This is a genomic window from Pseudomonas guariconensis, assembly GCF_900102675.1.
In the GTDB taxonomy this organism is placed as follows: domain Bacteria; phylum Pseudomonadota; class Gammaproteobacteria; order Pseudomonadales; family Pseudomonadaceae; genus Aquipseudomonas; species Aquipseudomonas guariconensis.
The window spans coordinates 1-113607 of record NZ_FMYX01000006.1 but is presented as its reverse complement, the minus strand read 5'-3'; the positions used below and the strand labels follow the sequence as shown (position 1 = coordinate 113607).

The 113607-nt window shown below is 62.5% G+C and carries 106 protein-coding genes, 1 other RNA gene and 1 pseudogene (1 of these 108 only partly in view); 41 read left to right on the top strand and 67 right to left on the bottom strand.

The window, feature by feature from the left end; translation table 11 throughout:
- Window positions 1–656 carry the 5' portion of a pca regulon transcriptional regulator PcaR gene (pcaR, locus tag BLS27_RS12130; protein WP_232095196.1) on the bottom strand. It extends 220 nt beyond the left edge of the window, so 656 of the gene's 876 nt are visible here — the first part of the coding sequence; the start codon lies at window positions 654–656; its stop codon lies beyond the left edge, outside the window.
- Between the two features lie 561 nt (window positions 657–1217).
- Between pcaR and BLS27_RS12125 the strand changes: the two genes are divergently transcribed.
- Window positions 1218–1418 carry a hypothetical protein gene (locus BLS27_RS12125; protein WP_043206523.1) on the top strand — a complete coding sequence of 67 codons (201 nt, stop codon included), beginning with the start codon at window positions 1218–1220 and terminating at the stop codon, window positions 1416–1418.
- A gap of 319 nt (window positions 1419–1737) precedes the next feature.
- Entirely contained in the window at window positions 1738–3210 is a 1473-nt protein-coding gene (locus BLS27_RS12120) for an inorganic phosphate transporter (protein WP_043206408.1), read from the top strand.
- 91 nt (window positions 3211–3301) lie between these two features.
- On the opposite strand, the gene BLS27_RS12115 is transcribed toward BLS27_RS12120, so the two are convergent.
- Window positions 3302–4777 (bottom strand): helicase HerA-like domain-containing protein, encoded by a 1476-nt coding sequence (locus BLS27_RS12115; protein ID WP_043206407.1) that lies wholly within the window; start codon window positions 4775–4777, stop codon window positions 3302–3304.
- Window positions 4778–4943: 166 nt separating this feature from the next.
- On the opposite strand from BLS27_RS12115, the pseudogene BLS27_RS24210 reads away from it, so the two are divergent.
- From BLS27_RS24210 to gpgF, 5 genes and pseudogenes are all read left to right on the top strand, one after another.
- A pseudogene (locus BLS27_RS24210) lies at window positions 4944–5963 on the top strand (HAMP domain-containing protein); the annotation flags it as partial.
- A gap of 90 nt (window positions 5964–6053) precedes the next feature.
- Window positions 6054–6818, top strand: a complete 765-nt coding sequence (locus tag BLS27_RS24205; RefSeq protein WP_371906703.1) for a methyl-accepting chemotaxis protein — start codon at window positions 6054–6056, stop codon at window positions 6816–6818.
- A gap of 229 nt (window positions 6819–7047) precedes the next feature.
- Window positions 7048–8160: an N-acetylglucosaminyl phosphatidylglycerol synthase gene (gene gpgS / locus BLS27_RS12105; RefSeq protein WP_371906704.1), complete on the top strand. Its 1113-nt coding sequence runs from the start codon at window positions 7048–7050 to the stop codon at window positions 8158–8160.
- Window positions 8153–8917: an N-acetylglucosaminyl phosphatidylglycerol deacetylase gene (gene gpgD, locus BLS27_RS12100; protein ID WP_090344953.1), complete on the top strand. Its 765-nt coding sequence runs from the start codon at window positions 8153–8155 to the stop codon at window positions 8915–8917. The genes gpgS and gpgD overlap by 8 nt, the downstream gene beginning before the upstream one ends.
- Complete coding sequence (gene gpgF / locus BLS27_RS12095) at window positions 8914–9906, top strand: glucosaminyl phosphatidylglycerol flippase (RefSeq protein WP_043206403.1); 993 nt, start codon at window positions 8914–8916, stop codon at window positions 9904–9906. The genes gpgD and gpgF overlap by 4 nt, the downstream gene beginning before the upstream one ends.
- A 145-nt stretch (window positions 9907–10051) precedes the next feature.
- Here the strand turns inward: gpgF and purU are convergent, their stop codons facing one another.
- A complete protein-coding gene (gene purU, locus BLS27_RS12085) occupies window positions 10052–10903 on the bottom strand; it encodes a formyltetrahydrofolate deformylase (protein WP_043206402.1) in 852 nt (283 codons plus the stop codon).
- A gap of 302 nt (window positions 10904–11205) precedes the next feature.
- Between purU and mvaT the strand changes: the two genes are divergently transcribed.
- Window positions 11206–11583, top strand: coding sequence for a histone-like nucleoid-structuring protein MvaT (mvaT, locus tag BLS27_RS12080; RefSeq protein ID WP_043206401.1), 378 nt, complete (start codon window positions 11206–11208; stop codon window positions 11581–11583).
- A gap of 70 nt (window positions 11584–11653) precedes the next feature.
- Here mvaT and sbcB read toward each other — a convergent pair whose 3' ends face one another.
- From sbcB to BLS27_RS12065, 3 genes are all read right to left on the bottom strand, one after another.
- Window positions 11654–13084, bottom strand: a complete 1431-nt coding sequence (gene sbcB / locus BLS27_RS12075; RefSeq protein WP_090344951.1) for an exodeoxyribonuclease I — start codon at window positions 13082–13084, stop codon at window positions 11654–11656.
- Between the two features lie 90 nt (window positions 13085–13174).
- On the bottom strand, window positions 13175–13534 hold the full coding sequence (locus BLS27_RS12070) for a PilZ domain-containing protein (protein WP_070576060.1): 360 nt from the start codon (window positions 13532–13534) through the stop codon (window positions 13175–13177).
- 121 nt (window positions 13535–13655) lie between these two features.
- Window positions 13656–14039, bottom strand: a complete 384-nt coding sequence (locus BLS27_RS12065; protein WP_043214930.1) for a tetratricopeptide repeat protein — start codon at window positions 14037–14039, stop codon at window positions 13656–13658.
- A 181-nt stretch (window positions 14040–14220) separates the two neighbouring features.
- Here BLS27_RS12065 and pyk point away from each other — a divergent pair, with 181 nt between their 5' ends.
- Window positions 14221–15672 carry a pyruvate kinase gene (gene pyk, locus BLS27_RS12060; protein ID WP_043214932.1) on the top strand — a complete coding sequence of 484 codons (1452 nt, stop codon included), beginning with the start codon at window positions 14221–14223 and terminating at the stop codon, window positions 15670–15672.
- 117 nt (window positions 15673–15789) lie between these two features.
- Here pyk and BLS27_RS12055 read toward each other — a convergent pair whose 3' ends face one another.
- A complete protein-coding gene (locus BLS27_RS12055; protein ID WP_090344948.1) occupies window positions 15790–16722 on the bottom strand; it encodes an iron-sulfur-binding ferredoxin reductase in 933 nt (310 codons plus the stop codon).
- A gap of 255 nt (window positions 16723–16977) precedes the next feature.
- On the opposite strand from BLS27_RS12055, the gene BLS27_RS12050 reads away from it, so the two are divergent.
- Window positions 16978–18501 (top strand): fumarate hydratase, encoded by a 1524-nt coding sequence (locus BLS27_RS12050; protein ID WP_043214937.1) that lies wholly within the window; start codon window positions 16978–16980, stop codon window positions 18499–18501.
- A gap of 121 nt (window positions 18502–18622) precedes the next feature.
- Here BLS27_RS12050 and BLS27_RS12045 read toward each other — a convergent pair whose 3' ends face one another.
- Entirely contained in the window at window positions 18623–19495 is an 873-nt protein-coding gene (locus BLS27_RS12045) for a carbon-nitrogen hydrolase family protein (protein ID WP_090344946.1), read from the bottom strand.
- Window positions 19492–20082 (bottom strand): GNAT family acetyltransferase, encoded by a 591-nt coding sequence (locus BLS27_RS12040; protein ID WP_043214941.1) that lies wholly within the window; start codon window positions 20080–20082, stop codon window positions 19492–19494. Before BLS27_RS12040 ends, BLS27_RS12045 begins: the two co-directional genes overlap by 4 nt.
- Window positions 20083–20197: 115 nt before the next feature.
- Here BLS27_RS12040 and BLS27_RS12035 point away from each other — a divergent pair, with 115 nt between their 5' ends.
- Complete coding sequence (locus BLS27_RS12035; protein WP_043214944.1) at window positions 20198–20596, top strand: nuclear transport factor 2 family protein; 399 nt, start codon at window positions 20198–20200, stop codon at window positions 20594–20596.
- Window positions 20597–20773: 177 nt separating this feature from the next.
- Here the strand turns inward: BLS27_RS12035 and BLS27_RS12030 are convergent, their stop codons facing one another.
- The 6 genes from BLS27_RS12030 to BLS27_RS12005 form a co-directional block, all read right to left on the bottom strand.
- Window positions 20774–21340 carry a DJ-1/PfpI family protein gene (locus BLS27_RS12030; protein WP_090344944.1) on the bottom strand — a complete coding sequence of 189 codons (567 nt, stop codon included), beginning with the start codon at window positions 21338–21340 and terminating at the stop codon, window positions 20774–20776.
- Window positions 21341–21419: 79 nt separating this feature from the next.
- Window positions 21420–22577 (bottom strand): phospholipase D-like domain-containing protein, encoded by a 1158-nt coding sequence (locus BLS27_RS12025; protein ID WP_070576082.1) that lies wholly within the window; start codon window positions 22575–22577, stop codon window positions 21420–21422.
- Window position 22578: 1 nt separating this feature from the next.
- Window positions 22579–23160, bottom strand: a complete 582-nt coding sequence (locus BLS27_RS12020; protein ID WP_090344942.1) for a YceI family protein — start codon at window positions 23158–23160, stop codon at window positions 22579–22581.
- Window positions 23161–23204: 44 nt separating this feature from the next.
- Window positions 23205–23501: an amidase gene (locus BLS27_RS12015; RefSeq protein ID WP_090344940.1), complete on the bottom strand. Its 297-nt coding sequence runs from the start codon at window positions 23499–23501 to the stop codon at window positions 23205–23207.
- Window positions 23498–24586 (bottom strand): serine hydrolase domain-containing protein, encoded by a 1089-nt coding sequence (locus BLS27_RS12010; protein ID WP_425262100.1) that lies wholly within the window; start codon window positions 24584–24586, stop codon window positions 23498–23500. Before BLS27_RS12010 ends, BLS27_RS12015 begins: the two co-directional genes overlap by 4 nt.
- A gap of 42 nt (window positions 24587–24628) precedes the next feature.
- Window positions 24629–25516 (bottom strand): acyl-CoA dehydrogenase middle domain-containing protein, encoded by an 888-nt coding sequence (locus BLS27_RS12005; protein ID WP_090344938.1) that lies wholly within the window; start codon window positions 25514–25516, stop codon window positions 24629–24631.
- Between the two features lie 134 nt (window positions 25517–25650).
- Between BLS27_RS12005 and olsB the strand changes: the two genes are divergently transcribed.
- Both olsB and BLS27_RS11995 read left to right on the top strand, forming a co-directional pair.
- Window positions 25651–26406 carry an L-ornithine N(alpha)-acyltransferase gene (olsB, locus tag BLS27_RS12000; RefSeq protein ID WP_090344936.1) on the top strand — a complete coding sequence of 252 codons (756 nt, stop codon included), beginning with the start codon at window positions 25651–25653 and terminating at the stop codon, window positions 26404–26406.
- On the top strand, window positions 26406–27194 hold the full coding sequence (locus BLS27_RS11995; protein WP_090344934.1) for a lysophospholipid acyltransferase family protein: 789 nt from the start codon (window positions 26406–26408) through the stop codon (window positions 27192–27194). Before olsB ends, BLS27_RS11995 begins: the two co-directional genes overlap by 1 nt.
- A gap of 113 nt (window positions 27195–27307) precedes the next feature.
- Here BLS27_RS11995 and BLS27_RS11990 read toward each other — a convergent pair whose 3' ends face one another.
- Window positions 27308–27880: an acyl carrier protein phosphodiesterase gene (locus BLS27_RS11990; RefSeq protein WP_090344932.1), complete on the bottom strand. Its 573-nt coding sequence runs from the start codon at window positions 27878–27880 to the stop codon at window positions 27308–27310.
- Window positions 27881–28033: 153 nt separating this feature from the next.
- Between BLS27_RS11990 and BLS27_RS11985 the strand changes: the two genes are divergently transcribed.
- The 3 genes from BLS27_RS11985 to BLS27_RS11975 are packed head-to-tail and all read left to right on the top strand — an operon-like array spanning window position 28034 to window position 30588.
- On the top strand, window positions 28034–28336 hold the full coding sequence (locus BLS27_RS11985; protein WP_043213583.1) for an ArsR/SmtB family transcription factor: 303 nt from the start codon (window positions 28034–28036) through the stop codon (window positions 28334–28336).
- Between the two features lie 13 nt (window positions 28337–28349).
- On the top strand, window positions 28350–29519 hold the full coding sequence (locus BLS27_RS11980; protein WP_090344930.1) for an MFS transporter: 1170 nt from the start codon (window positions 28350–28352) through the stop codon (window positions 29517–29519).
- Window positions 29520–29538: 19 nt separating this feature from the next.
- Complete coding sequence (locus BLS27_RS11975) at window positions 29539–30588, top strand: alkene reductase (protein WP_090344928.1); 1050 nt, start codon at window positions 29539–29541, stop codon at window positions 30586–30588.
- A 63-nt stretch (window positions 30589–30651) separates the two neighbouring features.
- Here the strand turns inward: BLS27_RS11975 and BLS27_RS11970 are convergent, their stop codons facing one another.
- From BLS27_RS11970 to BLS27_RS11960, 3 genes are all read right to left on the bottom strand, one after another.
- Complete coding sequence (locus tag BLS27_RS11970) at window positions 30652–31476, bottom strand: ATPase (protein WP_043213579.1); 825 nt, start codon at window positions 31474–31476, stop codon at window positions 30652–30654.
- Between the two features lie 87 nt (window positions 31477–31563).
- On the bottom strand, window positions 31564–32559 hold the full coding sequence (locus BLS27_RS11965; protein WP_090344926.1) for an NAD-dependent epimerase/dehydratase family protein: 996 nt from the start codon (window positions 32557–32559) through the stop codon (window positions 31564–31566).
- Between the two features lie 49 nt (window positions 32560–32608).
- Complete coding sequence (locus tag BLS27_RS11960) at window positions 32609–33499, bottom strand: LysR family transcriptional regulator ArgP (RefSeq protein ID WP_090344924.1); 891 nt, start codon at window positions 33497–33499, stop codon at window positions 32609–32611.
- A gap of 125 nt (window positions 33500–33624) precedes the next feature.
- On the opposite strand from BLS27_RS11960, the gene BLS27_RS11955 reads away from it, so the two are divergent.
- From BLS27_RS11955 to BLS27_RS11915, 9 genes are all read left to right on the top strand, one after another.
- Window positions 33625–34224, top strand: a complete 600-nt coding sequence (locus BLS27_RS11955) for a LysE/ArgO family amino acid transporter (protein ID WP_043213572.1) — start codon at window positions 33625–33627, stop codon at window positions 34222–34224.
- A gap of 257 nt (window positions 34225–34481) precedes the next feature.
- Window positions 34482–35078 (top strand): superoxide dismutase, encoded by a 597-nt coding sequence (locus BLS27_RS11950; protein ID WP_043213571.1) that lies wholly within the window; start codon window positions 34482–34484, stop codon window positions 35076–35078.
- Window positions 35079–35383: 305 nt separating this feature from the next.
- Window positions 35384–37435 carry a putative bifunctional diguanylate cyclase/phosphodiesterase gene (locus BLS27_RS11945; protein ID WP_090344922.1) on the top strand — a complete coding sequence of 684 codons (2052 nt, stop codon included), beginning with the start codon at window positions 35384–35386 and terminating at the stop codon, window positions 37433–37435.
- 140 nt (window positions 37436–37575) lie between these two features.
- Window positions 37576–38910 (top strand): imelysin family protein, encoded by a 1335-nt coding sequence (locus tag BLS27_RS11940; RefSeq protein ID WP_090344920.1) that lies wholly within the window; start codon window positions 37576–37578, stop codon window positions 38908–38910.
- Window positions 38911–39103: 193 nt separating this feature from the next.
- The gene (locus BLS27_RS11935; protein WP_090344917.1) at window positions 39104–40531 is read left to right on the top strand and encodes a di-heme oxidoreductase family protein; all 1428 of its coding nucleotides are present in this window, start codon (window positions 39104–39106) and stop codon (window positions 40529–40531) included.
- An 18-nt stretch (window positions 40532–40549) separates the two neighbouring features.
- On the top strand, window positions 40550–41614 hold the full coding sequence (locus tag BLS27_RS11930) for an imelysin family protein (protein ID WP_090344915.1): 1065 nt from the start codon (window positions 40550–40552) through the stop codon (window positions 41612–41614).
- A gap of 2 nt (window positions 41615–41616) precedes the next feature.
- A complete protein-coding gene (locus tag BLS27_RS11925) occupies window positions 41617–42714 on the top strand; it encodes a DUF1513 domain-containing protein (protein ID WP_043213559.1) in 1098 nt (365 codons plus the stop codon).
- Window positions 42715–42905: 191 nt separating this feature from the next.
- A complete protein-coding gene (locus tag BLS27_RS11920; protein ID WP_090344913.1) occupies window positions 42906–44057 on the top strand; it encodes an efflux RND transporter periplasmic adaptor subunit in 1152 nt (383 codons plus the stop codon).
- Between the two features lie 13 nt (window positions 44058–44070).
- Window positions 44071–47136, top strand: a complete 3066-nt coding sequence (locus BLS27_RS11915; protein ID WP_090344911.1) for a multidrug efflux RND transporter permease subunit — start codon at window positions 44071–44073, stop codon at window positions 47134–47136.
- 116 nt (window positions 47137–47252) lie between these two features.
- On the opposite strand, the gene BLS27_RS11910 is transcribed toward BLS27_RS11915, so the two are convergent.
- The 5 genes from BLS27_RS11910 to colR all read right to left on the bottom strand — a co-directional run bounded on the left by BLS27_RS11910 (window position 47253) and on the right by colR (window position 50973).
- Window positions 47253–47480, bottom strand: a complete 228-nt coding sequence (locus BLS27_RS11910) for a hypothetical protein (RefSeq protein ID WP_070576137.1) — start codon at window positions 47478–47480, stop codon at window positions 47253–47255.
- Window positions 47477–48178: a lipopolysaccharide kinase InaA family protein gene (locus tag BLS27_RS11905; RefSeq protein ID WP_043213550.1), complete on the bottom strand. Its 702-nt coding sequence runs from the start codon at window positions 48176–48178 to the stop codon at window positions 47477–47479. Before BLS27_RS11905 ends, BLS27_RS11910 begins: the two co-directional genes overlap by 4 nt.
- A 6-nt stretch (window positions 48179–48184) precedes the next feature.
- Entirely contained in the window at window positions 48185–48865 is a 681-nt protein-coding gene (locus tag BLS27_RS11900) for a class I SAM-dependent methyltransferase (protein ID WP_043213548.1), read from the bottom strand.
- Window positions 48866–48971: 106 nt separating this feature from the next.
- A complete protein-coding gene (locus tag BLS27_RS11895; protein WP_043213545.1) occupies window positions 48972–50300 on the bottom strand; it encodes a sensor histidine kinase in 1329 nt (442 codons plus the stop codon).
- A complete protein-coding gene (colR, locus tag BLS27_RS11890; protein ID WP_043213544.1) occupies window positions 50290–50973 on the bottom strand; it encodes a two-component system response regulator ColR in 684 nt (227 codons plus the stop codon). Before colR ends, BLS27_RS11895 begins: the two co-directional genes overlap by 11 nt.
- Before the next feature lie 177 nt (window positions 50974–51150).
- Between colR and BLS27_RS11885 the strand changes: the two genes are divergently transcribed.
- On the top strand, window positions 51151–51879 hold the full coding sequence (locus tag BLS27_RS11885) for a phosphatase PAP2 family protein (RefSeq protein WP_043213542.1): 729 nt from the start codon (window positions 51151–51153) through the stop codon (window positions 51877–51879).
- 158 nt (window positions 51880–52037) lie between these two features.
- Here BLS27_RS11885 and groL read toward each other — a convergent pair whose 3' ends face one another.
- The 5 genes from groL to BLS27_RS11860 form a co-directional block, all read right to left on the bottom strand.
- The gene (gene groL, locus BLS27_RS11880) at window positions 52038–53681 is read right to left on the bottom strand and encodes a chaperonin GroEL (protein ID WP_043213539.1); all 1644 of its coding nucleotides are present in this window, start codon (window positions 53679–53681) and stop codon (window positions 52038–52040) included.
- A 50-nt stretch (window positions 53682–53731) separates the two neighbouring features.
- On the bottom strand, window positions 53732–54025 hold the full coding sequence (locus BLS27_RS11875; protein ID WP_009395550.1) for a co-chaperone GroES: 294 nt from the start codon (window positions 54023–54025) through the stop codon (window positions 53732–53734).
- A gap of 276 nt (window positions 54026–54301) precedes the next feature.
- On the bottom strand, window positions 54302–54763 hold the full coding sequence (locus tag BLS27_RS11870; protein WP_043213533.1) for an FxsA family protein: 462 nt from the start codon (window positions 54761–54763) through the stop codon (window positions 54302–54304).
- Between the two features lie 66 nt (window positions 54764–54829).
- Window positions 54830–55561 carry a HugZ family pyridoxamine 5'-phosphate oxidase gene (locus BLS27_RS11865; protein ID WP_090344909.1) on the bottom strand — a complete coding sequence of 244 codons (732 nt, stop codon included), beginning with the start codon at window positions 55559–55561 and terminating at the stop codon, window positions 54830–54832.
- 142 nt (window positions 55562–55703) lie between these two features.
- Window positions 55704–56711: a DUF481 domain-containing protein gene (locus BLS27_RS11860; RefSeq protein WP_090344907.1), complete on the bottom strand. Its 1008-nt coding sequence runs from the start codon at window positions 56709–56711 to the stop codon at window positions 55704–55706.
- Between the two features lie 153 nt (window positions 56712–56864).
- On the opposite strand from BLS27_RS11860, the gene BLS27_RS11855 reads away from it, so the two are divergent.
- A complete protein-coding gene (locus tag BLS27_RS11855; protein WP_070576155.1) occupies window positions 56865–57218 on the top strand; it encodes an MGMT family protein in 354 nt (117 codons plus the stop codon).
- A gap of 43 nt (window positions 57219–57261) precedes the next feature.
- Window positions 57262–58809, top strand: a complete 1548-nt coding sequence (locus BLS27_RS11850; RefSeq protein ID WP_043213525.1) for an AmpG family muropeptide MFS transporter — start codon at window positions 57262–57264, stop codon at window positions 58807–58809.
- An 80-nt stretch (window positions 58810–58889) separates the two neighbouring features.
- On the opposite strand, the gene BLS27_RS11845 is transcribed toward BLS27_RS11850, so the two are convergent.
- The 3 genes from BLS27_RS11845 to BLS27_RS11835 form a co-directional block, all read right to left on the bottom strand.
- Window positions 58890–60125 carry an MFS transporter gene (locus BLS27_RS11845; protein ID WP_090344905.1) on the bottom strand — a complete coding sequence of 412 codons (1236 nt, stop codon included), beginning with the start codon at window positions 60123–60125 and terminating at the stop codon, window positions 58890–58892.
- A gap of 193 nt (window positions 60126–60318) precedes the next feature.
- Window positions 60319–61161, bottom strand: a complete 843-nt coding sequence (locus BLS27_RS11840; RefSeq protein ID WP_043213521.1) for a mechanosensitive ion channel family protein — start codon at window positions 61159–61161, stop codon at window positions 60319–60321.
- A 112-nt stretch (window positions 61162–61273) separates the two neighbouring features.
- Window positions 61274–61759, bottom strand: a complete 486-nt coding sequence (locus BLS27_RS11835; RefSeq protein WP_043213519.1) for a YajQ family cyclic di-GMP-binding protein — start codon at window positions 61757–61759, stop codon at window positions 61274–61276.
- Between the two features lie 97 nt (window positions 61760–61856).
- Between BLS27_RS11835 and BLS27_RS11830 the strand changes: the two genes are divergently transcribed.
- The 3 genes from BLS27_RS11830 to BLS27_RS11820 are packed head-to-tail and all read left to right on the top strand — an operon-like array spanning window position 61857 to window position 65412.
- A complete protein-coding gene (locus BLS27_RS11830; RefSeq protein ID WP_090344903.1) occupies window positions 61857–62774 on the top strand; it encodes a putative 2-dehydropantoate 2-reductase in 918 nt (305 codons plus the stop codon).
- A 39-nt stretch (window positions 62775–62813) separates the two neighbouring features.
- Complete coding sequence (locus BLS27_RS11825) at window positions 62814–64844, top strand: sensor histidine kinase (protein ID WP_043207541.1); 2031 nt, start codon at window positions 62814–62816, stop codon at window positions 64842–64844.
- Window position 64845: 1 nt separating this feature from the next.
- Window positions 64846–65412 carry a cob(I)yrinic acid a,c-diamide adenosyltransferase gene (locus BLS27_RS11820; protein WP_043207538.1) on the top strand — a complete coding sequence of 189 codons (567 nt, stop codon included), beginning with the start codon at window positions 64846–64848 and terminating at the stop codon, window positions 65410–65412.
- Between the two features lie 74 nt (window positions 65413–65486).
- Here the strand turns inward: BLS27_RS11820 and BLS27_RS11815 are convergent, their stop codons facing one another.
- From BLS27_RS11815 to secA, 4 genes are all read right to left on the bottom strand, one after another.
- A complete protein-coding gene (locus tag BLS27_RS11815) occupies window positions 65487–66431 on the bottom strand; it encodes a Nudix family hydrolase (protein ID WP_090344901.1) in 945 nt (314 codons plus the stop codon).
- A complete protein-coding gene (locus tag BLS27_RS11810) occupies window positions 66428–67060 on the bottom strand; it encodes a glutathione S-transferase family protein (protein WP_090344899.1) in 633 nt (210 codons plus the stop codon). Before BLS27_RS11810 ends, BLS27_RS11815 begins: the two co-directional genes overlap by 4 nt.
- Before the next feature lie 117 nt (window positions 67061–67177).
- Window positions 67178–68395 carry a bifunctional glutamate N-acetyltransferase/amino-acid acetyltransferase ArgJ gene (argJ, locus tag BLS27_RS11805; protein ID WP_043207533.1) on the bottom strand — a complete coding sequence of 406 codons (1218 nt, stop codon included), beginning with the start codon at window positions 68393–68395 and terminating at the stop codon, window positions 67178–67180.
- Between the two features lie 229 nt (window positions 68396–68624).
- Entirely contained in the window at window positions 68625–71363 is a 2739-nt protein-coding gene (secA, locus tag BLS27_RS11800; protein ID WP_043207530.1) for a preprotein translocase subunit SecA, read from the bottom strand.
- A 368-nt stretch (window positions 71364–71731) separates the two neighbouring features.
- Here secA and BLS27_RS11795 point away from each other — a divergent pair, with 368 nt between their 5' ends.
- Window positions 71732–72193, top strand: coding sequence for a DUF721 domain-containing protein (locus BLS27_RS11795; RefSeq protein WP_043207527.1), 462 nt, complete (start codon window positions 71732–71734; stop codon window positions 72191–72193).
- A gap of 60 nt (window positions 72194–72253) precedes the next feature.
- On the opposite strand, the gene lpxC is transcribed toward BLS27_RS11795, so the two are convergent.
- From lpxC to rsmI, 18 genes are all read right to left on the bottom strand, one after another.
- Window positions 72254–73165: a UDP-3-O-acyl-N-acetylglucosamine deacetylase gene (lpxC, locus tag BLS27_RS11790; RefSeq protein WP_070092350.1), complete on the bottom strand. Its 912-nt coding sequence runs from the start codon at window positions 73163–73165 to the stop codon at window positions 72254–72256.
- Between the two features lie 112 nt (window positions 73166–73277).
- Window positions 73278–74474, bottom strand: a complete 1197-nt coding sequence (ftsZ, locus tag BLS27_RS11785) for a cell division protein FtsZ (RefSeq protein ID WP_043207523.1) — start codon at window positions 74472–74474, stop codon at window positions 73278–73280.
- A gap of 56 nt (window positions 74475–74530) precedes the next feature.
- Window positions 74531–75787: a cell division protein FtsA gene (gene ftsA, locus BLS27_RS11780; RefSeq protein WP_043207521.1), complete on the bottom strand. Its 1257-nt coding sequence runs from the start codon at window positions 75785–75787 to the stop codon at window positions 74531–74533.
- 14 nt (window positions 75788–75801) lie between these two features.
- Window positions 75802–76671 (bottom strand): cell division protein FtsQ/DivIB, encoded by an 870-nt coding sequence (locus BLS27_RS11775; protein ID WP_043207518.1) that lies wholly within the window; start codon window positions 76669–76671, stop codon window positions 75802–75804.
- A gap of 5 nt (window positions 76672–76676) precedes the next feature.
- Window positions 76677–77633, bottom strand: coding sequence for a D-alanine--D-alanine ligase (locus BLS27_RS11770; RefSeq protein WP_070576174.1), 957 nt, complete (start codon window positions 77631–77633; stop codon window positions 76677–76679).
- A complete protein-coding gene (gene murC / locus BLS27_RS11765; RefSeq protein WP_090344896.1) occupies window positions 77630–79084 on the bottom strand; it encodes a UDP-N-acetylmuramate--L-alanine ligase in 1455 nt (484 codons plus the stop codon). The genes BLS27_RS11770 and murC overlap by 4 nt, the downstream gene beginning before the upstream one ends.
- Entirely contained in the window at window positions 79077–80156 is a 1080-nt protein-coding gene (murG, locus tag BLS27_RS11760) for an undecaprenyldiphospho-muramoylpentapeptide beta-N-acetylglucosaminyltransferase (protein ID WP_043207510.1), read from the bottom strand. The genes murC and murG overlap by 8 nt, the downstream gene beginning before the upstream one ends.
- On the bottom strand, window positions 80146–81360 hold the full coding sequence (gene ftsW / locus BLS27_RS11755) for a putative lipid II flippase FtsW (RefSeq protein WP_043207508.1): 1215 nt from the start codon (window positions 81358–81360) through the stop codon (window positions 80146–80148). The genes murG and ftsW overlap by 11 nt, the downstream gene beginning before the upstream one ends.
- Window positions 81357–82703: a UDP-N-acetylmuramoyl-L-alanine--D-glutamate ligase gene (gene murD / locus BLS27_RS11750; RefSeq protein WP_043207556.1), complete on the bottom strand. Its 1347-nt coding sequence runs from the start codon at window positions 82701–82703 to the stop codon at window positions 81357–81359. The genes ftsW and murD overlap by 4 nt, the downstream gene beginning before the upstream one ends.
- Window positions 82704–82709: 6 nt before the next feature.
- The gene (gene mraY / locus BLS27_RS11745) at window positions 82710–83792 is read right to left on the bottom strand and encodes a phospho-N-acetylmuramoyl-pentapeptide-transferase (RefSeq protein WP_043207506.1); all 1083 of its coding nucleotides are present in this window, start codon (window positions 83790–83792) and stop codon (window positions 82710–82712) included.
- Entirely contained in the window at window positions 83792–85159 is a 1368-nt protein-coding gene (locus BLS27_RS11740; RefSeq protein ID WP_090344894.1) for a UDP-N-acetylmuramoyl-tripeptide--D-alanyl-D-alanine ligase, read from the bottom strand. Before BLS27_RS11740 ends, mraY begins: the two co-directional genes overlap by 1 nt.
- Window positions 85152–86615: a UDP-N-acetylmuramoyl-L-alanyl-D-glutamate--2,6-diaminopimelate ligase gene (locus BLS27_RS11735; RefSeq protein WP_090344892.1), complete on the bottom strand. Its 1464-nt coding sequence runs from the start codon at window positions 86613–86615 to the stop codon at window positions 85152–85154. Before BLS27_RS11735 ends, BLS27_RS11740 begins: the two co-directional genes overlap by 8 nt.
- Window positions 86615–88345: a peptidoglycan D,D-transpeptidase FtsI family protein gene (locus tag BLS27_RS11730; RefSeq protein WP_167358096.1), complete on the bottom strand. Its 1731-nt coding sequence runs from the start codon at window positions 88343–88345 to the stop codon at window positions 86615–86617. The genes BLS27_RS11735 and BLS27_RS11730 overlap by 1 nt, the downstream gene beginning before the upstream one ends.
- Window positions 88345–88638 (bottom strand): cell division protein FtsL, encoded by a 294-nt coding sequence (ftsL, locus tag BLS27_RS11725; protein WP_043207496.1) that lies wholly within the window; start codon window positions 88636–88638, stop codon window positions 88345–88347. The genes BLS27_RS11730 and ftsL overlap by 1 nt, the downstream gene beginning before the upstream one ends.
- Window positions 88635–89582 (bottom strand): 16S rRNA (cytosine(1402)-N(4))-methyltransferase RsmH, encoded by a 948-nt coding sequence (gene rsmH / locus BLS27_RS11720; RefSeq protein WP_090344890.1) that lies wholly within the window; start codon window positions 89580–89582, stop codon window positions 88635–88637. Before rsmH ends, ftsL begins: the two co-directional genes overlap by 4 nt.
- A complete protein-coding gene (gene mraZ, locus BLS27_RS11715; protein WP_011535546.1) occupies window positions 89579–90034 on the bottom strand; it encodes a division/cell wall cluster transcriptional repressor MraZ in 456 nt (151 codons plus the stop codon). Before mraZ ends, rsmH begins: the two co-directional genes overlap by 4 nt.
- 309 nt (window positions 90035–90343) lie before the next feature.
- An RNA gene (rnpB, locus tag BLS27_RS11710) (RNase P RNA component class A) lies at window positions 90344–90703 on the bottom strand.
- Between the two features lie 67 nt (window positions 90704–90770).
- The gene (gene rsmI, locus BLS27_RS11705; RefSeq protein ID WP_208599412.1) at window positions 90771–91613 is read right to left on the bottom strand and encodes a 16S rRNA (cytidine(1402)-2'-O)-methyltransferase; all 843 of its coding nucleotides are present in this window, start codon (window positions 91611–91613) and stop codon (window positions 90771–90773) included.
- 221 nt (window positions 91614–91834) lie between these two features.
- Here rsmI and BLS27_RS11700 point away from each other — a divergent pair, with 221 nt between their 5' ends.
- The 5 genes from BLS27_RS11700 (at window position 91835) to BLS27_RS11680 (ending at window position 95617) form a co-directional block, all read left to right on the top strand.
- Window positions 91835–93652: a penicillin-binding protein activator gene (locus BLS27_RS11700; protein ID WP_090344886.1), complete on the top strand. Its 1818-nt coding sequence runs from the start codon at window positions 91835–91837 to the stop codon at window positions 93650–93652.
- Window positions 93652–94023 (top strand): YraN family protein, encoded by a 372-nt coding sequence (locus BLS27_RS11695; protein WP_043207488.1) that lies wholly within the window; start codon window positions 93652–93654, stop codon window positions 94021–94023. Before BLS27_RS11700 ends, BLS27_RS11695 begins: the two co-directional genes overlap by 1 nt.
- 88 nt (window positions 94024–94111) lie before the next feature.
- Complete coding sequence (locus tag BLS27_RS11690) at window positions 94112–94705, top strand: phosphoheptose isomerase (RefSeq protein WP_043207486.1); 594 nt, start codon at window positions 94112–94114, stop codon at window positions 94703–94705.
- Window positions 94702–95280: a BON domain-containing protein gene (locus BLS27_RS11685; protein ID WP_043207483.1), complete on the top strand. Its 579-nt coding sequence runs from the start codon at window positions 94702–94704 to the stop codon at window positions 95278–95280. The genes BLS27_RS11690 and BLS27_RS11685 overlap by 4 nt, the downstream gene beginning before the upstream one ends.
- A gap of 118 nt (window positions 95281–95398) precedes the next feature.
- Window positions 95399–95617, top strand: a complete 219-nt coding sequence (locus BLS27_RS11680) for a YgdI/YgdR family lipoprotein (protein WP_043207481.1) — start codon at window positions 95399–95401, stop codon at window positions 95615–95617.
- Window positions 95618–95670: 53 nt separating this feature from the next.
- On the opposite strand, the gene BLS27_RS11675 is transcribed toward BLS27_RS11680, so the two are convergent.
- From BLS27_RS11675 to rplM, 7 genes are all read right to left on the bottom strand, one after another.
- Window positions 95671–96099, bottom strand: a complete 429-nt coding sequence (locus BLS27_RS11675; protein ID WP_043207479.1) for a ClpXP protease specificity-enhancing factor — start codon at window positions 96097–96099, stop codon at window positions 95671–95673.
- Between the two features lie 10 nt (window positions 96100–96109).
- Complete coding sequence (locus BLS27_RS11670; RefSeq protein WP_043207478.1) at window positions 96110–96733, bottom strand: glutathione S-transferase N-terminal domain-containing protein; 624 nt, start codon at window positions 96731–96733, stop codon at window positions 96110–96112.
- A gap of 123 nt (window positions 96734–96856) precedes the next feature.
- Window positions 96857–97639, bottom strand: a complete 783-nt coding sequence (locus BLS27_RS11665) for a cytochrome c1 (RefSeq protein WP_070576202.1) — start codon at window positions 97637–97639, stop codon at window positions 96857–96859.
- A complete protein-coding gene (locus BLS27_RS11660) occupies window positions 97639–98850 on the bottom strand; it encodes a cytochrome b (RefSeq protein ID WP_043207474.1) in 1212 nt (403 codons plus the stop codon). Before BLS27_RS11660 ends, BLS27_RS11665 begins: the two co-directional genes overlap by 1 nt.
- On the bottom strand, window positions 98850–99443 hold the full coding sequence (gene petA / locus BLS27_RS11655; RefSeq protein WP_043207473.1) for a ubiquinol-cytochrome c reductase iron-sulfur subunit: 594 nt from the start codon (window positions 99441–99443) through the stop codon (window positions 98850–98852). Before petA ends, BLS27_RS11660 begins: the two co-directional genes overlap by 1 nt.
- 267 nt (window positions 99444–99710) lie before the next feature.
- Complete coding sequence (gene rpsI / locus BLS27_RS11650; RefSeq protein WP_043207470.1) at window positions 99711–100103, bottom strand: 30S ribosomal protein S9; 393 nt, start codon at window positions 100101–100103, stop codon at window positions 99711–99713.
- A gap of 14 nt (window positions 100104–100117) precedes the next feature.
- Window positions 100118–100546 (bottom strand): 50S ribosomal protein L13, encoded by a 429-nt coding sequence (rplM, locus tag BLS27_RS11645; protein ID WP_043207468.1) that lies wholly within the window; start codon window positions 100544–100546, stop codon window positions 100118–100120.
- Window positions 100547–100802: 256 nt separating this feature from the next.
- Between rplM and BLS27_RS11640 the strand changes: the two genes are divergently transcribed.
- Both BLS27_RS11640 and BLS27_RS11635 read left to right on the top strand, forming a co-directional pair.
- Window positions 100803–101843 (top strand): NADP(H)-dependent aldo-keto reductase, encoded by a 1041-nt coding sequence (locus BLS27_RS11640; RefSeq protein ID WP_043207467.1) that lies wholly within the window; start codon window positions 100803–100805, stop codon window positions 101841–101843.
- A gap of 278 nt (window positions 101844–102121) precedes the next feature.
- Window positions 102122–103018 carry a GlxA family transcriptional regulator gene (locus BLS27_RS11635; protein WP_167358094.1) on the top strand — a complete coding sequence of 299 codons (897 nt, stop codon included), beginning with the start codon at window positions 102122–102124 and terminating at the stop codon, window positions 103016–103018.
- Window positions 103019–103121: 103 nt separating this feature from the next.
- Here BLS27_RS11635 and zapE read toward each other — a convergent pair whose 3' ends face one another.
- The 3 genes from zapE to BLS27_RS11620 all read right to left on the bottom strand — a co-directional run bounded on the left by zapE (window position 103122) and on the right by BLS27_RS11620 (window position 106476).
- Window positions 103122–104216 (bottom strand): cell division protein ZapE, encoded by a 1095-nt coding sequence (gene zapE, locus BLS27_RS11630; RefSeq protein ID WP_090344884.1) that lies wholly within the window; start codon window positions 104214–104216, stop codon window positions 103122–103124.
- Window positions 104217–104468: 252 nt separating this feature from the next.
- On the bottom strand, window positions 104469–105815 hold the full coding sequence (locus BLS27_RS11625; RefSeq protein ID WP_090344882.1) for a tryptophan--tRNA ligase: 1347 nt from the start codon (window positions 105813–105815) through the stop codon (window positions 104469–104471).
- Window positions 105816–105840: 25 nt separating this feature from the next.
- Window positions 105841–106476, bottom strand: coding sequence for an alpha/beta hydrolase (locus tag BLS27_RS11620; protein ID WP_043207462.1), 636 nt, complete (start codon window positions 106474–106476; stop codon window positions 105841–105843).
- 135 nt (window positions 106477–106611) lie between these two features.
- Here BLS27_RS11620 and BLS27_RS11615 point away from each other — a divergent pair, with 135 nt between their 5' ends.
- Window positions 106612–107049, top strand: coding sequence for a Z-ring associated ZapG family protein (locus BLS27_RS11615; RefSeq protein ID WP_043207459.1), 438 nt, complete (start codon window positions 106612–106614; stop codon window positions 107047–107049).
- A gap of 158 nt (window positions 107050–107207) precedes the next feature.
- Here BLS27_RS11615 and mdeB read toward each other — a convergent pair whose 3' ends face one another.
- Window positions 107208–109898 carry an alpha-ketoglutarate dehydrogenase gene (gene mdeB / locus BLS27_RS11610; protein ID WP_208599411.1) on the bottom strand — a complete coding sequence of 897 codons (2691 nt, stop codon included), beginning with the start codon at window positions 109896–109898 and terminating at the stop codon, window positions 107208–107210.
- Between the two features lie 68 nt (window positions 109899–109966).
- Window positions 109967–111163: a methionine gamma-lyase gene (locus BLS27_RS11605; RefSeq protein ID WP_090344880.1), complete on the bottom strand. Its 1197-nt coding sequence runs from the start codon at window positions 111161–111163 to the stop codon at window positions 109967–109969.
- A 127-nt stretch (window positions 111164–111290) separates the two neighbouring features.
- Between BLS27_RS11605 and BLS27_RS11600 the strand changes: the two genes are divergently transcribed.
- Window positions 111291–111770 carry an Lrp/AsnC family transcriptional regulator gene (locus tag BLS27_RS11600; RefSeq protein ID WP_043207451.1) on the top strand — a complete coding sequence of 160 codons (480 nt, stop codon included), beginning with the start codon at window positions 111291–111293 and terminating at the stop codon, window positions 111768–111770.
- Between the two features lie 1734 nt (window positions 111771–113504).
- Here BLS27_RS11600 and BLS27_RS24200 read toward each other — a convergent pair.
- Window positions 113505–113607: hypothetical protein (locus BLS27_RS24200; RefSeq protein WP_425262101.1), on the bottom strand; the 103-nt coding region annotated here is incomplete at its 5' end.

Here is a 113607-nt window from a genome sequence, read left to right as displayed (position 1 = left end):
ATGCAGGCGAACAGTGAGTCCGGATCGTGCAGGGTTCGACTGGTGCGGGCTTTGAGGTCGGCGCGTTCGAGGTATTCCCAGAGACTGGCATCGTCCAGTGCTGCCAGCAGGATACGCCCCATCGAGGTGCAGTAGGCCGGCAAGCGGCCGCCCACCGAAAGGTCGACCGAGATCAACCGCTCCACCGTTGCCGAACGGGCGATATACAAAATGTCGTCACCTTCGAGCGTCGCCATGTTGGCCGCTTCGTGCAACTGATCGCTGATCCGATCCAGGTAAGGCTGCGCGGAGACCGCAAGAGGTGTCGAGGACAGATACGCATGCCCCAGGGTCAGGACCTTGGGCAACAACGAATAGGTGCGCCCATCGGTGGTCGCGTAACCCAGTTTGATCAGGGTATGCAGACAGCGGCGCACCGCCGCCCGGGGAATCTCGGTGCGATGGCTGATCTGTGCGATGGTCAGGTGGCGCTTGCGCTCCTGGAAGGCCTGGATGACCGCCAGCCCACGGGCCAGCGAAGTCATGAAATCCGGGTCGCCGGTAAAGGCCTGGATACGTTTGGCGGGCGAGGCCACGATCGGCGGGGCCAGTGCAGGCGCTGCGGTACGTCCCGGCTCCGGATTGGCGGAAGCTTTGTCCAGGGTTTCTTCGCTCATGGTGAACCTCAAAAAAAACGGTCGCTTGTGCGATTATCGAACCAACGGCCGATAATCGCAATTGACCGCTGACACTTTTACTTATACCTTTCTCCTGCCACATGTGGCTTCTTTGGAGAGACTGGTCAGGTACCCACCGTAGAAGTCCCAGGCAACGGCCTCGTTTCCCACGAGGCCGTTTTTGTTTTCCTTGTTGTTCGCCCGAACTTTCATGGACGAGCACACCTCAAACTTTCACGGCCAGTCTGATTATCGCCATTGTGCCCACTACATAACTTTGAATGTTTGGCACGTGCCGCTAAAGAATGATGGCCATTGACTTATCGATTGCTATAATCGAATGCGCTGGCCGGATCGTTCATTCAGAACGATATTCGTCGACGTTCCCACGGAGACGCCGCCAGTCAGGTGCAGGGCTCAGGGCCTACCCCGTTAATCCAAGTGCCATGTACCTCATGGATCCTGTCGCTGCGACAGCATGTTCGCCTTGGCGACGTAGCCGTCTGCATAACTTTGCATGATGAACGCCAAGGCAAAATTTCAACCTATTCGGGTATGACTGTGACGAAAGAAGAACTGCGCGCGGAACTCGAGCGCCAGGCTGAACGTTACAAGGAAGTATACGGTGGTGAAGTGACCACTTACGCCGCGCAATTGGAACCAGAGCGCAAACCTTGGCGCAAGCGCGCCACTGTCCAGGACCAGGTCTTCGCCCAAGAGCTGGAAAAAATGGAAAAGGAACTGCGCAGCGAGAACACCTGACCCGGTGTGCCTTGCGAAGCGGCGCACCACCGCCTTCAACGCGGTGGTGCGCAGCGGTCCTTTTATCGATGCGCCATGATGAAATGGAATTACACAAATTTCATACGATCGTTTGAAATAACCACCATATTCATGATTGCGGGTTTTAGCTGCTTTTTTGTGGTTTTTTAGCGATTTTAGTCGTGAAAAACCCTACCTATCTTGCATCGAATCGCCGCTTCCCTGGGATGTTTCCCGTCTCGTCGATCGGTTGCAGGGGCATCGATTGCCAAGGTTTTCTGGCATAATCGCGCCCCCCTATGACCGCCAGACAACCTTCATGATCGATTTATTCAGCGGACTGGATGCGTGGGTGCTGGTGAGCTTGCTGCTCGCTCTGACCTTCGTGCTCGCATTCGAGTTCATCAATGGCTTTCATGACACCGCCAACGCGGTAGCCACCGTCATCTATACCAAAGCCATGCCACCGCACCTGGCCGTGTTCTTCTCCGGTGTGTTCAACTTCCTCGGGGTTCTGCTCGGCGGCGTCGGGGTGGCCTATGCCATCGTCCACCTGCTGCCAGTCGAACTGCTGATCAATGTGAACACCGGACACGGGCTGGCCATGGTCTTCTCGTTGCTGGCCGCGGCCATCACCTGGAACCTCGGCACCTGGTACTTCGGCATCCCCGCATCCAGCTCTCATACCCTGATCGGCTCGATCCTGGGCGTGGGCCTGGCCAATGCCCTGCTCAACGACATCCCCCTCGGCGATGGCGTCAACTGGCAGAAAGCGATCGACATCGCCATGTCGCTGGTGATCTCGCCCATGGCCGGCTTCGCCGTCGCGGCCCTGGTATTGATCGGCCTCAAATGGTGGCGCCCGCTGTCGAAGATGCACAAGACACCGGAACAACGCCGCAAGCTGGACGACAAGAAGCATCCGCCATTCTGGAATCGCCTGGTGCTGGTGATTTCCGCGATGGGCGTCAGCTTCGTGCACGGCTCCAACGACGGCCAGAAAGGCATCGGCCTGATCATGCTGGTCCTGATCGGTATCGTTCCTGCCAAGTTCGTCCTCGACCTGAACAGCACCACCTACCAGATCGAGCGTACCCGCGACGCCACCCTGCACATGAGCCAGTTCTACCAGCGCAACGCCGCCACCCTGGGCGAGTTCCTGGCACTGGGCAAGGCCAAGTCGACCGACCTGCCGGAGCAGTTCAGCTGCAATCCGCAGCAGACCGAACCGACCATCGCCGCCCTGCAATCGTCGCTGCACGGTGTCACCGACTACCGCGACCTGAGCGCGGAGAAGCGCGTCGAAGTCCGTCGCTATCTGCTCTGCCTGGATGACACCGCCAAGAAGGTCGGCAAGCTCCCAGGACTGGAAAGCCGTGAAAAGGCCGACCTCGAGAAGCTGCGCAAAGACCTGACCGCCACCACCGAATACGCACCGTTCTGGGTGATCGTGGCTGTCGCCCTGGCCCTGGGCCTGGGCACCATGGTCGGCTGGAAGCGCGTGGTGCTGACCGTCGGCGAGAAGATCGGCAAGCAAGGCATGACCTACGCCCAGGGCATGTCGGCGCAGATCACCGCAGCCTGCGCCATCGGCTTGGCCAACGTTTTCAGCCTGCCGGTCTCGACCACCCACGTATTGTCGTCGGGTGTCGCCGGCACCATGGTCGCCAACAAGAGCGGCCTGCAAGGCGGCACCGTGAAGACCATCCTGCTGGCCTGGGTCCTGACCCTGCCGGCTTCGATGGGCCTGGCCGCCGGCCTGTTCTGGCTGGCCTCCAAGGCGATCGGCTGATCGATACCGCTGTCATGAAAAAGGCGCCTTCGGGCGCCTTTTTCATGGGTTCACGATGCCTAGCACCTGTGAGTGCTGGCGCCACTGGCCACTACCGCCGTTTGCCGCCCAGCAGCGAGCCCATCAGGCCACGCACCAATTGGCGCCCCAACTGATTGGCCGCCTGGCGCACTGCCGACTTGATCGCCTGCCCCGCAGCACTCTGCAAAAACTCTCCAGCCTTGTCGGCGAAGCTCTCCTCATCGGCCTTGGGCTGCGGCACGGGCTCCACCGGCTCGCCCTTGCGAGCGGTCAGCATCTCATAAGCCGATTCACGGTCGACTGGTTTGTCATAACGTCCCGCCAGTGGCGAGGCTGCAACCAGCGCTTTGCGCTCGGTCTCGGTCAACGGCCCGATACGCGACTGCGGTGGCGCTACCAGTACCCGCTGGACCATTTCCGGCGTGCCTTTCTCCTGCAGGGTCCCTACCAATGCCTCACCGATACCCAGTTCGGTCAACACGGCGAGTGCATCGAATGCCGGGTTAGGACGGAATCCGTCGGCCACGGCCCTGAGCGACTTCTGCTCCTTGGCGGTGAACGCACGAAGCCCATGCTGGATACGCAGCCCCAACTGCGCCAGCACGGCATCGGGCAAGTCCCCTGGCGACTGGGTCACGAAATAAACCCCTACGCCTTTGGAGCGGATCAGTCGAACCACTTGCTCGAGGCGATCCTGCAGGGCCTTGGGGGTGCCGTTGAACAGCAGATGCGCCTCGTCGAAGAACAACGCCAACACCGGTTTGTCGGCATCACCACGCTCGGGCAACTGTTCGAACAACTCGGCCAACAACCATAAAAGGAAGGTGGCGTAGACCTTCGGCGCCTCATGCACCAACCGGCTGGCATCGAGCAAGTGGATGCGCCCTCGCCCATCGCGGTCCGGGCGCAGTAGATCCTCCAGTTGCAGGGCCGGCTCTCCGAACAGGGCCTCGGCCCCCTGTTGCTCCAGAGTCGCCAGGCGACGTAGCAGGGCCTGGGTGGAGCCCGTGGTCATCAATGCGCTGTCCTCACCCAGCAATTGCGGGTTGTCCTTCAAGTGCCCGAGCAGCGCCTTGAGGTCCTTGAGGTCCAGGAGCAATAGCCCTTCGCGGTCAGCCACCTTGAAGGCTGCGTATAGTGCTGCCTGCTGGCTGTCGGTCAGCTCCAGCAAGTTGCCCAACAACAGAGGCCCCATTTCACTGAGTGTCGTTCGCAAGGGATGACCCGACTCCCCTGCAATATCCCACAAGGTCACGGGATAGGCCTGAGGGCGGTGGCCCAACCACGGCATTGCGGCGATACGCTCGGCCACTTTGCCCTGCGGGGCTCCGGCTGCCCCCAGGCCGCACAGGTCGCCCTTCACGTCGGCGGCGAACACCGCAACTCCCGCATCGCTGAAGACCTCGGCCAGGCGTTGCAGGGTCACGGTCTTGCCCGTCCCTGTGGCACCGGCAACCAGCCCATGACGGTTGGCCAGGCGCATGGCTTGGCTCACTGGCTGGCCGTCAGGCCCCGCCCCCACAACTATTTGCGAAGTATCCGACATCTTCTTTCATCCTCTATTCAAGCTTTGCCGCATAACGGCCGATACCCCGTGGTGCTACTCATTCTGAAAGACAGGAACATCCCGAAAAGGACCTCCGGTGATTGTTGCACTGTTTTCAAGCTGCCTTCGTGCGAACGACCCGATAAAAACCTTAGCGGACCACGCCATGAACAAAAGCCTACGTTTCAGCCACAAGATTCTCTTGGCGGCGTCTTTGATCGTGATACTCGCCTTCAGCCTGTTCACCCTCTACAACGATTATCTCCAGCGTAATGCCATTCGCGCCGACCTGGAGAGTTATCTGGCTGAAATGGGCGAATCCACCTCGACCAACATTCGCAACCTGTTCGATGGCCGAATCAAGTTAGTGGAAAACCTGTCGCAGAACATCGCACAGAATCCGGCCAATGCCGAAACCTTCATGAGTCAGCAAGCCCTACTGTCGAGCTTTCTCACCGTCTACCTGGGCAAGGTGGACGGCGGCTTCAGCGTGCGTCCCGATTCCAAGATGCCCGACGGCTACGACCCTCGCGTGCGCCCCTGGTACAAGGACGGCATGAACGCCAGTGGCGCCATGCTGACCGAACCCTACATCGACTTGACCACCAACAAGATGGTCATCGGTATCCTCAGCAAGGTCTCGAGCACTGTCGGTGTGGTCGGTGGGGACCTGGCCCTCGACGGCCTTGTGGACATCATCAATTCGCTGGACTTCGGCGGCATGGGCTACGCCTTCCTGGTCAACGACCAAGGCAAGATCCTGGTACATCCGAACAAAGACTTGGTGATGAAGTCGCTGTCGGACCTGTTCCCACAGCAAACACCCAAGCTGTCCGGCGAGCTGACCGAAGTCGAGTCCGACGGCCAGGCTCGCTTGCTGACCTTCACCCCGATCAAGGGGCTGCCTTCGGCCAACTGGTACATCGGCCTGTCGGTAGATAAAGACAAAGCCTTCGCCATGCTCAGCACCTTCCGCACCTCGGCGGTGATCGCGACGATCGTGGCGGTGGTCATCATCATTGCCCTGCTGGGTTTACTGATCCGCGTGCTGATGCAGCCCTTGCACACCATGACCCGTGCGATGGAAGACATCGCCGAGGGTGAAGGCGACCTGACCAAGCGCCTGCAGATCCATCAACACGATGAGTTCGGCATCCTCGGCACGGCGTTCAACCGCTTCGTCGAGCGTATCCACGCCTCGATCCGCGAAGTGTCCTCGGCCACCGAACAAGTCAACGAAGTGGCCTTGCGGGTGATCAGTGCCTCCAACTCGTCGATGGCAAACTCCGACGAGCAGGCCAACCGCACCAACAGCGTCGCCGCCGCCATCAACGAGCTCGGCGCCGCTGCCCAGGAGATCGCCGGCAACGCGGCCCAGGCCTCTCAGCACGCCACCTCGGCGCGCCTGCTGGCCGAAGAAGGCCAGCAGGTGGTGGAGCGCAACATCGAGGCGATGAATCGCCTGTCCGACCTGATCGTCACCTCCAGCGCCCACATCGAGACGCTCAACAACAAGACCGTCAACATCGGCCAGATTCTCGAGGTGATCACCAGCATTTCCCAACAGACGAACCTGCTGGCGCTCAACGCGGCGATCGAGGCCGCCCGTGCAGGCGAGGCTGGCCGCGGTTTCGCCGTGGTCGCCGACGAAGTACGCAACCTCGCCCACCGCACCCAGGAATCGGCACAGCAAGTGCAGAACATGATCGAGGAGCTGCAGGTCGGTGCCCGTGAGTCGGTCGAAACCATGGGTCAGAGCCAGCGCCACAGCCAGGACAGCGTGGAGATCGCCAACCAGGCCGGCGAGCGCCTGGACAGCGTGACCGTGCGTATCGGCGAAATCGACGGCATGAACCAGTCGGTGGCTACGGCCACCGAGGAGCAAACCGCCGTGGTCGACTCGATCAACATGGACATCAACGAAATCAACATGCTCAACCAGGAGGGCGTCGAGAACCTGCAGGCTACCCTACGCGCCTGCACGGACCTGGAACAGCAAGCCACCCGCCTCAAGCATCTGGTCGGCAGTTTCCGGATCTAAGAGCTTCAAGCCGCAAGCTTCGAGCTTCAAGCCGCAAGAACAGCAGGCAGGGCGCCGCTGGCTCTTGCAGCTTGAAGCTTGCAGCTCGCACCCTGCAGCTTGACGCTGACCGCTGCCTCCCTCCGATCGAACAAACTATCCTTCAGTAAGGTCAACCTTTAGGCGCGTCATCGCCTGCTCATCGCAGCCCGATGACAGACCCGAAGACGATCCCGGAGGGATGCTGATCGTGCACATCGCTGACATCACCATGTTCTACGCCCCGGCCAGTGGCGGCGTACGTACCTATCTTGATGCCAAACATCGCCGACTCGACGCCAGGCCCGGCGTGCGTCACAGCCTTTTGATTCCTGGCGCCAGCGCCACCGATGCCGATGGCATCTACCAGGTGCCGGCGCCGCCCCTGCCCTTTGGCAACGGCTACCGCTTTCCCGTCCGCCTGGCCCCTTGGTGCAACGTGTTGCGGCGCCTGCAGCCTGACCTGATCGAAGTCGGTGACCCCTACCTCACGGCCTGGGCCGCCCTGGAAGCGCGGCGCAAGCTCGACGTACCGGTAATCGGCTTCTACCACTCCGACTTGCCGCTGCTGGTGAGCAACCGCATGGGCAACTGGTTCACCCCCAACGTCGAGGCCTATGTCAGCAAACTGTACGGCAACTTCGACCGCGTGCTGGCGCCCAGCCAAGTGATGGCTGACAAGCTGTGTCGGCTAGGCGTCAAGGACGTGCATGTGCAACACCTGGGCGTCGACCTGTGCACCTTCAACCCCGAACACCGCGATCCGGGCCTTCGGGCCGAACTGGGAATCCCCGACACCACGCGCCTGCTGGTGTTCGCCGGGCGTGGCTCGCGGGAGAAGAACCTGCCGGTGCTGCTCGACTGCATGAGGCGATTGGGCCGCCACTATCATTTATTGTTGGTCGGCTCGAACATGCCCGCCAATGTGCCGGACAATGTCAGTGTCATCGACCATTTCTGCCCACCTCAAGAGGTCGCCCGGCTGTTCGCCAGTGCGGACCTGCTGGTACATGCAGGCGATCAGGAAACCTTCGGCCTGGTTATCCTCGAGGCTATGGCCAGTGCCCTGCCCGTGGTCGCGGTACGTGCCGGCGCCTTCAGTGAAATCGTCGATGAACGCTGCGGACGCCTGTGCACACCCAACGACGCCCAGGCCATGGCTAACGCTGTGCGCGAAACCTTCGAGGCCGGTGTCCGTCGGCTGGGAGCCCAGGCCCGTCGTCATGTCGAACTGCACTACGCCTGGGACCATGTGGTCGATGGCCTGCTGGAGCACTACCAGGCCGTGCTCGGTCACCAGCCGCAGGTACGCGCCCATGGTTGAGACAGACGCCGCGCCGCGTAGCCTGATGCTGGTGCTGCACGATGTCGCGCCCGAAACCTGGCCGGACTACCAGCCGTTCGTCCAGGCCGTGGAACGCCTGGGCAACGTGCCCATGACATGGCTGGTGGTGCCGGACTTCCATCATCGCAATCCCCTGTCCCGCTCGCCGACCTTCTGCCGCTTGCTCGAACGACGCTTGGCACAGGGCGACGAGCTGGCCCTGCACGGCTATTTCCATGCTGATGATGGGCCCCCGCCGCGCAGCGCCCGCGAGTTCTTCATGCGCCGAATCTACACCCATGAAGGCGAATTCTATGGGCTAGATGAGGCCGAGGCCCTGCTGCGCCTGGAAGCCGGCTTGGAAGTGTTCGACCGCCACGGCTGGCCGGTGGCCGGTTTCGTCGCCCCGGCCTGGTTGATGAGCGAAGGCACACGCCAGGCCCTGCGTCGGTTGCCGCTGCGCTACACCAGCACGCCCCAGCACCTCTATCGCCTCCCGGAGTTCACCGCCATCCAGGCCCCCGGCTTGGTGTGGAGCGCCCGCAGTGCTTGGCGACGGGGGCTTTCGCGGATGATCTGCGACTGGCAAGGGCGACGCTGGCGCAATGCAGCCACGCTGCGCCTCGGCCTGCATCCCGTGGATATGCGTCATCCGGCCTCTCGCGACTACTGGTTGCAGACATTGCAAACGTTGCTAGCGCAGGGACGTCAACCCCTGACCAAATCCGCCTGGCTGGCGCGTCAGGTCCAGGCATGAACCGCCTGGGCTGGCTGGGCCTGGCACTGCTGCTGGCGTTGCTGGTACCCACCTTGCTCGGTGGCAGCGATTTGCTGGCGCGCCTACGCGCCTTTGCCCCGAGCCTGATGGCTGTGCTACTGGGCATGATCCTGCTGTGCTGGGTGATCAATGCCGTGCGCCTGCGGCTGCTGCTCGGCCAACAAGGGGCACGCCTCGGCCGGGTACGCAGCCTGGGTGTGGTCATGGCCACCGAATTCGCCATCTGTACCACCCCTGGCGGCAGCGGCGGACCATTGACCCTCATGGCCCTGCTGGCGCGCGAGCGTATCGGCCCGGCGCGCAGCGGTGCGGTGTTCGCCATGGATCAGTTGAACGATCTGGTGTTCTTCTTCTGCGCGATGCTGGCGATTGCTGGCTATGCCCTGTTCCACAGCCTGGGACATACCCAGCAGAGCATGCTGTTGGGCAGCGCCCTGTTGCTGTGTTCGGCGCTGCTTGGGATTCTCGCGTTGCTGCGCTACCGGCGCACGGTGATGCGCCTGAACGGCCGGTTACTACGCCGCTTGGGCATGTCGGCGCGGCGCAGACGGCAATGGGCGCGCAAGCTGTTGCGTTTCGTCCATGCACTGACGGACACCTGGCGCCTGCCCAAGCGCATCCTGATTCTGGTTTTCAGTTTGACTTGTGTGCACTGGAGCCTGCGCTACAGCGTGCTGTACCTGGTTCTGCGAGGGCTGGGTGTGGAGCTTTCGTGGATTCCAAGCTTTCTGGTGCAGATCCTGTCACTCAGCGCCGGGCAGTTCAGCCTGCTGCCAGGCGGAGCCGGAGCCGCCGAATTGACCTCGGCGAGCCTGCTGACGCCCCTGGTGGGCAGCTCTACGGCGGCGGCGGCGATCCTGATCTGGCGCGCGGTCACTTACTACTTCTACCTGATCGCCGGGGGCCCGGTATTCGTTTGCCTGTTGGCGCGTCCGTTGCTGGAGCGCTGGCGTCGTCAGGCGAGTTGAGCTGGCGCCAGAGCGCGGCGGCATCCGGGAAGTGGGTGCCAGCCTCTTCGCTCAAGCGCTCGAGATCGAAGCGAGCGAGGCACCCCTCGCCCAGAGTGGGCGGCGACGCCGCCGCAGCCTTGTCGCGGGGATCGGCCATCGGCGCTTAGTCGAACACCACGGTTTTGTTGCCATGCACCAAGACACGGTCTTCCAGGTGGTAGCGCAGGCCGCGGGCCAGCACCATCTTCTCCACGTCACGACCGAAACGCACCATGTCTTCAATGCTGTCGGCGTGGGTGACACGCACCACGTCCTGCTCGATGATCGGACCGGCGTCCAGCTCTTCGGTGACGTAGTGGCAGGTCGCACCGATCAGTTTCACGCCACGCAGCGCCGCCTGGTGGTACGGCTTGGCGCCGACGAACGATGGCAGGAAGCTGTGGTGGATGTTGATGACTTTTTCGGCGTATTCCTGGCACAGCTGCGGCGGCAGGATCTGCATGTAGCGCGCCAGCACCACGACATCGGCCCCATGCTCCTGGACCAGACGCGAGACCTCGGCGAACGCCGGTTGCTTGTCCTTGGGATCGACCGGGACATGGAAGAACGGGATGCCGTGCCACTCGACCATGCTGCGCAGGTCGTTGTGGTTGGAGATCACGCAGGGAATTTCGCAATCGAGCTCGTCGGTGTGCCAGCGATGCAGCAGATCGGCCAGGCAGTGGGATTCGCGGCTGGCCATCAGCACCACGCGTTTCTTCTGGGCCGAGTCGGTGATCCGCCAGGTCATGGAGAACTCTTCGGCGATCGGCGCGAACGCCTCGCGAAACGCTTCGATGCCAAATGGCAGGGATTCGGCGCGGATCTCATGGCGCATGAAGAACCAACCGCTCTGCTCATCGGAGTGGTGGCTGGCTTCGTTGATCCAGCCGTTGTACAGGGCCAGGAAATTACTGACTTTTGCCACGATGCCGACACGGTCGGGGCAGGCAATCACCAGTCGATAGGTGCGCATGAAGGAGACTCCGGAAACTTCGCAAAGGCGCACATTCTAGCGGCCCGCCAGAAAAAACGCAGTAATGATTGCCCGCTACAGCACACACGCTCGGCCCGCGAGGGGCAAAGCTGCCAATTGAGCCGACCACGTAGGAAATGATGAATTTGTCGGGCGATATGTAAAATTTTCTTAACCAAATGCCTGCATTGCCCCACGACAATTAACAGTTTATTGCCTTTTTAATTGTTTACTTGAGAGTATCGCCTGTCTATTATTGGCCCGAACTGTTTCTCTTTGAACATTGCACTAAGGACCACTCCATGTCCCTGATCAACGAATACCGCGCTACCGAAGAAGCCATCAAGGAACTTCAGGCCCGTCTGGCCAACCTGTCGCAAGATGACAAACTGAAGAAAGAACTCGAGTTCGAAGGCAAACTGCGCGCACTGATGGGCGAATATTCCAAGTCCCTGCGTGACGTGATTGCCCTGCTGGATCCAGAATCCAAACTGAGCAAAGCTCCGCGCGGTGCGGTCAAGACCACTGGCACCAAGCGTGCTCGCAAGGTCAAGCAGTACAAAAACCCGCACAATGGCGAAGTGATCGAAACCAAAGGCGGCAACCACAAGACCCTGAAAGAATGGAAAGCCAAATGGGGTGGCGATGTGGTTGAAGGCTGGGCAACACTGCTGGACTGACAGCTGGCTGCCTCTCACACGCCCAATAAAAACGCCGGCACATTGCCGGCGTTTTTATTGGGCGTGCACCTTAGCGTTGATATTGCGCCTTCAACTGCTGAACATGTGCCTGCCACGCCTCCAATACTCCCCTTCCGGCAGCATCTGCCGTTGCCAGGGCGCTCTGGCAAGCCTGCTCGAAGTCACCCAGCGTGTTCGGCGCGCCCAGTCGCGGGTCGCTCAAGCGCTGCTGACAGAACGAGAACCAACGCTGCCGCTCCTCGGCACTCAAGGTATCGGGGAAGTTTCTTGCCCGATAACGGAATAACAGCTCTGACATCCTCGAGTCATCGAACATCCAGTGCCCCTGTCCCAATTGCACAGGGTCAAGGGCGCGCACTTGATCACAGAGGCGACGATCTCGGTCTCCCAGAAAACCATCATACAACTGTTGCTCAGGGTCCTCGCTAGGCGCGAACTCATCGCCGCTGTAAATGCCTTCGAGCTTGTCCTGCCAAATATGCTGTTGCTCGGCCAATTGTTCCCCACGACGTTGCAACTGCGACATATCCAGACCCAGCCGCTGCTGATCGACAGGGCGCAATACCGTCAACGGGGCCACGACCGGGCAACGATTGATGTGCACCAACTTCAGCGGAACGGGTAATTGTCCATCAGGCAATTCGTCACGCCGGGTATACAAACATTGTCGTAATGTTTCTGTGGTCTCTTGCAATAACGGCAAGGTATCCAGGTGCAGGTCGCACACAATCAGCGCATTCCGATTACGTGGATGCCAGGCCAATGGCAATACCACCCCCAGATAATTACGCTCTGCAGAGAAGCGGCCAGATACATGTACCAGCGGCTGCAAAAGACGGATCTGCTCCATCACCTTGTGCTTGCTGCGCAATTGGAACAACCAGTCATATAACTTGGGTTGCTTCTGGCGAATCAGGCGAGCCAAGGCGATCGTTGCCCGTACGTCGGAAAGCGCTTCGTGGGCGTGGCCATGGTCGATGCCGTTGGCCTTGCTCAGCAGTTCAAGGCGCAGACTGGTGCGACCGTCCTGCTGCGGCCAGACGATGCCTTCCGGGCGCAAGGCATAGGCGGTGCGCACCACGTCGATCAAGTCCCAGCGGCTGTTGCCGCCCTGCCATTCTCGGGCGTAGGGGTCGAAGAAGTTTCGGTAGAGGCTGTAGCGGGTGACCTCGTCATCGAAACGCAGGGTGTTGTAGCCCGCGCCACAAGTGCCGGGGCGGGCCAGTTGCGCATGGACCCGGGTCATGAATTCGGCTTCGCATAGCCCCTCACGGGCCAGTTGCGCGGGCGTGATGCCGGTGACCAGGCAGGCGGCCGGGTGCGGCAGGATATCGTCGCTGGGACGACAATAGAGGCTGATAGGCGCTTCGATCTCGTTGAGTTCAAAGTCCGTTCGCACGCCTGCGACCTGCAGCGGACGGTCGCAGCGTGGATTGATGCCGGTGGTTTCGTAGTCGTGCCAGAAGATGCTGGAGCTCACGGGGTCTTCCTGTAACAAGGTCGACCAGAGTCTAGCGACCTGACAGGCCGGTCCGCACCCACGAATTCGCTGCAGCGCGTTGCCGAAGACTCAGGCGGAGGCGTTGATGGGGCGGAAGCTGAAGTAGTTGCGCAGAGCCCGGACGAAGTCGTCGTATTCGCGCGGGGGCTGCAACAGCATGAAACCGGCGTCGTAGTGGCCGGGGGTCTGATCCTCACGGCACCACAGGCAACTGGCGGTAAGATTGATGCATTGCACCCCGCCACCAACCACCGGCAGGCGCAGTTGCAACTCGAAATCCGGCCCCACCAGTACCGGCAGATGGCTGATCAACATCAGGCCGTCTTCCGAAGCATTGCCCAAGTAGCCGATCTGCTGGTCGGTGAACCGGTTGTAGACCTTGAGGACACAAGGCAACTGGTGGCGTTCTATATGGCGTTGAATAAACATGGCGTGGCGCGATCCGTACCTGATGCCAGGAAGACAAGGTACTGGCGGTGAGCGTTACATCTGGTTAACAGATTAGCTCAGCGCGACTCGGCATTTCCATGAAATCAAGAACACCTTGGTGTTAACGCCAAGGTGTACCGGTCGCAGGCGTCGCCACCGCCGACTCGCCACGCAGGTGCCCGAGCTGTTCGAGGGTCTGCAGGCGCGCCTTGGCGCGGTAGGCATACTCGTTCTGTGGATAACGCTGCATCAGGTACTGATAGGTCTGGGCCGCGTCCATGTAGAGCTTCTGACGCTCAAGGCACTGGCCACGCAGCATCGAAACTTCCGGATGGATGAACGGCCGTGCCCGGCTGGTGCGGTCCACCTGCGAGAGCTCCAGCATCACACGCTGGCAGTCGCCCCGGTCATAGGCTCGGTAGGCATTGTTCAGGTGATGGTCCATCGACCAGCGGGTGCAGCCGACGACACTGGCCGCGACGGCTAAAACGATCAGGGCTCGCATGGGGGATCTCCTTTGATGGACAGTGTATCGGCCTGGCGCGGCAAATCTTCACATGCATCTGCAAGCATACCCCGACCGTTCAAACGCCACCCTGCCAACTGGTGAGGTAGTGCAACGGAACAATGACTACAGCGATATTCAGGAGTAGCCTTTCGCTGCGCTTCACTATAGGAGTCTGTGCATGACCATCCGCCGTACCAAAATCGTCGCCACCCTGGGCCCCGCCAGCAATTCACCGGAAGTGATCGAACAACTGATCCTCGCCGGCCTGGACGTGGCGCGCCTGAACTTCTCCCACGGCACTCCAGACGAGCACAAGGCCCGCGCCCGCCTGATCCGCGACATCGCCGCCAAGAATGGCCGCCACGTCGCGCTGCTGGGCGATCTGCAGGGTCCGAAGATCCGCATCGCCAAATTCAGCAACAAGCGCATCGAATTGAAGATCGGTGACAAATTCACCTTCTCCACCGCCCATCCGCTGACCGAAGGCAACCAGGAAATCGTCGGTATCGACTACCCCGACCTGGTCAAGGACTGCGGTGTCGGCGACGAGCTGCTGCTCGACGACGGCCGCGTGGTCATGCGCGTCGAAACCGCGACCGCCGACGCCCTGCACTGCGTGGTGATCATCGGCGGTCCGCTGTCCGACCATAAAGGCATCAACCGCAAAGGTGGCGGCCTGACCGCGCCGGCCTTGACCGAGAAGGACAAGGCCGACATCAAGCTGGCTGCAGAGATGGACCTGGACTACCTGGCCGTTTCCTTCCCGCGTGACGCCAGCGACATGGAATATGCCCGCAAGCTGCGCGACGAAGCCGGTGGCACCGCCTGGCTGGTGGCCAAGATCGAACGCGCCGAGGCCGTCGCCGACGACGAGACTCTGGACAACCTGATCGCAGCCTCCGACGCGGTAATGGTCGCCCGTGGTGACCTGGGCGTGGAAATCGGCGACGCCGAGCTGATCGCCATCCAGAAGAAGATCATCCAGCATGCCCGCCGCAACAACAAAGCGGTGATCGTCGCGACCCAGATGATGGAGTCGATGATCCAGAACCCGATGCCGACCCGCGCCGAAGTGTCCGACGTGGCCAACGCCGTGCTGGACAACACCGACGCGGTCATGCTCTCCGCCGAAAGCGCCGCCGGTGCCTACCCGATCGAAGCGGTCAAGGCCATGGCCCGCGTCTGCCAAGGTGCCGAGAAGCACCCGACCAGCCAGAAATCCAGCCACCGCCTGCACACGACGTTCGAACGTTGCGACGAAAGCATCGCCCTGGCCGCGATGTACACCGCCAACCACTTCCCGGGCGTCAAGGCGATCATCGCCCTCACCGAGAGCGGCTACACCCCGCTGATCATGTCGCGCCTGCGTTCGCACGTGCCGATCTACGCCATGTCGCCGCACCGTGCCACCCAGGCGCGTGCATCGCTGTTCCGCGGCGTCTACCCGATCGCCTTCGACCCAGCCTCGCTGCCAGCCGAAAAGGTCAGCCAGGCAGCCGTCGACGAACTGCTCAAGCGCGGCTTGGTGCAACAGGGTGACTGGGTGATCCTGACCAAAGGCGACAGCTACCACACCATCGGTGGCACCAACGGCATGAAGATCCTGCACGTGGGTGATCCGCTGGTCTGATGTTGTCGGACCCTGGGGCCGCTTCGCGGCCCATCGCAGGCTTGGCCAGCGCCCACCGCTTTACCTGTGGGGGCGGCCTTGCATCGCGAAAGGAGGGCAACGCCCTCCTCTGTTCACTCAGGCATGTTCGGTGAACACATCGGCAAACACCTGGTTCCTCGGCACACCGGCAATGAACAGCCGCCGCGCGAACTGCTCCACACTGCCCGGCGCTCCGCACGCAAGCGCCACCGTCTGTCGCGACGAAGGGCACAGCCCCGCCAACGCTTCCTCCAACGCCTCTGCGGTCACGCAGCACACACTCACCTGTGGATAACGGCTCGCCAGCTCATTCAAGGGGCCAGCCAGATAATGTCCCTGGCGATCCCGCGCCACGTGCATCACCTTGATCTCCCCCTGATGCCTCTGTCGCAGCGCCTCGCGCAGAATCCCCCACAACGGCCCAAGCCCTGTCCCTGCCGCCAGCAGCCATAGCGGCCGATCCTGCCACCCGGCGTCGTAGTGCAGGGCACCGCCCCTGAGCTCACCCAGGCGCAGTCCGTCGCCGACGACCAAATGCCTGGCTTTATCGCAAAAGGCACCCGGCAGGCGGCAGTCCAGATGAAACTCCAGAAACCTGTCCTCGCCTGGCAGGCTGGCCAGCGAATAAGGCCGTGCAACGCCCTGCTGCCACAGCACCAGATGTTGGCCTGCCTGATAGCGCAGAGTCCGCTCGGGTTGCAGACGCAAACGCAATACGTCACCGAACCAGTCCAGCTCGCAGACCCGTGCAGGCAAGCCGTCGGTCAGCGGGTCGAAGACGGCGACCTGCAGATCGCCGTTCACCCGGCACTGGCAGGCCAGGCGCCAGCCCTGCTCGCGCTGCTCACTGCTCAAGGCCTCGGGCATGGCATCCTCGGGCTGGCCTTCCAGGCAATGCACCAGGCAGGCGTGGCAATTGCCGGCGCGGCAGCTGTAGGGCACGGCATAGCCGGCCTCGTTGAGGGCGTCGAGCAGGTTGCTGGCGGCCGGCACGCTCCAGCGGTGCTCGCCGACGCGAAGTTCGGGCATGATCGAAACATCTCCACACATCACTGCGCCCACTCTAGGGCTTGCCCGGCAATTGAGCAAAAAGGATGCCCACAGCATGCCGACCTTGGTCCAGACCACGCGCAGGTGTGCCGGGCATCGATGCGCGCTATACTGCCGCGCCCTTTTGCGTCGGCCACTGCCTGCCGGCGCGCCTTGCAAGGTGTTTCGACGCGCTGGTCGGCTGTGTCGGAAGAGCCTTTTTGAATGTTCCCGTCTTTAAGAGGAGCGCGCTGCATGACCGTGATCAAGCAAGACGACCTGATTCAGAGCGTTGCCGACGCCCTGCAATTCATCTCGTACTACCACCCCGTCGATTTCATCCAGGCGATGCACGAGGCTTATCTGCGTGAAGAGTCGCCCGCTGCGCGCGACTCCATCGCCCAGATCCTGATCAACTCGCGCATGTGCGCCACCGGCCACCGCCCGATTTGCCAGGACACCGGTATCGTCACCGTGTTCGTGCGCGTGGGCATGGACGTGCGCTGGGATGGCGCCACCATGAGCGTCGACGACATGATCAACGAGGGTGTGCGTCGCGCCTACAACCTGCCTGAAAACGTCCTGCGCGCCTCGATCCTGGCTGACCCCGCCGGTGCCCGCAAGAACACCAAGGACAACACCCCGGCCGTCATCCACTACTCCATCGTGCCCGGCGACAAGGTCGAGGTCGACGTCGCAGCCAAGGGCGGTGGCTCGGAGAACAAGTCGAAGATGGCCATGCTCAACCCATCCGACTCGATCGTCGACTGGGTCCTGAAGACTGTCCCGACCATGGGCGCCGGCTGGTGCCCGCCTGGCATGCTGGGTATCGGCATCGGCGGCACTGCAGAGAAAGCTGCGGTCATGGCCAAGGAAGTGTTGATGGAGTCCATCGACATCCATGAGCTCAAGGCCCGTGGCCCGCAGAACCGCATCGAAGAACTGCGCCTGGAGCTGTTCGAGAAGGTCAACCAGCTGGGTATCGGTGCCCAGGGCCTGGGCGGTCTGACCACCGTGCTCGACGTCAAGATCATGGACTACCCGACCCACGCCGCCTCGCTGCCGGTCTGCATGATCCCGAACTGCGCCGCCACCCGCCACGCCCATTTCGTGCTGGACGGCTCCGGCCCGGCCGAGCTGGAAGCGCCGTCGCTGGACGCCTACCCGGAAATCGTCTGGGAAGCCGGCCCGAGCGCCCGCCGCGTCAACCTCGATGCGATCACCCCGGAAGAAGTCGCCAGCTGGAAGCCGGGCGAGACCCTGCTGCTCAACGGCAAGATGCTCACCGGTCGTGACGCCGCGCACAAGCGCATGGTCGAGATGCTCAACCGCGGCGAAGAGCTGCCGGTCGACCTCAAAGGCCGCTTCATCTATTACGTCGGCCCGGTCGATCCGGTCGGTGACGAAGTGGTAGGCCCTGCCGGCCCGACCACCGCCACCCGCATGGACAAGTTCACCCGCCAGATCCTCGAGCAGACCGGCCTGCTGGGCATGATCGGCAAGTCCGAGCGTGGCCCGACCGCCATCGAGGCGATCAAGGACAACAAAGCGGTGTACCTGATGGCCGTTGGCGGCGCCGCCTACCTGGTGGCCCAGGCAATCCGCAAGTCCCAGGTCCTGGCCTTCGCCGAGCTGGGCATGGAAGCGATCTACGAGTTCGAGGTCAAGGACATGCCGGTCACCGTCGCGGTGGACAGCAACGGTGAGTCGGTGCACATCACCGGTCCCGCCCTGTGGCAGAGCAAGATCGCGCAGAGCCTTGCGGTTGAAGTGAAGTAAGCCTGATGTAGCAGCGGCGCCTTCTTCGCGGATGGACCCGCTCCCACAGGGCATCCACTGAACTCCAAAACAGTGGAGCGTTCGTAGGAGCCGGTTCACCCGCGAAGGGGCCGCAACTGTCCTATCCAATTCTGTCGAACTGCTCCGGCCAGTCCCGCCGGATGAACACCTGTCCTTCGCGTCGAACCCGACGTACTTCCTCCAGATCGACTTTACCCAGCAGCCAGCGACTGCCATCAGGGCAAAGCTCGGCGCTCTCGGCAATCACCCCATTACTCGGCATGCCGTAATCCGGCGGCACGAACAGCCCTGCCCGTCCGATATTCTCGTCAAGCGCCGGCGACCAAGGCGCCATACCCACCGTCGGGCTTTGCAGCACCGCGATCTGATTCTCCAGTGCTCGGGCCTGGGCACCGATGCGCACCCGGTGATAACCAGCCTCGGTGTCAGTACAGCTTGGGGCCAGGATCAAGTCGGCGCCTCGTTCGGCCAAGTATCGGGCGAGCAGGGGGAATTCGTTGTCGTAACAGATCAGGATGCCCAATTGTCCCAGCGCCGTATCGAACACCTTGAGCCCTTCACCAGCAGCGATGTTCCATTGCTCACGCTCGAAGCGGGTCATGATCAGTTTGTCCTGATAACCCAGCACACCGTCCGGTCCGAACAACCAGGCACGGTTGCGGTAGCGCCCGTCCGTCTCGAGCACCGGCAGGCTGCCTGGCTGCAGATAGATTCCCCAGCGCCGAGCGATTCCCTCGCACAAGGCAAGCCAGGGCTCGATCAGCGGCTGGATCCCAGCGATCGATCCCTTCAGGTCGCTCCGTTGCTCAGAGGGCAACTGGCCACTTAGGACCAACCCCGCATACTCAGGCAGCAGCAACAACTGCGCGCCGCCCTCGACAGCCTCGACGCACAAGCTCTGGAGGTGCTCGGCATAGGCCGCCCAGGTCGTGTGCAGCTCGATGGCGTACTGGCAAGCGGCCAGACGGATCACAAGGGTAGTTCCTTGAGCCAGAAGGACATAATCTTCGCCGATGCCTGCTCCTCGTCGAGGTCGCGCCAGGCATAGGTCGTGCGCAGCGACGGCTCATGCAGGAAGCCCCGATTGCGCCAGAAGCCGTGCAAGGGCTTGTAGTCGGCAGGACGCCGGGGATGCCCGGCCGGCCGCTCGACCGAGCAGAACGCGCAGTAGTCGAATTCGGCGAGCTTGTGAGCGTAAGACTCGCGCTCGATGAAAAAGCGCACACCCAAGCCCTGGCCCCGGTAAGCCGGCAATAGCACCGACTCGCCGAAGTAGTAGACGCTCGCAGGATCGCGCCCTTGGGCCAGGAACGGCTGTTGGAATTCAGGCGTCTCGTCGACCAGAGGCAGGCCCGTGGAGGCCCCCACCACCTGCCCTTGGTCGATGGCCAGCACCGCCAGGCTGCGCCCGGAGCGGGCGTAGGTGGACAAGTAGTCGGCCTCGTACTGCGGCGTACCGTCGTAAAGGTAGGGAAACTCGCGAAACACCGAAAGGCGCAGGCGAGCGAGGTCATCGATGTAAGGCGCAATCGCGGCGCCGTGCAACAGGCGGATTTCCATGCTTAGCGGTCGTTTTGTCGATGTGGATGACGCGCTCGGCTAAGCCGGGCTTGAGGGGAAACCCTATCATCCGGCCCAAGCCATTCCCTTTCCCGTACACGACAGGAACATTGCCATGACCGCTACCGAACTTGTGAACGCTTATTACGCAGCCTTCAATGCTGGCGACATGCCCGCCTTCCTCGGATTGCTCAGCGAAGATGTGATTCACGACATCAACCAGGGTGAGCGGCAGATGGGCAAAGCGGCGTTTGCAGCGTTCATGGACAAGATGAACCGCTGCTACCGGGAGCGTCTGGCGGACATCGTGGTGATGCAGAATGCCGATGGGAGCCGTGCGGCGGCGGAGTTCACCGTACATGGGGAGTACCTGGCCGACGACGAAGGGCTGCCACCGGCCAACGGACAGACGTATGTGCTGCCGGCGGGGGCGTTCTTCTATATCCATTGCGGGAAGATTGCTCGGGTGACCAATTACTACAACTTGAATGATTGGGTTGAGCAGGTAGGTTGAGCTTTTTGAGGAGCGTGTGAATATCCAATGTTGGTGGGGGCGCTGATGGCGCTTCTCGCCCTTACGGCGACCTTCTTTTGCTCTTGGGCAAAAGTGACCCGCCGTAAGGGCGAAACGGTGAGTCAGCGTCAACAACTCAAATGAATGAACCCACCGACACCGACCTAGTCCAAGAAACTACCCAAGCACCCGCAGAAACGCCGCCAACCAGGCAGGATGCGCCGGCCAGGCAGGCGCCGTCACCAGATTCCCATCCACATGCGCCTGGTCCAGAGCGATATCCACAAACCGCCCCCCCGCCAACCGTACATCAGGTGCACACGCAGGATACGCACTGCACTCACGCCCCTCCAGCACACCTGCCGCCGCCAGCAACTGCGCCCCGTGACACACCGCCGCGATCGTCTTGCCCGCCTGGTCGAAGGCCTTGACCAGCGCCAGCACCCGCTCATCCAGGCGCAGGTACTCAGGCGCCCGGCCACCGGGGATCACCAACGCGTCGTACCCCTCGGCCCGAACCTGCACGAAATCGAAGTTCAAGGCAAAGTTGTGCCCAGGCTTCTCGCTGTAGGTCTGGTCGCCCTCGAAGTCATGGATCGCCGTGCGCACCGTCTGCCCGGCCAGCTTCTCCGGACACACCGCATGCACAGTATGCCCGACCATCTTCAGTGCCTGGAACGGCACCATCACTTCGTAGTCCTCGACGAAGTCACCCACCAGCATGAGAATTTTCTTGGCCGTCATCGCATCCACCCCTTCCGTTGCATGGGAACAATCCCTGCACGATAGTCCGCTTCAGCGTGTACGGGTACTCACCACAGGTCTAGTCGCGACGATTGAGCAGATTGACCACCAGCCGGTCGAGCCACCCCCACAACCGCTGCTGCAGCCGACGCCAGAAGGGCCGGGCATGCCAGCGTGCCAGGTCGACTTCCTGGCTGAGGGCGAAGTCTCGCTCGAAGCTGGCGGCCACCGCCGCCGTCAGGGGCGGGTCGAGGGCTTCTACATTGGCCTCGAGGTTGAAGTGCAGGTTCCAATGATCGAAGTTGCATGACCCCACACTGACCCACTCGTCCACCAGCACCATCTTCAGGTGCAGGAAGCACGGTTGATACTCGAAGATCCGAACGCCGGCGCGCAGTAGACGGGGGTAATAGCGGTGCCCGGCGTAACGGACCGCCGGGTGGTCGGTGCGCGGGCCGGTGAGCAATAGACGCACGTCGATGCCCTTCTGCGCCGCTCGTCGCAGGGAGCGACGCACACTGAAGGTCGGGAGGAAGTACGGTGTGGCCAGCCAGATGCGCCGTTGGCCGCTGTTGAGGGCACGCACCAGCGAGTGCAAGATGTCCTGATGCTGACGGGCGTCGGCGTAGGCCACCCGGCCCATGCCCTGGCCTTGGGCGGGCACCCGCGGCAGGCGGGGCAGGCCAAAGCCCTCGGCTGGCCGCCAGGCGGTGCGCCGATTGTTGGCGTGCCACTGGCGATCGAACAACAGTTGCCAGTCGGTGACGATGGGGCCTTCCATTCGCACCATCACTTCATGCCATTCGCTGGTGTCGACGCCTGGGGTCCAGAATTCATCGGTAACGCCCGTCCCGCCCACCACTGCCCAGCATTCATCGACCAGCAACAGCTTGCGGTGGTCCCGGTACAGGTTGCGAACCCCACGCCGCCAACGCAGGCGGTTGTAGTAGCGCACCTGTACGCCCGCCGCCTCCAGGCGTTGGCGCAACGCTGAGGGGAAGGCCAGCGAGCCATAATCGTCGAACAGGCAGCGAACCCGCACGCCACGGCTGGCGGCCTGCTCCAAGGCCTCGACCACCGCATCTGCACAGCGACCGGCTTCGACCAGATAGAGCTCCAGATCGACCTGGAATTCGGCGCGCACGATCGCCAGGAGCATGCGCGGAAAGAACTCGGGGCCGTCGATCAGCAGTTCGAACTCGTTGCCATCCCGCCAGGGGAAGACCGGCCCCGGCATGTCAGCGGGCGGAGAAGATCAGCACCGCACTCACCGGCACCGATGGGCTGATGGACGCAACACCGGAAAGCTTGCGCAGGGACGCCAGCCCCGGCAACAGATCGAACTCCTCGGCACGCAGGATCAACGGCTCCAGGGTTACCACCTGGAAACGACGTTCATCCAGACGGGTGGCCAGCAGCAAGGTGTCGTAGCGGTGCGATTGCCCGTGCAGGGTCACAGTCACCGGTAGACGCAGTTCGACCTGCGCGCCATTGGCCAGGTCGTTGATGGGGCGCAGGTCGATCTTCGTCTGCACAAGGGCTTCGGGAAACTTGGCGACCTGGAACAGCTCGTTGCGCATGCGCTCGTCACGTAGCGGTATGCCACCGCTGACCGAATCCATTTCGATGCTGACCAGGGCATTGCCTTTGCCGTCGACCTTGCCATGGAACACCAGGAAGCGATGCACCTCGGAGGTGTCACCATTCTTGCTGGTGACAAAAGACAAACGTGAGGACTCGCCATCCAGGTGCCAGCTGGCATGGGCAGGCAGGCACAAGGCCATGAGCAGAGCAGGCAGTAGACGGGGCAGTTTGAACATTTGAAATCTCGTGTAACAAGGCCGTCAACCTTACCCGCCCGCCTTCACGGCAGCAAGCGGCAGCCCTCCCGCGCGTTCACCCAGGCTGCCTGATTGCGCCGCCCCAAGCCTTCAGCGAGCACCCGACGTCGCGCGTGGTCCTCTTCCAACCTGCCCAAGGGCAGGTACTGCTGTACATAACCCCGGCAGTAGACCTCATCGAAGCCCATGACGAAGCGGCACGAGCAGTACTCCTTGGCCGAGTAGGCCGACAGGATGCTTGGAAAATCCGCCAACGCCTGACGCTCGTGCAACGCCCACACCAGCAACGCCACCATCAACAACAGCAGGACGCGCTTCATCTGCCCTCCCCCGCAACGGCCGCCAACACCCGCTTGAGCAGTTCGTTGTGCTGATAGGTGCCATCGCGGTCATCGGCGTAACGCACGATCACCAATTTCTGCGAAGGCACCACATAAAGTGCCTGGCCCCAATGACCCAGTGCGGCATAGACGTCTTGGGCAGCGTCCGGCCATGGCGCCGGCTGGCCCGGCAACGGCTGGTTGAGCCACCAGTGCCCGCCAGGATTGGCCTCGTCCGGGATCGCCTCGGCCCGCTCGAACAGCTGCTGATTGAACGCCACCCAGTCCCTTGGCAACAGTTGCCGCCCTTGCCAACGCCCATCACGCAGCATCAGCAGGCCGATGCGGGCCAGGTCTCGCGCACTCAAATAAAGATAGGAGGAGCCCACGTAGGTGCCGGCGCTATCGCGCTCCCAGACTGCGCGGCGAATACCCAAGGGCTCGAACAACGCCTGCCATGGGTAGTCATCACGGCTGTCGGGGGGCAGCATGCCGCGCAAGGCCGCCGCCAGCAGGTTGCTGTCGCCACTGGAGTAGCGAAAGCGCTCGCCCGGTGCCACCTCGGCCGGCTGCGCTGCGGTGAAGGCAGCCATGTCCTTACGGCCACGGGTATACAGCATGGCCACCACCGAGGACTTGAGCGGTGCGTATTCGTAGTCCTCCTGCCAGGCCAGGCCGCTGGCCCAATGCAGCAGGTCGACGATGCGCAGTTCCGAATGCACCTTGAGCGGCGGATAGTAGTGCCATGCCGGCGCATCGAGGGTAAAGCGCCCTTCGCCGTAAGCCACCCCCAGCACAGTGGCCAGCACACTCTTGCTGATCGACCAGGTCAGGTGCGTGGTGTCGACACGGGTGGGCGCGACGTAGCGCTCATACAGGATACGCCCGTCACGGATGACCAGCAGCGCATCGCTGCGCACACCCGTGCGCCCGGTCTCGTCGCGGTCGGGAAAGGCATAGGCCTCGACCGCCTGCCAGTCGATGGCCGCAGGTTCGCGCTGCCACTGTGGATCCGGCCACGACTCGGCCCACGCCGAAACGCTCACCCCTGCCAGAATGCCCAGCAATTTCCCCAACCTGCCCATGGCCGCCCCTCACGTGGCTGAACGGGCGAGCCTGCCAGGGTTTCATGACAATCCGACAGCGGCCCAGGCCTTGTGCAGGCGCTTCTCCCGCGCCGCCGTGGCCAGCGCCAGCACGCCCTGATCGCGCTGCCACAACTGCATCCAGTGAGGCGGCCCGCCCGCCAGGGCTTTGTCGATCGTCTCGCGCAGCGCATGAAACTGGGCGAACAGACCGCCCAGCAGCAAGTGGCAGGCGGCGCTGTCGGCGGACTGTCGGCTGCCCTCGGCGCATCCACCCAGCAGGCCCAGTAAACGCAGCCGCAGGTCCTGGGGCCAGGCACTTTCCTGACCGACGCCATACAGCCAGGCCACCAGCGCGGCGAGCACGTAGAGGTCTTCCAACGAGCGGAAGGGTTTGACGTAGGCATCCCAACCATCACCGGCGAGCCGTTCGCAGGCGGCCTGGTGCAACTGCAGGCGCGCATGGCCGACTTCGGGCATCAACGGCAAGGTGGGCAAGGCCTCCAGCGTCACCCCTGCCTCACCCGGATAGACCACCGCCAGTTGCAGTCGAGGCTTCTCGCCATCAGCCTCGCTGCGCGCCGCCACCAGCAGCCATTCGGCGTCCAGCCCGGCGGTGACGAAATCCTTGCTGCCGGTCAGGCGCAGGTTCTCCAGGCGGGTCTGCATGTCCGCCGGCCGCACGCTGCGCCGCTCGGTGGCACACAAGGCACCCAGGCTGGCTGGGGCACTGGGCCAGAGCACACGCAGGGCCGCTTGGTAACCGACTAGAAAAGCCAGCCCCGGCGTCGCCATCGCCCGCCCACCGAGCACCGCCAGCTCGAAGGGCGAGACTGGCCCGAGACGCTCGAGCAGGGCGGCGTAGCCTTCACCCAGGCTTTGGGCCTCGGGCTGGCGGTAGGGGTCGTTGACTCGTTGCAACCAGGGCATCTCAGGCTCCTCGTCAGGGGTTGTCACGCAAGCATCACCAAAGCTTCACGGGGGTGACACCGCGCGTACCTAGGCTGACTTTGCACAACAAAGTCGACCGGCCGCAACCCTTGGCTGGCTCATGGAGACTCGCAATGACTCGGACCGCACGCTCTGGCGACACCAGCACTGAACGCCGTCTGCAAGCCGAACGCCTGGTCGGCGCCACGGCGCTTCAGGAAGCACAGGCCCTGCGCTTCAAAGTGTTCAGCGCCGAATTCCAGGCCAAGCTCAAGGGCGCGGAACTGGGCCTGGACATGGACGACTACGACATCCATTGTCGCCACATCGGCGTGCGTGACCTGGCCACCGGCCAACTGGTCGCCACTACCCGTCTGCTCGACCACCAGGCCGCCAGCAGCCTGGGACGCTTCTACAGCGAAGAAGAGTTCAGCCTGCACGGCCTGCTGGAACTGCAGGGGCCGATCCTGGAGCTGGGCCGTACCTGCGTCGACCCGGCCTATCGCAATGGCGGCACCATTGCCGTGCTCTGGGGCGAGCTCGCCGAAGTGCTCAACGAAGGCCGCTACAACTACTTGATGGGGTGCGCCAGCATTCCCATGCAGGACGGCGGCGTGCAGGCCCACGCCATCATGCAGCGCCTGCGCGAACGCTACCTGTGCACCGAGCACCTGCGGGCCGAGCCGAAAAAACCACTGCCGACCCTGGCCCTGCCGAACAACGTCATCGCCGAAATGCCGCCCTTGCTCAAGGCTTACATGCGCCTGGGCGCGAAGATCTGCGGCGAACCGTGCTGGGACGAGGATTTCCAGGTCGCCGATGTGTTCATCCTGCTCAAGCGCGACGACCTCTGCCCGCGCTACGCCCGCCACTTCAAGGCGGCGGTGTGATGCCTGGATTGCGGGCATTCGCCCGCCTGTCGCGTCTGCTGCTGGTGCTGGCACTGGGCATCGTCATGGCCAGCGCGATCACCCTGGGAGAACGCCTGGGCCTGAAGCCTTCCTGCCAACGGCGCCAGCGCTGGACATGCCTGTTCATGCGGTATCTGGTCGCCGCCCTGCCCTTCGAGGTCCGAGTGATTGGCCCTTTACCGTTACAGCCGATGCTGTGGGTCAGCAACCATGTGTCCTGGACCGACATCCCCCTGCTTGGCATGCTCACGCCGCTGTCGTTCCTGTCCAAGGCCGAAGTGCGCCACTGGCCGCTGGCCGGTTGGCTGGCGGAAAAAGCCGGCACCCTGTTCATCCGCCGTGGCGGTGGTGACGGCCAGCGCCTGTCTCAGCAGATCGGTGAGCAGTTGGCCCAGCAACGGCCGCTGCTGATCTTTCCGGAAGGCACCACCACCAACGGCCGCGCCCTGCGTACCTTCCATGGCCGGCTGCTGGCCGGCGCCATCGACCAAGGCACCCCGGTGCAGCCGGTGGCGATCCAGTACCTGCGCAACGGTCAAGCGGACCCGATCGCGCCGTTTATTGGCGATGACGACCTGGTGTCTCACCTGATGCGTTTGTTCCGCCAGCCGCACGGGGAAGTGATCATCCAGCTGCTGGAGCCGATCCCCAGCCTAGGCAAGGAGCGGGCGGTGCTGGCGTTCCAGGCGCAGCAGGCGGTGCAGCTGGCCTTGTATGGCGCCGACGGGTGGGAAGCGGTGCCGCGACGGCAAGCGAAGGCGGCCTGAGTCGTGTGGCGGTCCAATCGGCCCTTTCGCGGGTAAACCCGCTCCGATAAGGGTGGCGGTGCCTTGTGGGAGCGGGTTTACCCGCGAAAAGGCCCGTACGGTCGTATGAAGGTTCATCGACTCGCCAGCGCAAAAGCCTGCAACTGCGGATAGAACTCGCGAAAATCCGCCAACAACGGCTCGTACAACACCTCCAACTCCCCCATCACCCCGTCCATGCCTTCCGGCCGTGACAACCGCCGGGCGATACCGCGAAACACCTGCTCCAGCGTGTCGAAATCGCCATAGGCGCCCAGCCAGTCGTCTGCGGCCATGAACGGGGCGATATGCGCCAGCCGCCCGGGCAGTGCCGGCTCGGCGAGCAGTACGCGGTAGAAGTCTCCGGTGAAGGCGCTCAGCGGCTGTGCGGCGTAATCGTCCCAGTGCCGCGCCAGGCAGTGGTCGAAAAACACATCCAGGACGATCCCGGCAAAACGCCGCCGCTCACGGGGAAAGCGCGCCAGCGCCGCCAGTACCAGCGGGTGGCTGTCGGTGTAGCTGTCGATATGGCGGTGCAGACGAATCGAAGCCTCGAGGGCCGGCGGGAAGCGCCCTTGCAGCGAACCTTTGACGAAATCGCCATACAGGCTGCCGAGCAGTTGTTGCGGCTCTCGGCCGCCCAGATGCAGGTGTGCGAGGTAGTTCATGGCGCCCAGTCTAGCACTCACGGGAACCATATCGTTATAACGCGATATAGCGATTCGCGCTCAGCTAAGAACCTCTTCATATTTGTATATCGCGAAATACCGATTTATATTTCGCCTCATCGCGATATAACGCTACACACCATGAGTCCCACCATGCCTCTTGATCTCGACGAAATAATAAAAGCCCTCTCCCACCCGGTAAGGCGAGAAATCCTCACCTGGCTCAAGGACCCGGCTGCGCAGTTCCCCGACCAGCAGCACAGCACCGAATACGGCGTCTGTGCCGGGCAAATCGACCAACGCTGCGGCCTGTCGCAGTCGACCGTCTCCGCCCACCTGGCCACCTTGCAGCGCGCGGGCCTCATCAGCAGCCAGAAGATCGGCCAGTGGCACTTCTTCAAACGCAACGAGGACACCATCCAGGCGTTCCTCCAGCAGATGAGCCAAGAGCTCTGACAAGGACCTTGCAATGCCTCTTTCCCTGATGATCCTGGCGCTCAGCGCCTTCGCCATCGGCACCACCGAATTCGTCATCATGGGCCTGCTGCCCGATGTGGCGCAGGACCTGGGGGTGACCATCCCCGGTGCCGGCTGGCTGGTGACCGGCTACGCCCTGGGGGTGGCCATCGGCGCACCGTTCATGGCCCTGGCCACTGCGCGTCTGCCGCGCAAGGCCGCGCTGGTGACGCTGATGGGCGTGTTCATCGTCGGCAACCTGCTCTGCGCGGTGGCCGCGGACTATGACCTTTTGATGTTCGCCCGCGTGGTGACCGCCCTGTGCCATGGCGCCTTCTTCGGCATCGGCTCGGTGGTGGCGGCAAGCCTGGTACCGGCCAACCGCCGCGCCTCGGCCGTGGCCCTGATGTTCACCGGCTTGACCCTGGCCAACGTGCTCGGCGTGCCCTTGGGGACTGCGCTGGGCCAGGCCGCTGGCTGGCGCTCGACCTTCTGGGCGGTGACCGCCATCGGCGTGATCGCACTGATCGGCCTGGTGCGCTACCTGCCGCTGCAGCGCCAGGAAGAGAAAGTCGACATGCGCGCCGAACTGGGCGCCCTCAAGGGGGCCGGCATCTGGCTGTCGCTAAGCATGACCGTGCTGTTCTCGGCCTCGATGTTCGCCCTGTTCACCTACGTCGCCCCCCTGCTCGGCGACGTCACCGGCGTATCGCCACGTGGCGTCACCTGGACCTTGCTGTTGATCGGCCTGGGCCTGACCGTGGGCAACATCCTCGGCGGCAAGCTCGCCGACCGCCGCCTGGGGGCGACTCTGGTGGGTGTGTTCGCCGCCATGGCAGTGGTGTCCACGGCGTTGAGCTGGACCAGCACGGCCCTGGTACCTGCCGAGATCACTTTGTTCCTCTGGGCCACCGCCGCCTTTGCCGCCGTGCCTGCCCTGCAGGTCAACGTGGTGACTTACGGCAAGGCCGCACCCAACCTGGTGTCGACCCTGAACATCGGTGCCTTCAACCTGGGCAATGCCCTGGGCGCCTGGGTCGGCGGCAGTGTCATCGCCCACGGCTTCGGCCTGACCCGCGTGCCCTTGGCCGCGGCTGCCCTGGCGATCCTGGCGCTGATCGTCACCTTGATTACCTTCCACCAGCGCGGCGGCAACGCCGAACTGGCCACCGCTTCCAACTGACCCTCGCGAGGCTACGCCAATGACCACGCTCTTCGATCCGATCACACTGGGCGACCTGCAACTGCCCAACCGCATCATCATGGCCCCATTGACCCGTTGCCGCGCCGACGAAGGTCGAGTGCCCAACGCATTGATGGCCGAGTACTACGTGCAACGCGCCAGCGCCGGACTGATCCTCAGCGAGGCCACCTCGGTGACCCCCATGGGCGTTGGCTACCCTGACACTCCCGGCATCTGGTCGGACGAACAGGTGCGCGGCTGGACCAACGTCACCAAGGCCGTGCACGGGGCTGGTGGGCGCATCTTCCTGCAGCTGTGGCACGTCGGGCGCATCTCCCACACCCAGTACCTCAACGGCGAACTGCCGGTGGCCCCGAGCGCGATCCAGCCCAAGGGCCACGTCAGCTTGATCCGTCCGATCACCGAGTACCCGACGCCACGAGCCCTTGAGACCGAAGAAATCGCCGACATCGTCGAGGCCTACCGCACCGGTGCCGAAAATGCCAAGGCGGCCGGCTTCGATGGCGTAGAGATCCACGGGGCCAACGGCTACCTGCTCGATCAATTCCTGCAAAGCAGCACCAACCAGCGCACCGACCGTTACGGCGGCTCCCTGGAAAACCGTGCTCGTCTGCTGCTGGAGGTGACCGACGCGGCGATCGAGGTGTGGGGCGCCAATCGTGTAGGCGTGCACTTGGCACCACGGGCCGACGCCCATGACATGGGCGATGCCGACCGTGCCGAGACCTTCAGCTATGTCGCTCGGGAGCTGGGCAAGCGCGGCATCGCATTCATCTGCTCGCGGGAGAAAGAAGCCGACGACAGCATCGGCCCGCTGATCAAGGAAGCCTTCGGTGGCCCGTACATCGTCAATGAGCGCTTCGACAAAGCCAGTGCCAACGCGGCGCTGGCCAGCGGCAAAGCCGACGCGGTGGCCTTTGGCATCCCATTCATCGCCAACCCCGACCTGCCCGCCCGTCTGGCCGCCGATGCGCCGCTGAACGAGCCGCGCCCGGAGACCTTCTACGCCAAAGGGCCGGTGGGCTACATCGACTATCCGCGGATGTGATCGTAAATCCGCTCCTACAAGCCTTGTGGGAGCGGGTTCACCCGCGAACACAGCTCAGTAGATTCAAGGCCGGGCGTTGATCTGCTGTTGCAGGTTCTGGATCTGGCTCTGCAAGGTATTGAGGTTGCGGGTCACCTGGCTGCGGAAGGCATCGAACTCCTGCACCGAAGCCCCACCAGCGCTAGGTGCCGGGCGGTTGTCGATCTGACTCTTGAGCACCAGCACATCCTGCTCCAGGCTCTCGATCGCCGCACTGGGATTACCCTGTTTCTTCAGGCTCGCCACTTCGCTGCTCAGGCTCTTGATCTGGCCGTCGAGCTTGCCGCCATCGAGCTGGCCGGACTTGAGCGCGGCCAACTCACCATTGACCGCCTTGAGCTGCGCCTGCAACTGGCTCTGCAATTCTGTCACCGCTTTTTGCTGTGCACGGGTATCGGCCAAGACCTGCTCCAGACGCTTGCCCAGATCCCCCGCCTGGCCCGCCACACCCTGCTGCTGCTTGCTCTGCTCGGCCAAGCTCGCCTTCAACTGGCGGATCTGCAGCTTCAAGGCCTCGCTACCGGTGTTGACACTGGACTCGCTGGCCTCGACTTTGCCGCTGATCGCCTGAAGTCGCCCCGCGGCTTCTTCGCTGATCCGGGCGAAGCTCTCCTGGGTCGCTACCAACTGCTGCTCCATCAGCGAGATCTGTTGGAAGCTCCACCATCCCAGGCCCGCCAGGGCGATGACCGAGGCCCCCAGCAGCGCCCACAGCGGGCCCGTGCTGGCCGGACGCGCGGCCTTGCGCCGGCTCCGTGCCACGTGCGCCGGGAGCAGTTCATCATCATCCGGAGTACCGGCACGCAGGGTCGGCACATCGTCGAAATCGTCGAGGGGGTCGTTACGCATGGAGGCTTTCAACCACAGTAATAGCAAAGAGGCATGAGTATAAACCGCCAGAGCGGCGCACTGATGACCATTATCCTCGGCCGGGGTTCATTGTTGGCCGGGCACGTTCTTCCACCAGGCGCAGAATTCATCCAGCGCGGTCCACAGGCTGACCTTGGGCCGGTAGTCCAGATGTTGCCGCGCGCGGCTGATATCCAAAGTGAAATCCCTGCTCATCATCTGCGCCCCGAGGCGCGACAGGGTCGGTTGTGGACGGCCTGGCCACAGCAGGCAGGCGGCCTCGTTCAACGCGCCCAGGCTGTAGGCCAGGCCATAGCCACGGTAGCGGGTAACCTGGGGCAGCTGCATCTGGCGCATCACGTAATTGATCACATCCCACAGCGGCAACGGTTGGCCGTTGCTGATGTTGTAGGCCTGGCCAAGCGCCTGCTCATCGGCGAACAGAGCGCTGAGCAGGGCTTCGTTAAGGTTGTGCACACTGGTGAAATCGGCCTTGTTAAGGCCATTGCCGATGATGGCCAGGCGGCGCTTGCGCTGCAGCTGCATGAGCCTTGGGAAGAAACCGGCATCGCCCGCGCCGGTGACCCGTTGCGGTCGCAGGGCCAGCACTTCCAGGCCGAACTCCTGGGCGCCGAAGACCTTCTGTTCGGCCAGGCGCTTGGTCGACGCCTGAAGGTCATGAAATCGCCGAGGTAATGGCTCCTCGCGGATATCAAGACGCGAGGAGCCATTGAAGTACAGCGACGGCGACGACAGGTACACCAGGCGCCGCACGTGCTCCTTCAAGCAGCCTTCCACCACGTTCTCGGTGACCACCACGTTACCCTGGTGAAAATCCTGATAGCGACCCCAGTGGCCGGTGGCGCCAGCGCAATGGACCACCGCGTCGACACCCTGACAGAGCCGCCGGGCCAGCTCGGCATCGCCTAGGTCGCCAGAAATGAACTGGGCGCCGCGCTTGACCAGATGCTCAACGCCCTCGGCGCGCCGGCCATTGACCCGCACCTCCAGGCCCTGCTCCAAGGCAAAGCGCGCAAAGCGCCCGCCGATGAAGCCGCTCGCACCGGTGACCAGAATTCGCATGTAACACTCCGCCTTGCCAAATTACAGATGCAGCTGACGCCGTCCGCGCCTACAAGGGCACCAGCCAGCTCGACGCCGTATGGCGCAGGTGCTCGGTCAGCTGAGCGAGCAACTGCCCGCCATTGCGCCAATGATGCCAGTACAACGGCACGTCGATGGGGGTATCGGTGCAGATTTCCACCAATTGGCCGCTGGCCAGTTGTTCGCGGGCCTGCAATTCCGGCACCAACCCCCACCCCACACCGGCCTCGGTCATGCGCAGAAACCCTTCGGACGAAGGGCACAGGTGATACAGGAAACTGCCCTCGATGCCCAACGAAGCCAGGTAGCGGTGTTGCAGGAAATCATCCGGGCCGTACACCACTGCCGGGATCCGCGCCAGGCGCCGGGCCTCGAACCCCTGGGCAAAGTGCCGGGCCATGAACGCGGGGCTGGCCAATGCCCGGTAACGCATGGCCCCCAGCAACACGCTGCGCGCGCCGGCCACCGGCCGCTCGCTGCCACACAGGCACGCCGCCACTTCGCCGGCACGCATGCGCTTGAGGCCGACCTCCTGGTCTTCGACTACCAGATCGAGCAACACCTGCTGCCCCGCGCAGAAATCCCCCACCGCACCCGCCCACCAGGTCGCCAGGCTGTCGGCGTTGAGGGCGATACGCAGGCGCTCGGGCAGGCCTTCCTCGTCCAGCGCCGGGACCTGGCGCTGCAGGTCACGCTCAAGCAGACGCACCTGCTGCACATGGTTGAGCAACTGTCGCCCCACCTCGGTGGGGCTCGGTGGCGTGGCCCGCACCAGCACCGGCTGGCCGACCCGCGCCTCGAGCAGCTTGATGCGATGGGAAATGGCCGATTGCGACAGGCCCAGAACTTGAGCAGCACGTTCGAAACCGCCTTGTTCGATGACGGCAGCGAGGGCGGCAAGCAGCTTGTAGTCGAACATCTATTTCTCTAATGCCAGATCAGCTTTATTTGTTTTTCTTATACAGGGCATTTCCTCACAATGGCCAGCATCTTCTTGGGTAATCAACGCCGGCGCTTGTTCGGCGTCAGTGGAGTGTTCCTGTTATGTGGCAAAGCTATCTGAACGGCATGCTGGTGGCATTCGGCCTGATCATGGCCATCGGCGCACAGAACGCCTTCGTCCTGGCCCAGAGCCTGCGCCGCGAGCATCACTTGCCGGTGGCCGCGCTGTGCATCATCTGCGATGCCATCCTGGTGGCCGCCGGGGTGTTCGGCCTGGCCACGGTCCTGGCTCACAACCCGACCTTGCTGGCGGTCGCACGCTGGGGCGGTGCGGTGTTCCTCATTTGGTACGGGGCCAAGGCACTGCGTAGCGCGTGCTCCAAGCAGAGCCTGCAACACCAGCAAGGCCAAGGCATGCGCTCGCGTCGCGCGGTGTTGCTCAGCGCCCTGGCAGTGACCCTGCTCAACCCTCATGTCTACCTCGACACCGTGCTGCTGATCGGCTCGCTGGGCGCCCAACAGACCGTACCTGGGGCCTATGTGGCCGGCGCCGCCAGTGCCTCGCTGGTGTGGTTCTCGACCCTTGCGCTGGGCGCGGCCTGGCTTGCGCCATGGCTCGCCCGTCCAGCCACCTGGCGCCTGCTGGACCTGATGGTGGCTGTGATGATGTTCGCCGTCGCCGCGCAATTGATCTTTTCTTGAAGGGTGAGTTCTAAGCTGCAAGCTGCAAGCCAAAGGCAGACACGGCGCCCTCTTCCAGCTTGAAGCTTGAAGCTTGACGCTTGCGTGAAGCTCGCAGCGCCCACTATTCCCTATGTTTGTTGCGTGGTTATGCGCAAGGGCCGGTGCTATGATCCAGCCCTTGCGTCGCAAAGCGTGTCAAACGCGCTGACGCACCTCGGGCCGCCCGTGATCGGCCTTGCGCAAACCGCGAACAGACCTGAATCAGGAGATCCACCATGGCTTTTGAATTGCCGCCGCTGCCGTACGCCCACGATGCCCTGCAGCCGCACATCTCCAAGGAAACCCTGGAGTATCACCACGACAAGCACCACAACACCTATGTCGTGAACCTGAACAACCTGGTCCCAGGCACCGAATTCGAGGGCAAGTCCCTGGAAGACATCGTCAAGACCTCCTCGGGTGGCATCTTCAACAACGCCGCTCAAGTCTGGAACCACACCTTCTACTGGAACTGCCTGTCGCCAAACGGCGGCGGCCAGCCAACCGGCGCCCTGGCCGATGCCATCACCAAGGCTTTCGGTTCCTTCGACAAGTTCAAGGAAGAGTTCACCAAGACTTCCGTCGGCACCTTCGGTTCCGGCTGGGGCTGGCTGGTGAAGAAGGCCGACGGTTCCCTGGCCCTGGCCAGCACCATCGGCGCCGGCAACCCGCTGACCAGCGGCGACACCCCGCTGCTGACCTGCGACGTCTGGGAACACGCCTACTACATCGACTACCGCAACCTGCGTCCTAAGTACGTCGAGGCGTTCTGGAACCTGGTCAACTGGGCCTTCGTGGCCGAGCAGTTCGAAGGCAAAACCTTCAAGGCCTGATGCCTGGGGTAACCTTCGATCCAAGAAATCCGACGCTCATGCGTCGGATTTTTTTTGTGCAGGTTTCGCCAATGAGGCCCTCGCACACGCACACGCTTCGCCAGCGCTTGCCCACACCCGATAGCGCGCTAACATGAATCTTCTGGAAAGTTGATACAGCGCACTCAAGTCGCCAGTCCCCACAACCGATATATTGCCCATGAGAGGATGAACGACGGCCGTCACCTGTCGCGACAATCGGTCGATAGTGTATTGCCAAGGGTAATGGCAAAATAATGGCATGCGCATGGATTAAGGAAACCCCATTGAAGCTGGAATTTCGGGACAGCTTGTCGGTCAAGTTGCTCAGGGTCGTGCTGCTCTCGGCGCTGGCTGTCGGCGTTGTCCTCAGCTGCGCGCAGATCGTCTATGACGCCTACAAGACCCGCCAGTCCGTCAACAACGATGCCCAACGCATCCTCGACATGTTCCGCGACCCGTCTACCCAAGCGGTCTACAGCCTTGACCGGGAGATGGGCATGCAGGTCATGGAAGGCCTGTTCCAGGACGCTTCAGTGCGCGCGGCCTCCATCGGCCACCCCAACGAAACCATGCTCGCGGAAAAATCCCGTCCGCTTCAGGACACGCCCGCACGCTGGCTGACCGACCTGATCCTCGGTCAGCAAAGGACCTTCACCACCCAACTGGTCGGCCGTGGGCCGTACAGCGAGTATTACGGCGACCTGAGCATCACCCTGGACACGGCCACCTATGGCGAAGGCTTTCTGATCAATGCAGTGATCATCTTCATTTCCGGGGTGCTGCGCGCGCTCGCCATGGGCCTGGTGCTGTATCTGGTCTATCACTGGCTGCTGACCAAGCCATTGTCCAAGCTCATCGAGCACCTCACCCAGATCAATCCCGACCGCCCCAGCCAGCATGAGATCCCGCTGCTCAAGGGCCATGAAAAGAACGAGCTGGGGCTGTGGGTCAACACCGCCAACCAGTTGCTGGCCTCCATCGAACGCAACACCCACCTGCGCCACGAAGCCGAGAACAGCCTACAACGCATGGCCCAGTACGACTTCCTCACCGGGCTGCCAAACCGCCAGCAATTCCAGCAGCAGTTGGACAAGATCCTCGTCGATGGTGGCCGCCTGCAGCGCCGGGTCGCGGTGTTGTGCGTGGGCCTGGACGATTTCAAGGGCATCAATGAGCAATTCAGCTATCAAGTCGGCGATCAATTGTTGCTGGCCTTGGCCGACCGCCTGCGTGCCCACAGCGGCCGCCTCGGCGCCCTGGCGCGGCTCGGTGGGGACCAGTTCGCCCTGGTCCAGGCCGACATCGAACAACCCTACGAGGCCGCCGAGCTCGCCCAGAGCATCCTCGACGACTTGGAAATGCCCTTCCCCCTGGATCACCAGAACATCCGGCTGCGTGCTACCATCGGCATCACCTTGTTCCCCGAAGATGGCGACAGCACCGAGAAACTGCTGCAAAAAGCCGAGCAGACCATGACCTTGGCCAAGGCCCGCTCCCGTAACCGCTACCAGTTCTATATCGCCAGCGTCGACAGCGAGATGCGTCGGCGCCGCGAGCTGGAAAAAGACCTGCGCGAAGCCCTGCCGCGCAACCAGTTGTACCTGGTGTACCAACCCCAGATCAGCTACCGCGATCACCGTGTGGTCGGCGTCGAAGCCCTGTTGCGCTGGCAGCACCCGGAGCTGGGCATGGTTCCGCCCGACCAGTTCATCCCTCTGGCCGAACAGAACGGCAGCATCATCGGCATCGGCGAGTGGGTGCTCGACCAGGCCTGCCGACAGTTGCGTGAATGGCACGACCTGGGCTTCAGCGACCTGCGCATGGCCGTCAACCTGTCCACCGTGCAGCTGCACCACAGCGAGCTGCCCCGGGTGGTGAACAACCTGTTGCAGATCTACCGCCTGCCCCCGCGCAGCCTGGAGCTGGAGGTGACCGAGACCGGCCTGATGGAGGACATCAGCACCGCCGCCCAGCACTTGCTGAGCCTGCGCCGCTCCGGGGCGCTGATCGCCATCGATGACTTCGGGACCGGTTACTCCTCGCTCAGCTACCTGAAGTCGTTGCCGCTGGACAAGATCAAGATCGACAAGAGCTTCGTCCAGGACCTGCTGGATGACGATGACGACGCCACCATCGTCCGGGCTGTCATCCAGCTGGGCAAGAGCCTGGGCATGCAGGTGATCGCCGAAGGCGTGGAAACCGCCGAGCAGGAAGCCTACATCATCGCCCAGGGCTGCCATGAGGGTCAGGGCTACCACTACAGCAAGCCGCTGTCGGCTCGCGAACTGACGGCCTTCCTCAAGCACGCGCAGCGCAACCAAGTCACCGCGTTCTGACCCCAGCGACCGCTCGATCGCGAAAGCGACCCTTGCGCATGAATTGCGCACCTGCCCCTTTACACAAAATGCAAATCTTTCGCATTATGTTGCGGTTTCGCAGGCCACACTGTCTAACCTCACGACGCAGGATACCTACAATGATTCGAATGCCTCTGGCCTCCGCCAGTCTGCTGGCCATCGCCATCGCCCTCGCCGGTTGCGGTGAGAGCAAGGATGACAGGGCTGCCGCGCCGCAAGCCCAGGCACCGGCTGCCGCAAGCGCCACCGCAGCGCCCGGGGCTGTCGACGAAGCGGCCGGCAAGGCCGTGGTCAAGCACTATGCCGAAATGGTCCACGCCGTCTACAGCGACTCGCTGAGCACCGCCAAGACCCTGCAGACCGCCATCGACGCCTTCCTGGCCAAGCCCAACGACCAGACCCTGATGGCTGCCAAGCAAGCCTGGGCAGCGGCTCGTGTGCCGTACCTGCAGAGCGAAGTGTTCCGCTTCGGCAACACCATCATCGACGACTGGGAAGGCCAGGTGAACGCATGGCCTCTGGACGAAGGCCTGATCGATTACGTCGACAAGAGCTACGAGCACGCCCTGGGCAACCCGGCGGCCAGCGCCAACATCATTGCCAACACCGAAGTCCAGGTCGGCGAAGAAAAGGTCGACGTCAAGGACATCACCCCTGAGAAACTGGCCAGCCTGAACGAGCTGGGCGGTTCCGAGGCCAACGTCGCCACCGGCTATCACGCCATCGAATTCCTGCTGTGGGGCCAGGACCTCAACGGCACCGGCCCAGGCGCCGGCAACCGCCCGGCTTCGGACTACCTGGAAGGCCAAGGCGCCACTGGCGGTCACAACGAGCGCCGTCGCGCCTACCTGAAGGCCGTGACCCAACTGCTGGTCCAGGATCTGGAAGAAATGGTCGCCAACTGGGCGCCGAACGTCAGCGACAACTACCGCGCCAAGCTGGAGGCCGAGCCTGTGGCCGATGGTCTGCGCAAAATGCTGTTCGGTATGGGCAGCCTGTCGCTGGGCGAACTGGCCGGTGAGCGCATGAAGGTCTCCCTGGAGGCCAACTCGCCAGAAGACGAGCAGGACTGCTTCAGCGACAACACCCACTACTCGCACTTCTACGACGCCAAGGGTATCCGCAACGTCTACCTGGGCGAGTACACCCGCGCCGACGGCTCCAAGCTGACCGGCCCGAGCTTGTCGGAGTTGGTCGCCAAGGTCGATCCGGCCACCGACGCCACCCTCAAGGCGGACTTGGAAGCCACCGAGGCGAAGATCCAGGTCATGGTCGACCACGCCCTCAAAGGCGAACACTACGACCAGCTGATCGCGGCTGACAACGCTGCTGGCAACCAGATCGTGCGTGACGCCATCGCATCCCTGGTCAAGCAGACCGGCTCGATCGAGCAAGCCGCCGGCAAGCTGGGCATCGCCAACCTGAACCCGGACACCGCCGATCACGAATTCTGATCCGGATCCAGTGGTTCGACAGGGGCGGCCTTCGGGCCGCCTTTTTCATGGCCGGAAAATCTACTGCCGCAGACGCGAGCCAACGACAACCTGACATCGATTTCATCAAGGCAATTGCAAATTGCTCTTATTCAAATTCCGTCACCCTGCTAAGCTTGCACGCCGGTTTTTTAGCACTCACCCAGGATCCTCGATGCCCGCGTCGCTGCTCCGACTCTCTCCCTTGCTGCTGGTCGCCGCCCTGGCCGCCTGTGATGACGCCCCGCGTTTCACCCAGGCCGAGCCCGGCGAAGCCCTTTCCGCCGGCAAGGCCACCGTGCAGCGCAGCGACCGCAACGCCTTTTCCCTGCCCTCGGCCAATCTCTCGCCAGAGCGGCGCCTGGACTTCAGTGTCGGCAACAGTTTCTTTCGCAACCCCTGGGTGATCGCCCCCTCCACCACCACCGCCCGTGATGGCTTAGGCCCGCTGTTCAATACCAACGCTTGCCAGAACTGCCATGTGCGCGATGGGCGTGGCCATCCACCTGAGCCCAACGCCAGCAACGCGGTCTCGATGCTGGTGCGCCTGTCGATTCCCGATCAGGCGCAATACGCCAAGGAAATCGAACGCCTGGGCGTGGTGCCGGAGCCGGTGTATGGCACGCAACTGCAAGACATGGCCGTCCCCGGCGTGGCACCGGAGGGCAAGGTGCGGGTGGATTACACCAGCGAGACCGTCACCTTCGAGGACGGCCATGTGGTGGAGCTGCGTCGTCCGGCGCTGCAGATCACCCAGCTCGGCTACGGACCGATGCACCCCGATACCCGTTTCTCCGCCCGTGTGGCCCCGCCGATGATCGGCCTGGGCCTGCTGGAGGCGATCCCGGAGGCCGCAATCCTTGCCAATGCCGATCCGGACGATCGCAACGGCGATGGCATCCGTGGACGCCCCAACCAGGTCTGGGACCAGACGACGAACAAGACCGTGCTCGGCCGCTTCGGCTGGAAAGCCGGGCAGCCCAACGTGAACCAGCAGAACGTCCATGCCTTTGCCGGCGACATGGGCCTGACCAGCACCTTGCAGCCGGTCGATGACTGCACGCCTGCCCAGGTCGATTGCCTGGCCGCCCCCAACGGCGACGGCACAGGCGGCGAGAAAGAAGTCAGCGACAATATCCTGCGCCTGGTCACCTTCTACACCCGTAATCTAGGCGTGCCGGCGCGCCGCGACGTCGGCGCGCCCCAGGTATTGGCCGGCAAGAACCTGTTCTTCCAGGCCGGCTGCCAAGGCTGTCATACCCCGCAGTTCACCACCGGCCCCGACACCCACGAACCCGAACTGGCCAACCAGGTGATCCGGCCGTACAGCGATCTGCTGCTGCACGACATGGGCCCAGGCCTGGCCGACAATCGCAGCGAATTCAAAGCCTCCGGGCAGGATTGGCGTACCCCTCCACTGTGGGGTATCGGCCTGACCGAAACGGTCAGCGGCCACACCCAGTTCCTGCATGACGGCCGCGCCCGCAATCTGCTGGAGGCCGTGCTCTGGCACGGCGGCGAAGCCGAAGCGGCGCGCAACCATGTACTGACCTTCAATGCCGAGCAACGCGCTGCGCTGCTGGCCTTTTTGAACTCACTTTAACGCGCAAGGAGCCGGGCAATGTTCCGACCCAAACTGTTGTTCACCAGCCTCGCCGCACTCGCCCTCGGTGCCTGCTCGCCCCAGGACCCGCAGGCTGTGACCTCCGCCGCCATCGCCAAGCAGGTGATCCTGCCGACCTACAGCCGTTGGGTCGAAGCCGACCGCCAGCTGGCCGCCAGCGCCCTGGCTTATTGCGAAGGCAAGGAGTCGCTCGAGACCGCGCGCGCCGATTTCCTCAACGCCCAAAAGGCCTGGGCCGAGCTGCAACCGCTGCTGGTCGGCCCGCTGGCCGAAGGTAACCGCGCCTGGCAAGTGCAGTTCTGGCCCGACAAGAAAAACCTGGTCGGCCGTCAGGTCGAGCAACTGGTCGCCGGCGACAAGCCGATCGACGCCGAGACACTGGGCAAGTCCAGCGTCGTGGTGCGCGGCCTGTCCGCCTACGAATACATCCTGTTCGACAGCAAGCCGGACGTCGCCACGCCTGAGCAGAAGGCCCGCTATTGCCCATTGCTGGTCGCCATCGGCGAGCACCAAAAGGCCCTGGCCGAGGAGATCCTCAAAGGCTGGAACAGCACCGATGGCATGCTCTCGCAGATGACCAAGTTCCCCAACCAGCGCTACGCCGATTCCCACGAGGCGATCGCCGACCTGCTGCGTGCCCAGGTCACCGCCCTGGACACCCTGAAGAAGAAGCTTGGCGCTCCGATGGGCCGCCAGAGCAAGGGCATCGCCCAGCCGCTGCAGGCCGAAGCCTGGCGCAGCCAGTCCTCGCTCAAGAGCCTGGAAGCCAGCCTCAAGGCCGCCCAGGCGGTTTGGGTCGGCGTCGACAACCAGGGCCTGCGCGCCTTGCTGGGCAAGGACCAGGCTGCCCTGGCGCAGAAGATCGACGACGCCTACGCCACCTCGCTCAAGCTGCTGGAAGCCAACGACAAGCCGTTGGGCGAACTGTTGGCCGACGACGCTGGCAAACAGACCCTCGACCAGATCTACGACAGCCTCAACGCCGTCCACCGCCTGCACGAAGGTGACCTGGCCAAGGCACTCAACATCCAGCTGGGCTTCAATGCCAACGACGGTGACTGATCATGCTGCGACGCCAGGCCCTCAAACTCGGTAGCGTCGTGCTCAGCGCCCTCACCCTGGGCGGCTGGAGCCTGTTTCGCAACAGCGCCAGCGAACCCCTGCTGCTCTCGGCGCGCGACGATGGCGACGGCAGGCACTATGCCGTCGGTTACCGTCTGGACGGCACCCAGGTGTTCGCCACCCAGGTGGCCCAGCGTTGCCATGACATCATCAACCACCCCGAGCGGCCGATCGCCCTGTTCGTGGCACGTCGACCAGGCACCGAAAGCTACCTGATCGACCTGCGCGACGGGCGCCTGCTGCAGACCGTCACCTCGCAACCGGACCGGCACTTCTACGGCCACGCGGTGATTCATAAAAGCGGTGAGTGGCTGTACGCCACCGAGAACGACACCACCGATCCGGGGCGTGGCGTGCTGGGCATCTACCGCTTCGAAGGTGATCGCCTGGTCCACAGCGGTGAGATCCCTACCCACGGCATCGGCCCGCACCAGGTATCCTGGCTGCCGGACGGCGAAACCCTGGTGGTGGCCAACGGCGGTATCCGCACCGAGGCCGAAAGCCGGGTGGAAATGAACCTCGACGCCATGGAGCCCAGCCTGGTGCTGATGCGGCGCGACGGTACCCTGCTGAGCAAGGAAACCCTCGCCCAGCAGATGAACAGCGTGCGCCATCTGGCCGTCGGCAGCGACGGCACCATCGCCGCCTGCCAGCAGTTCATGGGCGATGCCCACGAGACCGCCGAATTGCTCGCGATCAAGCGTCCAGGCGAACCGTTCAAGGCCTTCCCGGTGCCCGAGCGACAGTTGCAGTCGATGGCCCAGTACACCGCCAGCGTCGCCATCCACAGCGACCTGCGCCTGGTGGCGTTGACCGCACCACGGGCCAACCGCTTGTTCATCTGGGACCTGGACAGCGGTGCGGTCAAGCTCGACGCGCCGATGCCCGACTGTGCGGGCGTGGGCGCGGTGAAGGACGGTTTCGTGGTCACCTCAGGCCAAGGGCGCTGCCGGTTCTATGACTGCCGCAAAGCAGAGCTGGTCGCCCAGCCGCTGAACCTGCCGTCCGGGTTCTGGGACAACCACCTGCACCTGGCCTAGGGGACCGCACGGCCCTTTCGCGGCCACCCCGCGAAAGGGCTGCAAACCTGCGTGTTCGCCCATCGGCGACCACCTGTCCATCCCCGCCTTCCCCCATCCCTGAAAAACAGGCAATACTTCTCCCATCCGCACGTGGGCAGGATCGCCCGTTGTCGTGCCAGACGAACAACAACTATCCAAGGAACCGGACTATGCTGCGCCGCCGCATGCTGATCATGTTGGCCGTGGTCCTGCTGATCGTATTGACCTTAGGTGGCATCAAGGCGTTCTCGATCTACAAGCAGATCCAGATGTTCTCCGCACCGAAACCGCCGGTCAGCGTCGCTGCGGCAGTGGCCGAAGAGCGCCAGTGGCAGGAGCGTCTGCCTGCGATCGGCAGTCTCAAGGCGTTCCAGGGCGTCGAGTTGAGCCTGGAAGTGGCCGGCACAGTCAAATCGCTGCATTTCGAGTCGGGCCAGAAGGTCAAGGCCGGCCAGCTTCTGTTGCAACTGGACCACGACCAGGAGACCGCACTGCTCGGCACAGCCCAGGCAGACCTGGGCCTGGCCAAGGTGGACTTCGGCCGGGGCAGCCAGTTGGTTGGCGATTCGGCGATTTCCCGCGGCGAGTTCGACCGCCTCACCGCCCAGTACCGACGCAACCAGGCCGTCGTCGACCAGCTCAAGGCCTCCCTGGCCAAGAAAAGCATCAGCGCGCCCTTCAGCGGCACCATCGGTATTCGCCAGGTGGACGTGGGCGACTACCTCGCCAGCGGCACAGTGATCGCCACCCTGCAGGATCTCTCCAGCCTGTATGTCGACTTCAACGTGCCCGAGCAAACCCTGCCCCAACTGAGCCTCGGCCAGCAGGTGCTGGTGCAAGTGGCGGCCTACCCGGGCCAGACTTTCCCTGCCAGCCTGAGCGCCATCAACCCCAAGGTCGAGGAAAGCACCCGCAACCTATTGCTGCGCGCCACCCTGGCCAACCCCGACGGCAAGCTGCTGCCTGGCATGTTCGCCAGTTTGCTGGTGCTGTTGCCCGACCCGCGTCCTCAAGTGGTGGTACCGGAAAGCGCCATTACCTACACGCTCTATGGCAACTCGGTGTACGTGGTCGCTCAGAAGAAAGACAAGAACGGACAGGTGGAAAAGGCCGCCGACGGCCAGCCGCAAATGGTCGCCGAACAGCGCACGGTCAAGACCGGAGAACGTCGTGATGGTCTAGTGGTGGTGGGCGAAGGCCTCAAGGCGGGTGAACAGGTGGTGACCGCCGGCCAGCTGAAGCTCACGCCTGGCACGGCCATCCGCATCAGCCACGACGAAGCCCTCCAGCTGGACGGCCAGCGCGCCTCCGGCGCCAACTGATCAGGAGGCTGGCATGGCGTTCACCGACCCGTTCATCCGCCGCCCGGTCCTGGCCAGCGTGGTCAGCCTGTTGATCCTGCTGCTGGGCTTCCAGGCCTGGAGCAAGCTGCAGATCCGCCAGTACCCGCAGATGGAAAACGCCCTGATAACGGTGACCACCGCCTATCCCGGGGCCAATGCCGAGACCATTCAGGGCTATATCACCCAACCTTTGCAACAGAGCCTGGCCAGCGCCGACGGCATCGACTACATGACCTCGGTGAGCCGCCAGAACTTCTCGGTGATCTCGGTCTATGCACGCATCGGCGCTGACACTGACCGCCTGTTCACGCAACTGCTGGCCAAGGCCAACGAGGTACGTAACAAGCTGCCCCAGGACTCCGAAGACCCGGTGCTGAGCAAAGAGGCCGCCGACGCCTCGGCCCTGATGTACATCAGCTTCTACAGCCAGCAGATGAGCAACCCACAGATCACCGATTACCTTTCGCGTGTGATCCAGCCCAAGCTGGCCACACTGCCTGGCATGGCCGAGGCGGAAATCCTCGGCAATCAGGTGTTCGCCATGCGCATCTGGCTGGACCCTGTGAAGCTGGCAGGCTTTGGCCTGGCGGCCACCGACGTGACCAACGCGGTCCGCCGCTACAACTTTCTCTCCGCTGCCGGCGAAGTCAAAGGCGAGTACGTGGTCACCAGCATCAATGCCACCACCGAGCTCAAATCCGCCGAGGCCTTTGCCAAGCTGCCGGTCAAGACCATCGGCGACAGGCGTGTGCTGCTGGGCGATGTAGCGCGGGTGGAAATGGGCGCGGAGAACTACGACACGGTCAGCTCCTTCGACGGCACGCCTTCGGTGTACATCGGCATCAAGGCCACCCCCGCCGCCAACCCGCTGGAGGTGATCAAGGAAGTCCGGCGGATCATGCCGACGCTGGAAGCGCAGTTGCCGTCGAATCTCAAGGTCTCCATCGCCTACGACGCGACCTTGTTCATCCAGGCTTCCATCGATGAGGTGATCAAGACCCTCGGCGAGGCCGTGCTGATCGTCATTGTCGTGGTGTTCCTGTTCCTGGGTGCCCTGCGCTCGGTGCTCATCCCGGTGGTGACCATTCCGCTGTCGATGATCGGCGTATTGTTCTTCATGCAGATGATGGGTTACTCGCTGAACCTTTTGACCTTGCTGGCCATGGTGCTGGCCATCGGCCTGGTGGTGGATGACGCCATTGTCGTGGTGGAGAACATCCACCGGCACATGGAAGAAGGCAAGACGCCCTTCGAGGCCGCCCTGGAAGGCGCTCGGGAGATCGCCATGCCGGTGGTGTCGATGACCATCACCCTGGCGGCGGTCTATGCCCCCATCGGCTTTCTCACAGGCCTGACCGGCGCGCTGTTCAAGGAGTTCGCCCTGACGTTGGCCGGGGCGGTGGTCATCTCCGGCATCGTCGCCCTGACCCTGTCGCCGATGATGTGCGCCCTGCTGCTGCGCCACGAACAGAACCCCAGCGGTCTTGCCCATCGCCTAGACGTGCTGTTCGACGGCCTCAAGGTCCGCTACCAACGCCTGCTGCACGGCACCCTGAACAGCCGGCCGGTGGTGCTGGTGTTCGCCGTGATCGTGTTGTGCCTGATCCCGGTGCTCTTGATGTTCACCCACAACGAACTGGCGCCGGACGAGGACCAGGGGGTGATCTTCATGATGAGCAATGCCCCGCAAACGGCCAACCTGGACTACCTCAACGCCTACACCGATCAGTTCACACCGGTGTTCAAGACCTTCCCCGAGTACTACTCATCGTTCCAGATCAACGGCTTCAATGGGGTGCAGAGCGGTATCGGGGGCTTTCTGCTCAAGCCCTGGAACGAACGCGAGCGCACCCAGATGGAGTTGTTGCCGCTGGTGCAAGCCAAACTGGAAGAAATCGGCGGACTGCAGATCTTCGGCTTCAACCTGCCGTCGCTCCCGGGCACAGGCGAAGGCCTGCCGTTCCAGTTCGTGATCAATACCGCAGGCGACTACCCTGCCCTGCTGGAGGTGGCCGAACGGATCAAGGCCCGCGCCCAGGCATCAGGCAAGTTCGCCTTCCTCGACATCGACCTGGCCTTCGACAAGCCCGAGGTGGTGGTGGACATCGACCGGGACAAGGCAGCGCAGATGGGCGTGTCCATGGATGATCTGGGCGGCACCCTAGCAACGTTGCTGGGCGAGGGCGAAATCAACCGTTTCACCCTTGAGGGGCGTAGCTACAAAGTCATCGCCCAGGTCGAACGGCCCTACCGGGACAACGCCGGCTGGCTGAACAATTACTACGTGAAGAACGATCAGGACCAGTTACTGCCCTTGTCGACCCTGATCACCGTCAGCGACCGCGCAAGGCCCCGCCAGCTCAACCAGTTCCAGCAACTGAACTCGGCGATCATCCAGGGCTTTCCACTGGTCAGTGTCGGCGAGGCGCTGCAGACCGTGCAGGCGATCGCCAAAGAGGAGGCGCCGGAAGGGTTCTCGTTCGATTACGCTGGCACCGCACGGCAGTTCGTCCAGGAAGGCAGCGCCTTGTGGGTCACCTTTGGTCTGGCGCTGGCGATCATCTTCCTGGTGCTGGCGGCGCAGTTCGAAAGTTTCAGGGATCCGCTGGTGATTCTGGTCACGGTGCCGCTCTCCATCTGCGGCGCCCTGTTGCCGCTGTTCCTCGGCGTTTCGAGCATGAACATCTACACCCAGGTGGGGCTGGTGACGCTGATCGGCCTGATCAGCAAGCACGGCATTCTGATCGTCGAGTTCGCCAACCAGTTGCGCGAGCGGATGGGCGTGGATGCCCGCGAGGCCATAGAAGTCGCCGCAGCCATACGCCTGCGGCCGGTGCTGATGACCACCGCAGCTATGGTATTCGGCATGGTGCCGTTGATCCTGGCGACCGGGGCCGGTGCGGTCAGCCGCTTCGACATCGGCATGGTCATCGCCACCGGCATGTCGATCGGCACATTGTTCACCCTGTTCGTGTTGCCCAGCATCTACACGCTGTTGGCGCACCGGACCGTGGCGACGTCTTCACGGGTACCCCCGGTCCCACCAGGTCCGCCCTGATCCCTTTGGGAACGGGTTTTACCCGCGATGCGGTCGACACAAACAAAATTGGCGGGCAATAAAAAACGCCAGGGGCCCTTCATTGGGCCCCTGGCGCTTCACCATCACGCGCTCGATCAACCGAACGGTCGCAGCCCTTGGCGCATACCGAACAGGAACAGCAACAGGTCATGATCCGGCTGGGCCGTATTCTGCTGCTTCACTTCGCGGGGCACCGCGCACAGGCCACCGATTTCGGCCTTGCTGAACACCGCCGGTCTAGGCTCTTCCCACGCCGCCACAGCAGCGGTGGTCACTGCCAGTGCCGCGACCAGGAACAAAGCTCGAGCGATTTCTAGTTTCATTGCTCTAACCCTTTGACAGCGCTGCCAAACGCCATCTGGTAAAAATAGAGCAGGCTCTGCCACTGTGCATCGTTGAGTGACGAATGGCGCCGCAATTGGCGCAGGTCCTTGGCGGCTGCGCGCTGGCAACTGATGCGCCGGCGGCACTTTTCCAGGTCCAGCAGCGCGACTTCGGCCCGGGCCTTCTCGCCCTCGCCGATGACCTTGACGAACACATGCTTGCCATACAGGCAGCCGTGCTGCCAATGGCCCAAGTGCATGCGCGCCAGATTGTCGGCCAGCTCCTTGAGCATGCGTTCGTGCAGCACTTGCGGGTAACGCTCGCGGGCGCCTTCGGCATGCCAGGTGTCCAGGTCGACGAACCCGTCGAGCGCCTCGCTCACCAGCAGGGCTCGCCATTGGTGATCGGCGCCGCGCTCGGCGCCAGCGAACACCAACCGCGGCACACGCACGCCAAGCTGCTCGAAACTGTTCAGGGCATCCAGCTCACGCAGTACCGTCGGGCGGCCGAACGGATGGCGCAGGCTGCGATAGATGTGACCGACCTGACGCTTGGCATACAGGACCTTGCCCTTCGCGTCGCTCAGACGCTGCACACCACTCTCCCCACCGCGCCGCTGGTTGGGCTCCTCCACCCATTCACCCTGTTGCTGCCAGTAGTACTCGAAATCGGACATCGCATTGCCGGCCACTGCCATGAACACCTACCCCTTGCGTAATACGTATACCCGCCACATCGCATACAACGGCAGGAAATCCAGACGGTCCTGAATTCTGAAACCGGCTGTAACAAACTCATTTTCGATGGTATCGACCGGCAACACAAAGCGATTTTGATAACTGCCCTGCGCGGCCTTCGCACTGCGCCGATGCTCGAGCTTCTTGCGTCGCCAGGCCTTGAAGTTGCCATCGACCCACAGCGACAGGATCACGCTGTCGCGGCTGACCCGATGAAACTCCGAGAGGATCGTCTTGCGGTGGGCGGCATCGCCGATGTGGTGGAACAGGCGCATGCAGAAAATGCTGTCCACCGCGTTGTCCGGCAAATCGATAGCGAATGCGGAAGTCTGCAAGGGGCGCACCCGGGCAACCACCTCTGGCGGCTGGGAAGTACAGGCGGTCTCGATCATGTCGGCGGAATTGTCGGCGCCGATGATCACCCGATTGGGCTTTTCCGCCAATAGCGGCCAGAAACGCCCTGCACCACACGGCAGGTCGAGTACCAGGCCAGGCTCCCCTGCAAGCGCCAGGGCGCGGCGGGCCAGTTGTTCGTCACGGTAATGGGAAAGGCGGCGTGCCAGACCATCTTGATGCTTGAGGAAGTACTCCTGGGCATGCTGACGGTCATACTTCTCGGAAAATGGGAGTTTGATCGGGCTCCGCATTGGGCATCTCCTGATTCAATTCCACCCACTCTACGGAGCGAAGCGTTGGAATCAGGTTATGCCCATGTGAAAAATCCGTCATGCCTGCAACAGCATATTTCAGGTATCACCCCAACAGTGGGGCTTGGTCGCCGGCCTCGCTGTCCGCTGTAATCGCCTTGCCCCTGCTCAGGTCCACCTGGAAGCGACAGCCATGAGGCAACGTCGCCGTCAGGGTGACGCGCCAGCCCTGGTCGTCGCAGATCCGCTGCACCAGCGACAAGCCCAGACCCAGGCCCTCGCCACGGCGTTCGTCACCGCGCACGAAGGGGCGGAACATCGCTTCGCGCTGCTCCTCAGGGATGCCCACACCGCTGTCCTCGACGCTGAAACCGTTCGGTTCCAGGCTCAGACGAATGTAGCCACTGTCGGTGTAGTGGGCGGCATTGCGCAGGAGATTGCCCATCACCGATTGCAGGAACGTCGCGTTGTACAACACCGGGCTCGCACTGACCCGGCCGTCGTAATAAAGGGTCAGGCCCTTCTGTTCGATGGTATCGCGCCAAACCCCTACCAGGTCGTCGGCCACTTCGCTCAAGGTCGCCTGCGAAGCGACAGCGCCTTCATCGCGCTGGGCACGGGCCAGCATCAGGAAGGTCTTGACCAGCTCACGCATCTCCTCGGTCGCCCGCGCGATGCGCTCCACCTGGCTGCGTGAACGGCTGTCCAGGTTGGGATTCTCCATCAGCAGTTCGCAGGAGGTGGCGAGCACCATCAGCGGCGTGCGCAGCTCATGGCTGACATCGCTGGTGAACAACCGCTCGCGGGTCAGTGCATCGCGCAAGCGGCCGAGCGTATCGTCGAAGGCCACGGCCAACTGCCCGACCTCGTCCGCGGCATAGTCCGGGGCCAGCGGGGGTGCCAGGCCCAGCAACTGGTCCCGGTGGCGGACCTGCCGGGCCAGGCGGATCACCGGGGCCATCACTCGCCTTGCCAACAGCCAGCCCAGGGTCACCGCCAATACCAGGCTGAGCACGAAGCCCACCACCACGACCGCGAACAGCACCCGCTCGCGCTCTTCGAAATCGCTCTGGTCCTGCAGCAGCACGTAGCGCCGGCCATCGACGATCTCGACCATCGCGTGATAGGAAAGCTGGTCGCGGAACACCTCGTGGAAGCCCGGCGTCAGGTGCCGCAAGTCCTTGGGCAGTTCGAAATCGTCACGCCCGCCACTGAAGTAGAACAGCTGGTCAGGACGGGGCCGATGGCTCCAGTCGCTGATGCTGTCCATGCGCAACAAGCGCTGCAGATCGCCACCGAGCACGGCGGAGATCAAACGCTCCTCGACCAGGTGGACCGTGGCGACGATGCCGAAAGCGAAGGCCCCGGCCACCAGGGCGCTCATCAACGCAAAGGCGATGATGATGCGCTGGGCAAGACTTTGCTTAAACTCCATCACGGCCCTCGGCGAGGCGATAGCCGACGCCATGGACGGTATGCAGCAACGGTTTCTCGAAGGGTTTGTCGATGACCTGACGCAACTGGTGTACATGGCTGCGCAAGCTGTCGCTGTCGGGACAGTCGTCCCCCCAGAGGGCTTCTTCCAGCACCTCGCGGCGCAGCACGTGCGGACTCTTCTGCATCAGCACGGCCAGCAGCTTGAGGCCGACCGGGTTGAGCTTGAGCAGGCGGCCCTGGCGAGTGACCTCCAGGGTGTCGAGGTCATAGCTCAGATCAGCGACCTGCAACGTGCGTCGGCCGCCCCCCTGGGAGCGTCGCAGCACTGCCTCGATACGCGCTGCCAGCTCCGACAGGGCAAAAGGCTTGAGCAGATAATCGTCGGCACCGGAACGGAAGCCCTGCAGGCGATCATCGAGCTGATCGCGGGCGGTGAGCATGATCACCGGGGTATCACGGCGGGCATCTTCGCGCAGGCGTTTGCACAGGGTGTAACCGTCGATCCCAGGCAGCATGATATCGAGCACGATCAGGTCGTAGTGTTCGGTCGCGGCAAGATGCAGCCCTGACAGGCCATCCTGAGCGCAGTCGACGGTATAGCCTTTCATCCCAAGGTAGTCGGCCAGGTTGGCGAGGATATCGCGGTTGTCTTCAACCAGTAGAATGCGCATCGGTTTCTCCTGTACGACGCTTTCGCTCTGCGCGGCAGGCGCAGCTTAAGGCCATCGCCCGCGCCGCGCCAGCCTTAGGGCATTTGGCCGTTGCTGACGTATTTTTCACTGATCCTTCACGAACCCAGGATAGCCGCAGGCCGACAATGCCCGGCATTTATCGTCCCTGGAGTCGTCATGCAAGAAACCACCCGCCCCCGCCCGATCAACCTCTGGTTGTACCTGGGTATTCCGCTGGCCACCGTGGTGGCCCTGCTCCTGAGTGAGTGGACCTCTTTGGACATGGACGTGGCCAATCTGGCCTTCGACCCAGTGGCTGGGGCATTCATCGGCCGTCATAGCTATTTTCTGGAAAACATCCTGCATGACCGGGTCAAGCAGATCGTGATCGTCATGGGTTTGCTGTCCATTGTCGCCTTCATCGCCAGCTTCTTCTGGTCGCGCCTGTTCGGCTGGCGTCGCGAACTGGGTTGCCTGGTACTGGCGCTGGCGCTCTCCACCTCCTTCGTCACCCCACTCAAGGCGGTGACCGAAGTCCAGTGCCCCTGGAGCCTGAGCCAGTTCGGCGGCAAGGAAACCTATAGCAAATTGATGGAGCATCGTCCGCAAACCGACAAGCCTGGCCGCTGCTGGCCAGGCGGCCACGCGGCAACGGGTTTCAGCCTGTTTGCGCTGTTCTTCATGCTGCGCGATCGCAGACCACGTCTGGCCCGTGCAGCCTTCACCGTAGCGTTCGTGACCGGTACCGTGCTGTCCATCGGCCGTATGCTGCAAGGGGCACACTTCCTGTCGCACAACGTGTGGACGGCGGTTTTCTGCTGGTTGATCGGGCTGGGCTGCTATTACCTGGTCTTGTATCGCCGAGGCATTGCGCTGGAGGCAGTGCCTCAACGCAGCGTGGCCTGAAGGAGCACTGTGCGCCCCATCGCAAACTGTCGCCTGCTGCCACATCGATCTGTGGGAGCGGGTTTACCCGTGAGAAGCTGCGCCACCGGAGCAAAACACACGCCCAAGAAAAAGCCCCGCACTAGGCGGGGCTTTTTCATGCAGCGGGTGAGGCTGGCTTACATCATGCCGCCCATGCCACCCATGCCGCCCATGTCAGGCATGCCGCCTGCAGCTGGCTTGTCTTCCGGCAGGTCGGCAACCATGGCTTCGGTGGTGATCATCAGACCACCGATCGAAGCTGCGGCTTGCAGAGCCGAACGGGTGACCTTGGCTGGGTCCAGGATACCCATCTCGATCATGTCGCCGTATTCGCCGGTAGCAGCGTTGTAGCCGTAGTTGCCCGAACCTTGCTTGACCTTGTCAGCGACAACGCTTGGCTCGTCGCCGGCGTTGGCAGTGATCTGGCGCAGCGGTGCTTCGACCGAGCGACGCAGCAGAGCGATACCGACGTTCTGGTCTTCGTTGTCGCCTTTGAGTTCGGCAACGGCCTGCAGAGCGCGAACCAGGGCAACACCACCGCCAGGCACCACGCCTTCTTCGACGGCTGCGCGGGTAGCGTGCAGGGCGTCTTCAACGCGGGCTTTCTTCTCTTTCATCTCGACTTCGGTGCCAGCACCGACCTTGATCACGGCAACACCGCCAGCCAGCTTGGCCAGACGCTCTTGCAGCTTCTCACGGTCGTAGTCCGAAGAGGTTTCTTCGATCTGGGCACGGATCTGCTTGACGCGTGCTTCGATGTCAGCGTCGGAACCTGCGCCGTCGATGATGGTGGTGTTTTCCTTGGACAGGATGACGCGCTTGGCGTTACCCAGGTGCTCCAGGGTGGTGGTTTCCAGGGTCAGGCCGATTTCTTCGGAGATGACCTGGCCGCCAGTCAGGGTGGCGATGTCCTGCAGCATGGCCTTGCGGCGGTCGCCGAAGCCAGGTGCCTTGACAGCCGCGACCTTGACGATGCCGCGCATGTTGTTGACGACCAGGGTAGCCAGGGCTTCGCCTTCGACGTCTTCAGCAACGATCAGCAGCGGACGGCCGGCCTTGGCAACGGCTTCCAGCACTGGCAGCAGTTCGCGGATGTTGGAGATCTTCTTGTCGACCAGCAGCAGCAGCGGGCCTTCCAGCTCGGCAACCATGGTGTCCGGCTTGTTGACGAAGTAAGGCGACAGGTAGCCGCGGTCGAACTGCATGCCTTCTACGACGGACAGTTCGTTTTCCAGGCCCGAGCCTTCTTCGACGGTGATGACGCCTTCTTTACCGACTTTTTCCATGGCTTCGGCGATGATTTCACCGATGGAGCTGTCGGAGTTGGCGGAGATGGTACCTACCTGGGCGATGGCCTTGGAGTCGGCGCAAGGCTTGGACAGGTTCTTCAGCTCGGCGACGATGGCAGCAGTGGCCTTGTCGATGCCGCGCTTGAGGTCCATCGGGTTCATGCCGGCGGCAACGGCCTTGAGGCCTTCGTTGACGATGGCCTGAGCCAGAACGGTAGCGGTGGTGGTGCCGTCACCGGCAGCGTCGTTGGCCTTGGAAGCGACTTCCTTGACCAGCTGGGCGCCCATGTTCTCGAAGGCGTCTTTCAGCTCGATTTCCTTGGCAACGGAAACGCCGTCCTTGGTGATGGTCGGAGCGCCGAAGCTCTTGGCCAGGACAACGTTACGGCCTTTCGGGCCCAAGGTCGCTTTTACTGCGTCAGCCAGAACGTTAACGCCAACCAGCATTTTTTTACGGGCGGAATCGCCGAATTTTACGTCTTTAGCAGCCATGATCGTTTAATCCTTGAATTCTAGAATGCTTCTGGAAACCGGGAGGGGAATCAGCCTTCGACGACAGCGAGGATTTCGTTCTCGCTCATCACCAGCAGGTCTTCGCCGTCGACTTTGACGGTGTTGCTGCCCGAATAAGGGCCGAAGACCACTTTGTCGCCCACTTTGACGGCCAGGGCACGAACTTCGCCGTTGTCCAGGATGCGACCGGTGCCGACGGCGACGACTTCGCCGCGGTTTGGTTTTTCAGCGGCCGAACCCGGCAGGACGATACCGCCAGCGGTTTTCGATTCTTCTTCGCTGCGACGGATGACGACGCGGTCATGCAGAGGACGAAGCTTCATTGTCGATCTCTCCCAAATTGTGGTTTTCATCGGCCGGTGTCGATACCGGCGGGTTGATACGGTCCGGCGTTGCCGGTCAGGGCTCGCACGGGACGAGCCCCGTATATATGTCTGGTGTCGCCACCAGAAACCTTGCGGTGACCCATACATGTGGTCGGCAAAATCAATTACAAGGCTTGGCTCGGAAAATTTTTCATCGACTTGAAAAAAGCGAGGGCCGCGTCGCCTTCCATCGCAGCTTTACCTGCGATCGAAGGCGATGCGGCCCCTGGAACGTTACTTGTCGTGCCGCTCGTACTCACCCTCGATCACATTGGGGCGATGGCCGGCATCGTTGGGACGAGGCTGGAACGGGTCATCCTGGAAGGCCCGCTGGCGCATGGCCTGGGCTTCGGCGCGCTGACGCATCTTGCGTGCGGCGAGATGACGGGTGAAAGGCAACAGGCACAGCAGGCCCAACACGTCGCTGATGAAGCCCGGCAGCAACAGCAGGCCACCGCCCAGCGCCAGCATCATGCCCTGGAACATGTCCTCGGCGGGCAGTTCGCCGCGCTGCAGACTCTCACGGGCGCGCAGGGCGGTGGCCAGCCCGGCCACCCGCATGACCAGCACACCCAAAGCGGAACCGGCGATGATCAGCAGCAGCGCCGGGAAGAAACCGATGGCGGCACTGACCTTGACGAAGACGAACAGCTCCAGCACCGGAAAAATCAGAAACAGCAATAGAAAAGCACGCATCAAAGGATCCTCGGCGGAAGAAAACCTTCCATTACGACCACCAGATGGATGCGTGGACTCGGCATTTCAACCCTCGACTTTCGCCGTAACCGGCCATTGGTCGGCGCGGGCCAGCAAGACCAAGGCTTCGCGAACCTGTATCGGCGTATTGCAAACCTGGGGGAAAGCCAACCAGTGGATACCCTGGCCGATGCGAAGGTGCATGCCCTCGCTGTCGATGCCGACCAGCTCGGCAGGTGCGGTGCGCGGCAGGTCGGTCAGCGCTACGTAATGCGCAATGGCATTGGCGTGATCACTGTTCATGTGCTCGATCATGCTCGCCTCGACCTTGCCGGCGAAGGGGTTGGCCAAGGTGACCTGGTCGAGCCAATGGATTGCGCCGAAACCACCGATGTAGCGGTGGCGCACTGGCTGCAGGACCCAGAAATCGAAATCATGGGCCTTGTGGTAGTTGGCCGCTTCGGGAAAGTAACGGTAATAACGCTCGGCCGCCGCTTCGATGGCGGCCTCGTCGGTGAGCTTGTGCGCCTCGGCCATCACCGTCAGGCGCCCTACCGCCTGGACATCCTCGGCATCGCGCTCGCCCACCAGCAGAGAGCACTTGGCATCTTTCTGCAGGTTATGCGTGTGCTGGGCGATGCGGCTGATGAGGATCAGCGGGTGCCCCTCGGCGTCAAGGCAGTACGGCACCACGGAGCCGAACGGATAGCCGGGCATGGATTTGGAATGGGTCGAAAGCACGCCGCGGTATTCCTTGAGCAGGAGTTCTCGGGCGGGGCGCAGGGCGTTGTCACTCACGAAAGGCGCTCCTGGTGGCGGACTGTTGGCTGACAAGATAAGCATTATCCCTGTCGGGTGCCATAGATTCCCCACGCGCCAGGGCGCACTGCCTTGCTCCCTGGCGCTCTGTTCGCGAAGGGCTGCGTGGCAGCCCAGGCGCTTACCAGGTCACGCCAAAGCCTGCGGTGTAGCGGGTTTTGTCCAGGTCGCTGTCACGCGTGCCGCTGATGATGTCTCTCTCTGCCTTGAGGTTGAGCGAGGCCCATTCGGTGACTTTGTAGCGCAGGCCTGCCTCGGCATCCAGCGCATAGTTCGCCACACCGCCCAGCGGTTTACCCACCTCGCCGCGGGTGAACAGCTCGACACTCTTGCCGATCAGATAGCGGTTGTAGTCCCACTTCACGGCAGCGGAATAGAAATTGTCCTTGCCGCCATCGCGGTATTCGAAATCCGTGCGGTTGATCAGCGAGCCAAGGGAGAAAGCCCCCAACTCGTCGTCCCAGAACTGGTAGCCCGGGCCAGTACCCACGGTGCGCTGGCGAGCCAGGTCCTCGACATGGTCACGCTTGTATTCCATACGCCCCTGCCAGAACCACTTGTCGGTGATGAAGCGGTCCAGTGCGTATTCGGCGCTCCAGTTATTGGTGGTGGTGACGTCGTCCTTGGTCTCGCGGTTGTACTCGCCTTCGGCGTTGTGCCGCCAGCGGCCATGGCGGGCGGTGGTCTTGAAGCTGATGTCGTAGTCGTCGGTATCGTTCTCGGCGCGCTTGTAGTCCATGGCAAGGTCCACATTGCCTTTCCACAGGAAGTCTTCGACCAGCGGCTGAGGCTTCATGATCTGCTCGATGCTGGCAAGGTCCACGGTCTTGGGGACATCGCCATTGGCCAGGGTGACCTTGCCGGGCTCGGCGGCCTTGAGCGACTTGGCCTTTTCACCGCTATAGGCGTCCTGCTTGACCAGCAGTTCCTGGTCGCTTTCCAGGGTCTGCACTTGCTTCCAGTCCAAGGCGATGGCACCGCCGTAAGTGGTTTGCAACAACAGCTTGCCACCATCGAAGACCTTGATCGTGCCACTGAGCCTGTCGCCGTTTTTCATCCATACCGTGTCGGCAAACGCCGGCACGCAGGACAAGACAGCGAGAATGAAAAGCAGGGTTCTAGAATACATAAGCTGACTACAGGTTCGATTTGACGAAAAAAGCCGGGCATTATCCAGATCGCCACGACCAGAGCAAGGACAGACCCAGACCATGCCGTTGAGTTCCACTCTCATTTATCCCGACCGTTGGTCCGCTTTCATCTGCAGGCCAGGGGGCCTTTGATGTCCGGTTCATCACACGCCTCCACCGACGAGGCCCAGGCCCGACGAATGGCGCTGTACTCGGTGCTCGGCGAGATTCCACCCGGCAAGGTGGTCAGCTACGGTGAGCTGGCCGAGCTCGCAGGGCTCGGCCGCGCGGCGCGTTGGGTGGGTCGCACTCTCGGACAACTGCCTGCAGACACCCGCTTGCCCTGGCATCGGGTGCTCGGAGCCGGCGGTCGCCTGAGCCTGGCATTGGGCACCCCGTCAGGAGACGAACAGCGCGCACGATTGCGTGCAGAAGGCGTGACAGTCAGGAACAATCGCGTGGATATGTCGCGTCACGGCTGGCGTCCAATGGAGCACAGCGGTTAGAGTGCGCGTTTTGTTTTCGCAAACTTGAGGCAGATGTTGGCCCATGCCCCGTAAAACCTGGCGCGCTGCGCTCGCTGCCTATGCCAGCCCGTCGACCTTGGTGCTTTTGTTGCTCGGCTTCGCCGCCGGCCTGCCCTACATGCTGGTGTTTTCGACATTGTCGGTCTGGCTCCGGGAAGCCGGCGTTGCCCGCGAAACCATCGGCTATGCCAGCCTGATTGGCCTGGCCTACGCCTTCAAGTGGGTCTGGTCACCGTTGCTCGACCAATGGCGCCTGCCAGTGCTCGGCGCTCTGGGCCGTCGCCGCTCTTGGCTGCTGCTTTCACAGATGCTGGTGATGATCGGCCTGGTCGGCATGGGGCTGTGCGACCCGCAAAAGCACCTTTCCTGGCTGATTGCCCTGGCCGTGCTGGTGGCGTTTGCCTCGGCCACACAAGACATCGCCGTCGACGCCTACCGCCTGGAAATCGCCGATGACCAGCGCCAGGCCGCCCTCGCCGCCAGTTACATGGCCGGTTACCGGGTCGCCGCCCTGCTCGCCACCGCCGGCGCCCTGTTCTTCGCCGAATGGTTCGGTTCCACCGGCTTTAGCTACCTGCATCAGGCCTGGACCGGCACATACGTACTGTTCGGCGTGCTGATGCTGCCAGCTGTGTTCACCACGCTGGTGATGCGCGAACCGCCGGTGCCCATGCGCACCCAGCTGTCGGCGGCGCGCTATGGTCTGGTACACCAGCTGGCGTCGGTGTTCGTGCTGATCATCCTGCTGGTATCGGTACCGGCGAGTTTCACCCAGATGTTCAATACCGGATGGTCGAGCGTGATTTCCGGCGACGCGACGGTTCTGGACCTGCTGATCGAGGACCGTGCCTTCCTGCGCCTGATTCTCTATGTGCTGCTGACCTGGGCCTGCCTGTCGTCCCTGGGCCGGCGGGGCCTGGCGCCTGTGCTGACACCGGTCAACGACTTCATCCTGCGCTATCGCTGGCAGGCGCTGCTGCTGCTGGGCCTGATCGCCACCTATCGCATGTCGGATACCGTGATGGGTGTGATGGCCAACGTGTTCTACATCGACCAAGGCTTTACCAAGGACCAGATCGCCAGCGTCAGCAAAATCTTCGGCTTGATCATGACCTTGGTCGGCGCGGGTATCGGTGGCCTGTTGATCGTACGCTTCGGCATCCTGCCGATCCTGTTCATCGGCGGTGCGGCATCGGCGGCGACCAACATCCTGTTCCTGATGCTGGCCGATATGGGTCCGAACCTGGAGATGCTGGTGGTCACCATCTCGCTGGACAACTTCAGCTCGGGCCTTGCCACCTCGGCCTTCGTCGCCTATCTGTCGAGCCTGACCAACCTGAAGTTCTCGGCGACCCAGTACGCCCTGCTGAGCTCGATCATGCTCTTGCTGCCACGTTTGATCGGTGGCTATTCGGGCGTGCTGGTAGAGAAGTTCGGCTACCATGACTTCTTCCTGATCACCGCCCTGCTCGGCGTGCCGACCCTGATCCTGATCGCCTTGCACTGGCATCAGGAAGCCGGTCGAGGCAAACAGGCGCCGGTGGAAGACTCCGCGGCCGAGCGCCCTTGAGGAACAGGGGCCGCCTTGCGGCCCCCCAAACCCAGGGTTTGCTTTCCAGTGAGTGAGTACGGAAATATTTCGTACAGCGCCTAGGCCACGGCTCCTTCGCGCCCACCCACCACGTACCACAACGGCCACAGCGCTAGCGCCCCGGCAATACCTGCCGCCAACGCGAAGTGCAGCAGGCTCGCCCCCGCCCCCAACATCGCCAGCAACGCGCCACCGAGCCCCAACAGGGCAATGGTGATCATGCCCAGCATGGCCGATACCAGCCCCTTGCTCTGCTCGCTGGAGAACAGGGTCATGCGGTACAGGACCGCATTGGCCACCCCCAGGCCCAAGGCATACAGGGACATCCCCGCGACCAGGCTGGTCACCGTCGGCCAGGTCCAGGTGGCCACGACCATCAGGCACAGCCCCGCCAGGTAGGGCCACAGCGCACCGCGTACCAGGCTGGGCAACGGATAGCGGTCGGCGATGCGGTTGATGATCAAGTTGCCCAGAATCAGCCCGCCAAACACTGGCAATTGCCACAGCGCATACTCCATCGTGCTCAGGCCCTCGTCACTGATCAACAGCACAGGCGACAGGCCGATCCAACCGATCAGTGGCAAGCCCACCAAACCCAGCGCCGCGCTGCCCGCGACGAAGCGGCGGTTGGCCAGCAACTGGCCATAACCCGCCAGCAGCGGCAACAGGTGAATCGGCGTGAAGGGCAACCGCGAGCCATCGCGCCGCTCTACGCCCAGAGTCTCCGGCATCAACCGGTACAGCAGCAGCCAGGTCAGCACCGCGCCAGCGGCGAACGCCAGGAACAACCAGCGCCAGTCCAGCCATTGCAACAGCAAGGTGCCCACCAATGGGCCCAATAGCGGCGATAGCAGGGCGATGTTGGCCAACAAGGCCATCATGCGTACCGCATCGGCTTCGCTGAAGGCCTCGTTCAGCGCCGGGTAGCTGACCGTGACGACGAAGCCCAGACCTACGCCCTGCAACAAGCGCAGCAGATTGAACAGGCCAATGTCGTGTACCCAGTACGTGGCCAGGCAAGCCACGCCAAAGAACGCGCAACCAGCCAGCAACAGCGGGCGACGACCGTAGCGATCGGCCAGCGGACCGATCAGCCATTGCAACAGTACACCGCCGAGCAGGTACAGGTTCAGGGCGTGGGGAATGTACTCGGGGCTGGCCTTGAGGTCGTCGACCACCACGGGCATGGCGGGCATGACCGCATCGCTGGCGAGATACGTCAGCAATTCGAACAGGGCCAGGGTAAGTGCGAACAGCAAGGCTCGCAGGGGCGTGATATGCAGCAATGGCTTCATGATGAAAAACAGCTGGAAACAGGAGGGATCAGCCTATATGCCAGAAATGACAGGATCAGGCTGTGAACAAGTGTAATGGAGAGAAAACGCATCGCGGGGCAAGCCCCACTCCACCGATCGTATGCGCGCTGACCACTTGCGCTGCATCGGTAGGAGCGGGCTTGCCCCGCGACAGTACGTCGTGCGGTGCAGCTTACTGCACAGCCGGCTCCTGCACCACGCGGATGACCCGCTGCGGGAAGGGAATGTCGATACCTTCGGCCTTGAGGCGATCGCGAGCATGCTCGTTGAGCATGAACATCACGTCCCAGTAATCGGCGGTCTTGACCCACACACGCAGGGACACGGTGATCGCACTGTCGCCCAAGGTGGAGATCACCGCCTGCGGGGCGGGATCCTGCAGGACCCGTGGATCCTTGGCCAGGTCCAGCAGGACATTGCGGGCTTTCTGCAGGTCGGCGTCATAATCGACGCCCACATCGAACACGACCTTGCGGGTGGGCTGGCGGTTGAAGTTGGTGACGATACCGTTGGACAAGCTGCCGTTGGGCATGATCACGGTCTTGTTGTCACCGGTGCGCAGCACGGTGTGGAAGATCTGGATACTGTCGACGGTGCCGCTCACGCCCTGGGCTTCGATCCAGTCGCCGATACGGAACGGGCGGAACAGCAAGATCAGCACGCCGCCCGCGAAGTTCGCCAGACTACCCTGCAGGGCCAGGCCGATGGCCAGGGCAGAACCACCGATGGCCGCCACGAACGAGGTGGTCTCGATGCCGATCATCGAAGCCACACTGATCGCCAGCAGAATCTTCAGCACGATATTGGCGATGGTACTGATGAAGCTTTGCAGCGCCGGATCAGGGTTGCGCATCCCAACCAGCTTGCCCAAGCGAGCGCTGAGCTTGTTGGTGACCCACCAACCAATGGCCAGGGTCACCAGCGCGAGCGCCACACGGCTGCCGTATTCCATGATCAAAGGGATCCAGGTCTGCGATTGGCGGACCAGCTGATCGACTTCAGCGTTCAAATCCATATTCATCTCCTGATGCCGGATGACACATACACGAAAAAACAGGCCGCGGAAATTCCGCGGCCTCAGGGCCTCATGGACATCAATACGCCATCAAGGTTCCTGCGATACCTGATCAGTCGCGGAAGTTGTTGAACTGCAGCGGCATGTCGAACTCCTTGGTGCGCAGCAGGGCGATGGCTTCCTGCAGGTCGTCACGCTTTTTCCCGGTGACGCGCACCTGCTCGCCCTGGATGGCGGCCTGGACCTTCAGCTTGCCGTCCTTGATGGTGGCAACGATCTTCTTGGCCAGATCCTTGTCGATGCCCTCGCGGAACTTGGCTTCCTGCTTCATTTCCTTACCCGAAGGGTAGGCGTCCTTGACTTCCAGGCACTTGACGTCGATCTTGCGCTTGACCAGTGCCAGGCGAAGGATCTCGATCATCGCCTCGAGCTGGAATTCCGCCTCGGCGGTCAGAAGCACGGTCTGCTCCTTGTCCTTGAACTCGAAGCTGCCCTTGCCCTTGAGGTCGTAGCGACGGTCCAGTTCCTTCACCGCGTTGTCCACGGCGTTGGTGACTTCGTGCTTGTCCAGTTCCGATACCACGTCGAACGAAGGCATGGTTGTTCTCCAAAAATAAAAGCGCGCTCGGTCGGATGGAGCGCGCCAGGTTTGACGGTTAAAATGCGGGCTCATTATAACGGGTTGCGAAACGCAGATGAGCAGCACCTGGCATATTCTCGGCGCCGGTAGCCTCGGCAGCCTCTGGGCCTGTCGCCTGGCCCGCGCGGGCAAGGCGGTCCGCCTGATCCTGCGTGACGAGCAGCGCCTGGCCGCGTACCAGGCCGCCGGCGGCCTGACCTTGCTGGAGCAGGACCTGACCAGCCACTACGCGATTCCCGCCGAAACCGACCAGGCCCACGCGCCTATCCACCGCCTACTGGTGGCCTGCAAGGCGTATGACGCCGCGCCTGCCATCGCCCGTCTGGCGCCTCGCCTGGCCGCGGGCGCCGAATTGGTGCTGCTGCAAAACGGCCTGGGCAGCCAGGATGAAGTGGCCGATCAGGTGCCTCACGCCCGGTGCATCTTCGCCTCCAGTACCGAAGGCGCCTTCCGCGAGGACGACTGGCGCGTACGCTTTGCCGGGCAAGGCTTCAACTGGCTGGGCGATCCCGTGAACCCGTCCGTGCCGCAATGGTTCGACGATCTGCACGATGCCGCCATCCCCGCCGAATGGACGGTGGATATCCTCACCCGCCTGTGGCGCAAACTGGCGCTCAATTGCGCAATCAACCCGCTGACTGTACTTCACGACTGCCACAACGGTGGTCTGCTGGCACACCTGGAGCAAGTCTCCACCCTGTGCGTCGAACTGGCCGATCTGCTGCGTCGTTGCGGCCAGCCAGAAGCCGCCGAGGGCCTGGATGAACAGGTGCAACGGGTGATTCTGGCCACCGCGGCCAACTACTCTTCCATGTACCAGGATGTTCGCCATGGCCGTCGCACCGAAGTGCACTACCTGCTTGGCCACGCCTGCCGGGCCGCTGCCCGCCATGGCCTGGAGCTGCCGCACCTGGAACAGTTGCACCAGCGCCTGGTCGATAACTTGAAGGCCCGTGGCCTGCCCAGCGACTGACGCTGGCCCTTCAACCGCACAGAGGACGCACCCTCGCCCATGACCTTGCGCCAACGCCTGGAAAATCTCCCGGTCGGGCAGAAACTGCTGGCGGCCCTGCTGGTACTGCTGGTCACCATCCTGCTGGTGGCCAACCTCACGTTCATCAGCGCCGCCTACTGGATCACCCAGGAAAGCATGGCGCCCCAAGCCCTGCAGACCATCGGCCGGCTGGTGTCCAACCCTCAGCTGTCGGCCCGCGCCGGCGACTCACCGCAAACGGCCACGGCACTGCTCAAGGAGCTCGACAGCTACACCCCGTTGCGTGCGGCGGCCTTGTACGGCAGTGACGGACGCATGCTGGCCCAACTGCAACACGGCGAGCCGCTGGCGCTGCCCAAACGCTTTCGCAACATCGATGGCTGGCGCCTGATGGAGTTTCGCAGCACCCAGCTGATCCGCCTGCCTCGCGACGGCGGCCCGCCAGCGCACCTGCTGCTGGTGGCCAGCAGCGAATTGCCCGTGGCCTTCTACACCGGCACTCTGACCGCCAGCCTGGCGATCCTGGTGTTCAGCATCCTGCTGTGGATGGTCATTGCCCGGCAAATCAAGCGCCTCATCACCCAACCGATCAACCAGCTGGAGGAGCTTAGCCGTCAGGTCACCCGCGAGGAGAGCTACGCCTTGCGCGCCCAGCGTGGCAACGACGACGAGATCGGCAGCCTGGCCGAGGCGTTCAATACCATGCTCTCGCGCATCGAGGCGCGCGAGCAGCAGCTCAAGCGCACGCGTGACGAGTTCCAGATGGCCTATGACCAAGCCCAGGGGTTGGCCGAGGAAACCCGCCATACCAACCGCAAGCTGGAGCTGGAAGTCCAGGTGCGCAGCAAGATCGAGAAAAAACTCACAGGCTTCCAGAACTACCTCAACAGCATCATCGACTCCATGCCCTCGGCCCTGATCGCCCTGGACGAGCAGCTCTACGTGACCCAATGGAACCACGAAGCGACCGTGCTCTCGGGCACGCCCCTGGATGAGGCGTTGAACCAGCCGATCTTCATTGCCTTCGAACCGCTCAAGCCGTTCCTCCCGCAGCTCAAGGAAAGCGTCGAGAAACACCGGGTGGCGAAAATCGAACGGGTCACCTGGCCCAAGGGCGAGGACCTGCGCCACTATGCCCTGACCTTCTACCCCTTGACCGGCGGCGGAGGCCGGGGGGTGGTGATTCGAATCGACGACATCACCCAGCGTCTGTCGCTCGAAGAGATGATGGTGCAATCGGAAAAAATGCTGTCGGTGGGGGGGCTGGCCGCCGGCATGGCCCATGAGATCAACAACCCGCTCGGGGCCATCCTGCACAACGTACAGAACATTCGCCGACGGCTATCGCCTGAACTGCCACGCAACCAGGAGCAGGCCGCGGAGCTGGACATCGACCTGGCGACCGTCAACCGCTACCTCGAAAGCCGCGACGTACCGCAGTTGCTCGACGGCATCCAGCAGGCCGGTGCACGGGCGGCGAAAATCGTTACCCACATGCTCAGCTTCAGCCGCCGCAGCAACCGACAACTGGTGCCCTGCGACTTGCCGGCCCTGATCGACCAGGCGGTGGAAATCGCGGGCAACGACTTCGACCTGACGGTCGGTTTCGACTTCAAAGGGCAAAACATCGTGCGCCAGTTCGACCCCGCATTGGGGCCGGTGCCCTGCACCGCCAACGAGCTGGAGCAAGTGCTGCTGAACCTGCTCAAGAATGCAGCCCAGGCCATCCATCAACGGCCACAACCAGCCGAACCTGGGCGTATCGTCCTGCGTACCCGGCTCAACCCGCCTTGGGCGGAAATCCAGGTCGAAGACAACGGCGTCGGGATGCCGGAGTCGGTGCGCAAACGCACCTTCGAACCATTCTTCACCACCAAGGAGATCGGCCAGGGCACAGGGCTTGGCCTGTCGGTTTCGTACTTCATCATCACCAACAACCACAAGGGGCAGATGGAGGTTCACTCCGCACCCGGCCAGGGCACCTGTTTCACCCTGCGCCTGCCCCTAGGTCAGCCGGCACCGATGGCGTCGGCCAACTCGGAGGCATGACATGGGCTATCGGCTGTCGAAGATCTACACCCGCACCGGCGACAAGGGCGAAACAGGCCTTGGCGACGGTCGCCGGGTACCCAAGGATCATCCGCGGATCGAGGCGATCGGCGAGGTGGACAGCCTCAACAGTCAACTGGGCGTGCTGCTCGCCGGGCTGCAGAGCGAAGGGCTGGAGGAGTTGATCGAGATTCTGGCGCCTTGTCAGCACCGGCTGTTCGACCTGGGCGGCGAATTGGCGATGCCCAGCTATCAAGCCTTGGACCAAGTCGAAGTAGAGCGGCTGGAAGCGGCCATCGATCGCTGGAACGAGGAGCTCGGCCCCCTGAAGAACTTCATCCTGCCCAGTGGTTCGGCGCTGGTGGCCCAGGCCCACGTGTGTCGAAGCCAGGCGCGCAGCGCAGAGCGTCGGTGCCAGCAGTTGAATGCCATCGAGCCGCTGGATGGGGTGGGCTTGGCGTACATCAACCGGCTGTCCGATCTGTTGTTCGTCGCAGCGCGGATCATCGGGCGTCGCCAAGGGGTCGCAGAGGTGCTGTGGCAGGCTGCGGCCAAACCGCAGGCCTGATATCGCAGCTAAACCCGCTCATACAGGGAAGGTGTTGACCTTGTACGAGCGGGTTTACCGGCCAATGACCGAGATCAGGACTGCGGCCAGAACGCCCGGATACCTGCCACGCCCTGGGCACCAGCTTCCCAGGCACGCTCACGCTCCCCGGCGCCAACCCCTCCCAGCAGGAACACCGGATGATTGATCCCCTGGATCAACCGCCCAGCCTCCTCCCAACCCAACGGGGTAGCCTCTGGATGAGTCTGGGTCGCCTGCACAGGCGACAAGGTGACGAAATCCACTCCCATCTGCTCGGCCAAGGCCAGCTCTTCAGCGTTGTGGCACGAAGCCGCCAACCAGCGCGTCTTCGGGAACGGTCGCCCATTGGCGGCGTACTTGCGCAGTTGTGCGGACGTCAGGTGCCAACCCGCCGACGGGAAGTCGCCCAGCCATTCCAGCGGTCCCTTGAGCATCAGCTGGGCCTTGCCGGCACACAGCCCGACCGCATCCACTGCCACATCACGGTATTTGGGATCGTACATGTCCGGCGCACGCAGCTGGATCAGACGGATGCCGCCTGCGATGGCCTTCTGGATGCCGCGCAGCAATTCGGGCGCCTCCAGGCCATCGGGGGTGATCAAGTACTGGTCCGGCAGTCGCGCGGCAGCAACGATCGGCTTGTTGGCCTCAGGGAACTCGTAGTGCCCCAAGTCCCGTGGCGCTACCCAAGCCAGGGGCTGGCCCTCGGCGCCATGGGGTTCGCCGGTGAAGGCGTCCACCTCACGGACATCCAGCAGCACCTGTTTGTCCGGGTAGTCGTGGCTGACCTTGATAAGTGGTCGCGAGCCCGTCACCTCGATACCCAGCTCTTCGCGCAACTCACGCGCCAGCGCCATCTCGACGGCCTCACCCTCTTCCACCTTGCCGCCAGGGAACTCCCACAGGCCGCCCTGGTGCTGGGTATCGGCGCGTCGGGCAATCAGGATGCGCCCGTCTGCGCCACGAATGACCGCCGCAACAACATGAATCCGTTTCACCCTTCTCGCTCCGCCAGACCTGCCTTCTGCCAGGCCTGGAAGGCCGGCCATTGATAAATGGTTTCAATGTAAGCGGCCGCTTCGGCCGGAACTTCGACGCGGTAGGTGCGCAGACGCACCGCCACCGGCGCGAAGAACGCATCGGCCAGGCTCGGCTTGCCGAACAGGAACGGCCCAGTCTCCTTGGCCGCCAGTCGGCACTCAGACCACAGGGCAACGATTCGGTCGATATCGACTTGCACGTCCAGCGGCATGTTCACCAACGCTTCATCGCGAGACAGATCGAACGGCATCGTGCTGCGCAGCGCCATGAAACCACTGTGCATCTGCGCACACGCTGAACGCGCCTGGGCACGGGCAGCGATGTCCGCCGGCCACAGTTGGGCCTCGGGATGACGTTCGGCAAGGTATTCGGCAATGGCCAAGGAGTCGGCGATGACGCCGTGCTCGGTCTTGAGCAGCGGCACCTTGCCGGTAGCGGAGAATTCGAGGATACGTTTGCGGGTATCGGGCTGGTTCAGGGTGATCAGCGTCTCTTCATACGGCACGCCAGCCAGCTCAAGGGCCAGGGCACCGCGTAGCGACCAGGATGAGTACAGCTTGTCGCCGATGATCAGGTGATAGCTCATGGTTCGGCTCCATTGGATCAGAATACTAGGGACTGCTGTGCAGCGCTTCGCGGGCGAACCCGCTCCCACAACGTTTGCATATGCTGCATGGGAGCGGATTTACCCGCGAAGAGGCCATCAGGTGCGGTATTCGGCGTTGATCTTCACATATTCGTGGGACAGGTCGGTCGTCCAGATGGTTTCGCTGCATTGGCCACGACCAAGCTCGATGCGAATGGTGATTTCTTCCTGGGCCATCACCTTGGCGCCCTGATCCTCGGTGTAGCTCGGGCTGCGGCCGCCCTTGCTGGCGATGCACACATCATCGAGGAACACGTCGATCAGGCTGACATCCAGCGCGGGCACGCCGGCACGGCCGACGGCGGCGAGGATGCGGCCCCAGTTGGGGTCGGAGGCGAACAGCGCGGTCTTGATCAGCGGCGAGTGGGCTACGGCGTAGCCGACGTCCAGGCACTCCTGGTGATTGCCACCACCGTTGACCTGAACGGTAACGAACTTGGTCGCGCCTTCACCGTCGCGAACGATGGCCTGGGCAACTTCCATGCACACCTCGAAGACAGCCTTTTTCAGGGCCTCGAACAGCGCACCGCTGGCCTGGGTGACTTCCGGCAGATCGGCCTTGCCGGTCGCGATCAACATGCAGCAGTCGTTGGTCGAGGTATCGCCGTCGATGGTGATGCGGTTGAACGACTTGTTGGCGCCATCGAGCAGAAGGTCCTTGAGCACCGCAGGAGCCACCTTGGCATCGGTGGCGATGTAGCCGAGCATGGTGGCCATGTTCGGACGGATCATCCCGGCGCCCTTGCTGATGCCGGTCACGGTGACAGTCACGCCGTCGTGCTGGAACTGGCGGCTGGCCCCCTTGGGCAGGGTGTCGGTGGTCATGATGCCGGTGGCGGCCTCGGCCCAGTTGTTTTCCGACAGGTCATCCAGGGCAGCTTGCAGCGCGCCCTCGATCTTCTCGACCGGCAGCGGCTCGCCGATCACGCCAGTGGAAAACGGCAGCACAGCGCTGGCCTCCACGCCCGCCAGTTCCGCCAGCTTGGCACAGGTGCGCTCGGCAGCGGCCAGGCCCGGTGCGCCGGTACCTGCGTTGGCGTTGCCAGTGTTGGTCAGCAGGTAGCGCACGGTGCCCTGCACGCGCTGCTTGGACAGGATCACAGGCGCTGCGCAGAAGGCGTTGAGGGTAAACACACCGGCGACGCTGGACCCTTCGGCGCAACGCATCACCACCACGTCCTTGCGCCCAGGGCGCTTGATACCCGCCGAGGCGATGCCGAGTTCGAAACCGGGAACCGGGTGCAGGGTGGGCAAAGGACCAAGACCAACAGCCATGTAAGCGCTCCTAGAGAAACCAAAGGGGATGTGGCGATGCCGCACGATCTTAATAGCGGCCAACGCGCGGATGGAAGAGCGGGACCGCTATGCGGCCCTTTTGCGACACAAGGCCGCTATCACAAGGTTGCAGCGTTTTGGAGTCACGCGCTGCACCTGTGGTAGCGGCCTTGTGTCGCGGTGGGCTGCAAAGCAGCCCTAATCAACAGTCAGCGCCAGGGCTATCCGATCACTCGATCTGGCCGTGGCAGTGCTTGAACTTCTTGCCCGAACCGCACCAGCACGGCTCGTTGCGACCCAGCTTCTGCTCGTTGCGTACCGGCGCGGCAGCCACAGCCACCTCGGCGCCTTCCTCGGCGAGCTGCTGCTCGCTTTCCAGGCCAGGGGCAGCAGCATGCTGGAACTGCATGCGCTGAGCCAGTTCCTCGGCTTCGCGGCGCAGACGGGCCTCTTCTTCGGCCGGATCCTCGCGGCGAACCTGGACGTGGGAAAGCACGCGGATGGTATCGCGCTTGATCGACTCCAGCAGTTCCTGGAACAGGGTGAAGGATTCGCGCTTGTACTCTTGCTTCGGGTTCTTCTGCGCATAACCGCGCAGGTGGATACCGTGGCGCAGGTGGTCCATGGTCGACAGGTGGTCTTTCCACAGATCGTCCAGCACGCGCAGCAGGATCTGCTTCTCGAAGGTGCGCAGGGCCTCGATGCCAGCCTGGTCTTCCTTCTCGTTATAGGCAGTGGTGATTTCGTGGAGCAGCTTCTCGCGCAGGGTCTCTTCGTAGAGGCGCTCGTCCTCGTCGAGCCACTGCTGGATCGGCAGCTTGATGGCGAAATCACTGGCCAGCGCGGCCTCCAGGCCTGCCACGTCCCACTGCTCAGGCAGCGATTGCGGCGGGATGTGCTGGCTGATGGTGGCATCGAGCACTTCCTGGCGGAACTCGGCGATGGTGTCACCGATGTTCTCGGCGGCCAGCAAGCTGTTGCGCATGTGGTAGATCACCTTGCGCTGTTCGTTGGCCACATCGTCGTATTCGAGCAACTGCTTGCGGATGTCGAAGTTGCGACCCTCGACCTTGCGCTGGGCCTTCTCGATGGCATTGGTGACCATGCGGTGTTCGATGGCCTCGCCGGACTGCATGCCCAGCGCCTTCATGAAGTTCTTCACGCGGTCGGAGGCAAAGATACGCATCAGACTGTCTTCAAGAGACAGGTAGAAGCGGCTCGAGCCTGGGTCGCCCTGACGACCGGCACGACCACGCAGCTGGTTGTCGATACGGCGGGACTCGTGACGCTCGGACGCGATCACGTGCAGGCCACCGGCCTCGATCACCTGCTGATGACGCTTCTGCCAGTCGGCCTTGATCTGGGCGATCTGCTCGGCGCTCGGGTTCTCAAGGGCGGCGACTTCTGCCTCCCAGTTGCCGCCCAGCAGAATGTCGGTACCACGGCCGGCCATGTTGGTGGCGATGGTCAGCGCACCTGGCGCACCGGCCTGGGCGATGATCTCGGCTTCTTTTTCGTGGTACTTGGCGTTGAGCACCTTATGGTCGATACCTTCTTTTTTCAGAAGGTTGGACATGTGCTCGGAGGTCTCGATGGTGGCGGTACCGACCAGCACCGGACGTCCCTGCTTCATGCTTTCCTTGATGTCGGCGATGATCGCCGCGTACTTCTCGTCGGCAGTCAGGTACACCAGGTCGTTGAAGTCCTTGCGCGCCAACGGCTTGTTCGGCGGAATGACCATCACGTTGAGGTTGTAGATCTGGGCGAACTCGAAGGCCTCGGTGTCAGCGGTGCCGGTCATACCGGACAGCTTGGTGTAGAGGCGGAAGTAGTTCTGGAAGGTGGTCGAAGCCAGGGTCTGGCTCTCGGCCTGGATGTTCAGGTTTTCCTTCGCTTCGATGGCCTGGTGCAGGCCTTCGGAGAGACGGCGGCCCGGCATGGTACGACCGGTGTGCTCGTCGATCAGCAGGACCTGGCCGTCCTGGACGATGTACTCGACGTTGCGATGGAACAGTTTGTGGGCGCGCAGACCGGCATAGACGTGGGTCAGCAGGCCCAGGTTGTGCGCCGAGTAGAGGCTCTCGCCCTCGGCCAGCAGGCCGGCCTGGGTCAGCATCTCCTCGATGAACTGGTGACCGGCTTCGTTGAGCTCCACCTGACGGCTCTTTTCGTCGATGGTGAAGTGGCCTTCCTGGGTGACCTGGCCTTCGACTTCCTCGATGTGCTGCTTCAGGCGCGGGATCAGGCGGTTGATCTCGATGTACAGCTTGGAGCTGTCCTCGGCCTGGCCGGAGATGATCAGCGGCGTACGGGCTTCGTCGATGAGGATCGAGTCGACTTCGTCGATCACGGCGAAGTTCAGCTCACGCTGGAACTTCTCTTCCAGGCTGAACGCCATGTTGTCGCGCAGGTAATCGAAACCGAATTCGTTGTTGGTGCCGTAGGTGATGTCCGCGGCGTAGGCAGCGCGCTTTTCTTCCGGCGGCTGGAAAGCCGACACGATGCCCACGGACAGACCGAGGAACTCGTACAGCGGGCGCATCCAGTTGGCATCGCGGCGGGCGAGGTAGTCGTTGACGGTCACCACGTGCACGCCCTTGCCGGACAGCGCGTTGAGATAGACCGCCAGGGTACCGACCAAGGTCTTGCCTTCACCGGTACGCATTTCTGCGATCATGCCTTCGTGCAGGGTCATACCGCCGATCAGCTGCACGTCGAAGTGACGCATGCCCATGACACGCTTGCCGGCCTCGCGGGCCACGGCGAAGGCTTCCGGCAGCAGTTGGTCGAGGGTCTCGCCTTTGGCCAGGCGCTCCTTGAACTCTGCGGTCTTGCTCCGCAGCTGCTCGTCGGAGAGGGCCACCATCTTCTCTTCGAAGGCATTGACGATGTTCACCGTCTTGAGCATGCGTTTGACTTCACGCTCGTTCTTGCTTCCAAAAAGTTTTTTTAACAAAGGCGCAAACATATCGGCAGGATCTTCCACACGTAGGGATGGAGGGCGGCCCCATGAGTCGCCCGTGCAGCCCTGAGGCCGCATGCGAACGAGCATTCTACCCGGAAACGATGGTGAGGAAAGTGGTGGATTTCCACGATGCTGGCACAGCGCTTTGGCGGGGGCCCTCCTAACATAAGGCCTTTTCGAACAAGTTCAAGGTGCTGGAAGATGAAACGTCTCAGGGACATTTCCCAAAGAGATCATGGGGTTGCCGCCCTTGCAGGTCAGCCTGCCCTCTCAATTGAGCTATAAAACCGCCACAGCGGGAGTGTCCTGCGGTCAGTCCAGCGCCATGGCTTCTGTTAAGATGGCCAATCTGTAACCACCTGCGTACCCCCATGGCCTACAAGCCCTCCCCCGCCCAGCCTCCGGCCGCGCTGTTGCGTCAGGCCAGGCCACTGCGCCTGCTGCTCAACCAGGCCGAGCGCTTGGCCCATTTGCAGCGTCTGCTGGAAAGCCAGCTGCAACCGGCCGCTCGCGAGCATTGCCATGTGGCGTCCTGGCGAGATGGCACCTTGCTGCTGGTGGTGACGGACGGTCACTGGGCTACGCGTCTGCGCTATCAGCAGAAGCGCCTGCAACGCCAGCTTCAGGCACTGGAGGCATTCGGCAATTTGCAGCGCATCTTGTTCAAGGTGCAACCCCCGCTGGTGCCGGCCAAACGGGATGGCCAAGGTGTGGAGCTGTCCTGCAAGGCCGCCGAGAGTATCCGCGATTCGGCCGAGGGCATCGCCGACCCCAAGCTGCGGGCAGCCCTGGAACGGCTGGCAGCGCATGCCCAAGGCAAGGAAAAGGGCTGAAAACGCCCCATAAAAAAGGCCACCCGAAGGTGGCCTCAATGAACTAGAGAGTGTTCGAACTTACACGGCCGCAACAGGGCGCATGTAGGAGATCGGTGCCGTGCTGGCATCTTCGAAAGTGACCACTTCCCAGGCGTCCTTCTCAGCGATGAGCTTGCGCAGCAACTGGTTGTTCAGCGCGTGTCCGGACTTGTAGCCCTTGAACTCGCCGATCAGGCTGTTGCCCAGCAGGTAGAGATCGCCGATGGCATCGAGGATCTTGTGCTTGACGAATTCGTCTTCGTAACGAAGGCCGTCTTCGTTGAGCACGCCGTCCTCATCGACCACGATGGCGTTTTCCACACTGCCGCCCAACGCAAGGTTGTGCTTGCGCAGGTACTCGATGTCACGCATGAAACCGAAGGTACGGGCGCGGCTGACTTCCTTCACGAACGACGTGCTGGAGAAGTCGACACTGGCGCTCTGGGTCCGGTTGCGCAGTACCGGATGATCGAAGTCGATCTCAAAGCTCACCTTGAACCCGTCGAAAGGCAGGAAGGTGGCGCGTTTGTCGCCCTCCTCCACCGTCACTTCGCGCAGGATGCGGATGAACTTCTTGGCGGCGTCCTGTTCTTCCAGGCCGGCGGATTGAATCAGGAATACGAAGGGGCCCGCGCTGCCATCCATGATCGGTACTTCCGAGGCGGAGAGCTCGACGTAGGCGTTATCGATGCCCAGGCCCGCCATGGCGGAGAGCAGGTGCTCGACCGTATCGACCTTTACGTCACCGTTGACCAGCGTCGTCGACATGGTTGTCTCGCCGACGTTGGCCGCACGGGCCGGGATCTCGACGACGGGGTCGAGGTCGGCACGGCGGAAGACGATGCCGGTGTCCACAGGCGCTGGCTTGAGGGTCAGGTAGACCTTCTCCCCGGAGTGCAGGCCGACACCTGTGGCACGGATGGTATTCTTCAGGGTGCGTTGTCTAATCATGGCTTTGGCCGCTTCAGCGCAAATTGCGAACAGGTATCAACAAAGGCTGGGGATGATAACAGACCCGGCCTTTGCTGAACACCAATCACCCCTATACCCCTGATAAATTCCATTAATCGGCCTGGCGACGCAGGAACGCCGGGATGTCGAGGTAGTCCAGATCATCCTGTGGGTTGAGTTTAGCCGCTGCTGCGGCACCTCCGTGGGCCTGGTTGCGCATCACGGTCGGACGCTCCAGGTCGCGGTAATTGACGGCAGGCTGCTCCTGACGCACCGGTGCAGGGTTGGACGCCTCGTAGGCGGCGGCCGCGCTCTGCAGAGTGTTGTCGACGACTTTGACCGGTTTCTCGATACGTGCGCCCAGACCAGTGGCAACCACGGTCACGTGCAGCTCGTCGCGCATATCCGGATCGATCACGGTGCCGACCTTGACCATGGCATGGTCGGAGGCGAAGGCTTCGATGATGCTACCGACGTCGGAGTACTCGCCCAGGGATAGGTCCGGACCTGCGGTGATGTTCACCAGGATGCCGCGGGCGCCCTGCAGGTTGACGTCTTCGAGCAGCGGGTTGCGGATCGCCGCCTCGGTGGCTTCGCGGGCACGGTTCGGACCGCTGGCGCAGCCGGTACCCATCATCGCCATGCCCATCTCACCCATTACGGTGCGCACGTCGGCGAAGTCGACGTTGATCATGCCCGGACGCTTGATGATGTCGGAGATACCACGCACGGCGCCAGCCAGTACGTCATCGGCCTTGGCGAAGGCCGACAGCAGGCTTGCATCCTTGCCCAGGATGGTCAGCAGCTTCTCGTTGGGGATGGTGATCAACGAGTCGACGCTTTCGGCCAGCATGCGGATGCCCTCGTCGGCGATCTGCATGCGCTTGCGACCTTCGAACGGGAACGGACGGGTCACCACCGCAACGGTGAGGATGCCCATTTCCTTGGCCACTTCGGCGATGATCGGCGCAGCACCGGTACCGGTACCGCCGCCCATGCCAGTGGTGATGAAGACCATGTTGGTGCCCTGCAGCACCTCAGCGATACGCTCACGGTCTTCCAGCGCGGCCTGACGGCCGACTTCCGGATTGGCACCAGCACCCAGGCCCTTGGTGACACCGGTACCCAGCTGCAGGATGGTGCGCGCGCCGATGTTCTTCAGCGCCTGGGCATCGGTGTTGGCGCAGATGAACTCGACGCCTTCGATGTTGCTTTTGACCATGTGGTTGACGGCGTTGCCACCACCACCACCGACACCGATCACTTTGATGACCGGACTTTGCGGGACGTTGTCTACGAGCTCGAACATTTTCCCTCTCCTTAACTGTTCTCTAGTTTTTGCGCCTACCACTACTGCTTTGAAACTTAGAAGTTGCCCTGGACCCAACGCTTGAATCGTTCAAGCACCGGAGCCTTCGGTTCATCGCCATAGCTGTTGTTGCTGCTGTTGCCGGTCAGGGGCAGGTCCTCGGTCTGCTTTTGCAGGCCGTAGGTGAGCAAGCCCACGCCGGTGGAATAGATCGGGTTGCGCACGACATCGCTGAGCCCCCGAACGCTGTGCGGTACGCCAAGGCGCACCGGCATGTGGAAGATTTCCTCGGCCAGTTCCACAGCGCCTTCCATCTTGGAGGTGCCGCCGGTCAGGACGATGCCGGCCGGCACCAGATCCTCGTAGCCGCTGCGACGCAGCTCGGCCTGGATCAAGGTGAAGAGCTCGTCGTAACGGGGCTCCACCACCTCGGCCAAGGCCTGGCGCGACAGCTCGCGCGGTGGGCGGTCGCCCACGCTCGGCACCTTGATGGTCTCGCCAGCGCCGGCCAGCTTGGCCAAGGCACAGGCGTAGCGGATCTTGATTTCCTCGGCGTACTGGGTCGGGGTCCGCAGGGCCATGGCGATATCGTTGGTCACCTGGTCGCCCGCGATCGGGATCACCGCGGTGTGGCGGATGGCACCCTCGGTGAAGATGGCGATGTCGGTGGTACCACCACCGATGTCCACCAGGCACACGCCCAGTTCCTTCTCGTCATCGGTCAGCACCGAATAGGCCGACGCCAGTTGTTCGAGGATGATGTCGTCGATTTCCAGACCACAGCGGCGCACGCACTTTTCGATGTTCTGGGCGGCGTTGACTGCGCAGGTGACCACGTGGACCTTGGCTTCCAGACGCACACCGGACATGCCCAGAGGCTCGCGCACGCCTTCCTGGTTGTCGATCACGTAGTCCTGCGGCAGGGTGTGCAGCACCCGCTGGTCTGCCGGGATGGCCACGGCCTGGGCGGCGTCCAGTACGCGCTCGAGGTCAGCGGTGCTGACTTCGCGATCGCGAATCGCGACGATGCCGTGGGAGTTGAGGCTGCGAATGTGATTACCGGCGACGCCGACGAACGCCGAGTGAATACGGCAGCCGGCCATCAGCTGCGCCTCTTCCACCGCGCGCTGGATCGACTGCACGGTGGACTCGATGTTCACCACCACGCCTTTCTTCAGGCCGCGGGAGGGATGGGTACCGATGCCCACGATTTCCAGTGTGCCGTCAGCGGCCACCTCACCCACCAGCGCCACCACCTTGGAGGTGCCGATGTCCAGCCCGACGATCATTTTGCCGCTATGCGCGTTTGCCATGGTCCTGCCTCTCTCTAATTCTTCGCAACGGCGGGTTGGGCCGTCGTCGGTGCAATCGGTTCCCGCCAGCCAACGGCAAGCCCGTTGGCGTACCGCAGATCAACGCGGGCGATGTTGGTGATCTGCTCTTTGAGTGTCTTGTCGTAAATGGCAATGAAACGGCGCATCTTCTCCACCAGATGGTCGCGCCCCAGCAGCAGCTCGATCCCAGGCCCGGCGCTACCCGCGCCGGTGGTGAGGAACCAACTGCCTCGCTCGCGCAGCTCCAGGCGAGCGATGGAAAAGCCCAGGGGGCGCAGCATCTGGCTCAATACCTGATACTGCTGCATGACTTGTTGCTGAGCGCGCTGCGGCCCGAACAGCTGCGGCAGGTGCTCGTAGTTGGCCAGTTCGCGCGGGGTGAAGGCCTGGCCTTGGTTGTTGAGCAAGGCTTCGTCGCCCCAGCGCGCCACCGGCAACTGTTCTTCCAGGCGGATCACCACCTCGTCCGGCCATACCCGGCGGACTTCGGCATGGGCGATCCATGGCATCTGTTCGAGCTCCAGGCGCATCGCCGTCAGGTCGACACTGAAGAAGCTTGCGGCCACGTACGGCGCGATCCGCTGCTGCACTGCCTGCTGGCTGATGTAGCTCAGGTCGCCCTGCACGGCGATCTTGGTGATCGGCCGGTCGGCATACGGCATCAGGCGCACGGCGCCTTCATAGGCCCCGAAGCCTGCAGCGACCAGCAACACCGGCCACAGCAAGCGTTTGAGGCCGCCCAGGCTGGGCCGCGGCAGGCGCGCCGATACGGGCTCGTCGGCCACCAGTCGGCTGGCACCACGCGGCACCGGCTTGCTACGGCCGGTAACGGGTTGCTGCTGACGTATCATCGCGCCGTGCATGGCTCTTAACCTCGCGTCGCTACGCTTTCGGCCAGGATCGCCAGCACCAGTTGCTGGAAGTCCAGACCGGCCGCGCGGGCCGCCATCGGCACCAGGCTATGGTCGGTCATGCCGGGTGCGGTGTTGACTTCGAGCAGCCAGAACCGGCCCTGCTCGTCCTGCATCACGTCCAGACGCCCCCAGCCTTCGATGCCAATGGCATCGCAGGCGCGTGCGGTCAGTTCGATCAGTTCCTGTTCCTTGGCGTTGTCCAGGCCGCACGGGATGCGGTATTGGGTATCGTTGGCCAGGTACTTGGCGTCGTAGTCGTAGAACACGTGCGGCGTGCCCAAGGCAATCGGAGGCAGCACCTGACCGCGCAGCACAGCCACGGTGAACTCCGGACCATGGATCCACTGCTCGACCAGCACCTGGGAGTCGTAGCGGGCGGCATCGCGCCAGGCAGCGACCAGCTCCTGCTCGTTGTTCACCTTGGCCATGCCGATACTGGAACCTTCATGGGCCGGTTTGACGATCAACGGGAAGCCCAGTTCCTTACCGGCCTCGACACAATCGTGCTCGCTGCCCAGCACGGCATGGCGCGGGGTCGGAATGCCCAGGCTCTGCCAGACCTGCTTGGTGCGCAGTTTGTCCATCGCCAGCGCAGACGCCAGGATGCCGCTGCCGGTGTAGGGAATGTCCAGGCACTCCAGCAGGCCCTGCATGCTGCCATCTTCTCCCCCACGGCCATGGAGAATGATGAAGGCGCGGTCGATCTTCTCGCTCTGCAGGCGTGCGAGCAGGTCATCGCCCACATCGATGCCGACCACGTCGACACCGGCGCTGGTCAGCGCTTCGAGCACCGCCTTGCCGGACTTGAGCGACACCTCGCGCTCGGCGCTCTTGCCGCCGTACAGCACAGCGACGCGACCGAAGGCTTTTACGTCCAGGGTCGAGTGCAATTTGTCGTAGGCGCTGCTCATTTCGACTTCTCCTGGCTGGCGACGGCGCCAGCGAACAGCGGGCTCTTGATCAGTTGCGGGGCCAGGCCGCCGATGTCACCGGCGCCTTGGCACAGCAGGATGTCGCCGGCGCGCAGCAATGGCTTGACCAGCGGCGCAAGATCGACACCCCGTTCGATGTAGATCGGGTCCAGTTGGCCGCGCTGACGGATGCTGTGGCACAGCTGGCGACTGTCGGCCCCCGGGATCGGCTCCTCGCCGGCCGGGTAGACCTCCATCAGCAGCAATACGTTGGCGTCGGCCAGTACCTGTACAAAGTCGTCGTACAGGTCGCGGGTGCGGCTGTAGCGGTGCGGCTGATAGACCATCACCAGACGCCGGCTCGGCCAACCGCCACGCACGGCCTTGATTACCGCGGCCACTTCGGTCGGGTGGTGTCCGTAGTCGTCGACCAGCATCACGCTGCCGCCTTCGACCGGCAGCTCGCCGTACACCTGGAAACGCCGGCCCACGCCCTGGAAGCCGGACAGGCCCTGGACGATGGCGTCGTCGCTGATGCCTTCGTCGGTGGCGATGGCAATGGTGGCCAGGGCATTGAGCACGTTGTGGTTGCCCGGCATGTTGACCGAAACCTCCAACGGCTCGCAGTCGCGGCGCAACACGGTGAAGTGGGTCTGCATGCCTTCCTGGCGAACGTTGATGGCGCGCACGTCAGCTTCTTCGCTGAAGCCGTAGGTGACGGTCGGACGCTTGACCTGTGGCAGGATCTCGCGCACCACCGGATCGTCCAGGCACATCACGGCCAGACCGTAGAACGGCAGGTTGTGCAGGAACTCGACGAAGGTTTTCTTCAGTTTGTTGAAGTCGCCTTCGTAGGTGGCCATGTGGTCGGCATCGATGTTGGTGACGACCGCGACCATCGGTTGCAGGTGCAGGAAGCTGGCGTCGCTCTCATCGGCCTCGGCGATCAGGTAGCGGCTGGTGCCGAGCTGGGCGTTGGTGCCGGCTGCGGTCAGGCGCCCACCGATGACGAAGGTCGGATCCAGGCCGCCGGCGGCGAACACCGATGCCAGCAGGCTGGTGGTGGTGGTCTTGCCATGGGTACCGGCCACGGCGATGCCATGACGGTAGCGCATCAGCTCGGCGAGCATTTCGGCGCGCGGCACCACAGGAATGCGCCGCTCGAGGGCGGTGGCGACTTCCGGGTTGGCCGGATTGATGGCGCTGGACACCACCAGTACATCAGCGTTGGCGGCGTTCTCGGCACGGTGGCCGACGAAAATCTCGGCGCCGAACGACTCCAGGCGCTCGGTGACCGGGGACGCTTTGAGGTCCGAACCGGACACCTGGTAGCCCAGGTTCAGCAGCACTTCGGCGATGCCGCACATGCCCACGCCGCCGACACCGACGAAGTGGATGCGATGGATGCGGCCCATTTTCGGCTGGGGCATGGCTTTCTGGCTCTCAACCATGGGCCACCTCCAGGCAGATATCGACCACGGTGCTGGTTGCGGCAGGTTTGGCCAGGCGCCGTGCGGTGCTGGCCATGGTGTTGAGTTTCTCGGGTTGCATCAGCACCTCGTTCAGGCGTTCAGCGAGCTGCGCTGCGCCAGTTGTCGCTTGTGGCATCAGGAAGGCAGCGCCTTCACGAGCCAGGTATTGGGCGTTGTGGGTCTGGTGGTCGTCGATGGCGTGGGGCAAAGGCACCAGCACCGAGGGCAGGCCTGCCGCAGCCAGTTCGCTGACGGTCAGGGCACCCGCCCGGCATACCACCATGTCAGCCCAGCCATAGGCATGGGCCATGTCCTTGATGAAGGGCTCTACCTGAGCCTCGACCCCCGCCTCGCGATAACGCTCGGCGGTGATCGGCGCGTGTTGCTTGCCGGCCTGATGGAACACCTCGGGGCGCAGGCTCGCAGGCACTTCCGACAGGGCCTTAGGCAGCAATTTGTTCAATGGTTCCGCACCCAGGCTGCCACCGAGCACCAACAGGCGTGCGCGGCGCTCGGCCAACGGGGCGCGTGGTGCCTCCAGGAACAGCTCCGGGCGCACCGGATTGCCGGTAGTGCGGCGCTTGCCGCTGGCCTGGAACGTGTCCGGGAAAGCTTCGCAGACTCGCGCCGACAGCGGCACCAGCAGCCGATTGGCGGTACCGGCGCGGGCGTTCTGCTCATGGATGACCAGCGGCACACCACAAAGCCGCGCGGCAACACCGCCTGGGCCGGTCACGTAGCCGCCAAAGCCCAGCACGCAGACCGGCTTGAGCTGACGGATGATACGTCGCGCCTGGAGCACCGCCTTGACCAGCGTGAACGGCGCCTTGAGCAGCGAAAGCTTGCCTTTGCCGCGCAGGCCGCTGACCTGGATCAGGTGCAGGGGCAGACCTGCCTGGGGCACGAGTTCGTTCTCGATACCGCGCGGAGTACCCAGCCAATGCACGCTGTAGCCACGGGCCTGGAATTCACGGGCGCAGGCCAGGGCCGGGAAGACGTGCCCCCCGGTGCCACCGGCCATGATCAGAACGTTTTTGCCGTCAGCGGCCATGGTAGGTCTCCTCGGCAAAATCGCTTTCCTTGAACTCGTGCTCCTCGCTGCCCAGGTGCGTGCGGCTTTCCCACTCGATGCGCAGCAGCAATCCCACGCAGGCACAGCAGATCACCAGCGAACTGCCGCCGTAGCTGAGGAACGGCAGGGTCAGGCCTTTGGTCGGTAGCAGGCCGACGTTCACGCCGATGTTGATCAGGAACTGGCCGATCCACAGGAACGCCAGGCCGAACGCCATGTAGGCGGCAAAGAACTGCTTGGCCTTTTCCGCCCACAGGCCAATGTACAGGGCCCGCACGGTGACGAAGACGAACAGCGCCACGGTGCACAGCGAGCCGACCACGCCCAGTTCCTCGGCCAGGACCGAGAACACGAAGTCGGTGTGCGCTTCAGGCAGGTAGAACTGCTTCTGCACGCTGTTGCCCAGGCCCACGCCCAGCCATTCGCCACGCCCGAAGGCAATCAGTGCCTGGGTCAGCTGGTAGCCGGAGCCGAACTGGTCGGCCCAGGGGTCGGTGAAGGTGATCAGACGCGCCATCCGGTAGGGCTGGGCCTGGACCAGAATGAACACCGCCACCACCGCCAGCACCACCATCAAGCTGAAGCGGAACAACCCCACCCCGCCGAGGAACAACATGGCTGCGGCTGCGCCCATCATCACGACGGTGGCGCCGAAGTCCGGTTCCATCAGCAGCAGGCCGGCCATGGGCAGCAGGACGATGAAGGGTTTGAAGAAGCCCATCCAGCTCTCACGGACTTCCTGCTGGCGGCGTACCAGGTAGCCGGCCAGGTAGATGACCACGAAAACCTTGGCAATCTCGGAGGGCTGGACGTTGAAGAAGCTGAAGCCGATCCAGCGCATGGAACCGTTCACTTCCCGGCCAATGCCTGGCACCAATACCAGGAACAGCAAGCCAAAGGCACCGACCAGCATCATGAAGCCCATGCGCTGCCAGGTGGCGATCGGCACCATCATGGTCGCGCCACAGGCGACCAGGCCCAGGGCCACGTACACCAGATGGCGGAACATGTGATACAGCGGGTTGCCCGACTGCACTGCGGCCACTTCCGAGGAGGCCGAGGTGATCATCACCAGGCCCAGGCCCAGCAGCGCCAGACAACCGGCGAGGAAGGCGAAGTCCAGGTCGATGCCGCGGCCGCTGATCAGCGGCGATGGATAAGGCTTGAGGATGCCGAAGATCATGCCAGCCCCTCCGCTGCCCGGGCGAACAGACGTCCGCGCTCTTCGAAGTTCTTGAACATGTCGAGGCTGGCGCAGGCCGGCGACAAGAGCACGGCATCGCCTGGCTCGGCCAGCTCGGCGCATTGCTGCACGGCTTCATCCAGGGTCTTGACCCGAACCTGGTGCACGCCCTCGCCCAGCGACTGGGCCAAGCGCTCGGCATCCCGCCCCAGCAGGACCACGGCGCGGCAGAAACGCGCCACCGGCTCACGCAATGCCGAGAAGTCCGCTCCCTTACCGTCGCCACCGGCGATGAGCACCAGTTTGCCGTCGATATCCGCTCCCAGACCTTCGATCGCCGCCAGGGCAGCACCGACGTTGGTGGCCTTGGAGTCGTCGTACCAGTTGACACCGTTGCGCTCACGCACCCATTGGCAACGGTGGGCGAGCCCGGTGAACTCACGCAGCGCTTCGAGCATCGGCGCGAACGGCAGGCCCACGGCATGACCCAGGGCCAGGGCGGCCAGGGCGTTGCTCTGATTGTGGGCACCGCGGATCTTCAGTTCACGCACCGGCATGAGGGTCTGGAATTCGAAGGCCAGGTACTTCTCGCCGTCCACTTCACGCAGGCCGAAAGCCTTGAAGTCTGGAACGTTCAAGCCAAAGGTCCAGCACGGGCGGCCCTCGACCGGCAACGGCCGGCTCAAGGCATCCTGGCGGTTGACCACCACCTGGCGAGCGCCACGGAAGATCCGGTGCTTGGCCAGGTGATAGGCCGGCAGGCCGCTGTAGCGGTCCATGTGGTCTTCGCTGATGTTCAGCACAGTGGCCACTTCAGCGTTGAGCTGGTCGGTGGTCTCCAGCTGGAAGCTGGAAAGCTCCAGAACATACAGTTCCACCGTGTCATCCAGCAGATCCAGCGCCGGCGTACCCAGGTTGCCGCCCACCGCCACACGCTTGCCCGCCTTGGCGGCCATTTCGCCGACCAGGGTGGTCACGGTGCTTTTGGCATTGGAGCCGCTGATCGCCACGATGGGCGCCTTGGCATGACGCGCGAACAACTCGATGTCGCCGGACAGCGTCACGCCGCGGGCCGCAGCCTGCTGCAGGGCCGGGGTGGCCAGGGCCAGGCCAGGGCTGACATAGAGTTCGTTGGCGCGGCACAGGAAGTCCACGTCCAGCTCGCCACAGCGCACTTCCACCTGCGGATATTCACGACGCAGGGTTTCCAGTTCCGGCGGCTGCTCGCGGGTATCGGCGACCGCAAAGGCAATGCCCCGGCTCGCCAGGAAGCGAACCAGGGACATGCCGCTCTTGCCGAGGCCGACAACGATGCGGAATTGGTCGGAAGCGATCAATGACACGCTCACTTACCTCAGTTTCAGGGTGGCAAGGCCGATCAGCACCAGAATCACGGTGATGATCCAGAATCGGACGATCACCCGCGGCTCGGGCCAACCCTTGAGTTCAAAATGGTGATGGATCGGCGCCATGCGGAACACCCGCTTGCCGGTCAACTTGAAGGAGGCCACCTGGATCACCACCGACAGGGTCTCCATGACGAACACGCCGCCCATGATGAACAGGACGATTTCCTGGCGAACGATGACGGCGATGGTGCCCAGCGCAGCGCCCAGCGCCAGCGCGCCGACGTCACCCATGAAGACCTGGGCCGGGTAGGTGTTGAACCACAGGAAGCCCAGGCCGGCACCGATCAGCGCGCCGCAGAACACGATCAGCTCACCTGCCCCCGGTACGTACGGGATCAGCAGGTATTCAGCGAACTTAACGTTGCCGGACAAGTAGCAGAAGATGCCCAGGGCGCCGCCGACCATCACGGTTGGCATGATCGCCAGGCCATCGAGGCCGTCGGTCAGGTTGACCGCGTTGCTCGAGCCGACGATGACGAAATAGGTCAGCACGATGAAGAACGCGCCCAGGGGAATGGTGAGGTCCTTGAGCATCGGCACGATCAGGGTGGTCTCGACGCTGGTCGGTGCGGTGGTGTAAAGGAACACTGCCGCGCCCAGACCGAACACTGATTGCCAGAAGTACTTCCAGCGGCTCGGCAAGCCACGGGAGTTCTTCTCGATCACCTTGCGATAGTCGTCGACCCAGCCGATGGCGCCGAACAGCATGGTCACGATCAGTACGACCCAGACGTAGCGGTTGGTCAGGTCGGCCCACAACAGTGTGCTGATGCCGATGGCAGACAGGATCAGGGCACCGCCCATGGTAGGGGTGCCGGATTTGGACAGGTGCGATTGCGGGCCGTCGTTACGGACAGCCTGACCGATCTGGCGGATCTGCAGGGTGCGGATCATCCACGGCCCGAGCCACAGCGCCAGGGACAGCGCGGTCAACACACCCAGGATCCCGCGCAGGGACAGGTACTGGAAGACCGCGAAGCCCTTGTAGAACTGTTGCAGATACTCGGCCAACAGCAGCAGCATTAATGTTTCTCCCCGCTGGGACCGCACAAGGCCGCCACGACGTTTTCCATCGCAGCGCTGCGCGAACCCTTGATCAAGATAGTGGTGTCACTGGCAGTCTCGGCGCGAACGGCATCGATCAGCTCAGCCTGGGTGGTGAAATGGCGGCCATTGGCGCCGTACGCCGCGACCGCGTGGGCCATGTTGGTACCCACCGCGTACAGGGCGTCGACCTTGCCGCGGGCGTAGTCACCCACCTGACGGTGGCCTTCTTCTGCCCATTGCCCCAGTTCGCCGATATCCCCGAGCACCAGAACGGTGCGTCCGGAAAAGCCGGCGAGTATATCAATGGCAGCGCACATCGAGGTGGGATTTGCGTTGTAGCTGTCGTCGATCACACGCACGCCGTTGGCAGCGATCTGGGCAACGGTGCGGCCTTTGACTGGCTGGACTGCCTCCAACCCGGCTGCAATGCCTTCCAGGCTCACGCCCAAGGCATGGGCAGCGGCGGCGGCGGCCAGCGCGTTGCTGACGTTGTGGGTGCCCAGCAGGTTCAGTTGCACCTTCACCGAGCCTTGCGGCCCGTTCAAGGTGAAGGACGGGCAGCCACGGGCGTCGCGCCCGATGTCGCTGGCGTGGAAATCAGCCTGAGGATTGTCCAGTGCAAAGCTGAGGATGCGGTGCTGGCCGGCGCGCTTGCGCCAGACCTCGAAGGCTTTGTCGGCCAGATTAAGGACAGCCGTGCCGCCCTCGCCCAGGCCCTCGAGGATCTCGCCCTTGGCCTCGACGATCTTCTCGGGACCGCCGAATTCGCCAACGTGGGCGGTTCCGGCGTTGTTGATGATGACGACCTGAGGCTGGGTCAGACAGACGGTATAGCGGATCTCGCCGATACGCGAGGCGCCCAGCTCGATCACCGCTGCGCTGTGCTCCGGGGAAATCTCCAGCAAGGTCAGCGGTGCGCCGAGGTCGTTGTTGAGATTGCCGCGAGTGGCAAGTACCAAGCCGCGCGTGCGCAGGATGCTGGCCAGCAGCTCCTTGACCGTGGTCTTGCCGCTGGAACCGGTGATGGCCGCGACCGGCTTGTCGAAGGCAGCGCGGTTCAGGGCACCGAGCTGGCCCAGGGCGAGCCGGCTGTCGGCAACCACCAGCTGTGGCAAGTCGACGCCTTCCACTTCGCGCTCCACCAGCGCAGCCACGGCACCCTTGGCCTTGACGTCAGCCAAATAGTCGTGACCATCGAAACGCGGCCCGGCCAGAGCGACGAACAACTGTCCGGCCCCCACGGTGCGGCTGTCGATGCTGACGCCGCTGAAGCTCGCATCGGCACCGACATGGCGTCCCGCGAGCGGCGCGACCAGCTGGCTAAGTGTCATGGGCTTAAGCATGCGGAGCCTCCCAGGCTGCAAGTGCCTTCTCGGCCTCGACCAGATCGGAGAAGTCATGGCGTTCGCCATTGATCTCCTGATAATCCTCATGCCCCTTGCCAGCGAGGACGATGACATCGTCGGCGGCAGCGGTGGCGATCAGATGGGCGATGGCATCGCCTCGGCCGGCGACGAATTCGACGTCGGCCGGCTTGGCGAACCCAGGGCGAATATCATCGAAGATCCGCTGCGGGTCTTCGGTACGCGGATTGTCGTCGGTGACCAGCACGCGGTCAGCCAGGCGCTCGGCCACTTCAGCCATCAACGGACGCTTGCCGCGATCACGATCGCCACCGCAGCCAAACAGGCACAGCAGGCGGCCATGGGCGTGCGGACGCAGGGCTTCGAGGACCTTTTCCAGCGCATCGGGCGTATGGGCGTAATCGACCACCACCAGCGGCTTCTCGCCACCCCCCAGGCGCTGCATGCGCCCGATAGGGCCCTGCAGCTGCGGGGTGACCTTCAGGATTTCGTCCAACGGGTAGTCCAGCGCGAGCAGGGTGGCCACCGCAGCGAGCATGTTGCTCAGGTTGAAGCGGCCCAGCAGACGACTGCGCAGCGCATGCTCGCCCTGCGGGGTCACCAGCACAGCACGTACGCCGTCGTCATCGAAGCGGGCTTGCTTGCAGAACAACGTGGCGGTCGGATCCAGCAGGCTGTAGCTGATCAGACGGGACTCGCCGTGGCTCTGGGCCAGGCGACGACCGAACTCATCGTCCAGGTTGACCACGCGGCAACGCAGGTTCGGCCAGGCGAACAGCTTGGCCTTGGCAGCCTCGTAGGCCTCCATGCTGCCGTGGTAGTCCAGGTGATCACGGGACAGGTTGGTCATCACCGCGATGTCGAATGCCAGTGCCGCGACACGGCCCTGCTCCAGGGCATGGGACGACACTTCCATGGCCACGGCCTTGGCGCCGCCATGCTTGAGGTCGTTCAAGGTCGCCTGCACAGCGATCGGGTCAGGTGTGGTCAGGCGGCCGCTGCGTAGCTCGCCATAGAAACCTGTGCCCAGCGTGCCGATCAGCCCGCAGCGCTGCCCCAGGGCATCAAGGGCCTGGGCCACCAGTTGGGTAACGCTGGTCTTGCCGTTGGTGCCGGTGACACCCACCAGATCCAGCTGACGGCTTGGTTCGCCATAGAACCGCCCGGCGATTTCCGACAGTTGGCCAATCAGGCCGCGCACCGGAATCAGCGGCGCCTCGGTGATCGGCAGAACGCTCGCTCCCTGCTCTTCATAGGCCACGGCGGCGGCGCCGCGGGCCAAGGCATCGGCGATGTGCTCGCGGCCGTCGACCTTCGCCCCTGGAACAGCCAGGAACAGGTCGCCCGGCCGCACCTGGCGGCTGTCGAGCGTCAACTCGCGGATCAGTGGATCGCGGCTGGCATGGGCGAAAAGCTTGCTCAATGGCATTGTCATCAACCACGCCCTCCATTGGCGGGTACTGCACTGGCCTGCTGGGTCGCGGGGGGCGGCAGGTTGTCTGGCGGAACGTTCATCAGGCGCAGGGTGCCCGACATCACCTTGCTGAATACAGGCGCCGAGACCAGGCCGCCGAAATAGCCACCTTTGCTCGGCTCATCGATGACCACCACGATGGCGTAGCGCGGATCGCTCATCGGACCGAATCCTGCGAACAGCGAACGGTAGGCGTTTTCGGTGTAGCCCTTGGAACCGACAGTGGCCTTACGCGCGGTACCGGACTTACCTCCCACGTGATAGAACGGCACCTGGGCGCGGAACACACCGCGCGGAGCTTCGATGACCTGCTGCAACATGGCCTGGACGGTTTCGGCGGTGTCGGCCGGAATCGCCTGCACGGCTTCCGGCGCCTTGTCGACCTTGAGAATCGACAGCGGCACCATCTTGCCGTCGTTGGCAATCGCCGCGTAGGCATGCACCAACTGCAAGGCCGTCACCGAAACGCCATAGCCGTAGGACAGGGTGGCGGTCTCGGCCTTGCGCCATTCGCGGTGGTTGGGCAGATTGCCGACACGCTCGCCCGGGAAGCCCAGGCCGGTGTACTGCCCCAGGCCGACTTGGGACATGACCCGATAGATCGCCTCGCCACCGATGTCGAAAGCAATCTTGCTCATGCCGACGTTACTGGAGTTGATCAGGATGCCGGTCAGGTCGAGGATCGGCCCCTCGCTCTTGGACACGTCCTTGATGGTGTAGCGGCCAATCTGCAGGCTGCCCGGATACACTTCGACCTTGTCGGTGGGTTTCCAGCGGCCGCTCTGCAGGGCCGCACTCATGGAGATCGGCTTGACGGTGGAGCCCGGCTCGAACACGTCGATGATCGCCCGGTTGCGCATGGCCGCCGGGAACATGCTGCGGCGGTTGTTCGGGTTGTAGGTCGGCTGGTTGACCATCGCCAGGACCTCGCCGGTCTTGACGTCCATGATCACCAGGCTGCCGGCCTTGGCTTCCTGCTCGGCGATGGCATTACGCAGCTCACGGGTGGCCAGGTACTGCAGGCGCAGGTCGATGGACAACGCCAAGGTCTTGCCGGCCTTGGCGTTCTTGGTGACCTGGATGTCCTTGATCAGCCGACCACGCCGATCCTTGATCACCTGGCGTTTGCCAGGCACCCCGGCGAGCCACTCGTCATAGGCCAGCTCGACCCCTTCGCGACCATGGTCGTCCAGGTCTGTGAAGCCCACCATGTGCGCGGTGACATCGCCCGCCGGATAGAAGCGGCGGAACTCTTCCATGCCGTAGACGCCCGGCACCTTGAGGTCGAGCACCTGCTGGCCCTGCTCCGGCGTCAGCCCGCGGACCAGGTAGATGAATTCTTTGTTGGCTTGCTGGGTCAGGCGCTCGGTCAGTTGCTGAGCGTTCTGCCCAAGCGCGGCAGCCAGTTGTGGCCAGCGATCACGGGCAACCTGCATTTCCTTGGGGTTGGCCCACAGGGTGGTGACCGGCGTACTGACGGCCAACGGCTCACCGTTGCGGTCGGTAATCAGGCCACGGTGCGCGGGAATAGGAATATGACGCAGGCTGCGGGCATCGCCCTGGCCCTTGAGGAAGTCACGGTCGATCACCTGAAGGTCGATGATACGCCAGGCGATGGCGCCGACCATCAGCGCCAGCAAAGCGATCACAACCCGGAAGCGCCAGGGGTAGAGTGCGCCTTCGAGCTTCATCATGGCGCCACCATCCGCACTTCGTCAGCGGCCGGCACACGCATTTTCAGTTGCTCGCTGGCCAGGTTCTCGATACGGCTGTGGGCGGTCCAAGTGCTTTGCTCGAGAATCAACCGACCCCACTCGGCCTGGGCTTTGTCACGCTCGTTAAGCTCGCCATAGAGAGTGTTGAGCAACTGGCGGTTCCAGTGGGCGCTGTAAGACACGGCGATCGCCGACACCAGCACACCGATAAACAGCAGAAGCATCAGGAAGCTTCCGCCTGGCAAAGGTTTGGCAAACAGCCGGCTCACCGCAGTTTCTCCGCCACCCGCATCACGGCACTGCGTGCGCGCGGGTTGGCCTGAAGCTCTGCATCGGAGGCGAACTGCGCCTTGCCGATCAGGCGGATCCGGGGTTCGAAGACCTTGTGCTGCACCGGCAGGTTGCGCGGCAGGTTGTCTGCCTCGCCCTTGGCCAGCTTGCGCATGAACAGCTTGACGATGCGGTCCTCGAGCGAATGGAAGCTGATCACCGCCAGTCGGCCACCAACCTCCAGCGCCTCGATAGCAGCTTCAAGGCCGGTCTCGAGGTCGCCCAGTTCGTTGTTGACGTGAATACGCAGCCCCTGGAAGGCGCGGGTGGCGGGATTCTTGCCCTTTTCCCAGGCAGGGTTGGCGACCTTGAGCACTTCGGCAAGGTCACCCGTGCGAGTGAACGGCTGCTGCTCTCGGCGCTGCACGACGGCGCGCGCCATGCGCTTGGCGAAACGTTCCTCACCGTATTCTTTGAAGACCCGGGCGATTTCGTCTTCGGGGGCAGTGGCGATGAACTCGGCGGCGCTGATGCCCTGGTCGGGATTCATGCGCATGTCCAACGGGCCGTCGTTGAGGAAACTGAAGCCACGCTCGGGGTCATCCAATTGCGGCGAGGAGACGCCCAGGTCCAGCAGAATGCCGCTGACCTTGCCATCGAGGCCACGTCGCGCGACTTCATCGCCCATCTCGGCAAAGCTGCGCTGCACAATGACAAAGCGGCCGTCTTCGGCCGCCAGCGCTTGCCCTGTCGCAATCGCTTGTGGATCTTTGTCGAAACCCAGCAACCGTCCTTGCGGCCCGAGCTTGCTGAGAATAAGGCGACTGTGCCCACCCCGCCCGAAGGTGCCATCCAGATAGCAACCGTCGGCGCGCAGGGCCAATGCCTCGACAGCCTCGTCGAGCAGCACGGTGATGTGGTTGAAGCCGCTATCTATCGTCACAGGATCAGGTCACGCAAATCATCGGGCATGGCGCCCGGTTGTTGAATAGCTGCAAGGTCGGCTGCCGAAACCGCGTTCCAGGCATCTTCATCCCACAGCTGGAATTTGTTCAGCTGCCCCACCAGCATCGCCTTCTTGTCGAGCTTGGCGTATTCGCGCAGACGGGGCGGCACCAGGAAACGACCGCTGCCATCGAGCTCCAGGTCCACCGCATTGCCGATCAGCAAACGCTGCAGGCGGCGGTTTTCCTCACGCAACGACGGCAAGGCACGCAACTTGGCTTCGATCTGTTCCCACTCATCGAGGGGATAAACACACAAGCAGGGGTCTACTGCGTCAATGGTCACGATCAATTGACCATTGCAACGCGAATCGAGCTCGTCACGGTACCGACTCGGCATGGCGAGTCGGCCCTTTGCATCGAGGCTGACGGCGTTGGCTCCGCGGAACACGGCTGCGATTCCCCACTGAGGTTAGCTTTATTTGGTCAGAAAACCCACTTCATCCCACTTTCTGCCACTTGCGCACACTATAGGAATCCGTCCGCCACACCGTCAAGGCACGTTCATAAGGAAATCCCTTACAGGACGGCGATTTAGCGCAACAAAGGAAGGAGGAACGACTACCAGCGAAGAAATTTGGCGAGAAAAATCAAAGACACGCGGACAGATGCAGCGTGAAGTTAAAGTGATTTATTAAGAGTAAGAATTTTTCGGTATTACCAGGACATATCTGCTATCGATTCAAGCAGGGAGAGGAAGGTGGAGAGTCGATCTGTAAGCCGGGTTCTGTCGAGGACAGTCATTCCTCTACGACGGCCATCACTGGACGCCTTTAGCAACCTACCCGGTTCCGACGCGGGCCACGCCGTAAGGAACCCTATTTGGTCTTGCTCCGAGTGGGGTTTACCTAGCCACGAACTGTTACCAGTCGTGCGGTGCGCTCTTACCGCACCTTTTCACCCTTACCGGCACCGAAGTGCTTAGGCGGTTGTTTTCTGTGGCACTTTCCGTAGGCTCGCGCCCCCCAGGCGTTACCTGGCACTCTGCCCTATGGAGCCCGGACTTTCCTCCCCCCTCTTTTGCGGAACAAAAGAAGGCAGCGACTGTCCGATCGACTCTCCGCCGACAAGGTTAACGGCAGGCGCGCTCAAGAACAAGTGACGCACCAAAGAATATCAATTTGCCACTATTTGGCTTTCTGTTTTTCCAGGGCAAATTGATAGAGCAAGTTCTTGCGAACGCCAGTGATTTCCGCCGCCAGCGCAGCCGCGCGCTTGAGCGGCAACTCCGCCAGCAACAGGTCGAGCACCCGCTGCGCTTCGCCGCTGATGGCTTGCTCATCCTCAGGTGCGCTCCAACCACCGACCAACACCACACACTCACCGCGCTGCTGATTGCTGTCGCCCTCGACAAAGGCGCGCAACTCACCCAGCGGCAACCCCTTGAGGGTCTCGAAGGTCTTGGTCAGCTCACGCCCCAGCACTGCCGGGCGATCCGCACCGAGCACCGCTTCCATGTCCTCCAGGCATTCGAGGATGCGGTGCGGGGCTTCATAGAAAATCAGGGTCCGCGGCTCCTCCTTGACCAGCTCGAGCCGGGCCCGGCGGCCCGCCGCCTTGGCCGGCAGGAAGCCTTCGAAAATGAATCGGTCCGACGGCAGCCCCGCCGCCGACAACGCGGCGATCAATGCGCAGGCGCCGGGCACTGGCACCACCTGCACCCCTGCCGCACGCGCCTGGCGCACCAAGTAGTAGCCTGGATCGGAGATCAGCGGCGTGCCGGCATCCGATACCAAGGCCACGTCGTCTCCCGCCAGAAGCCGAGTGATGAACCGCCCGCCTTCATCTCGCTCGTTGTGTTCGTGGCAAGCTGCCAGTGGAGTGTCAATACCGAAATGCTGAAGCAGGCGCACCGAGTGACGGGTATCTTCAGCAGCGATCAGCGCCACATTCGCCAGGACCTTGAGGGCCCGGGCACTCATGTCGTCCAGATTGCCGATCGGCGTGGCGACGACATAAAGCGTGCCCATCATGGATTTCGAAGCCCCTGCAACATCAGTCACTGCGCACACCTGTCTTGTGGATCAAAGGCGCCATTGTAGCCCGAGCACCCGCAACAGCGCGCAAAGAACTTCACGGACCTGCTCCTGCAGACGACCTATAGTGAAGGATTCCACGTCAGCAACATCGCGCCCCGGCCGACGCTTGGGTACAATTGCCGGCCACCTTGATCGAGTAACAGGACTTTTACATGATCGCTTGCCTGCGGCTGTTCACAGCCCTCTGCTTCGCTGCCCTGCTGGCAGCTTGCGCCAGCTCGCCCTCATCCAGCCTGGGTGAACTGCCGCGCACCCCGGATGCCAGCATCGAGCAACTGCTCGACAAGGCAGCCACCAGCAAGTCCGCGGAAGATGCCGCGCTCCTGCGCCTTAGCGCCGCCGACCTGGCCTACAAGCAGAAGGACTACCCACGCGCCGCACGCATTCTCGAGCAGGTCCCGATGGACTCGCTCAAGCCTGCCCAACAAGTGTTCGCCAGCACCTTGGCCGCCGAGCTCGCCATGAGCCGAAACCAGCCCAAGGCGGCCCTGAGCGCCCTCTCCCATCCGAGCCTGCAACGCCTGGACGAACTGCCAAAGGACCAGCAGGCACGTACCTACAGCGTCCACGCCGCCGCCCTGGAGGCCGACGGCCAGACCCTGGCCGCCGCCCAGCAGCGTGTCCTGCTTGCCCCGCTGCTCAGCGGCAAGGCCGCTGCCGCGAACGACGACGCCATCTGGGCCCTCGTCGCCTCGCTGCCGGCCGAGCAATTGCAACAGCCTGCCAGCAACGAAACCCTCGCCGGCTGGACGAGCCTGGCGCTGGCCGTCAAGCGTGCTGGCACCCTGGAGCAACAACAGGCAGCCATTGATACCTGGCGCGATCAGCACCCGGATCACCCAGCCGCCAAGCAACTGCCGCAGGCCCTGGTCAAACTGAAGGAACTGGCCAGCCAGCCGCTGACCAAGATCGCCCTGTTGCTGCCTCAGGAAGGCCCACTGGCCGGCGTTGCCCGCGCCCTGCGTGACGGCTTCATGGCCGCTCACTTCCAGGCTCAGCAGTCCGGTCAACCTGCGCCGGCCGTACAGGTCTTCGACAGCTCGCGCATGACCTCGCTCGACGAGTTCTACCGCCAGGCCCAGGCCGCCGGTGTACAGCTGGTCGTCGGCCCGCTGGAAAAACCCTTGGTGAAAAAGCTCGCGGCTTACCCGCAACTGCCGATCACCACCCTGGCGCTGAACTACGCCGATGCCGGCCAGAAAGCACCGCCACAACTGTTCCAGTTCGGTCTTGCCGCCGAGGACGAAGCCCGCGAAGTCTCCCGCCGCGCCCGGGCCGACGGCATGGTTCGCGCCGTGGCACTGGTGCCAAGCGGTGAATGGGGTGACCGCGTGCTGGCCGCCTTCCGTCAGGACTGGGAGAGCCATGGCGGCACCCTGCTGGCCGCCGAACGCATCGCCCAGCCGGTCGCCCTCGCCCAGCAGATCGCCGAGCTCTTCCAACTGCGTCAGAGCGAAGGCCGCGCCAAGAGCTTGCAAAGCACTGTCGGCGGCACCATCGCCGCACAACCTTCGCGTCGCCAGGATATCGACTTCATCTTCCTCGCCTCTACTCCACAACAGGCGCAGCAGATCAAGCCGACCCTGAACTTCCAGTACGCCGGTGACGTTCCGGTCTACGCCACCTCGAACCTGTACAGCGCCAGCGGTGACGTGAACCAGTACAACGACATGAACGGCATTCGCTTCTGCGAAACCCCATGGCTGCTCGACTCCACCAACAGCTTGCGTCAGCAAGTGGTCCAGCAGTGGCCTCAGGCCGCCGGCAGCCTCGGGCGCCTGTACGCCATGGGTGTCGACGCCTACAGCCTGGCGCCGCGCCTGAACCAGCTCAAGGCCCTGCCTGACAACCGAGTCGAGGGCCTCTCCGGCAGCCTGACCATGAACCCCAGCCAGCGCGTCGAACGCCAACTGCCCTGGGCCGAGTTCTCTGGCGGCCAAGTCAAGCGCCTGCCGGATACCCCTCGCTGATGCCCGACGCATCGCCTGCCAGCGCAGGCCTGGCTGCGGAAAACCACGCCCTCGCATTTCTTCGAGGGCACGGTTTGCAGCTGCTGGCGCGCAACTGGCGATGCAAGGGCGGTGAGCTCGATCTGGTCATGCTCGACGCCGATACAGTAGTATTCGTCGAAGTCCGCTACCGGTTGCATGCGGCCTTCGGCGGAGCCGTCGGGAGCATCGACACACGCAAGCAGAAGCGACTGGCGCTAGCCGCCAACCTGTTCCTGCAGAAGGAGCCTCGCTGGGCCGATCAGCCCTGCCGCTTCGACGTTGTCGCCCTGCAGGGCAGCCACCACGCGGGCCAACCGCTGCAATGGCTGAAAAACGCCTTCGAATGCTGAACCCATTCCGATTTTTTAGCTCTATGTTTCGCGGGCTGGTTCCTGTCGCGCGTCGCGCTGGCCACCGCCCCTCTTAAGGTCACACCAGATGGACATGCAATCCCGAATTCGCCGGCTGTTCCAGGCCAGCATCGATACCAAGCAACAGGCGATGGACATCCTGGCACCTCACATCGAGCAGGCCAGCCTGGTCATGGTCAATGCCCTGCTCAACGAGGGCAAGATGCTCGCGTGCGGCAACGGCGGCTCGGCAGGCGATGCCCAGCATTTCTCCTCGGAGCTGCTCAATCGATTCGAGCGTGAACGCCCGAGCCTGCCAGCCATCGCCCTGACCACCGACAGCTCGACCCTCACGTCGATCGCCAACGATTACAGCTACAACGAGGTCTTCTCCAAGCAGATCCGTGCTCTGGGGCAGCCCGGGGATGTATTGCTGGCGATCTCTACCAGCGGCAATTCCGCCAACGTGATACAAGCGATCCAGGCTGCGCACGACCGTGAAATGATCGTCGTGGCACTGACCGGGCGCGACGGTGGAGGCATGGCCTCGCTGTTGCTGCCTGAAGACGTGGAGATTCGCGTGCCGTCGAACGTCACCGCGCGAATCCAGGAAGTCCACCTGCTGGCGATCCATTGCCTGTGCGACCTGATCGACAGCCAACTGTTCGGGAGTGAAGAATGAACCCCAAGCGCCTCGGCCTGATGGCCCTGACCCTGTGCCTGAGCATCTCGGGTTGCAGCTCGGTACTGACCTCCACCCGCAACTCGCCCATCGAGGACGATCGCGGCACCCGCACCATCGGAAGCAAGATCGATGACTCGCTGATCGAGACCAAGGTTTCGGTCAACATCGCCAAAGCCAATGCCGACCTCGACAAGGGCTCTCACATTGTCGTCAGCAGCTACAACGGCATCGTCCTGTTGGCCGGCCAGACCCCACGTGCAGACCTCAAGAGCCTGGCCGAACAAACCGCCAGCCAGGTCCAACGCGTCAAGAAGGTCCACAACGAGCTGCAGGTCATGCAGCCATCCTCGATCCTCGCCCGCAACAACGACGCCTGGCTGACCACCAAGATCAAGGCCCAGATGCTGGGCGATGCCAATGTGCCCAGCACCCGCATCAAGGTGATCACGGAGAACGGCATCGTCTATCTGCTGGGCCTGGTGACCCAAGGGGAAGCCAACGCCGCCACCAACGTGGTACAGGGCGTGTCGGGTGTGCAGAAGATCGTCAAGTTGTTCGAGTACATCGACTGACCCACCTGGCAGCGTAACACCTGACCGCGATACCAGCCCGCTCCTGCAGTGATCCCCCTGCGGAGCGGCACCCTGCCCCAAGATTCGTTCCACCCCTCGTAATCCTCAGGAAGTACCCATGAAGAAGTCCCTGCTGTCCGTCCTCGCAATCGGCGCCTTCGCCGCCCTGGCCGGCTGCTCGACCCCAAGCCAGATCACCCTCAACGATGGCCGTGAAATCCAGACCGTCGACGCACCGAAGTTCGACAGCGATGCCGGCTTCTACGAGTTCGAGCAACTGGATGGCAAGCGCACCCGCGTCAACAAGGACCAGGTCCGCAGCATTCAAGACTTGTAAGCCAAGCCCTGAAGCCAACAAAAAAGGCGATCCATCCGGATCGCCTTTTTTTATTACTTGACCACCTTGAGACTGGGTCGGCCACTGGGACGTGGCGGCTGACCACCGCCCTCCGGCGGCCCATCATCATCAGGCTCGACACCCTCGTCGTCCAGCTCATCGCTGTCCAGTGGCGGCTCCAGCTCGAAGACCATGCCCTGGCCATTCTCCCGGGCATAGATACCCAAGATCGCACCCACAGGCACGAACAACGAATGCGCCACGCCGCTGAAGCGACCTTCGAAACTGACCGCATCGTTGTCCATGTGCAGGTTACGCACGGCATTAGGGGAGATGTTCAGGACGATCTGACCATCGCTGGCGAATCCCTGGGGAACCTGGACCGCTGGAAACTCAGCATTGACCAGCATGTGGGGGGTGCAATCGTTGTCGACGATCCACTCGTACAGCGCTCGAACCAGATAGGGGCGACTGGAGTTCATCAACGGCTCCTTAAAGCTTGCGCATTTCACGTTCTGCAGCGGACAGGCTCGCCTGAAAAGGCTCGCGGGCAAACTGCCGCTCCATGTAATCCAATAGCGGCTTGGCCTGCCGCGGCAATTCGATACCCAATACCGGCAACCGCCACAATATGGGCAATAGACAACAATCGACCAGGCTTTGCTCCTCACTCATGAAGCAAGGAAATTCTCCGAACAACGCAGAGACGCCGGTCAGGCTCTCGCGCAACGCTTTACGCGCATCAACGCGCGCCGCCTCCGTGCTGCGCGCATCGAGAATCGTATCGGCCAACGCGCACCAGTCACGCTGGATACGATGCATCAGCAGCCGACTGTTGCCGCGCGCCACCGGATAGACCGGCATGAGCGGCGGATGCGGATAACGCTCCTCGAGGTACTCCATTATCACGGTCGATTCGTACAGGGCCAGATCGCGGTCGACCAGGGTCGGCACGCTGGCGTAGGGGTTTACTTCGACCAGCTTGGGCGGCAGACGCGCAGGATCGACATCGACGATCTGCACACTGATGCCCTTCTCGGCGAGAACAAGGCGTACCCGGTGAGAATAATGATCAGCGGGGTCGGAATAGCAGGCTAACCGGTTGGTTGCGCCCATGTAGCGCCTCCTCGCATGGGGATGCTTTGTGAAACTCTAAATGCAAACGCGCCCTGGAGGGCTCCACCGCATCAGCGATGGAGCGCCCCAGGGCGCGTTCAACTACCAGAAACTACTGCGTGATCAGTGCACGTCCTTCCAGTACTCGCGCTTGAGCAAATAGGCGAATACGAAGAAGAAAGCCAGGTACAGCAACACATAGGTACCGATGCGCTGGCTTTCCAGTTTGACCGGGTTGGCCGAATAGGCCAGGAAGGTCACCAGGTTCTTGACCTTCTCGTCGAACTGCTCGGGCGTCAGGGTACCGGATTTCGGCTCGATGGTCAGCTGGTCACAGGCCTCATGGGTCAACGGGCTGCCGGTCAGCGGGTCAAACTGCTTCTTGCCGTCGACCACCATCTGCACCTGCTTGCAACCGATCACCTGGTTACCTTGCAGGCCAACTAGGACGTTGGGCATACCCACGTTCGGGAACACCTTGTTGTTGACCCCATAAGGACGCGACTTGTCCTCATAGAAGCTGCGCAGATAGGTGTACAGCCAGTCGGTGCCACGCACACGAGCGACCAGGGTCAGGTCGGGCGGTGCCGCACCGAACCAGGTCTTGGCATCGCTTGGCTGCATGCCGATCTTCATGTGATCGCCGATCTTGGCACCGGTGAATACCAGTTTCTCGAGCATCAGCTCGTGCGGAATGCCCAAGTCGTCGGCCACGCGCTCATAGCGCTGGAACTTGGCGCTGTGGCAGCCCATGCAATAGTTGGCGAAGGTACGCGCGCCATCCTGCATGGCGGCTTTGTCGGTCAGATCGATATCGACCTTGTCCAGCACCGGGCCGTGCTCGCTGGCGGCGAAGGACAAGGCGGGCATCATTGCCAGGAACAGTACTGCAATTAGCTTTTTCATCAGCCAGTCACCCTTTCCGGAACCGGTTTGGTCTTCTCGAGCCTTGTGTAGAACGGCATCAACAGGAAGTAGGCGAAATACAGCACGGTGCAGACCTGCGACAGCAAGGTCCGACCCGGCGTAGGCGCCAGTACGCCCAGGACACCGAGAATCACGAAGGCAATGCAGAACACCAGCAGGAACACTTTGCTCAGCCAGCCCTTGTAGCGCATCGAGCGCACTGGGCTGCGGTCAAGCCAGGGCAACACGAACAGCACGGCAATGGCGGCCCCCATGGCGATCACGCCGAACAATTTGTCAGGGACAGCACGCAAGATCGCGTAGAACGGCGTGAAGTACCAGACCGGCGCGATGTGCTCAGGGGTCTTGAAGGCGTTGGCCTGCTCGAAGTTCGGTTTTTCCAGGAAGTAACCGCCCATTTCAGGGAAGAAGAACACCACCGCACAGAACACGAACAGGAACACCACCACGCCGACAATGTCCTTGACGGTGTAGTACGGGTGGAACGGGATACCGTCGAGCGGAATGCCGTTTTCATCCTTTTTCTTCTTGATGTCGACGCCGTCCGGGTTGTTCGAACCCACTTCGTGCAGCGCGAGAATGTGCAGCACCACCAGACCCAGGATCACGATCGGCAGGGCAACCACGTGCAGAGCGAAGAAGCGGTTCAGAGTAATACCCGAAATCAGGTAGTCGCCACGGATCCACTGGGTCAGGTCACCCCCGATCACCGGAATGGCACCAAACAGCGAGATGATCACCTGGGCGCCCCAGTACGACATCTGCCCCCATGGCAGCAGGTAGCCCATGAATGCCTCGGCCATGAGCGCCAGGTAGATCAGCATGCCGAACAGCCAGACCAGCTCGCGCGGCTTCTGGTAGGAGCCATAGAGCAGGCCGCGGAACATGTGCAGGTACACAACGATGAAGAACGCCGAGGCGCCGGTCGAGTGCAGGTAGCGCAGGATCCAGCCATATTCGACGTCACGCATGATGTACTCGACCGAGGCAAATGCCTCTTCCGCCGAGGGCGTGAAGCTCATGGTCAACCACACACCGGTAACGATCTGGTTGACCAGCACCAGCAGCGCCAGGGAGCCGAAGAAGTACAAGAAGTTGAAGTTCTTGGGCGCGTAATACTTGCTCAGGTGGTCTTCCCACATCTTTGTCGCGGGGAAGCGAGCATCAATCCAGTCCATGAACTTGCTCATCATGCCTTCTCCTGATCGATGCCGATGACAATGATGTCGTCCGACTCATACGAGTGCGGAGGCACTGGCAGGTTGAGAGGTGCCGGCTGCGATTTGTAGACGCGACCAGCCAGGTCATAGTGCGAACCGTGGCAAGGGCAGAAGTAGCCCCCGACCCATTTCGGCCCCAGGTCGGCGGGCGCAACCTCAGGACGGAAGGTCGGCGAACAACCCAAGTGGGTGCACAAGCCAACAAGGACGAGGATTTCGGGCTTGATCGAGCGATTTTGCGGGTCGACATAGGTCGGCTGCACCGAAGCCTTGGATTCGGGGTCGGACAATTCCCCGGTGATTTTCTTGAGATTCCCGAGGATCTCCTCAGTCCGTCGCACGATGAACACAGGTTGCCCTCGCCACTCAGCCACCATCTGCTGACCTGGTTCGACCTTGGCGATATTGACCTTCACCGGTGCGCCGGCGGCCTTCGCCTTGGCACTGGGGAACCATGACCCCACGAACGGTACCGCAGCCCCCACTGCCCCCGCTGCGCCTACCACGGATGTGGCGGCTACGAGGAAGCGGCGCCGGCCTGCGTTGACGCCGTCATTGCTCATTCAGTCCTCTCCCATCAGCTGCTTTGGCCTGTTGGATCAGGCATCTACTTAGTTGTGTCTGTGGCACTTAAAGTTGGCCGCAATGGTAAGGAACAAGTCCACACACTGACAAGGTGATTACCCCCCAGGCGGGCTGCAACCCTCGCTTTGCTTGATCTGCGTCTATGCGGCAAGTTGTCACTGACATGCTGACAGGTTAGTTCAAGACATAAAAAAAGCCCGGCTCCATAAACGGAACCGGGCTTTTTTTCGACTGCCGAAGCGGTATTAACGCTTGGAGTACTGAGGACGCTTACGCGCTTTACGCAGACCCACTTTCTTACGCTCGACTTCACGAGCGTCGCGGGTGACGTAACCAGCACGACGCAGAGCGCCACGCAGGGATTCGTCGTAGTCCATCAGAGCGCGGGTGATACCGTGACGGATCGCACCGGCTTGACCGCTGACACCACCACCGGAAACGGTGACGTAGATGTCGAACTTCTCAACGGTCTCGGTCAGTTCCAGCGGCTGACGAACAACCATGCGAGCAGTTTCGCGACCGAAGAACACGTCCAGAGAACGGTTGTTGATGGAGATGTTACCAGTGCCCGGACGCAGGAAAACGCGAGCGGTTGCGGTCTTGCGACGGCCAGTGCCGTAATTTTGAGTCGCCGACATAATGAACTATCCCGTTAGATCTTCAGTTCTTGAGGCTGCTGAGCAGTGTGTGGGTGAGCAGCACCCGCGTACACTTTCAGCTTGCGGTACATGTCGCGACCCAGCGGGTTCTTCGGCAGCATGCCTTTGACCGCGGTCTCGATGACACGCTCAGGGGCTTTGTCGATCAGCTTCTCGAAGCTGATTTCCTTGATGCCACCTGGGAAACCGGAGTGGGAGTAGTACATCTTGTCCGAAGTTTTGGCACCAGTGACACGTACCTGCTCGGCGTTGATGACGACGATGTAGTCGCCGGTGTCAACGTGAGGGGTGTATTCTGGCTTGTGCTTGCCACGCAGACGACGAGCGATTTCGGTAGCCAGACGACCCAGGGTCTGACCAGCGGCGTCAACTACGTACCAGTCGCGCTTTACTGTTTCCGGTTTAGCAGTAAAAGTTTTCATTCTCTAAAGCCTCAGAGGCCGCCCAGCGAAAAATAGACGGCGAATCTTACTGGATAGTGCACAGCTTGCCAAGGGCAAGCGCGCAGCCGCACACGGACGCTATTGGGGGCTCGGGTCGGCGCGTCCAATGTTCGACAAGGGTTCCTCCTGCATGGTGGTGCATCACTTCCGCCACACGGAGAGGTGCCGAATTATCCAGATTGCAGAAAAAAATTCAACCTGATTTGATGGTTCGATTTGCAGGAGACGGTACCCCATGGAATATCGCCAACTCGGCCGAACCGACCTCAATGTCAGCGCCCTGTGCCTGGGCACCATGACCTGGGGCGAACAGAACGACGAAGCCCAGGCCTTTGCCCAGATCGCACTGGCCAAGGCCAGCGGGGTCAATTTCATCGACACGGCAGAGATGTACCCGGTGCCGCCACGGCCCGAAACCTACGCCGCCACCGAGCGCATCATCGGCAACTGGTTCCGCCGTCATGGCGATCGTGACGACTGGATCCTCGCGAGCAAAGTCGCAGGTCCCGGCAACGGCATCAGCCATATCCGCGACGGCCAGCTCAAGCACAACCGCCAGCATATCGTCGCTGCGCTGGAGGACAGCCTGCAGCGCCTGCACACCGATCGCATCGACCTGTACCAGCTGCATTGGCCCGAGCGCAGCACCAACTTCTTCGGCAAACTGGGCTACCAGCATCTGCCTCACGACCTGTTCACGCCACTGGAAGAAACCCTCGAAGTACTCGACGAACAGGTGCGCGCCGGCAAGATCCGCCATATCGGCCTGTCCAACGAAACGCCATGGGGCACCATGAAGTTCTTGCACCTGGCCGAGACTCGCGGCTGGCCGCGAGCCGTGTCGATCCAGAACCCCTACAACCTGCTCAATCGCAGCTTCGAGGTAGGCCTGGCGGAGGTGGCGATCCGTGAGCAGTGCGGCCTGCTGGCTTATTCGCCTCTGGCCTTCGGCATGCTCTCGGGCAAGTACGAAGGCGGCGCACGGCCGGCACAGGCACGCCTGACGTTGTTCAGCCGGTTCTCGCGCTACTCCAATCCGCAGACTGTGTCCGCCTGCAGCCGTTATGTGCAGCTGGCCCGCCAGCATGGTCTTGACCCGGCCCAGATGGCCCTGGCCTTCGTCACCCGTCAGCCGTTCGTGACCAGCAACATCATCGGGGCTACCAGCGTTGAGCAACTGCAAAGCAACCTGGACAGCCAGGCCTTGACCCTCAGCGATGAATTGCTTGCAGCCATCGAGGCCATCCACCAGGACCAGCCCAACCCGGCGCCTTGAGGGCCGCGGCAATGGCAAGCTGCAAGTGGCAAGCAAAAGCAGTCCGCGGACTGCTCTGGCTTTTTTCTTGCCGCTTGCCGCTTGCCACTTACCGCTTGAAGAAGCTTGCAGCCCAACAGAAAAAATAAGACGATCCAGCCGGTGATTGACCACTCTACCCTATAAGAACAATGACAATGATGTTTACCCAACCCTCCGCGTCGTTGCGGCGCGTCAGCATCCTGGCCATTGACAAGGTGTTCGCCTCGACACTGATGCAGGCAAAGGATTTCTTCCACCTGGCCAGCCTGCGCTACAGCAAGCAGCTGGGCCTGGGGCTGCAACCGATGTTCGAGATCTGCCTGGTGAGCCCGGACGGCAAGCCCGTGGACAGCTTCAGCAATGTGCAGGTACCGGTCGACAGCGGCCTGGTCGATGCCGACGTGATCATCCTCCCGGCGTTCTGGGAAGACTTCGATAACCTGCAACAGCGTTACCCCCAGGTCCTGCCCTGGCTACGCGAGCAGCATGCCCGCGGTGCGGTGTTGTGCGGCGAGGCCAGTGGTGTGTTCTGGCTGGCAGAGGCAGGCCTGCTCGATGGCAAGGAGGCAACTACGTACTGGCGCTTCTTCAACAGCTTCGCAGAGCGCTTCCCCAATGTCCGGCTGAACCAGGACAAGCACCTGACCGATGCCGACAACCTGTATTGCGCTGGTGGCACCACATCGGCGTGCGACCTGTACATCTATCTGATCGAGCGATTCTGCGGCCCCAACGTCGCCCGCGCCGTGGCCCGAGACATCCTCTACGAAGTCCAGCGCAGCTATACCCCGGGACGCATGGGCTTTGGCGGACAGAAGCTGCACCAGGACCTGATCATCCTGCAGATCCAGCACTGGCTGGAGGAGCACTTCGCCGACAAGTTCCGCTTCGAGGACGTAGCGCGCAACCACGGCATGAGCATCCGCAACTTCATGCGCCGTTTCCAGAGCGCCACCGGCGACAAGCCCCTGCATTACCTCCAACGTCTGCGTATCGAGACGGCCAAGGGGCTCTTGTCGAGTACGCGCAAGAGCATCAAGACCATCAGCTATGAAGTGGGTTACGACGACGCCAGCTTCTTCGCCAGGCTGTTCCGTCAGCACACCGAACTGTCCCCGAATCAGTACCGGCAGCAGTTCGTGCAGGAGGCCTGAGGGCTTTCTTGAGTGGCAAGCTTCTAGCGGCAAGCCACGAGAAAAAGAAAAAGCCAGAGCAGTTCGCGAACTGCTCTGGCTTTTTTGTAGCTTGTAGCTTCCCTCAGGGCTTGTGCGCCCGCGCCAGGAACTCGTGGGACTGCATCTCCAGCAGGCGGCTGAGCGTGCGCTGGAATTCGAAGCTCAGGCGGCCGCCAGTGTACAAATCCTTGAGTTCGACCTCGGCGGAGATGATCAATTTGACGTTGCGGTCGTAGAACTCATCCACCATGTTGATGAAGCGGCGGGCGATGTCGTCGGTGGTCACGCCCATCTGCTCGACATTGCTCAGCAACACGGCATGGAAGATCTTGCCCAGCTCGATGTAGTCGTTCTGGCTACGCGGGCCGTCGCACAGGGCGCGGAAGTCGAACCAAGCGACGTCATCGCAGGTGCGGATAGCTTGGATCTCGCGGTTCTCGATCACCAGCACGTCGTTTTCCACAGCCTGGGTGCACTCGGGCGTCAAGGCACGGAAACTCTGGCGCAGGCTTTCATGGGCGGCTTCGTCGAGCGGGAAGTGGTACAGCTCGGCCTGCTCCAGGTGACGCAGGCGGTAGTCGACCCCGCTGTCGACGTTGACCACCTCGGTGTTCTGCTTGATCAGCGCGATAGCCGGCAGGAAACGCGCGCGTTGCAGGCCGTCCTTGTACAGGCCGTCGGGGACGATATTCGAAGTCGCCACCAAGGTGACGCCATTCTTGAACAGCTCTTCCATCAACGTGCCGAGGATCATGGCATCGGTGATGTCGGACACGAAGAACTCATCGAAGCAGATCACCTTGGCTTCCTCAGAGAAGCGCTTGGCGATGATGGTGAGCGGGTTCTTCTCCCCCTTGAGGGTTTTCATCTCTTCGTGAACACGCTTCATGAAGCGGTGGAAGTGCGTGCGCATCTTCTGCTTGAACGGCAGCGCCTCGAAGAAAGTGTCGACCAGATAGGTCTTGCCGCGTCCCACGCCCCCCCAGAAGTACAAGCCCTTGACCGGTGCCTGCTCCTTCCTGCCGAACAGCTTGCCGAACACGCCCGGCTTGTTGTTCTGCGCCGCCAACAGGTCATCGTACAGGCGCTGCAGGTGACGCACCGCAGTTTCCTGCGCCGCATCATGGAAGAAGTCGGGACGTTTCAGATCTGCTTGATATCGTTCGAGGGGCGTCATGATTCGTTAGCGAGGCAACAAAAAACGGGCCGTCACTGTAGCGACAGGCCCGCTTAATGGCAATCATACATACGGCCATCGCGCCGCAGGGCCGTAAGCTACCGGTACACAAGCCTCTATCCGGCTTGTCTGTTCCGGCCCTTTCACGGGCAAACCCGCTCCCACAGGTACAGCAGCGTTCTCATTGACACCGCAGGACTTGTGGCAACGGATTCATCCGCCGATACCGGCGAACAGCCGGGACCCTACGCCTCAGTCTTGAGGCTGCAATGCCGCGCGCAGGCTCTCGATGGCGGCGTCACGGGCCTCGCCGGTCTGGAACTGTGGCCCATCGGCCACCTGCTCACCGTTCAGCCAGAGCGAGAAGCCCAGGCCGTCGACGCGCACATCGGCCTCACCGCCCTGCTGCAACTGCTTGCTAACAGCGCCGGCGCTCTTGCCGTCAGCGAAGCTGCGCGAAAGCAGCAGCTGTTCGCCATCGGCTGCCAGCAAACGGAAGCGGAAGCTGCCATCGTCGTCGCGGAAGCTGACGAAGCGCGCGGTCTTGGCGGCTTTCTTCTTCACTTCGGTGCTGGCCTGGACACTGGTGCGGAACGAACGCAGGCCCACTGCCTCGCGCAGTTGCTCAAGGAACGGCGTGGCGCTCTTGCGGGCCTTGGCCGCACCGGCCAGGAGAATGTCTTCCAGGTCCGAGGGGCGCGAGATCAATTGGTGATAGTGTTCGCGCTTTTCGGCCAACTGGCCGTCGAGCAGTTGGAACAGGCGCTGTTTGGCCTCGCCCCAACCAATGCCCTGCAGCAGCTCTTCACGGAACTCGGCCGCCTGCGCGGGGGTGGCGAAGGCCTGGAACAGGGTGAACAGGTGCGAGTTGTCCGCATCCTTCGGCTCGCCCGGCGCGCGGGAGTCGGTGACGATGCGCGAGATCGCGTCCTTCATGTCCTTGGCGCTGGTGAACAGCGGAATGGTGTTGTCGTAGCTCTTGGACATCTTGCGACCGTCCAGGCCCGGCAGCGTCGCCACGGTTTCCTCGATCACCGCCTCCGGCAAGGTGAAGAAGTCCTTTCCCTGGCCGAACAGGTGGTTGAAACGCTGGCCGATGTCGCGGGCCATCTCCACGTGCTGGATCTGGTCACGACCGACCGGCACCTTGTGGGCGTTGAACATCAGGATGTCCGCGGCCATCAGCACAGGGTAGCTGAACAGGCCCATGGTCACGCCGGCATCCGGGTCTTCGCCGGCTTCGACGTTCTTGTCCACCGAGGCCTTGTAAGCATGGGCGCGGTTGAGCAGGCCCTTGGCGGCGACGCAGGTCAGCAGCCAGGTGAGCTCGGGAATCTCAGGGATGTCGGACTGGCGGTAGAAGGTGACCTTGTCCGGGTCCAGGCCACCGGCCAGCCAGGTGGCGGCAATTTCCAGACGCGAGCGCTGGATGCGCAGCGGATCGTCGCATTTGATCAGGGCGTGGTAGTCGGCCAGGAAATAGAACGAATCGGCACCGGGCTGTTGGCTGGCGACGATCGCAGGGCGGATGGCGCCGGCGTAGTTGCCCAGGTGCGGGGTTCCGGTGGTGGTGATACCGGTGAGAATACGCGTAGTCATGGGTGTTCGCTTGATCAGGCTTGGCTCAGTTCGAAAGACGCGGCAGCACCAGATCCTTCAGATCGGTCAGCTTGCCATGGAAAAAGTGTCCGCATTCTGCCACTTTCAGCAGCTCATGGGGGCGCTGCAGGTTGTCGGACCAGTCGTAGACCAGCTGAGGATCGACGACTTCATCGGTGTCCGGCTGCACCACGGTCAGCGGGCAACGCTGGGCCAGCGGGAACTGCTCGCTCAAGCGCATTACCGCCGGGGCGATCATGAACAGATGCTGCAACGCCACATCGTCGGCTTCCAGGCGTCCGGCCAGGCTGGCCGCGACAAATCCGCCGAATGAGAAGCCCATCAGCACCAGCGGCAGCTCAGGGTGCTTGGCCCGCAGCCAGGCCGCGGCCGCCTCGGCATCGGCGACCTCGCCGGCCCCCATGTCATGACTGCCCGCACTCTGACCCACGCCGCGGTAGTTGAAGCGTAAGGTGATGTAACCTGCATCACGGGCGGTGCGCTGCAGGGTCGAGACCACCTTGTTGAGCATGGTGCCACCCTGGACCGGGTTGGGATGGCAGATCAGCACCGCACCGCGGGCGCCGGCCACATCCAGGTACAAGGCTTCCAGCTGGCCGCTCGGGCCATCAATGAACAAGGGGGTTTCGCGGATAAGCAAGGCACTACTCCGTGACCTCTGTGAAGGTCGACTCGTCTAGCTGAAGAATTCTGTTCTGATTTGCGATCGCTCGCGGTATACAGCGCAGGTCTGAGCCGTTAACGTAAAGCAAAGCCGTTTATAGAGGAAGGACTCGTGGAACTCTCGCTCCTTGTTTGGTTGTTGCCGACCCTGGCCCTCGTCGTCGGCGTGGTGGTGGGCTTTGTCGTCGCCCGTCTGCTGCCCAACGCAGCGCCCAGCAGCACCCAGCGTCAGTTGGATGACATCCAGCAGCGCTTCGATAGCTACCAGAACGAAGTGGTCACCCACTTCAACAGCACAGCAGCGCTGGTCAAGAAACTGACCCAGAGCTACCAGGACGTCCAGGACCACTTGGCCGACGGCGCCAACCGTCTGGCCCTCGACGACGTGACCCGCCAGCGCCTGCTGGCCGCCCTGCACTCCGAAGCGGCCCAGGGCCCGCGTGATCGCCTGACTCCGCCGAAGGACACCGCCGAAGTGCCTCGCGACTACGCGCCCAAGGCGCCGAACTCGCCGGGCATGCTCGACGAGAGCTACGGCCTCAAACGCTGAACATGAAAAAGGCCTCGCAAGAGGCCTTTTTTTGTGGGCGTTTGTAAGCAACTTCCTAGCAACGCCCATAAGAGCTGGCGAAGCCTGCGATGAGCTGCAAAGCACCACGAGGACGAAATGGGCTTGCCTTCAAACACAAGCCCTTGCCAAGCTGCCGCTCATCGACACCAAGGGGCCACCCCGCCAGCGATTTCGTACCGCGCCCTCGCCTGCTCCAATACCTGCTCGTCCAACCGCCCCTGCCTGACCAGGCTGTACAGCGCTGCCATCACCACACCGTAACGATCCACCTCGAAGAACCGCCGCAGTTGCTGACGTGTATCGCTGCGCCCGAAGCCATCGGTACCCAGGGTCATGTAAGGTGCCGGTACGTATTCGGCGATCAACTGCGGCCAGGCCCGGGCATAGTCTGTGGCGGCAACCACCGGGTCATCACCCGCCAGGCACAGGCTCACGTGGCTGACCCCGCCTCGCCCTTGGGTCGCCGCTCGCTGCACTTCCCGTGCCTCGCGTGCCAGTTCGCTGAAACTGGTGACACTGAACACATCACTGTCCACCTGCCATTCGGTAGCGAGCAGCTCACTGGCGGCAATCACCTCGCGCAGAATCGCCCCTGAGCCCAGCAGACGCACCTTGGCACGTGGCTGCAGGGCCTGCTGCCTGGCGAAACGGTACATGCCGCGAAGCACATCGCCGTGCATCGCCTCGGGCAACGAGGGCTGTGGATAGTTTTCGTTCATCACCGCCACGTAGTGGAATTCGTCGCACTGCTCCACCAGCATGCGCCGGGCTGCATGATCGAGAATCACGGCCAGCTCGCCGGCAAAGCATGGGTCCCAGGCCCGGCAGTTGGGCACCAAGGCCGCCATCACCAAGCTGGAGCCGTCCTGGTGCTGCAATCCTTCGCCACCCAAGGTGGTGCGCCCGGCCGTAGCCCCCAGCAACAAGCCACGGGCGCGCTGGTCGGCGGCAGCCCAGATCAGGTCACCGACCCGCTGGAATCCGAACATCGAGTAATAGATGTACACCGGCAACATAGGCTCGCCGTGTACCGCGTAGGACGTGGCCGCCGCTACCCAAGAAGAAATCGCCCCTGCCTCGGTGATGCCCTCTTCGAGCAACTGGCCGTCACGCGCCTCTTTGTAGGTGAGCAAAGACCCGGCATCCTCAGGCTCGTAACGCTGCCCGCAAGACGAATAGATACCGATCTGTCTGAACAAACTGGCCATACCGAACGTACGCGCCTCATCGGCGACGATCGGTACCACCCGCGGACCCAGCTCCGGCGCCTTCAACCAGTGGCCGAGCAGGCGCACGGCGGCCATGGTGGTGGACATTTCCTTGCCCTCAGCGTGCAAGGCAAAACCACCGAAGGTTTCAAGATCCGGCAACGGCAGGCGAGGACAGTCGCTGCGCCGCATCGGCAACGGCCCGCCCAACGCAGCACGCTGCTTGCGCAGGTAACGCATCTCCGGGCTGTCCTCGTCAGGCCGGTAGAAGCGCAGTTGCTCCACGGCTTCGTCCGACAGGGGGAGATGGAAGCGATCCCGAAATGCCAGCAGTGCCTGAACGTCGAGCTTCTTGGCCTGGTGCGCAGTCATCCGCGACTCGCCAGCGCTGCTCATGCCATAGCCCTTCTTGGTCTTGGCCAGGATCACCGTCGGCCGGCCCTTGCATGCCTTGGCCGCGGCATAGGCGGCGTATAGCTTGCGAAAATCATGACCGCCACGCTTGAGGGCGTTGATCTCGTCGGAGCTCATGTGCGCCACCAGCTGTTGCAGTGCCGGGTGCTGGTTGAAGAAATGCTCCAGGTTGTAGGTGCCGTCGTTGGCGCCAAGGGTCTGGAACTGGCCATCGGGCGTCGCTGCAAGTTGACGCAGCAGCACATGGTCATGGTCGCGGGCGAACAGAGCATCCCACTCCGAGCCCCAGAGCACCTTGATCACGTTCCAACCGGCGCCGCTGAACAGCGCTTCCAGTTCCTGGATGATCTGCCCGTTGCCGCGCACCGGGCCATCCAGGCGTTGCAGGTTGCAGTTGACGATGAACGTCAGGTTGTCCAGGCCTTCGCGCGCCGCCAGGGTCAGGCCTGCGGTGGACTCCGGTTCGTCCATTTCGCCATCACCGAACACGCCCCAGACATGCCGTGACTCCGTCTCGAGCACACCACGGTGCTGCAGATAGCGCATGAAACGCGCCTGGTAGATGGCATTGAGCGGACCGATCCCCATGGAACCGGTGGGAAACTGCCAGAAGTCGGGCATCAACCAAGGGTGTGGGTAAGAGCACAGGCCATTGCCGGCGACTTCCTGGCGATAGCTGGCCAGTTGCGCCTCGCTCAAACGCCCTTCGAGAAATGCCCGGGCATAGATACCCGGGGCGGAATGAGGCTGGAAGAACACCAGGTCTGCCGAGCGTCGCTCGCCACCGCTCTCGCCCCGGAAAAAGTGCTGGAAGCCCACCTCGAAGATCTCCGCCGCCGAGGCATAACTGGCGATATGCCCACCCAGATCGCCATAGGCATGATTGGCCCGCACCACCATGGCCAGCGCGTTCCAGCGCAGGATGCCAGTGATGCGCTCGTCCATCTCCAGGTCGCCCGGATAGGCGCCTTGCTGCTCCACCGACAAGGTGTTGCGGTAGGCCGAGAACGGCAAGGTATCGCGCGCCAGCCCCAATTCCAGTGCATGGCTTTGCAAACGCTGTAGCAGATAGCGCGCCCGCGCCGGGCCGCAATGGGCCAGGGTAGACTCGAGCGCTTCGCACCATTCGCGGGTTTCAGCCGGGTCGCTGTCCAGGTCGGTACCCTGGGCCGTCAATGGCTCGTTCGGATTCATCATCGCCACCATCGGGCTTTTCCTTCGGTTTCCGGACACGATTTGCGGGTAAACCCGCTCACACAGCGCTTGGCGCGGCTTCAGGCGCAGGCCTTCAATGCCTGGGCGATATCAGCCACCAAGTCATCGATGTCTTCCAACCCCACCGACAGCCGCACAAGGCCCTCAGAGATGCCATGGTGCGCGCGCTCCTGCGGCGTATAGCTCGAATGGGTCATGCTCGCCGGATGCTGGGCCAGTGACTCGGCATCGCCCAAGCTCACCGCCCGACTGAACAACTGCAGGGCATTCATGAACCGACGCCCCGCCTCGATCCCACCCTTGAGCTCGAACGCGATCATCCCGCCCGGCAGGCGCATCTGCCGCTGAGCCAACGCATGCTGGACAAAACTCGGCAGGCCCGGATAGTGGATCAACTCCACCTGGGGCTGGCGCGCCAGGTACTCGGCTAACTGCTGAGCGTTGCTGCAGTGGCGCTCCATGCGCAGGGCAAGGGTCTTCATGCCGCGCATCAGCAGCGAGGCATCGTGAGGCGAAAGGACCGCGCCGGTCATGTCCTTCAGGCCTTCCAGGCGGATCCGGTCGATCAGCGCCTTGCGCCCGACCACCAGGCCCGCAGTGATATCGCCATGGCCGCTCAGGTACTTGGTGGCCGAATGCACCACCAGGTCGGCACCCAGCTCCAGCGGACGCTGCAAGTAGGGCGTGCAGTAAGTATTGTCGACCACGACGTGGATGTCGCGACCACGCACCGCCTCTGCGACGGCCGCGATATCGACCAGTTGCATGTTGGGGTTGGCCGGGCTTTCGAAATAGATCATCCGGGTCTTAGAGGTTATGGCCGCCTTCAACGCCTTTTCGTCGTTAAGGTCAACGTGCTGGATCTTGACTCCGAATTCGCCGATGCCATGGTGCAAGTAGGCAAAGGTGCAGCCGTACAGGGTACGCCCAACGATCAGCTCATCGCCCGGACGTAGTAGCGTCCATAGCGTCGAGGTGATGGCGCCCATGCCCGAGGCCAACGCCAGTCCTGCTTCGCCACCTTCTAGCGATGCCATGCGTTGTTCGAGCAAGGCCAGGGTCGGGTTGGAAATGCGGCTGTAGAAATGCCCACTCTCCTCACCTGCAAAACAGGCCGCGCCGTACTCGACAGTCGGGAAGGCATAGGTGGCGGTCTGGTACACCGGCGGCACCAGCGCGCCGCCGTGGGAAAGCGGGTCATAGCCATGATGGATGGCCCGTGTTGAAAAACCGGTGTTGTTATTGGAGTCGCGCATGGCAACAGCCTCTGATGGTTTGTTATAAGCTTATGCCACCGGGTCGCGGGTAATTTTCCAAAATCGCCCACGCATTCGCATATCTTTTGGCATAAAAACAACAAACCAAACACCAGGAGGGCAAATCATGCCTTCGACCCTAGACCGCACCGACCGCGCCCTGCTCGCGGCCTTGCAGGACAATGCCCGCCTCACCGTCGCTGAACTTGCCGACCAGGTTTCCCTCACCACCTCGCCCTGCTGGCGTCGCGTCAAACTGCTGGAGGACAACGGCTACATCACCGGCTATCAAGCCATCCTCTCGCCCAAGTCACTGGGCTTTGGCGTGACCGCCTTCGTGAGCATCATGATGGACTCGCACACCAAGGAAATGGCCCTGGCCTTCGAGAAACGGCTGTTGGAAATCCCCGAGATCGTTTCCTGCCACAACATTTCCGGGCGCTATGACTTCTTGTTGGAGATCCTTGCGCGGGACCTGGAATCGTTCGGGGAATTTACCCGGGAGGTGTTGCAGCGTTTGCCGGGCGTTAAAGAGATCTATTCGAGTTTTTCGTACAAGGCGGTGAAGGAGCGGCGAGTGATTCCGGTGTCGGAAAAACACATATGAAATAGCTGAAAACCTTATACCCAGCGACTCCACACGACACCACAAAACTAACTAGCGCATGTTTTCATCCGGTCGATTCATCTATGCCCCCATGAAGGCATGCGCCACCCTCCTATGTAAGACCCGTCTCCCACTAACGAGGAGAGCTTCCTACTTAAGCTTGTGAAAAAATGAAGTATCCCTCAACAGGGTTCGTGGTGAAAATAAACGGCCCCTTAGATGCGCGAGCACACCATGAAACACCTCAACCTTATGCTCATGTTTTTTCTTTCCGGGTGCGGCAACGACTGGATGTGGATCCCTGATAGACAAGACATAAAATTCAAATGTGACATGGACCCCTATCGGCAAGGTTGCGAAAGAAGAATAGATTATCAAGAGCATTACAAACTGATCCAAAAGCCGCGACACTAAGCTCATCACAACTTCTTACTTAAAGTCAGCCGACAGCTCCAAGCCATGTCACCAAACCCAGGGGATTAAACTTGGAGCCACGTATATTCGGCTACCCCTAAAGCTAGGGATAATCATGCTTTACTTGGAATAGCGGAGGAAGCTCAGGCAGGTCAGAGTGCGGCCATATCTTTTCCCTACGCCGAAGGCGGCCTGGCACAAACCCTGAGCGCGCCCATCTAATCTCTCCATTCCTTCTATCATAAATTTCCAGATTACCTGTATCGGTTACTCCTAGGTGATTATGACGCCAATAGGACTTGTCTCGAGTCTCTGTAGCTTGAGCGGACCATACCCGACCACGGGATGGATCATAGAGAAAGCCAGAATTCTGGATAACGAAGTGAAGTGTTTCCCGCTTTCTCAATTTGAAAGTGTCGCTGTGCGGTTGTTTCTCGTTAGCCACCCAGATTACAGAGCCACGATCTTCAAGTACTAAGTTTCCATCAGGGCGAAGACGCAGCGCATAGCGCCCATTAGGAGATTTTATGAAATCGCCCGCATGCATAGATTGGTTGGGAGGAAGGACGGTACCTCCAGACCCGCTGAATCGTGCAACCTTCACTTTTGAATACTTCCCCATTACACCACCTTTAATTATTGAGCCGAAAGGGCTTGGTAAAGCCGGCCTACCAAAACTAGTCCCACAATAATTACAAGTCGTGCAAAGCCTAAGCGAACCGGAAACCCTCCCCCTATAGTCATCAGACTCTCCCTACAGCCGCAGCCGAGATGTCGCACAACATACAATCCAGATTTTACCAGGCTTACTTGTCAGACTTAGAAATCCAAAACACGTCACCCCCACAAAAGAATAATCAATGAACGGCTTACCCTACCCAACCATTAAAGAGCTGACCGCTCTATCAGTAATCTTTCTAGCAGGACGCAATAACAAATGCCTTTATTCTTCCCGGACCGATAAGCGGTTCATTTCAAATGCGACATGGATCCTTTCCGGCATGGCCACGAACGGCAAATGGACTATCAGGAGTACTTTCGATGGATCAAGCAACCCCAGCACTAGGCCTCTTGAAACAATCACTTCTCACCGGCCTCCTGCTCCTATCAGCCTGTAGCGCCGGCGGCCCCTACCTCGGGCCAGACAACCCAGATCAACACTTCAACTGCGACATGTCCCCCTACAGCCCAGCGTGCGCGCAACGCAGCGATTATGACCGGCACCTGGAAATGATCAGGACCGAAAAACAGACCCGGCGCCTGTTGCGCAACTAGTCAGGTGCCATAAACAAAAAACCCCGCCGAAGCGGGGTTTTCTGTTTATGGCAAGCGGATCAGCAGCACATCCAGCACCTGCTTGACGCCGTCTTCAACGCTGGTGGTCTGGGTATCGATCACCAGGTCCGCGTCCAGCGGCACATCG

Bases quoted from the DNA above. Each gene is read 5' to 3' on its own strand.
- BLS27_RS12120 (WP_043206408.1), top strand. From the start codon at position 1,738: ATGATCGATTTATTCAGCGGACTGGATGCGTGGGTGCTGGTGAGCTTG.
- BLS27_RS12115 (WP_043206407.1), bottom strand. From the start codon at position 4,777: ATGTCGGATACTTCGCAAATAGTTGTGGGGGCGGGGCCTGACGGCCAG.
- BLS27_RS24205 (WP_371906703.1), top strand. From the start codon at position 6,054: ATGGCAAACTCCGACGAGCAGGCCAACCGCACCAACAGCGTCGCCGCC.
- gpgD (WP_090344953.1), top strand. From the start codon at position 8,153: ATGGTTGAGACAGACGCCGCGCCGCGTAGCCTGATGCTGGTGCTGCAC.
- gpgF (WP_043206403.1), top strand. From the start codon at position 8,914: ATGAACCGCCTGGGCTGGCTGGGCCTGGCACTGCTGCTGGCGTTGCTG.
- purU (WP_043206402.1), bottom strand. From the start codon at position 10,903: ATGCGCACCTATCGACTGGTGATTGCCTGCCCCGACCGTGTCGGCATC.
- mvaT (WP_043206401.1), top strand. From the start codon at position 11,206: ATGTCCCTGATCAACGAATACCGCGCTACCGAAGAAGCCATCAAGGAA.
- BLS27_RS12070 (WP_070576060.1), bottom strand. From the start codon at position 13,534: ATGTTTATTCAACGCCATATAGAACGCCACCAGTTGCCTTGTGTCCTC.
- BLS27_RS12065 (WP_043214930.1), bottom strand. From the start codon at position 14,039: ATGCGAGCCCTGATCGTTTTAGCCGTCGCGGCCAGTGTCGTCGGCTGC.
- pyk (WP_043214932.1), top strand. From the start codon at position 14,221: ATGACCATCCGCCGTACCAAAATCGTCGCCACCCTGGGCCCCGCCAGC.
- BLS27_RS12055 (WP_090344948.1), bottom strand. From the start codon at position 16,722: ATGCCCGAACTTCGCGTCGGCGAGCACCGCTGGAGCGTGCCGGCCGCC.
- BLS27_RS12050 (WP_043214937.1), top strand. From the start codon at position 16,978: ATGACCGTGATCAAGCAAGACGACCTGATTCAGAGCGTTGCCGACGCC.
- BLS27_RS12040 (WP_043214941.1), bottom strand. From the start codon at position 20,082: ATGGAAATCCGCCTGTTGCACGGCGCCGCGATTGCGCCTTACATCGAT.
- BLS27_RS12035 (WP_043214944.1), top strand. From the start codon at position 20,198: ATGACCGCTACCGAACTTGTGAACGCTTATTACGCAGCCTTCAATGCT.
- BLS27_RS12030 (WP_090344944.1), bottom strand. From the start codon at position 21,340: ATGACGGCCAAGAAAATTCTCATGCTGGTGGGTGACTTCGTCGAGGAC.
- BLS27_RS12025 (WP_070576082.1), bottom strand. From the start codon at position 22,577: ATGCCGGGGCCGGTCTTCCCCTGGCGGGATGGCAACGAGTTCGAACTG.
- BLS27_RS12020 (WP_090344942.1), bottom strand. From the start codon at position 23,160: ATGTTCAAACTGCCCCGTCTACTGCCTGCTCTGCTCATGGCCTTGTGC.
- BLS27_RS12015 (WP_090344940.1), bottom strand. From the start codon at position 23,501: ATGAAGCGCGTCCTGCTGTTGTTGATGGTGGCGTTGCTGGTGTGGGCG.
- BLS27_RS12010 (WP_425262100.1), bottom strand. From the start codon at position 24,586: ATGGGCAGGTTGGGGAAATTGCTGGGCATTCTGGCAGGGGTGAGCGTT.
- BLS27_RS12005 (WP_090344938.1), bottom strand. From the start codon at position 25,516: ATGCCCTGGTTGCAACGAGTCAACGACCCCTACCGCCAGCCCGAGGCC.
- olsB (WP_090344936.1), top strand. From the start codon at position 25,651: ATGACTCGGACCGCACGCTCTGGCGACACCAGCACTGAACGCCGTCTG.
- BLS27_RS11995 (WP_090344934.1), top strand. From the start codon at position 26,406: ATGCCTGGATTGCGGGCATTCGCCCGCCTGTCGCGTCTGCTGCTGGTG.
- BLS27_RS11990 (WP_090344932.1), bottom strand. From the start codon at position 27,880: ATGAACTACCTCGCACACCTGCATCTGGGCGGCCGAGAGCCGCAACAA.
- BLS27_RS11985 (WP_043213583.1), top strand. From the start codon at position 28,034: ATGCCTCTTGATCTCGACGAAATAATAAAAGCCCTCTCCCACCCGGTA.
- BLS27_RS11980 (WP_090344930.1), top strand. From the start codon at position 28,350: ATGCCTCTTTCCCTGATGATCCTGGCGCTCAGCGCCTTCGCCATCGGC.
- BLS27_RS11975 (WP_090344928.1), top strand. From the start codon at position 29,539: ATGACCACGCTCTTCGATCCGATCACACTGGGCGACCTGCAACTGCCC.
- BLS27_RS11970 (WP_043213579.1), bottom strand. From the start codon at position 31,476: ATGCGTAACGACCCCCTCGACGATTTCGACGATGTGCCGACCCTGCGT.
- BLS27_RS11965 (WP_090344926.1), bottom strand. From the start codon at position 32,559: ATGCGAATTCTGGTCACCGGTGCGAGCGGCTTCATCGGCGGGCGCTTT.
- BLS27_RS11960 (WP_090344924.1), bottom strand. From the start codon at position 33,499: ATGTTCGACTACAAGCTGCTTGCCGCCCTCGCTGCCGTCATCGAACAA.
- BLS27_RS11955 (WP_043213572.1), top strand. From the start codon at position 33,625: ATGTGGCAAAGCTATCTGAACGGCATGCTGGTGGCATTCGGCCTGATC.
- BLS27_RS11950 (WP_043213571.1), top strand. From the start codon at position 34,482: ATGGCTTTTGAATTGCCGCCGCTGCCGTACGCCCACGATGCCCTGCAG.
- BLS27_RS11940 (WP_090344920.1), top strand. From the start codon at position 37,576: ATGATTCGAATGCCTCTGGCCTCCGCCAGTCTGCTGGCCATCGCCATC.
- BLS27_RS11935 (WP_090344917.1), top strand. From the start codon at position 39,104: ATGCCCGCGTCGCTGCTCCGACTCTCTCCCTTGCTGCTGGTCGCCGCC.
- BLS27_RS11930 (WP_090344915.1), top strand. From the start codon at position 40,550: ATGTTCCGACCCAAACTGTTGTTCACCAGCCTCGCCGCACTCGCCCTC.
- BLS27_RS11925 (WP_043213559.1), top strand. From the start codon at position 41,617: ATGCTGCGACGCCAGGCCCTCAAACTCGGTAGCGTCGTGCTCAGCGCC.
- BLS27_RS11920 (WP_090344913.1), top strand. From the start codon at position 42,906: ATGCTGCGCCGCCGCATGCTGATCATGTTGGCCGTGGTCCTGCTGATC.
- BLS27_RS11915 (WP_090344911.1), top strand. From the start codon at position 44,071: ATGGCGTTCACCGACCCGTTCATCCGCCGCCCGGTCCTGGCCAGCGTG.
- BLS27_RS11910 (WP_070576137.1), bottom strand. From the start codon at position 47,480: ATGAAACTAGAAATCGCTCGAGCTTTGTTCCTGGTCGCGGCACTGGCA.
- BLS27_RS11905 (WP_043213550.1), bottom strand. From the start codon at position 48,178: ATGGCAGTGGCCGGCAATGCGATGTCCGATTTCGAGTACTACTGGCAG.
- BLS27_RS11900 (WP_043213548.1), bottom strand. From the start codon at position 48,865: ATGCGGAGCCCGATCAAACTCCCATTTTCCGAGAAGTATGACCGTCAG.
- BLS27_RS11895 (WP_043213545.1), bottom strand. From the start codon at position 50,300: ATGGAGTTTAAGCAAAGTCTTGCCCAGCGCATCATCATCGCCTTTGCG.
- colR (WP_043213544.1), bottom strand. From the start codon at position 50,973: ATGCGCATTCTACTGGTTGAAGACAACCGCGATATCCTCGCCAACCTG.
- BLS27_RS11885 (WP_043213542.1), top strand. From the start codon at position 51,151: ATGCAAGAAACCACCCGCCCCCGCCCGATCAACCTCTGGTTGTACCTG.
- groL (WP_043213539.1), bottom strand. From the start codon at position 53,681: ATGGCTGCTAAAGACGTAAAATTCGGCGATTCCGCCCGTAAAAAAATG.
- BLS27_RS11875 (WP_009395550.1), bottom strand. From the start codon at position 54,025: ATGAAGCTTCGTCCTCTGCATGACCGCGTCGTCATCCGTCGCAGCGAA.
- BLS27_RS11870 (WP_043213533.1), bottom strand. From the start codon at position 54,763: ATGCGTGCTTTTCTATTGCTGTTTCTGATTTTTCCGGTGCTGGAGCTG.
- BLS27_RS11860 (WP_090344907.1), bottom strand. From the start codon at position 56,711: ATGTATTCTAGAACCCTGCTTTTCATTCTCGCTGTCTTGTCCTGCGTG.
- BLS27_RS11855 (WP_070576155.1), top strand. From the start codon at position 56,865: ATGTCCGGTTCATCACACGCCTCCACCGACGAGGCCCAGGCCCGACGA.
- BLS27_RS11850 (WP_043213525.1), top strand. From the start codon at position 57,262: ATGCCCCGTAAAACCTGGCGCGCTGCGCTCGCTGCCTATGCCAGCCCG.
- BLS27_RS11845 (WP_090344905.1), bottom strand. From the start codon at position 60,125: ATGAAGCCATTGCTGCATATCACGCCCCTGCGAGCCTTGCTGTTCGCA.
- BLS27_RS11840 (WP_043213521.1), bottom strand. From the start codon at position 61,161: ATGGATTTGAACGCTGAAGTCGATCAGCTGGTCCGCCAATCGCAGACC.
- BLS27_RS11835 (WP_043213519.1), bottom strand. From the start codon at position 61,759: ATGCCTTCGTTCGACGTGGTATCGGAACTGGACAAGCACGAAGTCACC.
- BLS27_RS11830 (WP_090344903.1), top strand. From the start codon at position 61,857: ATGAGCAGCACCTGGCATATTCTCGGCGCCGGTAGCCTCGGCAGCCTC.
- BLS27_RS11825 (WP_043207541.1), top strand. From the start codon at position 62,814: ATGACCTTGCGCCAACGCCTGGAAAATCTCCCGGTCGGGCAGAAACTG.
- BLS27_RS11820 (WP_043207538.1), top strand. From the start codon at position 64,846: ATGGGCTATCGGCTGTCGAAGATCTACACCCGCACCGGCGACAAGGGC.
- BLS27_RS11810 (WP_090344899.1), bottom strand. From the start codon at position 67,060: ATGAGCTATCACCTGATCATCGGCGACAAGCTGTACTCATCCTGGTCG.
- argJ (WP_043207533.1), bottom strand. From the start codon at position 68,395: ATGGCTGTTGGTCTTGGTCCTTTGCCCACCCTGCACCCGGTTCCCGGT.
- secA (WP_043207530.1), bottom strand. From the start codon at position 71,363: ATGTTTGCGCCTTTGTTAAAAAAACTTTTTGGAAGCAAGAACGAGCGT.
- BLS27_RS11795 (WP_043207527.1), top strand. From the start codon at position 71,732: ATGGCCTACAAGCCCTCCCCCGCCCAGCCTCCGGCCGCGCTGTTGCGT.
- lpxC (WP_070092350.1), bottom strand. From the start codon at position 73,165: ATGATTAGACAACGCACCCTGAAGAATACCATCCGTGCCACAGGTGTC.
- ftsZ (WP_043207523.1), bottom strand. From the start codon at position 74,474: ATGTTCGAGCTCGTAGACAACGTCCCGCAAAGTCCGGTCATCAAAGTG.
- ftsA (WP_043207521.1), bottom strand. From the start codon at position 75,787: ATGGCAAACGCGCATAGCGGCAAAATGATCGTCGGGCTGGACATCGGC.
- BLS27_RS11775 (WP_043207518.1), bottom strand. From the start codon at position 76,671: ATGCACGGCGCGATGATACGTCAGCAGCAACCCGTTACCGGCCGTAGC.
- BLS27_RS11770 (WP_070576174.1), bottom strand. From the start codon at position 77,633: ATGAGCAGCGCCTACGACAAATTGCACTCGACCCTGGACGTAAAAGCC.
- murC (WP_090344896.1), bottom strand. From the start codon at position 79,084: ATGGTTGAGAGCCAGAAAGCCATGCCCCAGCCGAAAATGGGCCGCATC.
- murG (WP_043207510.1), bottom strand. From the start codon at position 80,156: ATGGCCGCTGACGGCAAAAACGTTCTGATCATGGCCGGTGGCACCGGG.
- ftsW (WP_043207508.1), bottom strand. From the start codon at position 81,360: ATGATCTTCGGCATCCTCAAGCCTTATCCATCGCCGCTGATCAGCGGC.
- mraY (WP_043207506.1), bottom strand. From the start codon at position 83,792: ATGCTGCTGCTGTTGGCCGAGTATCTGCAACAGTTCTACAAGGGCTTC.
- BLS27_RS11740 (WP_090344894.1), bottom strand. From the start codon at position 85,159: ATGCTTAAGCCCATGACACTTAGCCAGCTGGTCGCGCCGCTCGCGGGA.
- BLS27_RS11735 (WP_090344892.1), bottom strand. From the start codon at position 86,615: ATGACAATGCCATTGAGCAAGCTTTTCGCCCATGCCAGCCGCGATCCA.
- BLS27_RS11730 (WP_167358096.1), bottom strand. From the start codon at position 88,345: ATGAAGCTCGAAGGCGCACTCTACCCCTGGCGCTTCCGGGTTGTGATC.
- rsmI (WP_208599412.1), bottom strand. From the start codon at position 91,613: ATGGGCACGCTTTATGTCGTCGCCACGCCGATCGGCAATCTGGACGAC.
- BLS27_RS11700 (WP_090344886.1), top strand. From the start codon at position 91,835: ATGATCGCTTGCCTGCGGCTGTTCACAGCCCTCTGCTTCGCTGCCCTG.
- BLS27_RS11695 (WP_043207488.1), top strand. From the start codon at position 93,652: ATGCCCGACGCATCGCCTGCCAGCGCAGGCCTGGCTGCGGAAAACCAC.
- BLS27_RS11690 (WP_043207486.1), top strand. From the start codon at position 94,112: ATGGACATGCAATCCCGAATTCGCCGGCTGTTCCAGGCCAGCATCGAT.
- BLS27_RS11685 (WP_043207483.1), top strand. From the start codon at position 94,702: ATGAACCCCAAGCGCCTCGGCCTGATGGCCCTGACCCTGTGCCTGAGC.
- BLS27_RS11680 (WP_043207481.1), top strand. From the start codon at position 95,399: ATGAAGAAGTCCCTGCTGTCCGTCCTCGCAATCGGCGCCTTCGCCGCC.
- BLS27_RS11675 (WP_043207479.1), bottom strand. From the start codon at position 96,099: ATGAACTCCAGTCGCCCCTATCTGGTTCGAGCGCTGTACGAGTGGATC.
- BLS27_RS11670 (WP_043207478.1), bottom strand. From the start codon at position 96,733: ATGGGCGCAACCAACCGGTTAGCCTGCTATTCCGACCCCGCTGATCAT.
- BLS27_RS11665 (WP_070576202.1), bottom strand. From the start codon at position 97,639: ATGAAAAAGCTAATTGCAGTACTGTTCCTGGCAATGATGCCCGCCTTG.
- BLS27_RS11660 (WP_043207474.1), bottom strand. From the start codon at position 98,850: ATGAGCAAGTTCATGGACTGGATTGATGCTCGCTTCCCCGCGACAAAG.
- petA (WP_043207473.1), bottom strand. From the start codon at position 99,443: ATGAGCAATGACGGCGTCAACGCAGGCCGGCGCCGCTTCCTCGTAGCC.
- rpsI (WP_043207470.1), bottom strand. From the start codon at position 100,103: ATGTCGGCGACTCAAAATTACGGCACTGGCCGTCGCAAGACCGCAACC.
- rplM (WP_043207468.1), bottom strand. From the start codon at position 100,546: ATGAAAACTTTTACTGCTAAACCGGAAACAGTAAAGCGCGACTGGTAC.
- BLS27_RS11640 (WP_043207467.1), top strand. From the start codon at position 100,803: ATGGAATATCGCCAACTCGGCCGAACCGACCTCAATGTCAGCGCCCTG.
- zapE (WP_090344884.1), bottom strand. From the start codon at position 104,216: ATGACGCCCCTCGAACGATATCAAGCAGATCTGAAACGTCCCGACTTC.
- BLS27_RS11625 (WP_090344882.1), bottom strand. From the start codon at position 105,815: ATGACTACGCGTATTCTCACCGGTATCACCACCACCGGAACCCCGCAC.
- mdeB (WP_208599411.1), bottom strand. From the start codon at position 109,898: ATGGTGGCGATGATGAATCCGAACGAGCCATTGACGGCCCAGGGTACC.
- BLS27_RS11605 (WP_090344880.1), bottom strand. From the start codon at position 111,163: ATGCGCGACTCCAATAACAACACCGGTTTTTCAACACGGGCCATCCAT.
- BLS27_RS11600 (WP_043207451.1), top strand. From the start codon at position 111,291: ATGCCTTCGACCCTAGACCGCACCGACCGCGCCCTGCTCGCGGCCTTG.